Origin of the sequence: Lysinibacillus sp. FSL K6-3209, assembly GCF_037976175.1 — a bacterium.
Lineage (GTDB): Bacteria > Bacillota > Bacilli > Bacillales_A > Planococcaceae > Lysinibacillus > Lysinibacillus sphaericus_D.
In genome coordinates this window covers 342,234-457,576 of the sequence record NZ_CP150264.1, presented here as the reverse complement: position 1 = coordinate 457,576, position 115,343 = coordinate 342,234, and the positions used below count along the sequence as shown (strand labels likewise).

Genomic DNA, 115,343 nt, shown 5'->3' with positions numbered 1-115,343 from the left:
TGATGGTACTTAGTCGTCGTAATACTGCCATATTGCGTGATAAAGACGCACTTCTCAAATTATTGCCCAAAGCCGATGTCATTATTTGCAATGCGAACTATACACCTTATAAAATTGCTTCTTACGGTGTGCCTTGTATTACACTTGCACAAACGGAGAACGAGCTATTACATGCTTTTCCTCGTGAGCATAATGGCTTTATTCACCTTGGTCTCGGCCGTAAGATGAAACAATCACAAATACAAAATGCGGTGATGGAGTTTTTATTGCATGAAGCTCGTAGTGAGCGGGCTGTAAAAAAACAGCGACAGCTGAATCTCGCAAGCAATAACCAAACATTGGAATCATTATTACTCGATTTCGCTTATGATCGACATAATATCGCTTCAACTTAGTGATTCTTTGAAGGTGAATATGATACAATATATTAGAATTTTTCACTTCTTTTCCCCTTGCTTCTAGTTGAATGTAGGCTAGAATTTTCAAGGGAGTTTAAAGCATCAGTACCCGATTGATTTTAACAATTAAGCGGTGGGGGATGATAAAACCTCCATCGCTTTTACACGCATTGGTAATACAAATGAAACGATAAAGGAGCGACATACGATGCCAACAAAAAGCGAGATTGAATATCAAATTAAAGAATTAAAAATGGATTATATGAATTTACAAGGCGACATTGAAAAACTTGAATCTACAGGCCATAACGACCAAGTCGCTAAAGCAGAGCAACGCCTAGCTAACATGGAAACAAAGCTAGCTGAATTAAACAAACTACTAGCAGAGCTTTAATATTTCGCATCTTGCAACTGTATTATGTATGAACAGTTGCACAGTGAATCTTTCTACACAAGACGTAATCGAAATTATGGAGGAACAACCTATATGGCAATATTAACAGTTGAAAACTTAGGTCATTCATTTGGTGACCGCACACTTTTTAAAGATGTTTCTTTCCGTTTAGTCGAAGGTGATCATATTGGTCTTGTCGGCGCTAACGGAGTTGGAAAGTCTACTCTAATGGGAATTATTACAGGGCAAACAATTCACGATGCCGGAAAGGTTGAATGGCTACCTGGTACACATTATGGCTATTTAGACCAACATACTGTGCTGACTGCTGGACGTACTATGCGCGATGTATTGCGTGATGCCTTCCTTCCTCTATATAAAAAAGAAGAAGAGCTAAACGAAATTACAGGTAAAATGGCTGAAGCGACACCTGAAGAATTAGAAGATTTACTCGAGCAAATGGCAGATGTTCAAGATGCACTTGATGCTGGTGATTTTTATTCACTCGATATGAAAATCGAAGAGGTTGCACGTGGTTTAGGTTTGGATGCGATTGGACTTGAACGTGATGTAGCTGCCCTTTCTGGTGGTCAACGCACGAAAGTATTACTGGCAAAGCTTTTATTAGAAAAGCCAAAGGTATTATTACTCGATGAGCCAACAAACTATTTAGACGAAGAGCATATTACATGGTTAAAAATCTATTTAAAAAACTATCCACATGCCTTCTTATTAATTTCCCATGATACGGAATTTATGAATGAGACAGTAGATGTGATTTTCCAATTAGAGTTTTCAAAACTGACTCGCTATACAGCTACGTACGAGAAGTTTTTAGAGCTAGCTGAAATCAATAAACGTCAACATATTGATGCATATGAAAAACAACAGGAATTCATCAAAAAACAAGAAGACTTTATCGCAAAAAATAAAGCGCGTTACTCTACAACGGGTCGTGCTAAATCTCGCGCGAAGCAGCTTGATCGTCTAGAACGTATTGACCGTCCTGAAACAGCAGTAAAACCTGAATTTGGTTTCAAAGAAGCTCGTACACCAAGCCGTTATGTAGTCGAAGCTGAAAATTTAGTCATCGGTTACGATAAAGACAAGCCCTTACTACCACCACTTTCCTTCATGATTGAACGCGGTGAGAAAATTGCCTTAGTCGGTATGAATGGTGTTGGTAAATCTACATTATTGAAAACGATGCTCGGTAAAATCAATCCGCTAAGTGGTACAGTTATTCGTGGGGATTATTTAGCACCTTCTTACTTTGAACAAGAAGTAAAGGCAGATAAAATTACACCAATTGACGATGTCTGGAACGCCTTCCCATCCATGGAGCAGGCACAAGTACGCGCCGCATTAGCACGTGCTGGATTAAAAACAGATCACATCACTCGCCCTCTTAATTCTTTATCTGGTGGTGAGCAAGCGAAAGTTCGTTTATGTAAGCTCATGATGGAAGAAGCCAACTGGTTACTATTTGACGAACCGACAAACCACTTAGATGTCGATGCAAAAGAAGAATTAAAACGTGCTATGAAAGAATTTAAAGGCACAATCGTACTCGTTAGCCATGAACCTGATTTTTATGAAGGTTTAGTAACGAAAGTATGGAATGTACAAGACTGGTTCACATCTGGTCAACAAAGCTAAATACTAATAAATAGTGCCAGTCACCCACACAATTGTGTGGGTGACTGGCACTTCCTCTAAACTTACATCATTGTAAGCTTATTTAATGAAACTTTTCCCTCTTTCCAGCGTATATTTAGTATAGATTAAAAAATATCATATTCTCTTAAATGTTTTTTAAATAACTATTGATTTATATATAGCTTACTAGTAAGATATATGTATAACCTATTTAACTTACTGATAAGCTATTCATAAAATATAATCTAACAAAGAAAGCGGGGAATGAAGAATGACAGTTACAATTTACTCACAAGCGAGCTGCTCTTCATCCAGAAAAGCATTAAAATGGTTAAAAGAACACAACATTGAATATAAAGAAAAACGTATTACATCACATCCTCTTACACTTGCTGAATTTAAAGAAATTTTAAGCATGACAGAAGATGGTACTGATGAAATTATTGCCACAAACTCAAATGATTTTAAAAATCTTAATATTGATATTGATCAGCTTTCTATTCAAGAGCTATACGCGATTATTCAGGCGCACCCAAGAATGTTACGTAGCCCTATCCTTATAGATGAAAAACGTATCCAAGTTGGGTACAATGAGATGGACATCCGTCGTTTTATTCCGCGTAAAGTACGTGCTTACGAGTTAAACGCGATGACAAGATTGGCTCAAGAAAGTTAAAAATGTTTTGGAGATGACCATATATGGATCAAGAAAAACAACAAGCCATTACCTCATTATTTGAAGTCGTCTCTTCTATCGAGCGTAAATGGGCAAACGAGTGGAATAATCATAATGTACTCGGCTTTTCAAAATCCCATATTTTAATTTTAGACTACTTATCGCAGGAGGGACCAAAGCGCCCTTCTGCTATAGCTGAGCGCTTAAAGGTTACAACCGGTGGCGTCACGGTTTTAACGACCAAACTGATTAATGCTGGTTTTATCGAAAAAACACAGCACGCTACCGATCGCAGAGCCTCACAATTAGTTATTACGACCGAGGGTGAAGATATCCTTGAAGAATCACGTCAACAAGTTAGTGAAATTATTAACAATATGTTTGGCATGCTGTCCGCAGAAGAAGTGCAAACATTACGTGATATTTTTGCCAAGTGTTTACTAACTGTCGATACTAATCGTCAAGATTAAATTTTCAGCTTTATGTAGAAACACGAATAAGGATGCATCGCAAATTATTGTTTGCAATGCATCCTTATTTGGATTGGCCGAACGAATACTTCCGTCTAAGTAGTTAAGATAGTGCGACCAATGTTTTTATTACGCTGGTAGCACAGCCTCGACGATTGACACATCAGCCATAAGCATTTCTTTTAAGCGCGCTTTCGCACGGAATAAACGAGATTTCACCGTACCAATAGAAACCTTCATAATAGTAGAAATTTCAGCAAGTGAATATTGGTCTATGTAGAAATACCATAAAGTTTTTCTATAGATTGCATCTAGCTGTCCCATTTTATCCTGTACCAGTTTTGTCACAATCTCTTTTTCAATTTTTTCTTCTGTTGAAATTTCATTATTGGGAACCAAATCTAAAATCGGTACGTCTAATGTTTCAGGTTGGTTCATCATGTACTTACTGCGTCGTACTTTTTTTCGATAGCGATCTCTAAATGTGTTCATTGTAATTGTTGTTAGCCAAGCTTTAATATGTTCTACTTCGGCAACGCTATCTTCGTAGCGTACGACTTTGACCCAAACTTCTTGCATCAGATCTTCTGCTTCTACATTATTACGAGTAAGTTTCAAACATAAATGGTATATATAACGATTGTATTCCTCATATACGCCTTCTAATTTTTCATTCATTGTGTATTCCTCCGCTTCTTGTTCTTGCTTCTATACACATTCTCGCAAAATAATGTATTACACTCTATCGTATTGGCTTTCAATTTCATTACAATCGTGTAAGCTTAAATGCTTTTACTTGTAATATTCGTAAAAATTGTTTTACTACTATATCTCTTTTATAGAGAAAGACCTATGAAAACCCTTACAAATTCAAATTCAGTAAGCTTACTATTACTTTTGTCTATATAATGATTCGGTTATCGCTAATACCGAGCTTTACACATTACCTTTATCAGTATTGTGCAAGATATACAAAAAGCTCTTAAAAGGTTTTACCCGCTTTAAGAGCTTTTTACGCTATTTATTGAAAATCTATAATGATTTTTAATGCATGCTCTTTCGCAGCATTAGCAAATGTTTCATATGCTTCAATCATATCGTCAAATTTGAATTGATGTGTTACTAATACTTCCGGCTTAATCTTTCCAGTTTCTAAAGTTTTTAATAATAATGGTGTAGTATTTGTTGATACTAATCCTGTTGTAATTGTCACATTACGAATCCATAAATCTTGTAATTGTAGTTCGACAGGTTTACCATGTACCCCCACATTCGCTAAATGACCTCCAGGAGATAATATACGTTGACAAATATCGAATGTTGCAGGGTAACCTACAGCTTCAATTGCTACGTCTACACCACGACCATCCGTAAGCTCAAAGATTTTATCAATTGTAGCTTGAGCATCACGTGAATTGATTGTCTCTGTAGCACCAAATTTCTTGGATTCTTCTAAACGATTATCATCGAGATCAATCATGATAATTTTTGAAGGGGAATAAAATTGCGAAGTTAATAGTGCAGACATTCCAATTGGACCTGCACCTACGATAGCTACTACATCACCAGGTGAAACTTGTCCGCTTAATACACCAACTTCAAAGCCTGTTGGTAAAATATCAGAAATCATAACAGCAGCATCATCAGAAATCCCTTGAGGAACGTGATATAAAGAGTTGTCCGCATGAGGTATGTGTACGTATTCTGCTTGTGTACCATTGATTAAGTGACCTAAAATCCAGCCACCATCTTCACAGTGTGCATATAATGATTTTTTACAATAGTGACATTTACCACAAGACGTCACGCATGAAATAATTACCTTATCTCCTACTTTGAAGTTTGATACACCTGCGCCTACCTCTTCTACAATACCAATACCTTCATGTCCTAAAATCGTTCCCTCTTTAACGGCGGGCACATCACCACCTAAGATATGTAAATCCGTACCGCAAATTGTTGTTTTTACTAGACGCACCACTGCATCACTATCTTTCACTACACGTGGTTTTTCAACTTCACGTAATTCTTTTTTACCTGGACCTGCATATACTAGAGCTTTCATTTTAGAATTTCTCCTTTCAAAAAACAATTTGGATATGATTGGGCTTACAAAACTCCAACACACATTAAATATAAATAATTTTTATAAAAACGTCAATATTCAGGACACTTATAAGTTAATTTTTATAATTTTAGAGGCAAACGAGCCTTCTTAAATGCTATAATACACACCATTTAAGAAGGCTCTCTACTTCCAATTATTCTAATTTACCCATTGAAGCATGACTCTAATCAGTATATTTCACCCATACTTTATATCTCTTACCATTATCTATTGTGATTTCTGTAAGAACTCTGAATTCATTTATCTGAGCAAGTCTAAAAGCTAAGGAATAAGCTATTTTATAATCTGGTGTATCATAACCATCATACAGTCTTGCATATATTTCATTTCCTATTGAATCGGCCCATACATCTGCTTCGTATAAACTATCGAATATAGTATTTTCTCGTTTCCATCTAAGTGGCATCTTTAATCCTTCTATCTAGTAAATTTATTTTACTGCACATTCAAGGTAAATCAGTGTAGTATTTTTAACCTCAATAGATTTGTAGACTTAATATACTACTTCAAATATAATTAATTATTCAGAAAACATAAATTATTTGGACATCCATAAGTTAATTTTTATAATTTTTAGAGACAAACGAGCCTTCTTAAATGTCAGCCTATATACCATTTAAGAAGGCTCTCGGATTCAAATTATTCTCATTTATCTTATGGAAGCATGTCCTCGACGAAGTCGATTTTCCGAACCTGTTAAAAATGGTACAATCGCTTGTAAACATTCATCATCATATAAATACTCTTTAAAAACAATTGGTGGTAATAACAGCTCTTTTTCCTTACAAGCTTCTTTACAATGTTCAATAAACGCTGGTTGTAGGCTTGTATATAGTACTGATGGCATTGGAAACTGGTCATATGCTTTCTTTATAGCCATTACCATTAAGTCTTCACTTACTAATTGATCGAAGCTGAAGCCTGTTATTTTCTTTGTATGGACATCTATAATAGACGCCATATAAGTCCAACCTTGATGCCAAGTTGGTACGTAACTTATATTAATTACCCACTTTTCGTTAGCTTTTGTCGTTTCAAAGCCTACATTTACTATCGGTTCTGGAACTTCTTCTAGCTGTGCTTCCCTCGCCTTTTTTAATACGCGCTGGACCTTCCGCAAACTCCCTTGAAAGCCTCGCATTTTCAATATTTCATATAGCTGTGCACCATTATAAAGTTGCCCATCTTCAACAAAAATTTGTTCAATTTCCTCTAATAACTCTTCCGATGCCGACTTTCTTGATGACTGTTGCTTTTTTTGCAACCCACTGTAGTAAGTACTTTTGGGCAAGTCTAATAGCTCACAGAGTACTTTAACAGCATGTTTTTTACTTTCCCGTTCTATATAATCAATTACATCTGTATCATCTAATTGGCTGCGAATATGGTAATAGCCTTTTTTAAAATATCGACCTCTTGTTTTAATCGTTCGTTTTCTTTTTGTACTGTTAATACTTCTGCCTTAGTTATATCGGTGACGCTATCAACAGGTGTATATAACTTTATCCATTTATATATTGTTACTTCAGATATACCATATTCGCTTGATAATTTACTGACAGCGGTGCCGAGGCGATATTGTTTTACAAGCTCTAATTTAAAATCAGGTGAATATCGTTTGTTCCCCATACAAACCCCCCTTTTTCTCCTATTTATAATAGTTGCTATTCATAACAATGTCTAGGTAGATGAAGGATAGTTCCGTAAGAATCATCGCTATTGCAGCAATAAATAATGTTTTGGAAAGCATTGCTACGACAGGATTCCCCAACCACATTATGCTATACTATTTCTATTATTTCCGGGATGCAAGGCAGAACATCAACATGCTAGAAACCCTTATGTATCAACAGTTTAACTGTAATCTAGTATCAATAATAATTGCAAGATAATGCATGTAATAGCTTTGAATTGGGGCTGAGTGGGGCTAATTAAAAACTAGGCGAGCGTGTGTATAGGAATGTGTAAGTTATTTAGATTGGGGCTAACCACTTCAATCTTTTTTTATTTGGTAACATAACAGGCACCTACACTAGGTATGTAGATGCCCCGATGATCCATTTTGCGATCTATAAGTGTTACCTATCGTACAGCTTCAATGGCTTGCCCTTCTTTATGTACCTCATAAATTTTATCAATCTATTATTACAAATAGAGCAGCACAAAAAATAATTTGATATATGTATATCATAAATAGATTATTCATTCATCAAAAATGTTGACTAGGTTATCATCATTGTGTATATTATAAATGTACTAATAATTTAGCGAGGAGGAGGAACGACTGTGCTAACTTCATTTGGTAAAGAATTGCGTAAGTTGCGAATAGAACATGGTGAACTTATGAAAGATATGGCAAAGAATTTAGGTGTTACAGTATCTCATTTATCAGCTGTTGAAAATGGGAAAAGAAATGTTCCTCGTTCATGGATAAACGATATAGGAGAATTATATAATTTATCTACTGAACAATTTGAGAAGTTAGAAGATTCATTTTACGAGGCACAACAAAGTGTTGAAATTTCATTAGAAAATCAAAGCCAAGAGGATATGGATGTACTTTTTGCTTTAGCTCGTCATTATGCAGATCTTGATAGTGATGATAAGCAGAAAATATTCAATATTCTGAAACATAAGGAGTGATGCTCATGACCAATCTCTCAGCTGACCCGATGTCGAAGGTGGACATTCGACGTGTAGCAGAAGCACTTAGAAAGATTCTGGGGTTAGGTGTACAAGATGCCTTTCCAATGATTAAATTTTACGAGTTAATCTTACCACGTATAGATAAAAATTTTAATTTACAAGTTGTTGATGAAGGCGAATTGGGAGGAGCATATGCAAAAACATATCCTCTGACTAGAGAAATTATTTTAGAAGATCGAGTATATGATGGAATTACTGAAGGCCAAGAAGTTGGTATTCACATGTTTACCGCTGCTCATGAATTGGGTCATTACTTTCTCCATACACACGAAAGACTAAGTCTAAATCGTGATAAAGGACAATCTAAGCGCCCTGCCTATATGGATCCAGAATGGCAAGCGGATGAATTCGCAGGGAATTTACTTGTACCTGAAGAAGCTATAACTCCTGGAATAACTGCTGGAGAAATAGCAGAACGATATAAAGTTTCAAAAGCGATGGCTCGAGTAAGAATTGAACGTGTACTGAGTAATAAATAAGGAGGTTTTATGGATGTATAAGAATAAAAAAAATAGATCCTGCAAAGGACCTACTTAAATAAATGTAGTGAATTAATAACTAATTATTACTGAACTTTTCGCAGGGTTCCTCGTAATAATAGCATTAATTCTTAGTCCTTTGCAAGTAAAATTGCAAAGGAGGTTATTTCAATGACGAACCAAAAATTAGTTTGGTCTGAAAAACACCAGTCAATGGGAATTTTCCGTGCTTGGCGTAAAGACCCTCGTACTCAACAGATTATTTGGGCGAAAACGTATGGCTATCGAGCTTGGTTTATTCCAGTAGCTGAACTAGAAGAACAGGAATAATTGAAGTGGGCTGTCCAATAATGGGACAGCCTATTCTTCCATCTTGCCTCTTTTTAGTCTCTTCTACAAAGTGTTATTTAAAATAAACAAATCGCAAATTCACACAAAATTTTTTACTAAAATTCACAAAAAAAGGAGTGTTGGTATGGCATTAATCAGAGGCTATGTAAGATTACTAGAAGGTCTCACTTCAAACTGGCTAAATGTAGTATCTGTTATTGTACTTGCAGTTTTTGTAAGCTGGTATAGTGTAGACTTTAATAACGGTCTTCCAAAACCCGAAACTATTTTTGAATTTGGAAAATACTACTTTGGTAGTCCTGGTCCCTATTTGTTTGGGCTTTCCTTAAATTTCATCTCATCTATAGCTGTAATAACATTAGGATTAAGCTTTATTTATTTCTCATTTAGAGAAAGATACGAATATCAGACCTGGTTTTTAGTTGCTACAGGAATTACTGGCTTTGCCTTATTATTTACTTCTCTTTATTTTTGGAGCTATTTCCTTCTACTACTGATTACATTAATAATAATCGCAATAATTTGTTATTTCGTATTATCTGCATTAGCCGATGATAAAAGATAATTTGAAAGGAGCCATTCACAGGCTCCTATTATCACTAGTGTGTGGCGGGCATGTGCTAAGCCCACCACTTTTTTCTCTTGACCTTTTGACTGAAAGGGAAATCACAATATTATGGGGAATAATATTGGTCTGTTTCCCTATGAAAACATCGAATTTTCCCTCCTTTTTTTCTTCCCTTGTAACAGGGAAAAGTAAAGGAAGAAAACTCGATATTTTCACGGAAATTGTAATGATTCCCTCCCGATATTTTCCGTAATTATCACAAGGGAAATTATTGAGATTTTCCCTCATTCCCTCCACGTCACTATCCCTTTATCTACTACAAATTTACCGTGTTCTTTAATATAATTTCGTATAGTTTTTTCTGTGAAGCCTGTATGTTTAGCTAAACTAGTTATCGTTACAATTTCATTTTCATCATTACATGCTTCAAACGCTGCCTCTAATGCACTAATACGTTCATTAAGTCTTAGCTTATTCGGTCTCTTCTTATCGAAATTAGTTTTCCAAGTTTGTTCTGCATCTAACTTTATATCTTCCAAGATGCCCGTTTCATCAATTCTGTGTACAGGATACTGGAACCACACATTAACGGCTTCAAACTTTGGATACTCACGTAGAGTTCCTTCTACACGCCACGCTGAGCGCATATTAATTGTTTGAACCGCCTGGCTTATCTCCTCTTCTGCTTGGGCAATTAAATCGGGAGTTAACGCTTGAGTTGCATGATATTCCATTTGTAAGAGGCTTTGCTCGTGGTCTTGCAAAACATGGTCAGCGTAATAATTATCATTCATTTGTTTGATGACATTGGCGTAAATTTGACATGTCACGTTATTAGCTTGTCGTTTTAAAACATCCTCACTTAGCTCATTTTCCACTAAGTGAAGTAATGCGTCTGGCTCACAAGCTAATAGATTTGATGATAATAAAAAATCCATAGACTTTTTATTACCATGTCCAATTGGGTTATGATGGTGACAGTAGATAACGCTGCTACCTAAATCAGTAGCGATTTTATCAAATTGATTCGTAAAGTACGCCCTTTGATTAGCGTTGTATTCATTATGAGATAATAATTTATGGAGTGGATCGATGATGATGGCCACGTAGCCTTTTTGCTGTGACGCTTCAATAATTTCTGACGCTAATCGATCAATTGATATTAATTGACCACGTAGATTCCATATATCGATATTGTCACTGTTATAAGGATGGATCCTTAATGCTTGATAGACATTTTTAAAACGATGAAGCACGCTAACTCTGTCTAAATCTAAATTGATGTACAATACTTTCCCTTGCATACACTGCCAGCCTAACCACTTAGCCCCTTCTGCTATGGCAATTGATAATCCGATTAGCGTGAATGACTTACCAGCTTTCGATGGGCCAGCAATCAGCATCTTATGCCCTTGTCTAAGCACACCATCTATTAATGGAGGTGCTAAATCTGGTAATTGATTAATTAGCCCGCCTAAATTTTCAGGATTCAAATGTCTCTGGCCGTCTTTCAGTCTTTCTTCATAGCCAGCGACTATTTGTGTGACGCCTGCATCATTCTTAATATTTGAGTAATCAAATAAGGCCCATTGTGTGAAGCATTCCCCCGCTTTATAACGTGTTGTATCTTGCTGACTCCATTTGTCCCAATCACTTGCGGTATAGCCCTCGTTTTTAAGAGCTATACCAACATTTAGCCATTCTTCGTATGATAAAGAACTAGGATCTGTGTGGGTCAATAACGGAATTGAATCCATTTTATGTTCCAAATTTTTCGCCTACTTTCATTTATGGCCTATTCCTATATACATATCTTACGAAGAGTTGTTAGCCAGCAAACATAAACAGTTCTAACAACTCGTTAAACATTGATGGATAGTATAATGGCTGCGTTTCTTTTGGGTTATGAGGATTTATTGCATTATCTCCATATTTACGTCCTTCCTCTGTCAATGACTTGAATTCCTTTGTGCCACCTTTTGAAGAAGGTCGTTCCTTAATCTCCAGTAAACCTAGTTCAATCAGACGTGTATTTACTTTTGCTGCACCCATTTTCACATCATGTTCTTTTAAGAGTTGAGTTAAGGATACTTTTAGTTCCTCACCTTCTATATACGTTGGTAAATGATTCGTTGGTACGCCATGTTTCTTGTGGGCTTCCTCTAACATTCGAAGCTTAGAAGGTTCGTCCACACGTAATATTTCAGTAGCGTACTTCACACCAATTAGCTGTTTTTCAAATTCCACAGCGTTATTGTTTGATGTAGAATGATTTAAAACTTGCTCCATTTCTCCAAATCTAGTAACATACGTTGCAGTAAATAGAACACCCTTTTCACCAGTCATTTTGTTTGCTACCATGTCACACCCTTTACGAGTGAGGAGATAACAAGGACGTACCTCTCCTTTATCATCTGTGTAGCTATGTTTGATAAAGAAATCAACCACCACAAAATTGTTGTCGTAAAGCGTTTGAACAAAACCTTTAGTTTTACCGTCTTTTGTTCCTTCTAACATTCGCAGGATTTCCCAATGTTGTTTTCCAACCATTTCCGCCACATCACGACTATCCGTCACTAACTGACCATTGAATGTAACTACTTTTAATTGATTCATATTAACGCCCCTTTCATTTTTGACCTATTCCCATGTACACGCCGCCAAGCTGTGTATTTTCACCATTCATGCGTTATAGCACTAATAACTTCAAAAGCCTGTTTGGCTGGCCACCAACGTTTGCGATTTCTCCTAATCTCAATTGCTCGCATACGCACATCACATATAACATCGCTTTCTAAAAAGCGCGGTGACATATTCGTTAGTTCTGCCATCTTTTTTAGATCGATTAACCACAATACTTCCCTTACTTCTTCATCAAGCCGCTTCTCTATGTACTTTCGAATGGCTTGTTTATCCAGATTTACTTCAATGTTTGCTGGTAACATTAATGTTCACCCCTTTACTTAACTGTGCTAGCCAATTATCAACGGTTTCACGATGAAACAATATTTTTCCACCTAACTTTACATAAGGTATTTCATTAGCTTTAACCCTGCTATAGACGGTACCACGAGAAATTCCAAGATAATCAGCAACCTCTTTAACAGTCATAGTTACTTTTGTTAATACCTCTTTGTTTTCATTCATCCTTTCACCCCCACAAGAAACTTTAAGAAACAAAACCTCAAAATTTTTAAGAAACTTTAAGACACTTCAAAAGTAACATAGTTTTTATTTAAACACAACAAAATAAGACACTTTAGGAAACAAAATGTATGTTTTTCTCACTATTTGCGATATAATAAATAAAATTGAAAAGGAATGTGAAAAAACATGAATGTAGATAAAGAAGCGCTCGGTATGCGAATATCAAACATCAGAAAATCAAAAGGATTGACTTTAGAGGCGTTCGGAGAATTGATAGATGATGCTGGAAAAAGTGCCGTCTCAAAATGGGAAAAAGGTATAACAATCCCAAACAATAAACGGTTAAAAAAAATCGCTGAATTAGGAAATATAACTGTTGATGATTTAATGTTTGGAAGTTTGGGAAGCTTTATTTTCTATAATTTAGAAAGCTTACTTCCTTCTGACTATAAATTTTTATCCGGGGTCATTCCTATGGGTACTTTACAAATACTAATCAACAAAATAAAAGAAAGAAATATGTCTATAGCAGAAATAGAGAAAATAAAAAAAATTATTGAGCAAGAGCTGCCTACAATTATTATTGAATTAGAAAAAGAAGCTGACGTAATGTTGAATTATATTTCCAATAATATAGAGAATAAAGAAATCGCCTCTCGTTACTTTTCTTTTAGTGGTTTACCTATCGCACATTCAGATGTTCAATACATTTTCGATAATGCAAAACATCTTACTTTTAAAGAAAAGTGCTTATTAAGTTCAAAAATAGAAGATTTGTTCAATTATTTATATGGATTGGCCCATGATCAAATATATATGGTTGAATCTGCAGCATATCTAATCTCGGATAATGAATTATTAAATCTAAAAAAAATAGACTTCAATAATGAAAATTTAGAAACACATTCCGTTACGTATAAAGATTCCTATAAAACTTTCCCAAATAAATATGAACACTATAGTTTATTAATAGACATAAGTAGTTCTAATAAATGTGATTTAGTAAGGGAAGGCGATTGTGTACACATTCATTATTATCCTGATTTTAAAAGGGAATTTTTGTATGAGCATTTTTCTAACGAACGAATGGCTGTACTTTTCGATGGAAATTTTTATATAGGACAAATAGTTGAAGCGCAAGTTTTTGAAACCTACTCAAATGGAAAAAAAGTAATTTTCGATTTGAAAAACATTGAGTTGTACAATATTTTCCACATAATCTCTGTGTATTATTAATTTACTCGCCTATTCCTATACACACGCCGCCAAGCATGGAAGGAATGGACAAGGTGAAATTATATAAATCTGCAAAGGAACCTGAAATATATCATTATTTCAATGCGAAGAAAGAAAAGCTGTGGATGTTTCGGCATAAGTATTATGATTCGACTGGAAAACGCCGTGAGAAGAAGAAAAGTGGCTTTAAAACAGAAAAAGCAGCATTGAAAGCACTACTGGAAGTGAAGGCTGCAATGCTGAATGGTGATAAAAAGTATGTAGAAAATGACCAGATAACTGTTGGTGCTTGGCTAGATATATGGTATGACACGAATAAAGGCAAGTGGAAAAAAGGGACACAGGTTCAACGTGAAATCATTGTGCGTGTTCATTTAAAGCCCCTGCTTGGTCATTACAAGCTACAAAAGTTAGATAAGCAAACATATCAAAGAGTTTTTATTAATGCTCTGGTCGGTGAATACGAGCCAAGTACAATACATGCCTGGCACACTATCTTCAAAATTGCGATTAATGCAGCAGTTGAGGAAGAGATACTTAATCGGAACCGCTTCACGAAAGTAACTATCCCAACTAGTACCAAAAAGAAAAAGGAAGCATCTAACTTCCTTACTCCAGATGAATTGGTCGTTTTTTTAGAAGATGCCAAGCAAAATGAAAATGTTACCCACTACACTTTTTTCCTCACAATTGCTTACACAGGTATACGCCGAGGTGAAGCATTAGGACTGCAGTGGAAGAATATAGACTTTAAAAACAACACTATTACTATTGAGCGTACTAGGGATGTTATCGGCGTCCACACACCAAAAACAATGAATAGCTATAGAACTATTCTAGTTGATGAAGCGATTATGAAGCAACTCGAAACTTATTTAAAATGGTGTAAAAAGGCGTTATTTAAAAATGGCCGTAAGTTACAAGATGACTTATCAAAAGATGATACGTTTGTGTTTATATTTGAACACGCTTGTGATCCGATTGCTCCGACAAGTCCTACTTATGCATTTAATAAAATTTTAGATCGGACTGGACTGCCCAAAACAACGATACATGGTTTACGGCACACACATTGCACCATCTTGTTAAATCGTGGGCTCAATGTGAAAGTTATTGCCGAAAGATTAGGAAATACACCAAAGATGATTATGGATGTGTACGGTCATGTTCTAAAGGAATTAGAGGTAGAATCTGTTTCGTTGTTCAGCCAAACTTTACAGGCTAGTGGGGCTAAAACTGTGGCTAATCAATTGTAAAAGCTCTTTAATGCATTGCTACGACAGGATTCCCCCACCACATTATGCTATACTATTTCTATTATCGAAATATTGAAAGAGGGATGAATGTATGACGCAATTACAGACATTAAATGCTTATTTTGCTGAACATCGTGAGGCGCACTTAAATGAACTAAATGAATTTTTACGTATTCCAAGTATTAGTTCATTATCTGAGCATAAAGGCGATATTCAGCATGCCGCAGAGTGGCTAGCTGATGCCTTCAAGAAACTCAACTTAGAAAACATTTCTATCACTCAAACTGCTGGGCACCCTGTTGTTTATGCTGACTGGTTACATGCAGAAGGCAAACCAACTATTCTATTTTATGGTCACTACGATGTACAGCCAGTTGATCCATTACATCTATGGGATAGCGAACCGTTCAACCCTACGATCCGTGATAACAAATTATTTGCACGTGGCGCAAGTGATGATAAAGGTCAAGTGTTTATGCACTTAAAAATGATTGAAGCACTATTTGCAACGACTGGTACTTTACCAGTGAACGTAAAGTTCATCTATGAAGGTGAAGAAGAAATCGGTAGCCCTCATCTGCCTGCCTATGTAGAAGAGCATAAAGAAAAATTAGCAGCTGATTTAATTTTGATTTCAGATACAGGTCTTTATGGCCCTGGTAAACCAGCAGTATGCTATGGCTTACGCGGTCTTACAGGCGTACAAATTGATGTGCGTGGCGCAAAAGGCGACTTACATTCAGGACTATACGGTGGCGGTGTACAAAATGCCATTCATGCACTAACAGAAATTTTAGCATCCTTCCGCGATGAACACGGTACAATCCAAGTAGAAGGTTTCTACGATAAAGTATTACCATTAACGGAAAAAGAACGTGAAGCTTATCGAGCACTAGGCTTTAACGAAGACTCCGTAAAAGAGGAAGTCGGCGTATCTGAATTATTCGGTGAAGCAGGCTATTCTTATTTAGAGCGCACTTGGGCTCGTCCAACTTTAGAAGTAAATGGTGTATTCGGTGGATTCTCTGGCGAAGGCATTAAAACTGTACTTCCTGCTGAAGCTGGTGCAAAAATTACTTGCCGACTAGTACCAAATCAGGAGCCAGAAGAAATCGTTGCTTTATTAAAAGCACATATCGACAAACATAAGCCTGCTGGTGTAGAAGTAACGATTTCAGAATTCGATAAAGGCCGCCCATTCTTAACACCATTTGATCATCCATTTATTCAAGCAGCCGGTCGTTCCTACCAAAAAGTTTATAATGTACCTACCGCTTACACACGTGGTGGTGGTTCGATTCCAATCGTTGCTGCCTTTGATGAAATTTTAGATTTACCAGTTGTTTTAATGGGCTTTGGTCTATCGAGCGAAAACTTCCATGCACCAAACGAGCACTTCCATTTAGAAAACTTCGATAAAGGCTTACGTGTTTTAGGCGACTACTTATATGAAGTTGCAGCACTAAGTAAATCATAAACAACACAACTATGCGCGATGCACTTTGCTTTATCCGCGGAATACTTTGGGTTACCCGCGCTTTATTACCATTTACCCGCGAAATACCCGGTTTTATCCGCGATTTGCTTCGCTTTACCCGCGATAATAAAATCCCCTCGCCATTTGAAGTGACCCCTAAAAGTTAGACACGGTTATTTCATTTAGGCAGCTTGGGTAAACTGAGTTCGGTATTGTACCGGACTCAGTTTTAATTTTGCCTTAATTCGTTTCGTATTGTAATACGTTATATAGTTTTCAAGTTCCAATTTAAAATGCTCAACACTTTCGAACTCCTTTAAATAAAGGAATTCCGATTTCAAAATCCCAAAGAAATTCTCCATCACCGAGTTGTCATAACAGTTGCCTTTACGTGACATACTTTGCACAATGCCTTTTGATGCAAGTGCGTGACGGTATTGCTTCATTTGATAATGCCAGCCTTGATCGGAATGCATCAGTAATTGGCGTTCCTCTGGTAACTTCTCTAATGCTTTCTCCAACATTTCTGAGACAAGTGAATACGTTGGTCGATGACCAATTGTGTAAGTAATAATTTCTCCGTTAAATAAGTCTAAAACAGGGGATAAATAGAGTTTTTCACCAAACAATTTAAACTCTGAAATATCTGTTACCCACTTTTCATTAGGGGCTTCAGCTGTAAATTTGCGGTCTAAAATATTCGGTGCGATTTTACCGACTGTCCCTTTATATGATTTATACTTTTTCATTCTGACTACGCACTTTAAACGAAGTGTTTTCATGATACGTTGTACTTTCTTATGATTCACTCTTCGTCCACGATTTGCGAGTTCATCACGAATGCGACGGTATCCGTAACGGCCTTCATGTTCGTTATAGATGGATTGAATTTCAGCCTTTAAGTCGGTATCTGGATCGGGACGATTCAGTTTCTTCACTATGTCATAATACGTACTACGTGGAATCTGTGCGAATTCGACAAGTGCCTTCACCGAGTATTTATGCCTTAATTCATAGATGACCTTTACTTTGTCTTCTTTGGTGATGTTTCTTTGGCTTGAACTAAGGCGTTCAACTTTTTTAAATACTCGTTTTCCATTTCAAGCTGCTTGATACGAGCTTGAAGTGCTTCTGGTGAGCCTTCTACTGGTGTATGTTTTGGTTGTTTATTGGTTTCTTTTTTCATGGATGGACGCCCCTTTTCCTTTGATTGAAGGGCATCGAATCCTTTTGTTTCAAACTGTTTTCGCCAATGAATAATGGACGATGGAGCTGCTATACCAAAGATAGCCGCTGTTTCTATTAAGGACGTGCCGTGCTCAATCATGAAGTTTAGTACGTCTAGTTTAAACTGTGCTGTATAGTTTGTATATGATTTTATAAACGCTTCAACACCGTTATACTCATATTGTTTAGCCCAGTTTAGAATAGCCTTATGATCTGTCCCAATCGATTTAGCAATTTCATGTGAACTTTCTTTGCCTTCTAAGTATCGTAAAGCTGCTTGTAATTTTTCCTCTGCAGTATATTTAGCCATTAAAAAACTGCACCTCCAATTGTTAGATGTGTCTAACAATTGGGGTGCAGTTCAATTGGCAGGGGATTTTTTCTTGTTTATTCACCGAAATTCGTTACAAACTGTGCTGATGTTTTACGCTCTTTGCCTTTTGGTACTTCATCAAAATAACCGACCTGTAACATCGCAATTACACGTTCACCTGGCTGTACTTTTAATGCTTCACGGAATTTAGGATTATCTAAGAAGCCTGGTGTTTTCCAGCAAGAGCCAATACCTTTATCCCAAGCTAACAGCTGGATATTTTGAATAAAAATACTCGCTGCTGCGTAATCTTCTAAACGCTCTTTTTGACGTGCATCCTCTGGCACAATAACAAATGCATAGCCACCAGGCAATGTGAATTTCGCCATTTGCTTCGCTAAATCCTCACTTGAAAGCTCCTGCCATTTTGGAACAGCTAGCTCACGTAATAACTGATGTAGTGCAACTAAATCATCATCGCAAGCAATAACTAAACGCCACGGTTCGCGATTACCATGGTTCGGTGCCCAGACAGCATCGTCAACAATGCCGAGTAAATCTTCACGTTTCACCGATTGCCCATTAAATTTCTTAATTGAACGGCGATTGATAATTGCATCTCTTACCGATAAAAATTGTTCACTCATTTTTCTATCTCCTTCTAATAATAGTAGTATATATAAACATTCATCATTTCTATCTCCAACATTATCATAAAATGATGAGCTTTAAAACTGCGAACACTCTAAGCAAAACTATCATCTATATGATAAAAATAATAAGTCATATTTGGGGTATACGCCGTAGAATCCTGATAAAAATACGCCCTATTAATACTATCTGAAGTATGTGCATTGACATAGGGAATCCCATTTTGGATACTCGTCACAATGACAGAATGATCAATTCTGCCATCTCCTTGAAAATCGTAAAATATAATGTCCCCAATGTCTAATTGTTCTGCTGTTTGCACGCGTGTAGCCTTTAAACCCGTTTTTGACCCCTCCAAATACCATCTTAGAGAATGTGCCACGGACCAGCTAAAGCTCCAGTTGCCTTGCTGAATCCACCAACCTCTTTCCCTATTTGGTGCTCCTCGCATCGGTGCTCCTCCAGCAAGTAAGCACTGTGAAATATAATTTGTACAATCGACATCAAAATTCGGAAATGCTGGATTACGACTATTCCACCACAAATTCGCATATTGCACAGCTGCCTGTCTGTTATACATTTTGGCCACGCTCCCCCTCCTTACGTCCATCATATGACTCCATCGTTCGTTCTATTAATTAGGTCCTTCATCGCAAAATTGCTGAAAGCGGTCACATTAGGCGCTATCTTTTCCAATTTCAAGATAGTTTTTGCTACAATAAGATTAAACAAATTGGCATTTTTTTATTTTACGAACAGAAGGGATGTTGAATGTGAAGCAGCATGCTGAGAAAGAAATTTTACAGCCTACTCTTTTATGCGATAAAAAAGGGAATTTAAATCCAGCTGCTATTGGATTTGCACGAAAACCTCTCATAAATAGCAATTTAAGCGGACATATCCTGCGTAAAAAGAAATGGAACTATTGGTGTATCTATGGCGATGAGATTTTATTCTCCGCAACGATTAGTCATCTCGATTACGCAGCTGTGTGCTTCGTGTATTTCCTTGAATATGAAACTCAGCGCTATTTTGAAAAAACAATAACAGTTCCACTCGGTGGCAAGCTTAAAATGCCAACGCATGTACTGGAATCGGTATCTTTCACGAATAGTGAAATGACAATTGATATGACCTATATTCAAAACGAAACACATTTATCTGTTTCAATCCCTACTTTTGATGGCGATGCCTTGCGTGCCAATTTAATTATTCAGCATCCACCTTCAGACGAATCGTTAAATGTCGTCATTCCTTGGAATCGTAGGACATTTCAATTTACAGGAAAGCATCATATTCTTCCTACTTCAGGAGAAGTAATTATCGGCAACCGCCACTTTACGTTTACCCCTGAAGAAAGCTTTGCTGTACTTGATTATGGACGTGGTGTTTGGCCACGGGAAGCCACTTGGAATTGGGGCATGGCCTCTCAACGTGTTCGAGGTAGACGCATCGGACTCAACTTAGGCGGTAAATGGACAGATGGTACTGGCATGACTGAAAATGCTGTTTTTGTGGATGGGAAGATGACAAAAATACACGAAGATTTGCTGTTCACTTATGATCGAGAGGATTATATGCAACGATGGACAGTAAAAACAAAATTTTCAAATCAAGTATCTCTAACATTCTCTCCATTTTTCGAACGGGTTGCCGCAACGAACGCAAAACTCGTTAAATCGGAAGTACATCAAATGTTTGGTTATTATGATGGAACGATTTTATTAGATAATGGTGAAACATTAGTTATTAAGCAAATGCTAGGATGTATCGAAGAACATCAAGCAAAATGGTAATGACTATTTCCACTTCAAAACACAAAAAAAATTCGCCCTCTTTTCGCCATTGATAAAAGAGTGTGGCGAATTTTTTTGTTCTTGGCTTCATTAGTTCATCACTAGAGGGTAATTTTATTAGTCTTTATTTATTCCATCTAGTATAGCTTCAGGGTCATCTGTAAAAATGGCTTGTATGCCGAGCTGTTGCAATTGCTGTGCATACTTAACGTCATTAACGGTGTAAACACGCACAGTTGCCTCTTTCTCTAGTGCTGTTGCTATAGGTTTCCTAAATGCAGTAGGTAAACTAACATGAATCGCCTTAGCAGGAATGGTTGCTGTATAGGTTGTAAAATCGACTAAAACCTCCGCAAATAAAGCAGCCGTTTCAATGTATGGCGCCATCTGATATACAGTTTGAAGTGATTCATGGTTAAAGGAAGAAATAATGACCCTCTCTGTCATTTGGTGCGTCGCTATTTCCTTCAATACAAGCGCTTCAATTCCTTCATAAGGAAAGACATCCGTTTTTAACTCAATATTGATACGATGGTGTGTAGCGACAAAAAGCTCTAAAACTTCACCTAATGTGGGAATACTTTCACCTTGAAATTGTGCTGCAAACCACGAACCATAATCATATGCACGGAGTTGCTGAAGGGTAAAATCCTTTACATAGCCCGAACCGTTAGATGTACGGTCTATCGTTTCATCATGGATAACTACCAGTTCACCATCTGCAGTGACATGAACATCCAATTCAATACCTGCAATTGGTAGCTTAGATGCTGCGTAAAAAGCGGCTTTTGTGTTTTCGGGATAGTGCGCTGATACGCCACGATGTGCAAATAAATCCAAATGCAAAACCTCCTTGTACTCTTTACTTTATAGTATAACAATAAGCTAAATAGAACGTTTACACTTGATAGGTAAAATTTTGTATAGTAGTATGAGAATCTACTTAAAATTGTAAGTACTTAGGAGGTGCTAAAAATGACTGCACAACACCCGGATTTTCAGGCTGAAATAGAGCGCCTTGCATACACGCAAAATTATATGCAACAGATTTTAAATGAATCGCAACGAGACCTGCAATCTGCACAAGAAAATATACGAAAGTCCATGGCAGATCTAGATTATTTAGATTCAAGTTTGAGTTATTTGAACATTTTAACCAATGCTCGTTTTTTTGAAATGGCTCGCAATCAAAAGGAAGGTTTAGAAGCCGTACAAAAAAAGCCATATTTCGCTCGAATCCACTTTCAAAAAACGGGCGATCCTGAAGAGTTTTTGTATATCGGAAAAACATCCTTATTTCATCGTGAAACACATGAACCAATTATTGTCGATTGGCGTTCGCCTGTAGCAAATGTCTATTACGACGGCCGTCTTGGTGATATGGAATATGATGTTCGCGGAGAAGTTCATAAAGGACATTTATTTGCCAAACGACAATATAAAATTGAAGATGGCGTATTGCTCGATATTCGGGATATTGACTTAACGACAAATGATGAATTACTACAAGAAGCATTGGCAGGAAAAGCAGATGTACGCCTAACAGAAATCGTCACTACTATTCAAAAAGAACAAAACGATATAATACGCGCTCATCTGCGTCAGCCAATTATTGTCCAAGGTGCTGCCGGTAGTGGGAAAACAACGATTGCTTTACACCGTATCTCGTACTTCCTCTATACGATGGGCGAACATTTTAATCCTGAACAGCTCATGATTTTAGCACCGAATAAGCTTTTTATTGATTATATTGGAGATGTCCTCCCAGAGCTTGGTGTTGATAAAATATGCCAAACAACATTTGCAGACTATGTCCTTGCAGCAACAAAACTAAAGTTAAAACTACGTAATCCAAATGAACAATTGGAATCACTCGTAATAGGCGGTGCAGATCAGCCAACTGCTTGGATTTCTGAAGTGAAGGGCTCCCTTTATTATCGCGATATGATTGAACGATATTTACAAAAAATTGAATTGCAAATAGCTGAACAATTTGAGGATGTCTATATTGAAAAATATCGTATTATGCGGGCTTCACATTTAAAAAAATTATTCCTATATGAATTTTCTTATATGCCCATTGAAAAACGGTTAGCCCATATTAAAAAGGTACTTGCAAGTCATGTTCGGCAAAAGAAACAAGCTGTCTTAAATACGTTGCATGCAAAATACGATGAAGCCCTTGGGAAAGCGCTCAATGGTATTCGTGATGCTGAGAAACGAAAACACATTGTTACAAAATTTATCGATGAACGCGATGAACGTTTACCCGCCATTGAAAAAGAAGCAAAATCTACCGTTGCTGTCTATATGCGCCGCTTTACAAAATATAATGTAAAAACAGTCTATCGTACGCTGCTAACGAATGCTGAACTATTAGCAGAAATCGCACCGGAATGGCATTATATGGAGCAACAGCAGTTTTTACAAGTACACGCTAAAGAGCAATGGATGTTAGAAGATTTAGCGGCCCTCTATTATTTACAAGCAAAGCTAAAAGGGATTGCAGATGAATGGAAAATGCGTGTGGTCTTTATCGATGAAGTACAGGACTACAGCCTGTTCCAGCTAGCCGCTCTAAAAGCAGGGCTAGAAACGGATATGTTTACAATGGTAGGTGATTTAGCACAAGGAATTCATAGTTATCGTTCCTTAACCGCTTGGGAGCCTGTGCAAAATTTATTTCCCCGCGCTAGCTTCAGAACACTTCAAAAAAGTTACCGAACAACCATTGAAATTATGGAGGTCGCTAACAAAATTTTAATGCAAATGGATGAGCAACTGCCATTAGTTGAGCCCGTAGTCCGTCATGGAGATGCGCCAACATTTGTAAAGGCAGCTTCCTTTAATACGCAGCAAATTAGAGAAATTTTCGCTTCCATTAGAGCAAACGGGCACCAATCCATTGCCTTAATTTGCAAAACTACGGCTGAAGCCAGATCAATGCAACAAGCGTTAACGAATGACGCAATTCCTTGTCAACTACTCACAGAAGATGAATCGATTAATCAGCAAGTATTACTGGTTGTACCAAGCCATTTAGCAAAAGGTCTTGAGTTTGATGCTGTCATTGTTGCTGCCTTTGATACGCCCTTCTTTGATTCGAAAATTGATAGAAAATTACTTTATGTGGCATTAACTCGTGCTATGCATGAGCTATATTTAATTGGTCCTACGAAAAAGGCATTTCTATTAGAAAATTAAATAACACTTTCTTACGCCTTACTAAAAAATAAAAAATAGCACAGTAGGATACAGTCCCTAACATGCTATTTTAGCAGTTGGATAGCCTTGCTCATTCATAAAGATTAAATAAGTACTGTAAAAATTATTTATGGCGCGGTGGTAATCTGTAAAACTTCCCTTTCGATAAATAAGCTTTTACAACCTTCCACCATGAGCGAGGTGCTTCCCTCGGAGGAGACTTTTTTTTCGGCAATGCTGGCATACGCATGACAACGCCCCCTTTCTTCATCCTTATTAATACTATATGGACATAGTACACATTTATGATAAAAAAGAGGAATATAACAGGAACTTAAACTTCTTAGCAATAAGAAGGCTGGGACATAAGAGAAAAAGTGTTAGATTGAACCCAATCAATCTAACACTTTTTCGCTATGCCGTTGTTGTCCGCTACGGCGGTGCTTTCCGCTCAGCACAGTAAACCGCAACCTTTGCTACGCGCGGAATGCCCGCGTCTAACATTATGTGCTGTTCCCGCCGGAGTCACCACCTCCGCTACCAACAACTAGTGAACACTTCTAATTTTATTAATTGCAAAAGCAAGAATAGCTAGATCTCCCTATAGCAAAAATTTATGAACAGCTTTCCTCTGTTCCTTAAATTTTTTTAGTTTTGTCCTAGCCTCTCTTTATATTAATTTTTCACATAATAGTCTAGTTGCTGTGCTTTCATAAAGCCCGCCTTCTCATAAACAGAAAGGGCTTTTCTATTCTCGATTTCTACATCGAGCATAACAAATTTAGCGCTTTGTTTACTAGCATAGTCTTTTGAAAAGGATAATAAAGCTGTACCGATTCCTTGCCCTTGATACTGTGGATGAACTGCAAGTGCTGTCACCCATTGAATTTCATTTTCTTCCGCTGTTGTCACCGTACCTACAACGTGGTCATCTTTATGTGCCACCCATAGTTTTCGACCATGCGTTGACGTATTAAAGGCGATTAGCTCCTCCGATTCTGATGGCAAATCCCCAAATGCATCACTATATATAGCGATTAGTTCGGTCTGCTCCCCAGCGTATGGGGCAATTTGAATATCATCTCGAAGTTCAACTGGCTCTGCTTTTGTTTCCAATGTTGCTTCTGAAAAACTGTATGAATAGCCGAACTTTTCGATAAATGTATGCCCGTAAGGAGAGCCATCAATAACGACTGCCAACTGACCTTCCGCCCCTCGCTCTTCTAGTCCAGCTTGTAACACCTTGACTAAAGCTGTTCCAATTCCTTTTTGGCGATAAGCTGGTGTCACTACTAACGACCATTCATACGTATGCAGTCCCATCAAATCAATGGCACTTGCAGCACCTACTAATACATCATGGTCATCTTCATAAGCAAGCACCATAAAACCTTTCGATTCAAAAGAACCTGCCGATGGTATATTCATAATCGTTTCATATACACGATAATCGTTTAAAGTTGCTTCTTCACATAATATTTTTAATTCATTCAATGTTTCCCCATCCAAAGGGAATGACACTGTAATCACTGAAATGTTCATTGTTTACTCCGTTCTTATATCAGACTATTGCCCTATTGTAGCAAGAAAGAAAATAAACTGGCAACAAATTATAATACCCGTTTCTAATAATCAGCAATTTTACTTCCAATACAGAATAAATAGAAAGATTTATACTACTATAGGTCTTTAAAATAAATGAAATTTACTAGAAGCTATTAGTTATAAATTATTATATGGCTTCTCATCCTAAGAAATCGAATAATTACATTTATTGTAATTATTATAACATTAATACAAAAAAATTACATTAATAAAAGAACGAAATTTCTACAATAAATTATTATGTACCTGTTACTATTGGCAGGTGATTCCAATTAAAAAAGAGCGATTTCTAGAAAAATCGCTCTACAATCAAACATTTCATATTTATATTTGCCAGTAATTTGCGGTTCTTTTCTGCCGCAATGGTTCATCCAAATTACTCTTCTAAATGATATGAGGAGGCGCTTAGCATCTGGGCGTAAATGCCCCCTGATTCGATTAATTCTTGCTGTAAACCCGCTTCGACTAGCTCACCCTTCTGCATAACGAGTATAACATCCGCATTATGCACAGTATTTAATCGATGTGCAATGACAAAGCTTGTGCGTCCTTGCATAAGTCGATTGAGCGCCTCTTGGATTGCTAATTCTGTTACAGTGTCAATGCTGCTTGTTGCCTCATCGAGCAATAAAATTTTCGGATTAGCAATTAGTGCCCGCGCAATGGATAGTAATTGCTTTTGCCCTTGGGAAATTTCTCGACCATCTGCCTTGAGAACAGTGTCATAACCATCCTTTAGTTTCATAATAAATTCATGCGCATTAGCGAGCTGCGCCGCTTCTACAACTTCCTCATCACTAGCATCTAAACGGCCATAACGTATATTTTCCCTTACTGTAGTTTCAAACAAAAAAGGGTCCTGCAATACAAAGGCCATTTGGGAACGGAGTGCTTGCCGTTCAATTTGCTGTACATTCACACCATCAAATAGCACTTCACCCTTCGTCACCTCATAAAATCTAGCAATTAACTGTAAAATCGTTGTTTTCCCTGCACCAGTTGCCCCTACCAAAGCAACTGTCTGCCCAGGCTCAACCGTAAAATGAATATCTTTTAGTGTGTAAGATTCCTGTGCCACATCATACTTAAAAAACACATGTTTGAATGTTACCTGCCCTACTAATGTATGATTTTTTGCAGTAGACATTTCCATTTCAGACTGTTCATCGAGTAATGCAAATACACGCTCAGCTCCTGCAATAGCTGAGAGTACTGTATTAAACTGATTCGCCAAATCATTTAATGGTCGTGTAAATTGGCGAGCATATTCTGTAAAAATAACAATAACACCTATTGATACATGACCGTAAAGTGCAAGCACCCCACCAATACCAGCAACAATGGTAAAGCTCATATTATTTAAAAAATTCATGACTTTTGGTATGTAACCAGAGTAAGTCTGTGCCCAAAAGCCTGTTCTTTTCAAACGTAAACTTTTGTCGCGAAATTCCGCCTTTACACGTTCTTCCTGTGAAAAGGCCTTTACAATGCGCTGTCCAGAAATAGTTTCTTCAATCATGCCATTGAGCGCTCCCATTGCTGATTGTTGCTCTTTAAATAATGGAGCAGTTCGACGCGTAATCCAGCGCATTGCCCAAAACATAATTGGAATAATTGTCATCGTTAAAATCGTTAATAATGGGCTCAAGCTTAGCATGATAATAAGCGTGCCCCCAAGCGTTAAAACACTCGAAAACACTTGGATAAAAGAACTATTCAAAGTAGAGCTAACGGCTTCAATATCATTTGTCATGCGACTCATTAACTCGCCATGTTGCCGTCTATCAAAAAACGATATAGGTAACTTTTGAAAATGAGTAAAGACACTTGTTCGCAGCCTATAAATTGTTTGTTGAGCAATCCCAATCATCCAGTAATTTTGTAAAAATAATGAAATGGCTAAAAGCGCATAAATACCGATTAACAGCGTAATTTTACTGCCTAATCCATTTAGCTCGCCATGCATCACATATAGATCGATAATTTTGCCGATTACATACGGTCCTAATAGCGCTAAAAGTGAGCTGACCATAACAAGGAATAGTACGATGACTAATAACATACGTTGTTCATCGACAATTTTCCATAGACGCCATAATGTACTTTTCCAATCTGCTGCTCGTGGCCCTTTCTTTTTCTTTACGACCTGTTTTACATCCTCTTTCGATAAAATCGGCTCATAGCCAAAAGGTTTTTGGAAAAATCCCATTATTTCACCTCCTGCTGGGAGATTGCGATTTTCTGATAGAGCTCAGAAGTTTGCACAAGGTCTTCGTGTGAACCATAGGCGACCACTTTACCCTCATCTATTAACAAAATATGATCTGCACCTTTAGCGGTACGAATTTTTTGTGTGACAACGAGCATCGTTGCACTTTCTTCACTAAGCGCATCCCATAGTGCCTGCTCTGTTTTCACATCAAGTGCACTTGTACTATCATCGAGCATTAATATATGCCCTTTTCTTAATAGCGCCCTTGCAATTGATAATCTTTGTTTTTGACCACCTGATAAATTAACACCCTTTTGCCCTACTCGGGTATCATAACCACTCGGGAAGTCTTCCACAGATGCATGGATTTGTGCCTGCATCGTTGCATTTAACACTTCGTCCATATCCGCTTCTGTATCCCCCCAACGCACATTATCCGCAATACTACCTGTAAATAATAAAGATTGCTGCGGAACGTAACCTATAATGTCGCGTAGCTCTTGCAAATCCCATTGTTGAACATCTTTTCCTTCAACATATATCTGTCCTTCTGTCACATCATAAAAACGAGGAATAAGTTGTAGTAAAGTCGATTTACCAGCACCAGTAGCCCCCATAATGGCTAATTTTTCACCTGACTTCACGTGAAAACTTACGTTGGACAAGACGGTAGCATCTGTCCCTGGGTATTGAAAGCTGACATTATGAAATACCAGCTCTCCTAATTTCATGTCACTAGATGCCCCCACTATAGATGACGAAGCACTTTCTACTTCATTGTCAACAGCCAACACCTCTGTCATCCGTTCTGCTGAAGCTTTCGCACGGGCATAAAAAATAATAATAAAAGCAAACATTGAAAACGAACCTGTGATACGCATTGCATAGTTGACAATCGCTACAATATCTCCAAGCGGTGCTGTCCCTGTAGCAACTTGCTTGGTACCGAACCAAAGGACTGCCAATAAACTCATGTTCATTACGAACAATAAGACGGGCATAATATATTCCATCGTGCGCAGTGCTTTAACAGTATCCACCTTTAAATGTGATGCCACCTGCTCAAAGCGTGAAGCCTCATATTTCCCACGTAAATAAGCTTTCACGAGGCGCATTGCTTGCAAATTTTCTTGAAGCACTCGATTTAAACGGTCTACACGCTTTTGCACTTTCCCAAAATAAGACACGCCTTTGGCAACCATAAAAATTAGGAAAACAAAAATGATGGGTGTCCCAATTACTAAAAACAATGCCAGTTTCGCATTGACAACAAATGCCATAACAATACTCCCCACAACAGCAAGTGGTGCTCGGAGCATAATTCGAAGGCTCATAAACAATACCGTTTGAACTTGTGTTACATCATTTGTTAGCCGAGTAATAAGCGAAGCTGTAGAAAATTTTTGATACGTAGCCAATGTAAAGGATTGTATTTTTTCAAACAAAGCGTTACGCAAATCAAAAGCAAAACTTTGCGCAGTATGTGATGAAAAATATGAATTAATGACGCCAGCTAAAAAGGCGATAAAAGATAAAATAAGTAATACGGCTCCCCATTGTAGAATCATTTGTTGATTTTGAGCACGTACACCATCATCAATAATTTTAGCCATAATAAGCGGTTGAATCAGCTCTACGAATAATTCCATAAGCATCAAACATAATGCAATAACGGCTGTCCACTTATAAGGTTTTACATACGAAAAAATTACTTTCACATTCTCTCCCCCTTGTTTGAGAAGAACTAGCATTCTATAAAACTAGTTAAAATCACCTATACAAATAATGTTTTTATGCCTTTTCTCCCGCGATTGATAGCCACGTTACACAAACAAGCATAACGAAAACCCCCACTAATTGCCACAATCCAAGTGATGTACCAAATACAATAACTGAGATTACCATCGCCGTTAACGGTTCAATACTTGATAAGATACTTGTCTCTACAGCAGTAATATACTTCATGCTACTTAAAAATAGAATGAAGGCAACTGTGCCCGTAACGATTAGCGCCAGCATTAAACCTGTAATTTTGAAATCTGTAAAGACCGTCCACTGATTGGATTGCCATATACGGCTTACTATACCTAACGTTACACCACCGATTAGCATCCCCCAGCCTACAACAAGGAGCACATTCCATTCTTTCATAAGCCGTGCTGGATACAATGTGTAAAAGGCAAACGTTAATCCAACTGCTACTCCCCATAATAAGGCTTTATTACTAACCAATAAAGATTCAAAAGAAGCGTTCGTTAGTAGTAGAAATAAACCTACTAATGTGCCTATAATACCTAATACTTGATATTTAGGTGGCCATTTCTTTAAACTAAGAGATACATAAGCAACAACAAATATTGGTGCTAAAAATTGTAGTAACGTGGCTAATACAGCATTACTTTCATTTATCGCTCCAACGAAGGCGTATTGCACACCGAGCATCCCTACAATACCAAAGGTGATAAGCTGTCTACTCCAAAATTTTTGTTGCCATATGCTAACAATATCTTTACCCGTTAACAATAAGTATGTAAGTAGAAAAATACCTGCAACCGATAGACGAATTGTCAACATAAAAGAAACTGTCAATGCTGTATGATTGAGTAACCATTCCATTAAAGGTCCTGTTGCTCCCCACAACATCGCTCCAGTGATAATAAAAAGTATACCTTTTAATCGTTCCATTCAATTCCCGCTTCCTATATACGTACTAAAAATTGTTATTTTTCTTCAAAACTTTTCTTTATTTTCGTTAGAAAAGTCCTATTTTTTCTCATTATCAAATATTTACAAATATATTCATAATGACTAATTCCCGATAATTATCTATAATATTAGTATATATTGATTACCCAAGGAGATCGAATACTCATGAGTCTTATGCATAAATCATTTACGATAGATGAACATTATATAAATTCACTTCCTTTTCCTGCAATTGTCATAAAGCAAAATGGACAAGCAACAATTTCGGGAAAACACGCTGAAGAACTATTTGGTTTCTCAGTTACTGACATTACAGGACATACTACTCCATCCATACATGAAAATCTACTAAGAAATCTTTCATTTGAGACGTTTCAAGCGATTTTACACAATACAGAAAGTACATATATAGATAAAGTTCAAGTGTACACCCATTCTGAAGAAGAAATCTCTTCAGCATTGCTGGCAAAACCATTTTTTGAACAAGGTGAACACCTTATTTTAATTATGTTTATGTTACCAGATTTAATGATTAATTCTGTTTCAAATAGCAGTACATATGTAGACTTAAAGCAAGGTTTAGACTCTACATTTATGACAGTGACTTTGGATCGCGATGGCTTTATATTGGAGTGTAATGCAGAGTTTTTAAAAATTAGCCAATGGACACCAAAGCGAGTGATTGGTAAAACTTTTTGGCAATTATTCCCTGAAAGCGAAGCGAGTGAAAAGATTACAAATACGATATGGCGCAATTTAAATAATGGTCATACGTGGCAAGGGGAAATCGAGAAGGTTACGAAAACAGGGCAGTCCTATTGGGTACTTCTCACAGCTATCCCAACTTTTAATTTAGAGGCTAATGAACAACAGTTTATTTTAATTGAGAAGGATATTACAAAGTCTAAGACGATTCAACATCAACTTGAAAAAATCGCCTATATCGATACAGAAACAGGCTTAATGAATGCCCATCGTTTAGAAAAAGTGATTACAAAAATGATTGAGGAAGAAAAACACTTCTCCTTCGTCTATTTAAGTATCGATAAATTTTATACATTAAAGGAATTACACGATCAACAAATCAATCAAAGCCTAATTATCGAATTTACAAACCGCATCAAAATGTACTTCCAAGATAGTACGATGGCTCGTATTAACGAAAATGATTTTGTTGTCATTACGCCATTAAGTGAATGGTTTATACAAGGCTTCTTGTCCTATTTACAACAGCATCCAATCTATAGCAGCAATATCGCAGTACCTATTTCAATTAGTGGTGGTATTACACGCTACCCTGAGGATCAAACAACCTTCTCTCAACTCATGAAGGCCTCTATCGCAACGATTACTAATGTGCGTGAAGCAGGTGGTGACAAAATTGTCTCCCTTTCAAAAGCAACACATAAAGCATTAAATCGAAAAGCTTTAATTGAAAAACGTCTGCTGCAAGCACTAGACCAGAAAAACCTAAAAGTACTTTATCAACCACAAGTTGACATCTACTCGGGTAAAATTACAGCGGTCGAAGCGCTAGTTCGTTGGGAAGATGAAGTGATTGGTGTCGTTTCACCAGATGAACTAATTCCAATCGCAGAGGAAACAGGTCTTATTAACAATATTGGATCGTTTATGATAGAAAAGGCTTGCGAGCAAGCACTTATTTGGAAGAAGGCTGGTCATAATTTAAAAGTGGCTATTAACTCATCTGTACGTGAATTCCGTGATAAAAACATGGCTAAATCCATTCTTGATATGTTAGCAAAAACAAATTGCCCTGCCAATCTTATTCAAATTGAAATTACTGAAAAATTCGCATTAGAAGCAGAAGCTGCAACCTTTATTACACAGCAAATGCGAAAGCTTGAAAACGAAGGGATTGCTTTTGTTTTAGATGATTTCGGTACTGGTTATGGTTCATTCCGTTACATGCAAATTTTACCAATAGGAACATTAAAAATTGATAAAACATTTACTAGTTCGTTATTAAAGTCCGAAAAAACACAAAAGCTTATGCATGGCATGGTACAGTTAGGTAAATCTATGGAGTTAAAAGTGGTCGCTGAAGGCGTTGAAACAGCTGAGCAAGCTGACTTATTAATCACTTACGGCTGCGATGCTATTCAAGGTTTTTATATTAGCAAACCTGTTACACCAGAAGAAATCGAAGCATTACTTGTAAAATAAACAACGCGATAAAAAGCTGTTCCGAAGTATCCAACGCTTCGGAGCAGCTCTTTATATTTGACATCTTTTTATATAGTGTAAGATGATATGATACTTTATTTTCGATAAGTTCTTTGCAGCTTCGACTTGCTTGAACGGATAGCACGAAATACAAATTGCATTAAGACTTCCGCAAACACTAAGCCCATCACGATTGCACCTGTAATTAAAAACGCCTTTAGCCCATATTGTAAGCCTTGTAAATAATCATCCTCCACAACATTACGCATTGCGTTGTAGGCCATCCCCCCTGGCACAAGTGGAATGATTCCCGCTACAATAAAGATAATCATTGGCATTTTAAAGCGGCGCGCATATAAATGTGCAACAATCGCAATGATAAATGAGCTGAAAAACGAAGCGTCTACAACGTCCATTCCCCGCTCAGTCAACAGATAATAAATCATCCAGCCAATTACACCAACAAAACCGCAATGAAACAGTGTTTTTCTTGGTACATTAAAAATAATCGCAATTCCTGCCGTTGAAAAAAAACTTACAATTAATTGTATAATTATATCCATTACTTCCGCCTCCTAAAACGATAGGATGACGGCAATCGCTGAACCAATAGCAAAAGCTGTTAAAAAAGCTTCTGCTCCTTTTGCCATCCCTGACATAAAATGACCTGCCATTAAATCCCTTACCGCATTGGTGATTAAAATACCTGGAACTAGTGGCATAACAGAGCTAATAATAATTTTATCGATTTCTGTACCATAGTTAAACTTCACTGCTAAAAAAGCAATAACACCAATAATTAATGAAGCCGTAAACTCCGAGAAAAATTTCACTTTTGTTAAATGATTCATTAGAATAAGAGTAAGAAATCCTAGACCACCTGCAATAAATGCTGTAGGGAAATCAGACCATCCACCCTTAAACATAATCAGAAAACAGCCACTGGCAAGTGCTGCTGCAAATATTTGTATATAAATTGGTAAAAAATAATTTGTTTTTTGTATCGACTTTAGCTCGTCATAAGCGTCTTCTAATGATATTATGTGAGATGTGAGTCTACGAGATACTGAATTTACCAAGGATATTTTTTGCAAATCTGTAACCCTACTGGAAATAGAAGTGATTCTCGTCGGCTGTGTCTTGCCTAACGAAAAAATAATACCTGTAGGTGTAGCATAACATTGCGCATCTAGCATATTTTGAGATTGTGCCATACGCAGCATCGTATCTTCAACACGATATGTTTCTGCACCACTTTCAATCATAATTCGCCCTGCAAGAAGCAAGCAGTCAATAGTAAGTTCATTATCCACTTCACGTGATAGCATTCCAGTTATCTACCTCCTTCAAAAGGTTCCTTGCATATAGTAACGAACTGTAAATAAAAACTCAACAAAAAATCTTCGATATTATCAATTATATTTTGGAATAATTGTATCTGTCGCTAAATGATACAATGCCTTCAGTACAAAATCCATTTATCCGTCGAATTTCATTGAGCTAAAATGTGCCAAATACAGTTTGTTTTGAACGAGTCTTTTATAAGTTCTTGTCGTGATAGTTTTTTAAACACTGTTACATACTATTTTTTTATTGTAATTCTATTAAATTCAACAAAAACTTTGTAGATTTCTACAACTTTTCCGTTGACTCGCACGTCTGATTTTATAGAAGAATAATTATAGAGAGGAGCGTACCAACATTGATTCAGGAACGCAGAAAAAAACGCGGCCCTATGATTGACTTTCTGTTAATTGGGCTTATTGTTACATTAATATCCATCATCTTTGTCATTGTATTGTCTAAGGACCATTTTAAATTCCAAAAAATTAGTGCCTCAAAAGACACAAACAGTGAAGCTACTAGTAATCTATCCACTGAAAACTCTGCGTTTCCAGGTATACGTATTACATCTGACGTTTCTAAAGATAAGCGCACACCTTTTGCCGTTCACTATCCACAAACAGAAAGTGAAGTTTTTAACGATGTCGTACTGCAGTATATAACAGAGGCAAAAGAAGACTATCTGTTATCTATGAAAAAAAATAAAGATAAAAAGGCAACAGGTGAGCTTACTATAAATTTAGAGACTTTCCCATATCAGGATCACTACTATTCTTTTGTCTTGACGAAAATGCTGTATTTAGGCGGAGCAAATCATGTCGTTTCCACTAAAACGTTTTTCTTTAATAATGAAACGGGTGAAGAAATTAATATCCAAACATTATTACAGAACGACAACAATAACCTAACAACTTTAGCAGCCTATGTTCGCAAAGACTTACAGCAAAATCTTGAGCTAAAAGATCAGCTCAATAATGATGAGCTACTGAAAGTAACTGAGCCGAAGTGGGAAAACTTTAATCGATTTGCTATTATCGACGATTCGATACATTTTTACTTTGATGAGTACGAAATTGCCAGTGGCGCAGCAGGTGCACCTATAGTGAAGCTTGCTCTTTCACTTATTAATCCATTACTAGCATCTGATTTTCAAATTGCTATGGAAACAATGGAACCTACAAAGCCTGTTTCTCCAGGAGATCCAAACGCCAAACGTATTGCATTAACGTTTGACGACGGTCCACACCCGAAAGTAACCGAACAAATTTTAAATACGCTCGATAAATACAATGCGAAAGCGACGTTCTTTATGCTTGGAAGTCGAGTGAAACACTATCCTAATATCGCGAGAGATGTTCTCGCTCGTGGTCATGAAATCGGCAACCATTCTTGGAATCATCCAGTATTGACTAAAATGCCAATGGAGCAAGTTTTAAAAGAATATACGTCTACTGCAAATGAAATTGAATTAGCGATTAATCAAGGCGCAACTGTTTTTAGACCTCCATACGGCGCTACTAATGACGACATCAACGCAAAAATACCTGTTCCTGTAGTACTGTGGAGCATTGACACTTTGGACTGGAAACATCGTAATTCACAATTATTACTGACATATATTAAAAAAAATATGCACAACAATGCCATCGTTTTAATGCATGATATACATCAATCAACAGCAGATGGACTTGACGCTGTATTAGCCTACTTACAGAGTGAAGGCTATGAATTTGTGACTGTCTCTGAAATTCTCCCTTATCGTGAATAGCACCAATAGAAAAAGTGTTAGATTGACCGCAATCAATCTAACACTTTTTTGCTATGCCGTTGTTGTCCGCTACGGCGGTGCTTTCCGCTCAGCACTGTAAGCCGCAACCCTCGCTAAAGCGTGGAATGTCCGCGTCTTACATTATGTGCTGTTCTGAGCAGGAGTCACCACCTCTGCTACCAACAACTAGTGAACACTTCTAATTTTTTTATTGCAAAAGCAAGAATAGCTAAGTCCTCCGTATAGCAAAAATTTATAAACGGCTTTCCTCTGTTCCTTAATTTTTTTTAGTTTTGTCCTAGCCTCTTTTTGCTATGTCGGTATTATCCTCCTCACCACGCACGCGCTAATTGCTGGTTTCTAAGCAGAATTCACCACTCGATTTAATCCATTATTTAATAACCAGTGTATCCAGCGCTTTGAAATCTTTTAACTGGTAGCTCTTTACTTCATTGCGAGCAACTGTGTATAAAGTATCGCCAACATAGACAACACGTTGTACAACTTGCTCCCAATTCTCATATTGTTCATTCGTTTTTCCATTTATAATATTTCCTTTGAGCACAATGCCCCTCTCTGCTGTAATTTCGTAAATTTGTGCGCCTTGACCTTGGTAGACTATCTCATCAGCTTTTCCTTCTTCATAAAGCACCACTGGGAAGCCAAAGTAATGATAGTCTTTATTGCGGAATAAAGCTTTTGGATTGTATTGTACATCTGAATATGAGCCTTTACCGCCTATTTTAACGGTAGATTGCTCTTTAGGATTTTTAAAATCTGTAACATCAAACAAGGACATTTTCATATTCGTTGACACTGTGAAATTGCGTTTCGTATAAGCATCATAACGTTCCTCCGTATCATAACCAATGCCTATTAAGTGTGTATCATCAAGCGGATGTAAATAATTGCTATACCCTGGAATTTTTAATTCACCTAGTACTTTTGGTTTTCTTGGATTAGCTACATCAATAACAAATAGCGGATCCACTTGCTTAAACGTTACAACATAGGCTTTCTCTCCCATAAAGCGGGCTGAGTACACCTTTTCCCCTGGTGCCATATTCTTTACTGCGCCAATTTCCTTTAAGTTCTCATCTAATATGAACAGATGGTTACGAGAAATATTTTTTTCGTCCCACATATTTCCTTCAGTTGTCACAATGCGGAACTTTCCATCATACTCATCCATTGAATATTGATTTAACACTGTTCCTTTCACTTCACTCGTACCTACAAACTTCAAGACCGTTCCATCTAAGTCCCACTTAAACACTTGTGTATCATTTGATTGAGGCATCCAGATTCTATCCTTTATACCTCCCATTGGCGTTATTTGTTTATCGTCATATTTTGGTGTAGTTAAGTAGAGGGCATCTTCTGACATATAAAGTCCACTACTACCACCTAAATAACCTTTCGTACTCGCTGATGTTTTCGCACCATTTTTTAAATCAATTGCCGTAATTAAACTATATGAGCCATCCATCGTGTTTGGTAAAATAGAAATTTTGTCGATAGCTAAGCTTTTGTATTCTTTACTTACTACACTATCATACGTTTTAGGTTTTAAATCTGGTTTACTATCCTCTCGAAGCATCCAATAATTCGGATGCATGTTGCCAATTAAATACAGCGTTTCATTCGTAATACGTATATCCTGTAAAGAGCCCTCCTGCGCAACCTCTCGTATCACTTTGGGATTTTTCGGATTTGAAATATCATAAAAAGTTGCCGTTGACATGCTTGTGCCTGCTTGTTCAATGTATTCTTCTCCGATAGCGATTAATAATTGATCGTATAATGCTAATTTCGTAATATATTGAGATTCTTTTTGTTTAATTGTCGTTGCAAGTTTCAAATCTTGAGGATGATTAGCGTCAACAACCGTTATACCATGATCTTTTATAGCGTAAATAAAGCCATCTTTAACAACGACGATATCCCCCTCCTCGACCCCTTCTACTTGGTTGTTTGTTGTAGAAGAATTATCCGCAACAGGGGCACTATCTTTACTACTAGAAGCACTATCTTCAAGGACGTTTATTTCTGGCCCTCTATTTCCATTTGCCACAACGGCTTCAAAATATTGTTGTAACTCTTTTTCAGATTTAACAGCCTCTAATTTGTCAATAACAGTAAAGGCAATATCATGGGATGTTGCTTTCAACGTACTATAAGCAAAAGCTTCTTTTTGCACATGTAATCGGTAACTTCCTGCAGAAAGGTTACTGACAATAAGAGATTTTTTATCTTCACCTAATGTAATCGTTGCCGTCACCTTTTTCCCCGATTCATCCGTAACATAGACATATTCATCCGTTACATTTTTTAATGGTTGTGAAAAAGATGCTCGCCAACTTTGCGTTGTCATTATTGTACTTGCTGCTTTAGCTTGTGCGTCTGGGGAAATCATCAATGTAAAAATCCCTGGCAAGGCGACTAATACGACAATCATAAATATAGCAACCCATTTACTTCTCATTATTTTCCACTCCTTCATATTACTTGTTTTATAATTAGACTACTGAAAGGTTATAAAGTTACATTACATGAAAAATTTTCATAAAAATTAAAAGTGACTACCACCAAATTCACAATTGTTTTGGTGCCTGACACTTAGTATAGATCGTAAAAACCCTCTGTGCTTTCCTAAGACACGATAAAAGCCACAACCGTCTGCTACCGCGCAGTCTGTTGTGGCTTACGTTACGTGCAATCTCGCAGGACTTTTCGTTGATGTTTCCTTAGTTAGTCTTAAAATGCTAAGCTAGAAATTGTTTGAGTGCCTGGCACCATAACAAAAATTTAAAATATCTGTCATTTACTCATCAAACGGCCATTTTGGTAACATTTTGGCTAATGGCTTATCGTTTCTTCGACCAAGCACATAATCTGCTTGCATAATTGTATGAATTTCTCGTGTACCTTCATAAATCACTGGCGCTTTCGAGTTACGTAAATAACGCGCTACAGGATAATCATCCGAATAGCCGTACGCACCATGAATTTGTAGCGCGTCGTCTGCTGCCTTATTGGCAAAATCACATGCCTGCCACTTTGCCAAGGAAGTTTCTCTTGTATTGCGAATACCTTTATTTTTCAACTCGCCAACCCGATAAACGAGCAGTCGGCTCATTTGATAGCCCGCTTCCATTTTGGCAATCATCTGTCCAACAAGTTGATGCTCGCCAATCGGCTTCCCAAATGTCTCTCGTTCATGGCAATATTTCACACTTGCCTCAAGACACGCTTGAATCAGTCCTACTGCTCCTGCCGCCACTGTAAAGCGACCATTATCCAGTGCAGACATCGCAATTTTAAAACCCTCTCCCTCTTCTCCTAAACGATTTTCAACTGGAATGCGCAAGTCTTCGAAAAAGAGCTCACCCGTATTGCCAGCACGAATGCCATACTTGCCTTTAATCGCCTTAGAAGTAAAGCCAACCATAGAGCGTTCTACAATAAAGGCACTGATACCGTGGTGCTTTTTCGCTTTATCTGTGTAAGCAAAGACAATAAAATGATCTGCTATATCACATAAGGAAATCCATGTTTTTTGCCCATTTAACACATAACAATCACCATCTCGTATGGCGGTTGTTGTCATGGCTGCTACATCCGAACCCGCGCCAGGTTCAGTCAGCCCAAAAGCCCCAATCCGTACCCCCTTCGCCTGTGGTACAAGGTATTGCTGTTTCTGCGCTTCGGTGCCCCATTGCATTAACGTCATACTATTTAAACCTATATGGACGGATACAGCTGTTCGAAAGGCCGTATCCCCCCGTTCAAGTTCCTCACAGACGATGGCTAGTGCGTTATAATCCATACCGCTACCACCGTACTTTTCTGGCACGCAAACACCCATTAGTCCGAGTTCAGCTAGTCTTGACCAAATGCTTGTATCAAAGCTTCCTTCGGCGTCCCATTTTGCAATATGTGGCATTATTTCATCATCCACAAACTGACGTACGGTTTTTCGTAAGATTTCCTGCTCCGTTGTAAAATCGAAATTCAAGGGCTTCACCTACCATTTCACAATCATTGCAGACTTATGTGATGTTTCTTTAATGACAACACCACGCTTCGCCATTTCTTTAATATACGTCTCACCTGGAACAATCGTTTCTGGAGCAAACACACCACGTTCTGTAATAGCACCATCACCAATCATTTGGGCAACGACAGAAATTGTATTCGCTGTTGCACGAGCCATCGCTGTTTCATTATTCGTCATATCTTTACGTACGACCATTTCGTATTCATATGTGACCTGCTGTTGCGCCTTTTCTCCTGAAACAATTACCCGTAATAGCACCGCATCAGGCTTTGTTCCAAGTTCAAGCTTCTTCTTAAGCGCCTCCCTGACAACAGCTCTGACAGGCACTTCTAGGTTATCGACTTCTACATTATTACTAGCATCTAAAAAGCCTAAATCAGCTAGCAATTTAAACTTTTCTGCATGCCCTTTATAACGTATTGTCTTATATTCTAATGTGTGGACATTCGGGAATGTCTTATAAAGAGTGGATATGCCACCCGATGTATAAAATGCCTCAAGCACACCAAAATCATCGAAATAAATAGGCTCAATACCTGATAATGATGGAACTTCTTCAAGTTTCCCCTTTTGAATCATTTTAGAAGGCTCTGTATAGTGGTCAAATACACCATCTAGTGAAAAGACACGCGTATAGTGCAACGGAGGCTTCGGTTCTGTTGGAATACCCCCTACATATAGCTTAATAGATTCCACTTCATCTAATTTTGTTGCGCCATAGCCCGCTAATATATTGACCATACCTGGAGCTACACCTAAGTCAGGAATAAGTGTCACACCTTTTGCCTTTGCTTCTTCATGTAACGCTAAAATCTTATCCGTTACACCGCCAATATGTCCCCCTAAATCGACGGAATGGACACCAGCTTCTATCGCAGCTCGTGCTACACGTTCATTAAACGAATAGAACAGTGCATTGACAACAACATTACCTTTCGCAATAACCGATGTTAAAGAGTCATCATTTTCCGCATGAAGTTCTACGACTTCAACTTTATCTGTCTTTAACGTCTCAACAAATTTTTGGGCTGTCTTTACATCAATATCCCCTAAAATGACCTGTTCCACTTTACTATTTTTTATTAAATCACGAGCAACCTCTTTCCCCATCAATCCTGCACCTAATACAACAACTTTCATCAAGAACATCCCCTTTCATTGATCTGTTACTTTGTATCGATTTGTGCTCTTTGTAATTTACCGCTGTAGTCAACGTATATGCTCTTCCATTCTGTGTAAACGTCCAATGCTGCCACACCGGAATCTCGATGTCCATTCCCTGTTCCTTTCGTTCCGCCGAATGGCAAATGGATTTCTGCACCTGTCGTACCTGCATTAATATAGACAATACCTGTATCTAAGTCGCGTTGAGCGCGGAAAATCGTATTCACATTTTGTGAGAAAATAGAGCTTGATAAGCCGAATTTAACATCATTATTGACTTCGATTGCTTCTTCTAAATTGGCAACTTCAATAAGAGAGACGACCGGACCAAAAATTTCTTCCTGTGCAATAATCATATGAGGCTTTACATTTGTAAATAATGTTGGCTCATAGTAAAACCCTTTATCATAAGGTGCTTCATTTAAAATTTTGCCACCAGTTAATAAGGTTGCACCTTCTTGTTTACCAATCTGTACATAATGATTAATTTTTTCTAATGCCGCTCTATTAATCACCGGACCAATTTTCACACTTTCATCCAAACCGTCTCCAATAGTTAAAAATTGCATTGCTTCTAATAGACGATTTTCTAATTCCTCCCTTACATCTTTATGCACAATCACACGACTACATGCTGTACATCGTTGACCAGCAGTGCCAAATGCGCTCCATAATATTGCTTCTGTAGCGAGCTGTAAATCTGCATCATCCATAACAATGACAGCATTTTTGCCGCCCATCTCTAGCGAAATTTTCTTTAAATGTTTGCCGCCAAGTTCCGCCACCTTACTTCCTGTTGAGGTAGAGCCGGTAAACGATATGACTTTTACATCGGGATGTTCTATTAGTGCTGTTCCTACCGTTGGCCCTGTACCAAAAACAATATTCGCTACCCCTTCTGGTAAGCCAACTTCTTCAAAAATTTTCCCCATTTCATAAGCCATCATCGGCGTTTCATTTGATGGTTTCCAAATAAATGTATTGCCTGCGACAATTGCAGGGAATGATTTCCATGTAGCGATTGCCACAGGGAAATTCCAAGGAGTTATTAGCCCTACTACGCCTATTGGTGCACGTACACTCATAGCAAATTTATTGGCAAGCTCTGACGGTGTCGTCTCTCCAAATAACCGTCGACCTTCACCCGCCATATAATAAGCCATATCAATTCCTTCCTGTACCTCACCTCTTGCTTCTTCAATCACCTTACCCATTTCTTTTGTTAAAACGGTCGCCAAATATTCTTTCTTTTCTTTCATCTTTTGACCGATGGCATATAAATAATCTGCACGCTTTGGTGCTGGCACAAGTGCCCAACTTTTTTGTGCTGCTTTCGCTACAGCTACCGCTTCCGTCACTTCATTTGCAGTTGAAAGTGGTATTGTTGCTAAGTGCTCTCCGTTTGCAGGATTCGTCACTGCTATACTTTGTAAATGCGAATGTGTAACCCATTTACCACCGATATAGTTTTTAATCTCCATTACACACACCCCCTGATATATCTATGATGCCTTGGCTTCTTTGAACATGTCGCTAATGCTACAGAAAATATCCGTCGCTCTCGCCCTCTATGTGTACTGCATTATATATATGCAGATACAAAATGCCAAAATTCCGAATTTTCATAACAAAGATATGACTCGAGCAATAATCTCGAAGTATTTTTGGTTAAAATATCGGCGGCACTTGCCAAAGGCTTTATCTTCATTTCCAGTAATTCCAACTAGATGATGCATACTTTCACCACTAGTAGAAAAATAACTGACAAAAGATAAATAATACACATTCTAGTTTTTTATATTCGACATTTTCTATCTTATTCCCTTTTTTTCTAAAATTATTAATTATGTAATGAAACTATCCAGCCTAATAATCGTATACAATAACAACAAACGATATTGGAGGAATTACACGATGAATAACCATGAGATCGACTACAAAGTATTTGGAGATGACATGCAATATGTGCAAGTTGAACTTGATCCGCAAGAAACGGTGGTAGCAGAAGCTGGCGCCTTAATGATGATGGATGATGCAATTCAAATGGAAACTATTTTCGGAGATGGTTCGAAAGGCAATGGCCAAAGCGGTCTTATGGGGAAATTACTCGGTGCAGGGAAACGCCTAGTAACGGGTGAAAGCTTATTCATGACAACATTTACAAACATCGGTACAGGGAAACGTCATGTCTATTTCGCGTCTCCTTACCCAGGTAAGATTATTCCAATGGATTTAAGCCAATTAAAAGGGAAAATTATTTGTCAAAAAGATGCTTTTTTAGCAGCAGCTAAAGGCGTTTCAGTTGGTGTTGAATTCCAGAAGAAAATCGGCGTAGGCTTCTTCGGTGGTGAAGGCTTTATTATGCAAAAACTTGAAGGCGATGGTATGGCTTTTGTACACGCTGGTGGGGCAATTCATCGAAAAACGCTACAGCCAGGTGAAGTATTACGTGTGGATACAGGCTGTTTAGTAGCGATGACTTCTGACGTTGATTATAATATCGAAATGGTTGGCGGCGTAAAAACGGCACTATTCGGTGGAGAAGGTATCTTCTTTGCAACTTTACGCGGCCCTGGTACTGTATGGGTTCAATCATTACCATTTAGCCGATTAGCAAGCCGCGTCTTCGCTGCAGCACCGATTTCGCAAGGCGGTGGCGGACATTCATCAGGTGAAGGTGGTATCGGCGGTCTATTTGATATGTTCAATAAGTAACTAGCCAAATAGACCGTGTACTTTCTTTAAAGAGTTCGATTGACCGTAGTCAAACGAACTCTTTTTGTTACGCAGTTGAGGTCCGCTACGTCAAGAAGCTTGGCCTTGACCATCAATTGAGTACAATCTGCTAAATAAAAAGCCCAATTGCTCAACGTTACGCTGAGAAATTAGGCTTTTTACTGTTATCATCAGATGGCGATAGGATAGCGTTTTATCCGCTAAACTTTTTTTATATTGCTTTTGTTTCTTCCATTAGCCATACTCGTTCTTCTTCATTTAAATAAGGAGCTAGCGTAGTATACACCTCTTGATGGTAATGATTTAGCCATTGCTTTTCACTCTCTGTTAACATATCTTGATTGATACCTGCTAAATCAATAGGACAATACGTTACTGCTTCAAACTTCATAAATTGACCAAATTCTGTTTTCTCAGCCTCTACTACTGACATCATATTTTCAATTCGAATGCCATACTTGCCTTCAAGGTATATTCCCGGTTCATTCGTAATAATCATGCCTTTTTCTAATGGCACATGATTGGTATTGCGGATGCTTTGTGGCCCTTCATGAACATTCAAGAAAAACCCTACTCCATGTCCTGTGCCACATTTATAATCCAAGCCATATTGCCAAATTGGTTGTCTTGCCAAAACATCTAAATTAGCTCCTGTTGCACCATACAAAAATTTTACTGAGCTTAATGCAATAAACCCTTTTAACACCAAAGTAAAATCTCTTTTTTGTTCATCCGTAAGACTTCCTAAAACAATTGTCCGTGTAATATCTGTTGTTCCATCATAATACTGTCCGCCTGAATCAATTAAAAATAGACCTTCATTCTTCAGCGTATATTGTGTTTCTTTATTAGCTTTATAATGCATCATCGCTGCATGGTCTTGATAACCCGCAATCGTATCAAAGCTAGGACCCACAAATCCTTCTTGCTCTCTTCTGAAATCTTCTAATCTTTCTTCCGCAGCAATCTCTGTAATTTCTTCTTTATCTACAAAGTGTTTTAACCACTTTATAAATTTCACCATAGCTAAACCATCTTTTATTTCACACCATTTTAGATTTTTTATTTCCACTTCATTCTTAATCGATTTTAAGTTAGTCGTCATGTTAGGACTTTCAATTTTCGTTACATGACTGTTAATGGCATTATACAATCGAATATTTGTTTTATTTGTATCTAAACTAACAGCATCTTCGCCCGAAAGGTTTGCTAAAAAAGTTTCAATTTCATGATATTCCCTTAACGTAATTCCTTCTCCCTCCAGTTCCGATTTAAGCGCAGTAGGGACCTTGCAAGAATCAATAAATAAATAACATGTATGTTCTGCTACGATGACATTCGCTATAGCCACTGGATTGTTTGGTACATCTGCTCCTCTAATATTCAATAGCCAGGCAATATCATCAAGTGAAGTTAAAATATAATAATTTGCGCCTTTATTTTTCATTTCCGCTCTTACTTCATCTAATTTCTCCGCACGTGATTTCCCAGCATAGTTGACGTCATGACTAAAAATCGTTCCTTTAGGAATCTCTGGTCGATCTCCCCATAACTCACCAATTAAATCTTGATCCATTTTGAATAAGATTGCCTTCGCTTTTAAATCTTTTTCCATACTTCTAACCATATCAATTGAAAAAACATTTCCATCAAAGCCCACATTGCTTCCTTCTTCAAGAACATCTGCTAGCCATTCTGTATAAGAAGGTACCCCCGGATCCATCATTCTAAATAATCTGATACCTGAATTTTCAAGTTGCTTGTCAGCTTGAATATAATATCTGCCATCTGTCCATAAACCAGCATCTTTTAAAGTAATGACTACTGTCCCTGCAGACCCTGTAAAGCCTGATAGCCATTCTCTGCCTTTCCAATGTTCTGCTACATATTCTCCCTGATGTGCATCAAAACTTGGAACGATATAAGCATCCAGTTGATGTTTTACCATAAGCTCTCTTAACTTTTCGACTCTATCTCTACTATTCATTATGAATACCTCCATTTTCATTTAAATGAATTTTTTTATTTTCACGATCATACAGCCATAATGCCAAGGTTATACTAATAAGCCCTGCAGTCAGCTTTGCTACTATAAACGCACCTAGCATTTCCGGAGCTACTTCTGATACAAAACCAAATTGACCCCCAAATACAAATGCTCCACTTACGCCAAAAGCCGTACATACGACTTTTCCTTTAGGGTTCATCTCCTTATATGTTCCAAAAATTAATAGATTACTAGCTAAATTTCCGAGAAGGCCTGCTACTGACACAGCATTCATGCCAAATTTCTCTCCTAATGCGTTAAAACTTTTTTTGAAAATTCCACTTAGCATGGCTAGCATCGGATATGCTCCCGCTAAAATAAATGCAATTTTCCCTACTATAATAGTTGATTCAGATAGCGGTGCTAATCCTGAAACAAGCTTTACACCAAATATCACGTCAATGCCTTGTAATAGTAATCCAACAGTACTTAACGTCACTATAAACTTTCCAAATAGATTAAAAGCTTTTATAAAAATATGTTGAGCCTTGAGTAATCCAACCCCTAACATAATAGTAAAAACAAATATAGGGATTAGATTCCATACAAGTACAGTGATATTTATTTTTTGCCATAAGCCTGCTACAAGACATCCGATTGGTATAGTAATGATGCCAATTAACACACCTTTAGAAAAATATTTTTCATCCTCTTTAGCAAGCATCCCTAACGCAACAGGTATTGAAAAACTAACGGTGGCTCCTAAAGTAGATGCAATGATAATTCCTGAAAATGCTCCCATCTCATTTGACAAAGCAAGCTTTTCAGCCATTTGAAAGCCTCCCATATCTACAGCTAGAAATGCTGCTGGAATAATGGAAGGGTCCAAATGAAACACTTTACTTATTGGACTAATTTGGGCGGATAAAAAATTCGTTAATACAGGTGCTAAAGACAGTATTCCTATCATACCAAGCCCTAAAGCCCCCATCGTTTTTATGCCTTCCTCAAATTTTTCGCCCAATTTCAGATGATTCCCAGTAATATAATCAATCCCACCAATTACAAAAAAAGAACCTATTAGGTATAATACAAATTTATCCATTTCTATTATCACTTTCTATAAGCTTTATTACTGCTCGCTAGCTGTAGTGTACATCCTACTATTTGAAAAGATAATTAGGTGTGTTAACAGCGATAAGCTTAACCTTTTTATTAGTGTAATTCGCCCAATTGTGAGAGATAGTTGAGTCCATATGAACACAATCACCAGGATACACTTCATGTCGATTACCATTTATGTAAACGGTTAATATACCTTCTAAAACGTAAATAAACTCTTCGCCCTCATGCGTATAAGATAAAATTTCTTCATCTTGCTTTTGAGGTAGAATTTCGATAAGCCTTGGAACAAGTTGTTTATTTTCCAAGTTGGTGCTTAAACTATACTTAATAAATCCACCTTCTACGGCTTCCATTATTTCTTGCTCATAACTCCTTAAAACGATATCTTTCCGCTTATGTGGATAATCAAAAAAATATGTTAAATGGACTCCCAATATAGTAGCTAGCTTTTCAAGTGAATCGACTGCTATCGTCGTAAGCCCCCTCTCTAATTGAGACAAAAACCCAACAGAAAGTTCGCTTCTTTCACTTAACTCTTTCAAAGTAATACCTTTGTCAGTCCTCAATTTTTTTATTTCTATCCCTATATTCATCATCTCACCTATTTTTTCATATTTGTGAATAATATAATACATTTTAATCTGATTCGCAATTAATTGTGAAATATATTCATAATAATGAATTTTATCTTATAGACACTTCACTAAATATCTCAAGTAGTATCTGCATGATCAATCTATATTGGCACAAAAAAAGACGCTTGATCCATTTAGATCTGCGCCTAGATTGATTTACTTTCTATGAGCCAAGCTCCATTCGTTAATCAATTCGATTTGAAAGTGGCTTACCCTGCCCGTATGCCATTAATGCATTGACATTGAGCATGAGCATAGCTGTTCTTGTCTTTAAAGATGCACTACCAATATGCGGTAATACAACAACGTTTGGTAAGGTTAATAGTGGATGATTCAATGCAACTGGCTCCTGTTCAAAAACATCTAGACCAGCAGCCCATAGCTTGCCATTTTTCAAGGTATCATAAAGGGCATTCTCGTCAATAATACCACCACGAGACGCGTTAATTAATACCGCATCTTCCTGCATTAAGGCGAGTTCCTTTGCACCAATTAGACCTACCGTATCTTTATTATAGGGTGTCATAATCACAACAAAATCAGATTTTGTTAATAGCTCTTCAAGTGATGCATAGCAAAACCCATACATTTCTTCTGCTTCATGGCGACGTCTACGGTTATGATATAAAACTTTCATATCAAAACCTTTTGCTCGTCTTGCAACAGCCTGCCCAATCCGCCCCATTCCAATTATCCCAATTGTTGCGCCTGATACATCTTTACCAACTAATTGCATCGGGTACCAACTTTGCCATTTACCTTCACGTAAATAACGCTCGCTTTCTGGTATTCTACGTGCTGTTGCTAGCAGTAAACCAAATACTAAATCTGCTGTCGTATTAGTTAACACACCAGGCGTGTTTGTTGCCATAATCCCTCTTTTACGTAATGCAGGCACATCAATATTATTAAAGCCCACTGCTAAATTTGTCACAAGTTTTAAATTGGGGGCGTGTGAAAGCAATTCCTCATCGACTTGATCCGCTATCGTTACCCACAAAACTTCACAGTTTGCAACGGCTGCTAAAAGTTTAGCGCGAGGTATAACGGTCTCTTCTTCCTCCCATTGTTCAATATCATAATGCTCCTCTAAAGGCTCGACAAACTGAGCCGGGAATTTACGTGTAATAAACAATTTCTTTTTCATCATCCAACACCCCTTATTCGTTTCCCCATTTTGCCTATAGCGTAACACTAATAGGGGAAGGTCACAAGCAAGCTTTTACATTGATTTTCTCCACTTAATCCCTTTTTAAAAAGCGTTTTTTTACTTTTTCATTCCATCCTCCTTTTTAGTAAATCTGTCCTTCTGTTCAGGCATTCTATCCGTTTCTTTTAAAAATTCCCCTTCTAAATTTCGAGAGTTCTAGTCAAAAAATATATCTTTTTTTGTATATAGCTCTAATAACATTAAAAGGCATCAAGTAGTTGAACTTAATACCTTTAGTCATGTTTATGCTTTTTTAATCAGAAAATGGAATTTATATTCAATCGAATTGGTGTAAAATGCGGTGATTGTCCTACTTTAAACGTGCAGCAAGACGCAAAATGCTACGCGTTCAGTTAGAAATCTTTAATGGTCGTATCTAGACGACTCGCAACTCGTTCTAATTCCTCGGAAGATTCTCCAATGGACTCAATGACATTCGCCAACTCCGTTATTTGATTTCCAACATTTTGAAAGTTAACGATAGAGCCCTCCACCGAACCAGATATTGCATCAAAGGCTTTTAATGAATTCAAGTTTTGCTCGATGCTATTATTGACAAGCACTTGAATTTCTTGAATGGCTAGTACAACATGTTTGGTAATCCCATTGGACATACCGATTAATTCCGCAATTTTTTCCACAGATTCTTTCGTTTGGTCTGCCAGCTTACGTACCTCATCTGCGACAACTGCAAAACCTTTTCCATGCTCTCCAGCTCTTGCAGCTTCAATTGCTGAATTCAATGCTAGTAAATTGGTTTGTCCAGAAATATTTTTGACCATTTCAATGACATTATTTATTTTTGAAGAGGAATGATTTAACTCCTCCACCATCATGGCCATTTCAATCGTTTTATCATTGATTTTGCCTGTTTGCTCATTTAACAATACGATTTTTGAATAGCCTTCCGATGAAACCTTTTGCATCATTTTGGCCTCATCAATACTGTCTTTTAAATATGCATTTACTTGCTTTGTACTAGAAATCAGCTCCATCACTGACTCATTTGTATCATGTGACTGTGCCTCTAATTGCGTCGAAATGCCACCCACTATATCCTTTACATGTGTCCGTACACTCATTCGTTGCTCTTCTATTAAAGAATTAGAGTAGTTATTATATTCTTCTAACACAATCTGTTGTTCGAAATTACACATCTTACTTACTGCATCACAATACTTCTCCTCTTCTTCTTTAGACAAATATAAATTATAGACAGTCTTGCGCAAGGATTTTTCTAAGTTTTGAAACGCAGCTAAATACCATTTTGGATATAAGTTAATCTTTACATGCATCTTGCCTACATTTCGCCTTTTTTCTATAAAGGCATTATCTATTCTTCCTTCAAACATTTCAATTATATGGTGGCGAAGTGTTTGACGGAGGCGTTCACTCGAACTGTACTTTTGAATAACATCTCGTAAAGTAGGTACACTCTCAACGGCCTTATAAAATGTTTCAACAATATCCACAACATTTTGCTCGATATATGGCTTTAAACTTTTTATTAACTGCAAGTCCTGTTTTGTGAGATTGACAAGGTGTAACTGTAACAAACGTTCCTGATCTTGAATAATTACACCTGTATTTGACACATCATTCATTACAATTGTATTTTGCTTAGGTCTATTTCTAAATTGAAACATCTCTCCACCCCATAAATTAAAATATTATGTCTTTTCTTTTTGAATGTTAAAACCTATTAGCTAAAATAAGTATTATGACCTTTTCTATTATTGATTATAAAGTGTATGTAATAATAGTTACAATAGTTCAGTAAATTTTATCTACTATACCACGATTTTACACACGTTTCACTCTTTTAACATTTCTTTATACCTACTTATTTATATGTATATTATTATTAATTGGATGATATTGATATTTAAGCATTACTCATTCTAAACAAAACGTTCTAAATTCAAAAAAAAGCCACTCATTGTTGTGACAAATGAGTGACTTTTTAATTACATAAATATAATAACACTAAGAATTGCAGCTAACACTAAACGATAGATTGCAAATGGCATTAGTTTTACTTTTGAGATAAGTGCTAAGAAAAACTTAATGGATAATAATGCAAATACAAATGAACTAATAAAACCAACTACATAAAACCCTAAATAATCCATTGAAAGCGTATCCCAGTTTTTCAATACTGATACAAGACTGGCACCTGCCATTATAGGAACCGCCATAATAAATGTAAAGTCTGCAGCTACACGGTGACTAATCCCAAAAAGAACACCACCTGAAATTGTTGCCCCTGAACGAGAGAATCCTGGCCATAACGATAAACACTGTACTAAACCAACTTTAAACGCCATGCCGTAAGAAATCTCATCTAATGAATTAACTTTTGGTCTTCTTGGAGCCAATTTATCTGCAGCAATCATTAAAATTGCCCCTGCAACTAATGCATAAATAACATGCTCTACTTTAAATAGATGGTCGTCAATAAAATCTTTAAAAGCAAAACCTAGCACTATTGCTGGTAACATACCAACAATTACATGCATTAAGTTAAAGCGACCTGTCATCGATTTTGATTGTCCATCAATATTATAGAGGCCAACTAGACTTAGCATACGCTTCCACATGACCACGATAACCGCTAAAATGGACCCTAGCTGAACAACAATTTTAAACGTATTAGCCGGATACTTTCCTAAAAACTGCTCTGTCTTCAACCACATATCATCGACAATAATCATATGACCTGTAGACGATACTGGTGCAAACTCTGTCATTCCTTCGACAAAGCCTAAAATAAGTGCCTTTAATAATTCTATTATCTCCACATTGTCACCTTACCTTTTAACGTTATTCTACTTTTGTTTTACGCGGGGAAACAGCGCTTCCACAACATAAAGAAATGCCACAGATGATAAAAAGGCTCTTTGTACGTTGCATTTACAATCATCCAGGCTACATTCTTTTGTGCCCACGATATTAACTTAGCTTTAAGCGATTTTTGCACACACCAACTTATTATAAGCTACTCTTTTTTCTTATACTACCTCTTTTACTGAAAAGTAATATCAACTACCCATAGCTCAGAACGGCTTCCTATACGCATTGGTGGTCCCCAAAATCCAAAGCCCGATGAAACAAGTGTATGCATTTGTCCCTTCAGCTTATAACCATAATCTAGTTCAAATACACGTGCCGTAATATACTGATTCGGCCATAGTTGCCCTTTATGCGTATGTCCAGACATATGAAAGTCTACCCCTGTGTGCGCAGGTGTTGTCAAATCATCTGGCGTATGATTCATAACAAACCAAGGCAACTGGTCGTTCATTTTCATAGCTTCAAGATGCTTCCTTTCTTTATTCGTTTTATCTTCTTGGCCTGTTATTATAAACGCATTGCTCACTCGAATTGTTTCATCTCGCAAAATTTTAACACCAGCTTTTTTCATTTCTTCTACAAATTCGGGGATTTTCTTTCCGTAATATTCGTGATTACCAAGTACTCCGTACACACCATAAGTAGCTGTTAGCTGTTTCATTACTTCTGCCATTCCCTCTTGAACAAACCATTTTGGATCATCATCCACAATATCTCCTGCTAAAAAAACCACATCTGGCTCCGCTTCATTTGATAACCTAACAAAACGTTGTAAATGCTTTTTGTTTGATAGCACGCCTAAATGAAAATCCGAAGCAACGACAACACGCATCGAGGATAGCTCACTATCCTTTTGAGGCATTACAATATTTAAATGCCGGACAACTGGAGAGTATGCAAAATAAGAACCGAAAATCCATAATATAAAGAACACAGCAACTGCTAAACTACCAATTATGCGAATATTGTGAAATGGTGTTAGCCACATCACAAGCTGTACAGTTAAACATAATAACAAGCCATATTCAAATATAAACATCCAATAGTTCCCTATAACTGAAAATACGCGTAAAGACTCGTGTAGCCTGCCGATAATAATGCTAAAAGAAACAATATAAAGTAGCAGCCAGTAAAAAATGGGATAATAAAACCAATTCATTGCGACAAGCCATTGCTTGATGCCCCAGCCCAAATAGAAAGTTAAAGCGCTATATATACTTAAAATAACAATACCTACGCTAATTTTTGCCATACGCTAGTCCTCTTCTTTCATATATTCATTGTGATTATAGCATTCCATATAAGAATCGTATTTTTAAAAGCACTTTTATTTTGCCCTGTATTTCAGTAACATTATAGATGTACTAGAAAATTTTTGCATAAACGAGCGAATGAAGGGGTGTTGTCTCAATGGGGAAGTACAAATTTGAATCAACAGAACATGAGTTATTCCGTAAAACGTTACGTAAGTTTTTAGCTGAAGAAGCAGAGGTACACTATGATCAATGGGAAAAAGATCACCTTATTCCTCTAGCGTTTTGGCACAAGCTCGGACAATTAGGTTATTTATGTCCTCAAGTCGAAGAAGAGTATGGAGGCCTAGGGTTAGATTTCAGCTTTGGCGTTATTATTCAAGAGGAGTTAGAACGCGTAGGTTCAAGCCTAATCGGTGTCGGTTTGCATAATGATATCGTTGTGCCGTATATCGAGGCATATGGAAGCGCCGCACAAAAATCACGTTGGCTTCCACAATGTGTAACAGGTGAGACGATTACTGCGATTGCTATGACTGAACCAGGAACAGGCTCCGATTTAGCTAATATCCAAACAACTGCTATTCGTGATGGCAATCATTATATTGTTAATGGTCAAAAGACTTTTATCACAAATGGTATTCATGCAAATTTAGTGGTGGTGGCCGTAAAAACAAACCCTTATGCAGAGAAAAAACATCGAGGTATTAGCCTTATCGTCATTGAAGAAGGAACACCAGGCTTTACAAAAGGACGCAAACTTGAAAAAGTAGGGATGCATGCACAAGATACAGCTGAACTATTTTTTGAAGATTGCCGTGTTCCCGTAGAAAATTTACTCGGTGAGGAAGGAAAAGGCTTCACCTACATGATGGAAAAACTCCAACAAGAACGTCTAGCTGTTGCAATTGCTGCCCAATCAGCAGCCGAAGATATGCTCAATTTAACGGTCGATTATGTGAAATCACGTCAGGCTTTTGGCAAATCCATTAGTGACTTTCAAAATACGCAATTTAAAATTGCTGAAATGGCCACTAAAATAGAGCTTGGCAAAACGTTTTTAGAATCCTTAATTGAAGAGCATATTGCCGGTCAAGATGTTGTGACAAAGGTTTCGATGGCGAAATACTGGATTACCGAAAATGCACGCGACATAGCCGCCCAATGTATGCAGTTACACGGTGGCTATGGCTATATGGAGGAATATAAAATTGCAAGACGTTATCGTGATATACCTGTAATGTCGATATACGCAGGCACAAACGAAGTAATGAAAATGATTATTGCAAAAAATATAGGCTTATAAAAGCATTGTTAGTGAACACTAGTTGTTGGTAGCGGAGGCGGCGACTCCTGCGGGAACGCACAGTACGTAAGACGCAACAGCCCGCGCGTCAGCGAGGGTTGCGGCTTACGATGTGCCCGCGGAAAGCGCCCGCTGTAGCGGACAACAACGGCATAGAAAAAGTGTTAGATTGATTGCAATCAATCCAACACTTATCTCTTTGTACCGGCCTCTTGTCTGTTACACTGCCGGTATACGTACAATTACTTTAAATAAATCTCCATCTACTTCTATGCTCATACGCGCTCCGTGCAAATCAACAATAGATTGCGCAATGGCTAAACCTAAGCCTGAGCCCTCCGTATGACGCGAAGCATCTGCTCGCTTAAATCGTTCAAATAATTCATCAGCATTTTCGCTTATTTCATATTTCGCAACATTTTTCACCGTGAATTCTGCATCACCATTTGCCGTTCTTTTTAACGTAACATAGACCCGTGTACCTTCTAATGCATATTTCAATACATTGACGATTAAATTGTCAATCAATCTCCACCATTTTTGCCCGTCCACATAAGCGTAAATCGGCTCGTTTGGCATTGTCATACGCAAATCTAAGCGTGCTTGCGATAAATCCTCCTCATGCTCTCCAACCGCTTGCTGTACAAGCTGTGTGACATCCACTCGACTTCGATGGAGCTCAATATTGCCACTCGCCATTTTGGATACTTCAAATAGATCTTCAATTAGCACTTTTAAACGGTCTGATTTTTTATCGAGAATATGAATATACTGCTTACGCTCTTCTTCCGTAATATCTGGATTTTTCAATAAATCAGTATACGTAATGATTGAAGTTAAAGGCGTACGTAAATCATGGCTGACGTTTGTAATAAGCTCTGTTTTTAACCGTTCACTCTTCGCCTGCTCATGCATTGATGTACGAACACCTTCACGTAAGTGATTAAGATTTTCGGCATGGGCTGCTAACGGGGATTTCCCCTTTACTTTCACATCTCGATTAAGTCGCCCTTCTGCCATATCTTTTGTATCTTTCATAATGCGATTTAAATAGCCCATTTTGGATAGGAAGACAACCATTGCTGGGATACCAACAATCCCACATATGCCGAATACCATAACCGGAAATCCTCCGCCCATAGTAACACTCGCAACAAAACTACCACCACCAAAAAAGGCAGCTGCGACCATAACAATTGAGTTTAGTGCGATTGACCGATTTAAAAATAAATCAGTCATGGATTCTCCAATTCCCCATAAATAACTGTCTTGTGCATGTTCACTTAGCTTTTCAACAGTATTGACGCGACCATATAACCAAATAACTTGCACGAAAAACGCAACACCAATAGTGATCAAAATCAATGCTTTAAATGCAAAGTCAATTAAAAAACGCACATAATTGTATTGATACATATATTCAATTGCATCAAATGCAGCATATGAAGTAAACCAATAGATACAGCCTGTAATAAACACTATGACAATTTGGATATCAATGCGAAACTTCGCTAGGGATTCTTTTTCTTTTAGTGCCCCAATCGTTGGCAGCAATTCTTTACGCCCTTTCCAAACAAAGAATGCCGCAATTAGACTAGATATCCAAATCATAAAGAACATATATTGATTGCGTTTAAATTGGTCATAGCCTCCCATAATTGCTGCGGATTGGGCTGCTTTTTTAGAAATCGTAATCGTCCCAGTGTAATCAGTCATTTCATTCAATACGTCGGATTCGATGTATACATCCGAACCGTATAGTAAATTACTTGAATTGTTACTAATACTTCCCGTTCTTAATGGATGTTGTATATACATTTTTTTGTATACATTACTGTCAGTAATATCTCCTGAACGATAAGTATCACCATCTTCATTTGTTAATTCATAAGAAAAGTAATTATAATTTTTTGCGAATTCTTTTGCTTCATCTTTTACAGATTTTATATATTTATCAATAAGCACGCCCTTTTGCGCTACAATTTTCTTACGAACATATTCATCATCTTCAAAGTTCTTCGTAATATCTTTTATTTTGGCATCTCGCTCATTTTCAAGCTTGGTCTTTAAATCATTGGCATTATTATCAGCTGCTTCTTGAATACGAGTTTCATATTGACTTTTTATATTCTCAATTTGTGTGCCAAGTGAGCCATAATAATTTCGATGTTCCTCAATTTCATTTTGCGAAACTGTAATCTTGCTCTTCAATTCCTCTGCGGTTGGTATATTTAACGCGAGCGGTCCTATTTCTGCTAGGAAATTGTCCATTTCATGTTGAAAGTTTTCGGATTGGAAATAGGATTTCCCTACATACTGATAACCAATTTTTGAAAATGTAAACACACCGAATATAAACCACGTTAAACAAATAAGTGTAAGAAGAGGTTTCCAATTTTTCATCATGTCTTTAACGCTCCTCTAAAAAATTTTTTCAAAAAACTGTAGCATTTCGGAGGAGCGAGCATTGACCATTTGATAGGCATAAATACCGAAATAAATTAGACCAATTACACCTGCCACAAACCCTGCTATCGTGACATACTTTTCTATTTTATTTTTCCATTTTATAGCCAACGCCCCACACCACCTTTAAGTAACGTGGATTTTTCGGATCCGCTTCAATTTTTTCCCGTATTTTTCGAATGTGGACCGCTACAATATTTTCTGCATTATAAGCTTCCTCATTCCAGACACGTTCATAAATTTCTCGAATCGAAAACACACGCCCTGCATTTTTCATTAATAATTCTGTAATTTTGTATTCAATGGGTGTTAAGCGAACTGGTTCGCCTTCTAATACTACTTCCTTGGCATCTTCATCTAGCACTAACCCATCAATTTCCACCTTCGCAACCCCGTCATTATACGTCCCAAGTTGTACATAACGACGCAATTGCGATTTAACACGCGCCAACAGCTCCAGTGGATGAAATGGTTTTGTTACGTAGTCATCTGCCCCAACAGATAACCCATGAATCTTGTCACCATCTTCAGCTTTCGCACTAAGCATAATAATTGGAATATTGCGTTCTGCTCGTATTTTAAATGTGGCAGTAATACCATCCATATTCGGCATCATAATATCTAAAATAATTAAATGGATTTCATTGTTTTTCAGCTTTTCAATCGCTTCCACACCATCTGCTGCCTTAATAACATGATAGCCTTCATTTTTTAAGTAAATTTCAATACCATCACGAATATCTTGATCATCATCTGTTACAAGAACTGTTAACTTCGTCATGATATACACCTCGCTCTCAATTAATAGTGTACAGTTTAAATCTTAAAAACCAACTAGGATAAAAATGAAGAATTTCTTAAGCTTTTATCTATTGTTCATACTTATTTATTTTTTCTTCCGGTAAATGTTAGAACTACAATTCCTCCAAGCAACATGGCTACACCTACCCAAGATGTTGAACTTAGATGTTCTCCAACTAGCAATACCCCGAGCATGGCCGCAGTCAATGGCTCTGCAAGTGACAACGTTACAGCAGAGGACGAGCTAATTTTCTGGAGACCGCTTAAAAATAATAAATACGCTATGCTTGTACACATAACGCCCATAAAAATCATTGTCCATAAATTTTGCATCTCTGCAAGCCAGCTAAAGCCACTACTGATGGAAAACGGTAATAACAATACTGCACAAATTGAAAATGTCATCGCCACTGCAGGCAATGCTTCTTGCTGCGCCATTAATTGTTTACTCATATTTGTGTACACGGCAAAAGATAATCCTGCACAAACGGCTAGCCCAACCCCACCTAAATGAATAGCTCGATCTCCACTATTGATGAACAATAACATACAACCTGTAATCGTCATAATTGTGGCAATCCCCCATACTTTAGAGGGGCGTGTTTTCCAAAATAACCACTCTAGCATGCCTGAAAACATAGGGGCACTCCCAATTGTCACAACGGTTCCAATTGCTACACCCGTTAGACGGATGGATGTAAAAAAAAGACCTTGGAATAAGGCAATACTTGCGGCCGCTAATATTGTCCATTTCCAGGACCATGTCCGAAAAGAGATTTTACGTAATAACACGACTGCGACTAATAATAATCCTCCTCCAATTGCTGAACGAATCGTCGCTACAGCGATGGAAGATACACCTTTATCTAAAAAAGTTTGTGCTGTCCCTGTCATTCCCCATAAAATAGCTGCTAAAAGAACAAAAAAATATGGATAGACCATTGCTTATCCCTCCTGCCTATAACACGATTACTACTAACTATACAGATTTATCCAAAATCAAACAATTCCCAAATTCCTTTCCTTATATTAATCCATCATTATGCATTCCATTCGAGAGAAGGTATAATAGATACATCAAAAGGAGCGACCGCTTATGTATAAAACCATTGAAGAAACAGCCATTGATCTTGGCATGCCGGAGGAGCAAGTACTACGACTTGTTTATGAAGGACGCATCCGTTCCATATATGATGGTCATCAATTACTAATTAACAGTGCACAATTTAGCACTTATTTTGAACAACTAGAACGGATAAAAGAAGAAATAGAAATTTGGCGTAACACACCCATTCCTGAAGATATTGATGTTAAAGACGAAGACTAAAAGTGCCAGTCACTCAAACAATTCAAAATTGTTTGAGTGACTGGCACCAAATACTTAAATACTCACAACGAACCCAGCGCGTTTTCCGATAATTTCAGCGTAGTCCTCTACCATCACGCTTGCTGTTGGATACATTCCTGCACCTGGTCCTACCAATGTTAATGTACCAATATAGTTTGTTTCAAGCGCAACCGCATTATTAACATCATCTACCGGATAAAGTGGATGCTCTTTATCTACTAGTTGTGGACCGACTTTTGCCACCACTTTACCGTTCGCTAATTTCTCCACTTCGGCTACATGGCGATAACGTAAGCCTTTTTCACAAGCATCTTTCACCTGTTCAGCAGAAATACAATCAATACCAATTACTTCAACATCAGCCCAATCTGGTTGCTCACCAAATGCTAATGCACTTAAAATCATTAGCTTTTTAAAAGCATCTTGACCAGACACATCATTATAAGGATCTGCTTCTGCATACCCTAAGTTTTGTGCTTCTTTTAAGGCTTTCTCGAAGGACCAGCCTTGCGCACGCATTTTTGTTAAAATATAGTTTGAAGTACCATTCAAAATACCTTGAATTCGACTTACATCGTTTACAAGCAAAATATTTTTCATCGTTTTGATAACAGGCACTCCACCTGCTGTAGTTGCTTCAAAGCCAACGAAAACACCATTTGCCTTTGCAAGCTCCTGTAACTCTAAGCCACGTTTGGCAAACATCACTTTGTTCGCTGTAATCACATGACATTTATGTTCAACCGCACGCTTTAAATAGCCAAATGCCGGCTCTTCATTGACAATCGCTTCGAATACAACTTGCATGCCAGGCTCTGCCAACACTTCATCCATACTCGTTGTCATTAAATGTGCTGTGCCCGGAACACGTTCACGACTAGCATCCGTTACTAATATTTTTGCTACTTCTAACTCAATGCCTAATTTATGTTTTAGCTCTTCACGCTTTTCATTTAAAATATGATAAATTCCTTGACCTACAGTTCCAAATCCTAAGATCGCTGCCTTTATAGTTGCCATACTTGATTCCCTCCAACGTACATTTCTCCAGTTTTCTCTCTATATAAAGTTTGTGCCTACAAGCACATATTCAAATAATTCAAAATTTAACCTAAAGAAAATTGTAACGCAAATAAATCCATTGCACAAGAAAAATCTTTCTAGGATGGACATTTGTTTTCTCTAGGCGTGCAAAAGAAATCGGTTTCATTGCCTTTATTATACGTTTTTTTAATAAATCTATAATTTTTGAACAAATATTGACGATTCTTTTATAAAAAAAATGCCTTTCTTCTATTATATATGTACGAAGATACTACTTATAGAATGGCTGTCTTGAAAAGTCGAAACAAATCCAAAAAAACTTAGCACAACAAAAAGCTCATTCCCTATAGCAGTAGAGAATGAGCTAAAAAATATAAGGGAAAGTTAACTTGCTAGTAAAAATAATCGATAACGATATTGTGCTAAAGCTGATTGTACTAGTTTGATTTCTTCCTGTGTAAAGTTCGGTATGGCATATGTGCGCTCGATTAGTTGAAATGACCCGTATTGTAAGTAATACTCTGTCGCAGGTAGCGTAATATGGTTTGTACCATGAACTTTATACTCTTCAAAAACTTCTTTTACTGTATAGCCTTCTTCTTTAGCATATACGATTTCTTCAAAAGCACTATGTCCAAAAGTTTGTTGCCATTTTGATTCAACTGTCGAAAGTAAGTATTGAATGGCCATATTATTTACAAAATGATGGCTTTCATTTAATTCATATATAAGATAAGCAGTTACATTTTGTGCACGATAAATATTTCCCATTGTTAACACTCCTTTTTCGATCAGTTATGGAAAGCGAGAGTAGCTACTGGCTAGGTAGCTACCCCCTTTCATATATATATTCAAAAGTGGGGGAGCACTTATGAAAACAAATTAGCTGTTTTCGCCTAATGAATGGCGGTGAAAGTTTAGTAACATCATCACTTTGTTCAAGGTTGGTAGCCTTTCGAACCTTTTACTTAATCCCTAGTATACAGCATGGTTTTAACCAAGTCAACAATACTTATAAAGTTACTAGGTATTATTTATAAAAAATTTCAGAAAACTCACCGAATGAGGTAAGGATGAATGTCGCAACGTTATACGCATTACCAAATGAGGCATTTCGAATGAGAAAATACGTAAACGCTACAACATAAATCATTGGCTATCTTAATAGTTATGCTTCTACTTTTTGTTCAGTTGTTGTTACTTGTGCAATAGCTTGTTCTAAATCTGCAATAATATCCTCAACTGCCTCTAAACCAATTGATAAGCGAATGAGCGACTCGGAAACACCAGTTTGGATTAATTCCTCAGCAGATAATTGTTGATGAGTTGTAGACGCCGGGTGAATAATTAGTGATTTTGCATCGCCTACATTTGCTACGTGTGAAAATAATTTTACGCTGTCTATTAATTGACGGCCTGCTTCTCGTCCACCTTTAATGCCAAATGTAAGCACTGAACCGAAGCCATTTTTCAAATATTTCTTCGCTAAATCATGTGTGGCAAAATCTTCTAATCCATTATAGTTTACATACTCCACAGATGGGTGGTTACGTAAATATTCTGCAACTGCTAAGGCATTTTCATTATGTTTAGGAATTCGCAAATGGAGCGTTTCTAAACCTTGTAATAAGTTAAATGCAGCATCTGCACTTAATGTTGGTCCAAAATCACGTAGTAATTGCACGCGCAGTTTTGTGGCAAATGCAGCCGCTGCAGTATCAATACCGTATCGTAAACCGTGATAAGATGCGTCAGGTTCTGTAAATCCTGGGAATCTACCTTGAGTCCAATCAAATTTCCCTGCATCCACAACTACACCGCCTAAAGTTGTACCGTGTCCGCCAATCCATTTTGTCGCTGAGTGAACGACGATATCTGCACCGAAGTCGATTGGTGTTGAGCCATATGGTGAAGCAAAAGTGCTATCAATAATTAAAGGTAAACCGTTGTCATGTGCAATTGTAGCTACTGCCTCTACATCTAGCACTTTTAAGCTTGGGTTTCCGTAAATTTCAGCGAACACTGCTTTTGTCTTTTCATTAATGGCAGATCGGAAATTCTCAGGATTTGTTTCATCTACGAAAATTGTTTTAATACCGTAGTTTGGTAGTGTATTTGCTAATAAGTTATATGTTCCTCCGTATAAAGAACTTGCTGCTACGATTTCATCCCCTGCTCCTGCAAGATTTAAAATTGAAAATGCGATAGCTGCTGCACCTGATGAAAGTGCTACTGCTGCTGTACCGCCCTCCAATAAAGCGACGCGTTTTTCAAAAACATCTACAGTTGGATTTGTAATACGTGTATAAATATTGCCCGCTTCTTCTAAAGCGAAAAGACGTTGCGCATGAGCAGTGTCTTTAAATACGAAAGCTGTTGAACGGTACACCGGTACAGTTCGGGAGCCTGTCACTGGGTCTGGCTCTTGGCCACCGTGTAATAGTAAAGTTTCTGGTTTAAAATTCGACATGTTTTCTTCCTCCTAAATGGGTTTTACGATGGTACCGGAGATGAGGAGGATTTATGTGAGAAAACAAAAACCCCCTTCAGTTAAGAAGAGGGTTGCGGTTGCAAGTTTTCCTCCCCTTATCTGCCAGATCCAAGTAAGAATCTGTAGGAATTAGCACCTTAGCAAGTTCGTCACTCACTGGTTGCCGGGCATCATAGGGCCTATCCCTCCGCCGCTCTTGATAAGAGTATGTGATTCAATTTCCATCGTTGTTACACAGTATAAACATAGACTTTTTTTCTGTCAACAGTAAAATTTATTTTTTTCTGAAACTTCTGTCTGCTCCTTTACGTAATAAGAACACATACACTATATAAAAGTATAGTTTGAAAGGAGTATTTTTATGGTAAAAGCCATGATTATTTTTATTATTATTGGTTATCTAATCGGCTGTATTCATGGCTCTAAAGTGGCACAGTTTCTTTCTGGAGTAGATTTAAAAAAGACTGGCCATGGCAATGCGGGTGCCTCAAACGCAACGCTTTCTCTTGGATGGAAATACGGCATATTAGTAGCACTTATAGATATAGGTAAAGGAGTTGCTGCCGTGCTATGCGCACTTTACTACTTTTCCTCCAATGCTTCACAGTTTACTGAAGTACAAATGTGGTTATTAACCTATGCAATAGCTGCTAGTGTAATACTAGGTCATAACTTCCCGTTCCATATGGGCTTCAAAGGCGGCAAAGGAACTGCATCAATCATAGGCATATTGCTCGCTATTGATTGGAAAATTGCATTATTTGCACTTATGTTATTTGTCATTTTATCTTTAACAACAAATTATTTAATCATTGGTGTGCTTGTATTTTATATTATTTTTTGTACAGCAACTTACTTATGGATACCTGGGGTTGGACCAACAATGATTTCAATTGTTCTTTTTGGTATCGCGCTTATGTTGCATATTGAAAATATTAAACGGCTTATCCAAGGGACAGAGCCTAAAGTAACATCTGCCTTTAAAAAATAAATTTAAACAAATCAAAGCCTTGAGAGACAACAAACAAACTCTCAAGGCTTTTTTATATCATTATTTTGCAAATGATGGATCTTGCATTGTACCGTTCTTAGCTAAATTGACATGCCAAGAAAGCGCTTTTTCTAAAATATGTGGTGTATGGTGTCCGCCTGTTGCCTCGTTCGCTTCGTTAAAGTACGCCCATAATTGATCCTTATAATCTGGATGCGCACAGTTTTCAATAATACGACCTACACGCTCTTTCGGTGCTAAACCACGCAAGTCTGCAACACCTTGTTCTGTGACAATAATATCTACATCATGTTCTGTATGGTCCACATGCGAAACCATTGGTACGATACTAGAAATTTTACCGCCTTTTGCATATGATTTCGTCACAAAAATACCTAACCGGGCATTACGAGCAAAATCACCAGAACCACCAATCCCATTCATCATTCGTGTGCCAGAAACATGAGTTGAATTTACATTCCCATAAATATCTAGCTCAAGCGCTGTATTTACAGAAATTAAACCGAGTCGACGGATAATTTCCGGATGATTAGAAATTTCCTGTGGACGTAATACTAATTTATCAGCATATTTTTCAAAATTTCCATAAACACGGTTTCCTACCTCTTCCGATAGGGTAATAGAAGTAGCAGATGCAAAGCTTACTTTCCCAGCATCCATTAATTCAAAAACAGCATCTTGCAGTACTTCTGAATAAACTTCTAAATTCTCAAACTCGGAATCTTTGAAACCTAGTAATACAGCATTTGCTACTGAGCCTACACCTGATTGTAACGGGCGTAAACTTGTTGTTAAACGACCTACTTTAATCTCTTCGCGCAGGAAGTTCAGCAAATGATTTGCCATAATATCTGTTTCTTCATCAGCTGGAACAATTGTTGATGGAGCATCTAAAATATCTGAAATAACAATACCTTTTACTTTGTCTAAGTCTAGTGGAATGCCAATTGTGCCAAGACGATCTGACGCATTTAGCATTGGAATTGGATCACGTTTACCTTGTGGTCCTGGTACAAAAATATCATGCACACCTTCTAATGCATCAAGCTGGGCTACGTTTAGCTCGATGATTACTTGATCTGCTTCTTGTACGAAAATCGGAGAGTTACCAACTGAAGTTGTAGGAATTAATAAGCCATCTTCTGTAATTGCAGCAGCTTCAATAATAGCAAAGTCAATCGGACCAATAATACCTTGACGTACTAGTTCCGCATTATGTGATAAATGGGCATCAACATAAGTGACTTCTCCTCTATTGATCATGTTTCGAATACCTGGATCTCCTTGGAAAGGACCACGTTTGCGAATTACACCCGCTTCGGCTAAGTATTGGTCGACTTCTGGTCCAAGTGATGCACCTGTATATACATCTACTTTGAAGCTTTCTGTTTTCGCTTTCTCCACAAGTGCAAGCGGTACCACTTTCACATCGCCTGCACGTGTAAATCCGCTCATACCAAGTACCATGCCGTCCTTAATCCAAGATGCTGCTTCTTCTGCTGTTACAACTTTGTTTCGTAACTGTTCATTACGAAGCTTTTTTGCTAACTTTTCATCCATTCCTTATTCCTCCATCCCACATTTAATTGCTTCAACTAGATTATTTGTCCTATACATCCGTACACCCACAAATGTCAAAATACAGTAGATAAATAATCTGTCGCCATACATAATTTTACACTAAAGAGAACATTTAAGCTATATCTAACAATATATTTTACTTTACGAGGTATTTTAGTCCTCTCTCATATTATTCAAAAATAGTTTTTTATAAATGATTTTAAGTTTTTAATATTGAATTTTATTCGATTTTAGCGAAAAAGCGTGATATGCTCTTGGTATATTTAAGGGGAAAAGGAGAATTTTTAAATGGTGAAAGAATTATTACGTAACCACTCTTCAGTACGTATTTACGATGGAAATCCTATATCGAAAGAAATTGTCGAGGATTTAATTGCGACAGCACAGATGGCGGCAACCTCTCACTTTGTACAAGCCTATAGCGTAATTTGGGTAACAGACGAAGCAAAAAAAGAACAGCTCGGTTTACTCTCTGGCAATCCACGTCAATACGAAACTTCGGGTGGTGCTTTTGTTTTTTGCGTAGACTTTAAACGTCTGCAAATGGCTGGGAAATTAGAAGGCGTTGATATTGTGGCAGACTCGGCTGAAAATGTCCTCGTTGGTGTAGCAGATGTTTCGTTATTCGCACAAAACTTTGTGATTGCTGCTGAATCAATGGGCTATGGCATTTGCTATATTGGAGGTGTACGTAACAAACCTGAAGAAATTAGCGAATTGTTGAATCTACCTGATTATGTATTCCCATTGTTCGGTTTAACAATTGGCGTTCCTGCACGACGCAATGAAGTGAAACCTCGCTTACCAGTAGCTGCTGTCCTACATGAAAATGAGTACAATTGTGAAAAATACGAGGAACTTTTACCAGCTTACAATGCAACGATGGAAGATTACTACAATAGTCGTTCCTCCAATCGTAAAATTGATAACTGGACAAAGCAAATGGCTGATTTTTTAATTGAACAACGTCGTCCTTTCATCAATCGCTTCTTAGCACAGAAAGGTTTTAATTGGAAATAACTTTTTCTTTATGGAGTTACTATCGTATGATAATAACTCCACTTTTTTTATATTTCGAACTATTATTTATAGCTTATGTAGTATTTTTGTCTTGCATGATCTGTTAAAATCAGGTACAAATTAAACGAAAAGACTCTTTCCTTTTCCTACCTTTCCATTAATATTAAATAGAAGAAGAACCCTATCTCGAAAGGAGTTATGCAAAAATGTCTTATGTTAATAAGCATCTTGCTCGTACCCTAGAACAACAACATAAGAGAAGTGTAAGAAGTTTATTTTTAAAAATACAAGACTTAAACAATGAGTGTGTACTTTTAAGAAAGAGGCTTGAACAACATATTGATATTAAACAATACAAAGAAGCTATTACCTACGTCGATCAATTCGTTTCCTATACAACCATTTTAAATTTAAAATTTGTCACGAATACGCAGAACCTAGAAGTGGTTGTGCTACATGCACTTTTATTGGAGCATATGATAGAAAGTGAAACATCGTTCTCTTTTGAATATGAAAAGAATTTGTTACATGGTTATATTCAAGAGATACTGGCATTAAATGATCATGCCTCTACTCTTTTTACAAATCATAAAGAAAAAATGCACCGTTACATTGAAACGCAAACTACATAAAAAAGACGATCAAGCCAACAAAGTGCATTGTGCTGATCGTCTTTTGTTTATTGTAATCCTTTAATAATGAGCGAGCGTACTGGTAAAAACTGCTCTCCTGTTTCACCATACGTAATAACTACTTCATCACCTTCTTGTAAATAAATCGCAAGAGGCTCCGTCTCTGCACTTACTGAATAGTTTTCACCATTATTCAGTAAAAACGATACAATGGTAAAGTCACCTAGGCGTTCCTTATAAACGCGTAGTACTGTCCCACTTGCATTTTTTTCTTCCGCATTCGAACTACCTTCAACCGTACTTCCTCCACGACTAAGCGCTGTTTTATATAATTTCAACGCTTCTTTTGGTGTTGTTGCATAGGCGGAAATTTCAGGATTTGCTGCGGAAACGATGAAATAATTTTGTAAAAAGCCATTCGCATCGAGCACCGCTGTTAACCAACTTGCTTCTCCGTAAAAGTTATACAATACAGGCATTTCTCCTGCCCACTTTTTCTCAATAAATTTCTTTTCAATAATTTGCAGATTCCCTTGTGAATCCATATATGAAGCATCTTGATTTCCTGTATAATACGTCGATTCACCAGTTCGTGCATTCGTTAATGAGTAGCCCAGCATTGAATCCACGCCCTCTTTTGGACTCGTGAAGTCTGTGAAATAGTACATTTCGCCTTCCTCATTAAAGATTGGACTTACATTCGATTCAGTCCCTTCATCAGAAGGTAATTTGACATCTTTTTTGCCAAACATACTATTCCAGTAACCATGCACATATTTTCCGTAATAGCTATTTTGTAAACTTACTGTCTCAGGTGAAACAGCCCCATCAATAAATGCTGGAACATCTGCTAATTTCACAATTTCAGATTTACCTGTCAATGCATCTACAAGGACAATCCCTTGTACATCAAAGCCATTTCGAGCAGATATAAACTCCCCGTACGAACGGATATAGTACGGTTTACCGTCATCATCAATTTCAAGCTGAACATCTCCATAGAAAATAAGGAATGGATGTTGTAAGCGCATGTGACGCTCTAAATTAGCATTTAAATAGGCAGAAGGAACATATTTCATTTCCTGTGCGATAAATTTTGGGTTATCCGCTGAGTCCGTCGCACTCATTGTAAAATAACCAGGTGTCGTTTTGCCGTTCATCCATTTAAAGAAACCTGAAAATTCAACAGGCGCAATATATACATATTCACCATTTACCTTTTGGATTTGTAAACGTCCTAGTTCATAATAGCTTGTATTCGGTACTTGACCGAAAGCTTTTTTCATTTTATTGCGGACGAATTTAGGTGGAACACTCGCTGGGGTTTGTGTTTCATCAAACGGCTTGATTTCAACCTCTTCTTTCATTTCCGCAGATTTGAATTTATCGTTAGCATTCCATAGCGGTGCGGACAATACATACACGCCGACTAGTAAGCTTGCTAAAAATAAAACACCTTTCACTTTTCTTTCAATACCACTTGCAAGAAACGCTCCACATAAAGTGAGTAGTATAATCACTGGCCAAAAAACAAGCCAGTTAACATCAATTTTTGTAACATACAGTGTAATACCTGATGCAATAAATCCTATCACAAAGACTCCGATAAAAAAGTAGCCAATTACTTTTTTCGATTGTCCATCTTCACGCTTTTTCGTTATTAGCGGTGTTAATAATACACTCGCAATAATTGCAATGACTGCAGAAGCTATCAATAGCTTAGTCATTTCGTTCACCCTCTCCTCACTTACTGTCTTCTTATTTACGGTTACATACTAAAAAAGTTTCAAACATAAATTATATGGACACTTCTTCCCTTCTACTCTTTGGTGAAAGAAATTTTCTGAATAAAACCGCTTAATGATGAATAAAGGATTTTAAGCATCAATAGAGAATTTCAAAGAAAAGGGGCTGAAAAATTTGGCAAAAAAATTGTTGTTAACATGTATCATTGTGTTTGGTCTTTATTATATTTTTTTCTTCTCGCATATTGACCAAAGTGTAAAACTAATATTCAAAGTCATTCCAATGATTTTGTTAATATTTATGGCGATAACCCAAAAAGCACAGTCGATTAAAAAATATCAGCGATTCATTATTATAGGTCTAGTATTTTGTATGATAGGAGACTACACTTTACAATGGTTTCTGATTGGTCTTACAAGTTTCTTAATCGGTCATGTTTTTTATATCTTCGCCTTTTCAAGTACTAGTGAACAGCCAGTACCGACTTGGGCAAAAATCGGATTACTTTTATATGGTGCCGCAATGGCTATCTGGATTGCCAGTACCGTGTTTAAATCCGGAGAAACCGTACTTACTTTTGCAGTTCTTGCTTATATTTCTATCATTTTAACGATGGGCTGGACGGCTATTCGTACCAGTTCTCCCTTTGCTATTATTGGCGCTTTATTATTTATCACATCCGATTCCTATTTAGCGATTAATAAGTTTATCATGCCATTACCTTTTGCGCATGAGATTATTATGACGACCTATTATAGTGCGCAAATACTTATTGCATTGAGCATCCTTCAATATTCCGAAATCCGAAGTAAAGTGGTACAATGAAAGTGCCTGGCACTCAAACAATTCAGAATTGTTTGAGTGCCAGACACCTACAAAGGAGGCTGCATATACCTATGAAAGAACAAGTAATCGAGCGATTAATTCGCTACGCAAAAATCGATACACAATCCGACTTCACAAGTGAAACTACTCCTTCCACTCAAAAGCAATTTAATTTATTGCATGTATTGAAGGATGAATTGGCTGCAATCGGCTTAACAGACATTACACTAGATGACAATGGCTATTTATTTGCAACACTTGAAGCAAATACAGATAAAGTAGTTCCTACAATTGGCTTTTTAGCGCATGTGGATACAGCTACAGACTACACTGGTACAAATGTAAATCCTCAACGCATCGATCACTACGATGGCGGTGACATTCAATTAAACGAAAATTTAATCATGTCTCCAACTGAATTTCCTGAACTAAAAAATTATGTAGGCCAAACGCTAATTACAACAGATGGTACAACATTACTAGGTGCGGACGATAAAGCTGGCATCGCTGAAATAATGACTGCTATGGAATACTTAATAAATAACCCTGCTATTAAGCATGGTAAAATTCGCGTAGCTTTCACACCTGATGAAGAAATTGGCCGCGGTCCACATAAATTCGATGTCGCTGCATTCGGCGCTGACTATGCCTACACAATGGATGGCGGACCGCTTGGTGAGCTACAATTTGAAAGCTTTAATGCTGCTGGCGTTAAAGTAACAACAAAGGGAACGAGTGTACACCCAGGTTCAGCTAAAAATAAAATGGTCAACTCTATTACGATGGCGATTGCTTTCCAAAATGAAATGCCTACAGATGCAGTACCTGAAAAAACAGAAGGTTATGAAGGCTTCATCCATTTAATGGACTTCAAAGGGGCTATTGAACATACAGAGCTTTCTTATATTGTACGTGACCATGATCGTCAAAAATTCGAAGAGAAAAAGCAATTAATGCGAGATGCTGCTGCCAAAATACAAGCACAATTTGGCAAGGATGCGCTGACAATTTCTATCGAGGATCAATACTATAATATGGGTGAAAAAATCGAGCCTGTAAAAGAAATTGTTGACATTGCCCGTCAAGCAATGGAAAAATTAGATATTACCCCGAATACATTACCGATTCGTGGTGGAACTGATGGTTCTCAACTTTCCTACATGGGTTTACCAACACCAAATATTTTTGCAGGTGGAGAAAACATGCACGGTAAATTCGAATATGTCTCTGGTGAAACAATGGAAAAAGCGACACAAGTAATTCTTGAAATCGTGCAACTATTTGAACAACAGGGCAAGTAAGTTTAACTTTACTTCAAGCAATAAGAAATATTAAAAAAGAAAGACTTTCTACAAAGTCTTTCAGATACTAAAATCCGCTTGGCTCCCAAAGGGCAAGGCACGATAAGCACAGCTTACGCAATGTCGTGCATTTACTTCCTTAGGAGGCAACGCGGATTTTTACTTACTATATAAACACCAGTGATTACTTATCACTGCCAAAATTAATGACTGAATTTTCAAATTACATAAAAGTTAAGGGTGATGAATTATGAAAGAAATTGCATTAGGCATCTTAGCCTCACTTTTTTTTGCGGTAACATTTATTTTAAATCACGCGATGGAAATGCAAGGCGGTAGCTGGCTCTGGAGTGCATCACTTCGTTATTTTTTCATGTTGCCGTTTTTACTAGCTATTGTCTTCTATCGTAAGGGCTTTTCACCGCTTACCAATGAAATGAAAAACAAACCAAGGGCATGGCTTCTATGGAGCTTCGTTGGATTTGTACTATTTTATGCACCACTTACATTCGCTGCAGCATTCGGCCCAGGTTGGCTCGTTTCGGGTACATGGCAATTTACAATCGTTGCTGGTGTCCTTTTAGCTCCCCTTTTTGTATCAGTAATCGCAGGAAAAACAGTACGTCAGAAAATCCCGTTAATTTCCTTACTTATTTCATGTGTAATTCTAGTTGGGATATTGCTTATTCAAGTACCACAGGCACAGTCTGCCCCAACTAAAAATCTACTGCTAGGGATTTTACCTGTAGTGATTGCTGCTTTTGCTTATCCACTCGGTAATCGAAAAATGATGGAAGTCTGCGGAGGGCGTATTGATACATTTCAGCGCGTGCTTGGTATGACCGTTGCTTCCATGCCTGCATGGATTATCATGGCGCTATATGCTGTTTTAACGGTTGGTCTACCTTCACTAAATCAAGTTCTACAATCGCTACTAGTGGGGATTAGCTCTGGTGTCATTGCCACCATTCTATTTTTTATCGCCACAGACCGTGTGCGCGAACATCAAGGCAAACTAGCCGCTGTGGAAGCAACCCAATCAACTGAAATACTATTTGTCATTATTGGTGAGGTGCTACTACTTAACATTGCCTTTCCTGATCCAATTGCCCTTGCTGGACTTGGCATTATTATTGTCGGTATGTTGTTGCATAGCTACTATACAATGGTACTTGGAAAAAAGAATATTGCCCAACAGACCTCCCCTTCTGAACAATCTTCGTAACATATGCGGGTGTTGCTAAAAAATAAAAAGGACGGCTCATTCATCGTAGGAATAAGCCGTCTAGAGATTTTACGTTCCCAAAAAATGAGGGGGGTTTTAGGAGCGCTTTATGAACTAGCAAACTTCTGGAGAAAAGTAGCTAAAGTTCATCCTCTCTACACTCGTTTTGTAGAGGAGGAATAATCTTTACAATGATAATGATAATCATTATCAATTAAATTGTCAACTACTATCTTTAAATTAACTTAAAAATTTTTCAAATACTTACAATGCCTTCTTAAGGGACCTTCTGTATTGCCACTGTTTTAGCTGAAAATGTAAAAAGCAACCGATACAAAAACCAGCAATAGCAACAGATGAAGCGATGGCTACCATTGTTGTAAATACATATCCTACTACATACCAGTTAAAGAAAAACCCAACGAATCCAGCAGCTAAACATATGCTAGCAATACTAGAGTTAAATTTTTGTTGTTGGGCGTCTTCAGGTATATAGGAAGCTGGTGCTTTTTTCAAAAATAGTTTTCCAAATCGTATAATGGGATTAAAATTACATAAAACACCAAGTAAATTAGCGACTAAAGGAATGACTAATATCCAAGCAAGCCCTGTTGCCCATGTCACTATGACACTTAACAAAATGGTCCATTGATTGAGTCGTACAAGTGGTCTTGGAATTGCATGTGGCAATGACATTTAAAAACCTACCTTTCAGATATGTTTAATGTATTTTACTATATTGCATTCCATTTGTGAAGTAAAAATGATTAATTTATAATTGATGTTAATGATTGAAAAGAAAAGGTGATGACAATGCCAGCTTTAACGATGGATCAAGTAAGACAATTGAATTCCTACAGTATATATACAACAGAACCAAAACGAACATTATTTACATTAGCTGATATACATAAAGACTTTTACCATCCCGATTTTTTAAACCTTATGATGGGCATTACAGATGCGGCAACGGAAACCGCAGCTATTTCCCATTTTGCACGTCGCTATGGTATGTTTTTTGCAATGCAGCTATATATGCTTGCTGCCTATGATGAAGTATGGGATGGAAAGCCAATTGAAATTCGTTTTGATGCGGCCAAGGAATTCAATAGCTTTACAGTTGCCATGTTTGTGAACCCCAATGATTGGCGTTACGTGGATGAAGATGAAAGACAATCTGTGATTGAAAAAATTTTATATGATGGGCATGTCATCGTTCAGCAACTGCGTAAAGTAACATCCATCTCTCCTTTAACCATTTGGGAAAATTTCTTTGGTTATCTACTTTGGCATTATCATCAACTGTTGTCTAACCCCGGCTTAGCAGATCAGGCAATGGAAGATATTGAGGCTTTAGAGAACCCTAAAACGTGGGCTCGTTTTTCACAAAAGTCTTGGTGGGCTGACTATACTGGTGGTCAAAGCCCCACGAATTTAGTTAACGTTCCTGTCCGTAAATCTTGTTGCTTTTCGAAAGATATTCCTGGCTTACTTGCTTGTGGATTTTGCCCACTAAAGAAATAAAAAAAAGCCTTTCCTCTCACACTGTGTGAAAGGAAGGCACTCCTTCATTTTAAATCCTATTTTTCATATAGTACGAACCAGTCATTTTGTTCTTCATACATGGAAGTCCCCATATATCCCGCTTTTAACAGTTGCTGCTGCATGGCTGTATCTCCCATCAAAACAGCTTGTTTCTCAGTATAAACCGGTTGCCCCTGTTGTAAATCTTTATAGAAGATATATCGCAATTTATCAACGTACTTAATCTTCAAGCCCTTTATCACAAGCCCCTGTGAAAATTTATCTTTTAAGCTCGGTATATTATACGGTTTAACTGTAGAGCAAACATAATCGTAGCAATCCAAATCAATAGCGTTCATCACAACCGTTGCTAATGTTTTTTGTAATCCGTAGCCGCGATAATGTGGGGAAACATTGGATATCTCTTGATATAAAACACGATGGAACTGATCCTCTGGAATTCCGCAATCATAGCCAAGGTGATCGTTATCAATAGGTGGATTTAACAATGCTCGAAAGCCGATTAACTCATGCTCCACATATGCCCCAATCATCAAACCATTTCCCTGCAAAATGTACTCAAATTCTTCCGTCGTTAAAGGCTGTAAAATGCTTTGGTCTGGCAAAGTCTCGTAAACTTCTTGCTGTAACTTCTCAATCGCAGGTAAATGCTGAAGTTGTAATTTCGTAACATAAAAAGGCGTTTCTCCTAGCATTCCTTCATAAATTCTATCCATGTTAACGCCTCCTTAAGCTGTGACTATTGTTGAAAATTCACATAGTTCCTTAAGTACTGCTTCATCTACATCGACACCTAAGCCTGGTTTTTCTGTCAGACAAATGAACGGTACATCATAGTGTAAATTACCGATATCCTTCGAGAATTTAAGTGGACCTGTTAATTCTACACTAGTCATAATTTTTTTCGAGAATGCTACATGGAAACCAGCCGCTGAACCTACAGATGACTCAACCATTGAACCAATTTGACATTCGATACCTGCCATTTCTGCCATGACAGCTAATTTCATAGCAGGATAAATTCCACCGCATTTCATTAGTTTAATATTTACTTTATCTGCTGCACGTTTCAAAATAATTTCACGCATCTCACGTACGCCTCGAAGTCCTTCATCAATCATTAACGTGACATCAGATTTAGATTTAATTTCTACCATGCCGTCAATATCTTCACTATCAACAGGCTGTTCTAACCAATCAATATTTAAATCTTTTAGTAAACGTAAACCTTGTAAAGTTGTAGAGGCATTACCCCATCCTTGGTTGACATCTACACGAATAGCAATCTCCTCGCCTACACGCTCACGTACTGCTTTGATACGAGCAACGTCACGTCTAACTTCCGTTCCTACCTTCATTTTAAATGATTGATAGCCCATTTCTACGCGTCTAGCTGCTTCATTTGCCATTTCCTCTGGAGTGCCAATACTTAACACGTGGGTAATCGGGAATTTCTCATGATAGCGACCGCCAAGTAACTGATATACTGGTACTTGAAGCGCTTTACCAGCAATATCAAAACATGCAATATCAATTGCCGCTTTGGCAGCAGGCACATCCTTTACGATGTGATTCATTTTATCGTGAATTTTTTCAAAAGCCATTGGATTTTCTCCAATAATTGCTGGGACAAGTTGGTGTTTTAACACTGCATACGTACTTTCCCATGATTCACCTGTAACATGCTCATCAGGTACCGCTTCACCATAACCAACAATGCCTGTATCTGTTGTTATTTTCAAAATGATAGAAGGCATTGTATCATAAGTAGCATAACTAATAATAAAAGGATCGATAAGTGGTAATTGGATTGCAAAAATTTCTACTTGTTGGATTTTCATTTTATATCATACTCCTGTAATTTTATAGTTGTCGTTAATACGTCGTTAATTGCTTAAAAAATATAGAAAAGGAACGATGCCGATGCCTACAAAAATAGCAATTATATGTTCTAAAGCTTTTATGAAACGTATACTTAGTATCGCACAAAACATAGAGAATATTCAATTAGAATTTTACCTTTACAATCAGCCTTCCGAAGCACCGTCATTATTAAAACAAATTAAACCATGTGATGCTCTTTTACTCGGAGGAACATTACCCTATTTACATGCCCAATCATCCTTGGAATCATTGCCGATTCCTTGGAATTATTTAAAGCAAGATGAGGTAACCATTGCAACGACTTTATTATCACTGATTGCAAATAAAGCAATTCCTTTACAAAGAGTATCTATCGATGTCATGCACCCTATCTTTGTCGATAATGTTCTAACAGAGATAGAATATACCGGAACAAAACCATTTGTTCACCCCATCTGCATTACTGAAACATCAAAATATATTTTGAAAAAACATATCGCTCTTTGGGAAGCCAACCAAATTGATTTTGTTATAACAAGCATTCATAGTGTATTTGATGAATTACAGCTACAAAACATTCCTGCGATGCGCATGTTAGATGCAAAAAGTTCCATTATCCAATGTCTTGAAGAAACGAAATCACGATCACTGCTTACTAAATCAGAATCGGCAAAAGCAGTCGTTGGATTTTTAGCTGTTCCTGAAAATAACCAATGTGCAGACATTGTACAGCAAATTACAGCAGCTATACGGGCAACCTATAAAGAAATTACCCCTAATTATTATGAGCTTTATACAACAGCTGGACATTTACAAAATGCTCTCGACATGGAAAATTTATCGCACCTTATGCAACAAATAGGCACGCCCTTTAGGCTCGCCTTTGGCTATGGGCACTCAATTTATGAAGCTGCTGAAAATGCTACATATGCATTAAAATTTTCCAAACCATATGAAATTTATATTTTAGATGAACATAAAAATCTTTTAGGTCCATTCCCAAAATCAGCAGGTAAACTCTCTTTAAAAACAAAAGATCCGTATATTTTACAAATGGCTAAACAGACAAGCTTAAGCCCGTTAAACATATCGAAAATTATTCAATTTAGTAGAGAACGACAATCTTCACAATTTACAGCGCAAAATCTTTCAGAATACTTACAAGTTACTCGTCGGACTACTGAACGTATTATCAAAAAATTAGTTGACCACGGCTATGCTAACATTGTTGGCGAAGAAATGACTCATCAACAGGGGCGACCACGTACAATTTACGAATTAAATTTTGCAACTTATTCATAAAACTGACAAACCCCATCACAGCACTTTCCTTGGCGAACAAGTACCTTACCTCATGGTATACATCATGATTACAAAGTCTCGTCTTGCCAACAGTTAGCTACGTGATGGGGCTTGCCCTCTTTGGCTTTAATAAGCACTATTCTTCAGAGTATTCCCTCTATTTAAGCAAAACCCGTTCTAATTTAGTCTGCTACGACCATATTATTCATATCATTTTCTTGCGCTTCTTTTTTACGTTGATTTGCCTCTTCAATTTCTTCTGGTGTCATCTTAACAATGGCAAATCCGACATAACCATAAATAATTGAAATAATTGGTACGACAAAGTTTAGTATTGCATAAGGTGCATATTCCATTGCACTAACACCTAACGTTGCTAATATAAATACACCACAAGTATTCCAAGGGAAGAATACGGATGTTAACGTTCCCCCATCTTCAAGCGCACGCGATAAATTTTTCGAATGCAAGCCACGGTTTTGATAAACGCCTGCAAACATACGAGAAGGTACAACAATCGAAATATACTGCTCTGAACATGTTGCATTTGTTGTAATACATGCCGCAATTGTTGAAGCAATAAGGCTGCCTGTAGATTTAGCAAATTTCACAACGACATCCATCAGTGCTTTTAACATGCCTGAATATTCTAACACCCCACCGAATGTCATGGCTACAATCGTCATTGAAACCGTATACATCATTGAATCTAAGCCACCACGATTAAAGAGCTCGTCCACCATTTCATTTCCTGTCGAAATAGCGAATCCTTCTTGTAATGCTTGGACAGCCATCGTTGGCGACCCACCTTGCACAAAAATTTGTAATAAGAAACCTGAAATAATCCCAATAATTAATGCTGGTATTGCAGGAACCTTTTTTGCCACCATGACAATAACGCCAACTGGGACAAGTAATAACCATGGAGAAATCACAAAGCTTTTTTCCATCACGTCTAGCGTAGTCAGTATTTTTTCAGAATTCATGGCTACGTCAGCAAAACTTCTTCCCATAAACCCAAATGCGACAAGTGTAATAATTAATGCAGGTATTGTCGTATATAGCATATGTTTTATATGGTCAAACAAATCTGTATTTGTTAAGCCTGCAGCTAGATTTGTTGTATCCGATAAAGGTGACATTTTATCACCAAAATATGAACCTGAAATAACTGCTCCTGCAATCATCGGTGCAGGAATCCCCATACTTAAACCGATACCCATACCAGCAACACCGATTGTTGCCATTGTTGACCATGAGCTACCGATTGCTAGCGAAACGATTGAACATAATAGTAAAATCGTTACTAAAAACCAAGCTGGCGAAATTAACTTTAAGCCGTAAAAAATCATGGTAGCAACGACTCCACCACCAATCCATGCTCCAATTGTCAAACCTACTAAAATGATAATGACAATGGCTGGAAGTGCTAGGCGAATACCTTTATACATCATTTCCTCTATTTCCATCCACTTAAAGCCATGTTTTTTGGCAACAATTGCCGCCACAATTGTTCCTACAATAAGTGGCACGTGTGGACTTTGCTCTAATATAACTACTGTCACTAGCATTGTCGTTATCATTATTGCAAAAGTCAGGAGCGCCCAACTTGCACTAATATCCTTTTTCATTGTCCCATCCCCTTTTTTTGCACCCAATTATAAATTTGCATTTCATCAGTGCAAATATATTTTTACGATTTTTAGCTTAATATTCAAAAAATATAAAGTCAACGCAAAAATTTTATGCTTCTATAGCAATTCTGAATATTAAAGGGCAAAAAAACGCTTCCAAATAGCAATTACAAACCATTCAAAAACGCGTATTTTTATGCATTTCTTCCCAAAAAGCAAGGAAAAAGAGGCTCTATCCAACGTGTAGAGCTTGGATAGAACCTCTTCAAATTACCTATTTATGGATAGGCTTTTTTTCTAATACACACGCAAGTACTTTCGATGCGTCTATTAATGCACTTCGTTCAAAAGTCATTTTTGGATGATGTAACCCAGGAACTAAATTAGCACCAATGCCAATCATTGTCGCTTTTAGTTCAGGTTTTTTGACTGTATAAAAATGAAAATCATCGCTACCTGGTGTTGTAATTTCATCAGCCAAAAATTGCTCTCCGAGTGTTTCTAAAATAGCATTTTTAGCCATATCAGCAGCAATTGGTGAAACCTCTGCACCAGGTGTGAAATCGACCCATTTCCAATTCATTTCAATTTCAAACTGCTGTTGTATTGATTTTAGTCCCGATTCAATGCGGCTTCGAAGTAATTCTAACTGATGGTTATGTTGCGCCCGAATATCCATTGAAAAGCTAGCACTACCTGGAATAATATTCGTACTGCCACCATCTGCGATAATCTTAGTTAGTTTGGCAGAGTGTGGCTCAAATGGAGACAAATGAATGCTATTTAACATTAATTGTATTGCCATAATGACATCAATCGCATTTTTACCTTGATGCGGTCTTGCACCATGAGCATCAATGCCATGAATTGTTCCATCTAGAAAATAAGCTGCACCATGATGGATAGCAGGTGAAACCTTTCCTAAAGGCAACTCTTCAATCGGTCTCAAGTGAACACCAAATAAATGCGAAACATCGTCAACTGCTCCACGCTCAAATGCTGCACAAGCACCATTTCCTACTTCTTCAGCAGGTTGGAAAATAAATCTGACACGATGTTGCAGCGGTCGATCTTTAAGCAATAATAGCGCTCCTAGTACCATTGTAATATTGGCATCATGACCACAGGAGTGATTCGCCCGCCATTTCCCATCCACTTCTTGCCATAATGCATCAATATCTGCACGAACTGCTACAATCTCATCGCCTGTACCAATTTCAGCAATTAACCCTGGTACATCACCTAATAAACGATAAGATACGTTTAAGTCATCTAAAATAGATGCAATTTTCTTAGTCGTTTCATACTCCTTCCAACTTACTTCTGGATAATTATGAAAATGTTCAAACCATTGATACATTGATTCTTCTAACATTGCTGCACTTGTCATAACCACACCTCGATATACCTTTTTTTCTCCCCCATTATACATGAAAGCTTTTTAGAAAAGTATATATGAAATTAGTACTATATCTATTTTAAAATCATATAACTTCATAATAAAACGTTTCAACACTTCATATTATTTTATGTAAACTTCATAAAAAGGTGACAGTACTATACTTTTATGCAATAGTAAAAGGCTGTGTTAAAAGTATCGTTCCACTTTTAGCACAGCCTTTTTGAAAATACGTTATAAACTTGAAAAAAAACCTTCTGGATATTCTTCATATTGGATTTGATTTGTTTGCTCCTCCATATTTTGGCTTGATGTCAGCAATTCCACCTCTTGATCCATCAAATACGTTTCAAATTTCGAGTTTAACAATTGTTCCATTCCACGTTACCCCTTTCATTAATTGAATTTTCTGATAAATTTATTATATACTAACTTTTTATTAAAAATCAATAAATAATACTCATTATGCATAATATGTATATATTTCATCTCTTTTCGAGATAAGATAAACTTAAAATAATTTCGAATACATAATAATATTCATCCTTATCAATTTTCCATATCAAAAAAGCATCCAATTGAATAATTTACTTGGATGCTTTTTTCGAATTTATTAAGCTGTAACGCTTTTATTATTATTGTCCATACCGTTACCGCCATACTTATGTTGCGTTAAAATTTGAATCACTACAAGCACAATAAAGATTGCGAGACCTACCCAATCAGAGAATTTTTCTGGATAGATGAGCAACAGTCCAGCTACGATGGCAATCAGACGTTCAAACCACAACACTTTACGATACCAATAGCCAATTACGCCAGCACCAATGGCAACCATTCCCGTAACAGCCGTAAAGACTACCCATAATATTTGCGGTATCGTTGTATCAATCATTAATAATGCTGGTGAGAAAACAATCATATACGGAATAATAAATGCTGCAATGGCAAGTTTTGCAGAGTTTACACCAGTCTTAATTGGATCGCCACCCGATATGCCAGAAGCCGCAAATGCAGCGAGTGCTACCGGCGGTGTAATATCGGCAATAATACCAAAATAGAACACAAAGAAGTGCGCCGATAATAAGACAACAACTGGCACTAATTCTTGTGGTGTATTCGGAGATAATAACGCCACAATCGCTGGTGCTGCAATGGTTGATGTAATAACATAGTTTGCCGTTGTTGGAGCACCCATCCCTAAAATTAGTGAAGCAATCATAACGAAGACAAGTGTTAAAATAATACTTCCTCCAGCTAAAGCTACTAAGCTATTAGCTAAACTTAAGCCTAAACCTGTTTTAACCACGACCCCTACAATAATACCAGCGCAAGCTGTTGCCGCAACTACACCAAGTGCTGTACGAGCTCCTTCAACTAGCGCATCGATAATATCTTTCGGCTTTAAGCGCGTATCTTTGTTAAACATCGCGACTGCAATGGATATTAAAATCCCATATAGTGCAGCATGCATAACAGGTGTACCTGTTAGCATCAGTATAATAATAGAAATGATTGGTAATAACAGGTAAATCTTCTTAAATACCTCTTTGCGATTTGGCATTTGATCATCACGTAACCCTTTTAAGCCGACACGCTTTGCTTCAAAATGCGTCATAATCCAAATACCTGTAAAATACAGCAACGCAGGAATAGCAGCTGCTTTTGCAATATCCCAATATGTAATTCCACGTCCAATGAACTCCACCATTAGAAATGCCGCAGCACCCATAATCGGAGGCATTAACTGCCCACCAGTAGAAGCTGCCGCTTCTACTGCACCAGCAAATTCTTTACGGTATCCTAGCTTTTTCATCATTGGAATCGTGTATGAACCGGATGTAACTACATTGGCAACAGAGCTTCCTGAAATCATACCTTGTAGAGCACTTGAAAAGACAGCTACTTTTGCTGGGCCACCAATTAATTTTCCAGCGAATGCTACAGCTAGATCATTAAAATATTGCCCAACTCCCGTTTTCACGAGGAATGCCCCAAACAATAAGAACACAAAGATAAATGTAGCCGATACACTAATCGGTGTTCCTAAAATACCATCTGTCGTATAAAACATAAGATTCACGATACTTTCAAAATCTTGACCTCTATGCGCCATAAAGGCTGGGAAATAAGGACCGAAATAGGCATAAATTAAAAAACATACTGCGATAATCGTTATCGGTAAACCTACCGCCCGACGTGCAGCCTCAAGCACAAGAAAGACAGCTATTAATCCTACTATAAAATCCAACTGTGTAATTGTCCCATTGCGATTAACAAGTTCTGTATAATTCAATGCCCAATATGAACCAACTACTACCGACAATAACGATAAAATATAATCAAACCATGCAATTTTATGCTTCGGCGCCTTTCTACGAGCAGGAAATAATAAGAAAATCAGGGCTAAACCAAACCCTAAGTGTATCGTCCGTTGAATCGGTGCTGTAAATTGTCCAAAAATTGCTGTATACAATTGAAACAATGAAAATGCCAATAATCCAAAGAAGATTATATGTTTCATAATGCCTGATATCGTTCGCACATTGGATTCGATATCGTATTTTTCAAGTATCGCTTGTTGCGCTTCTGCCGATATTTGTTCAAATTCTTCTTTTACTTCGGTGTTACGTTCATGCTGTTTTGTCATTCCATCCTAACTCCTTTCCATCGTTCATAAAGCGATAATCGCTTCACCTCAAATAAATAGGATTTACCCCTTTGTAAATCTTTTTTTAAATCATATTCATGCTCCAAGTAAACAAACACAAGGTCTAAGTCTAAATCCCCAATATAAATTGTGAAATTATCAATGACTTCCTTGTCAAATTGCAAAAAATATTTACCATCGCGTTGTGTTAACGTTTGGTCTTCCTCCGCGTAGCCTGGCATCCCAATTGCTAAGTCCTCATACTCCATTCCAATCATTTGAATACGCTGTTCTTCTACGCAGCGATAATACTCCAGTACGTCAGATTTATGGATAGAGTGTGTGTACCTTATACGAAAATCCTCATCAGATGTTCGTGGAATATAATGTACGATTGGATCGTCTATCCGTGTTTCTGTAAATGCGAATACCTTTTGAAGAGGAAGAAAAATAAATATGCCAAAGCATATACAACATACGGCTATGATCACACCTATTCTCCTCTTTCGCATCACATCTGTTCCCCCACTTTAAAAACTATTCGCTATATTGCTAGCACCTTTATGTAACAAAAAGGGACCCGAAGCTTTACGCAATCCGAGCCCCTTTAATGTTTAAGAAAATATAAACACCATTATCAATGTCCAAAAATCACCTTGTTAAACTACGAGCAAATAATAAGTTTTTCAATAGCTTGGAACATGTAAAGCGATGTTGTCCTATTTAGTTTCATCAAAGTATTTTTGAGCACCTGGATGAATATCAATACTGATACCATCTAAAGCTGTTTCAGCTTTAATAAATGCACCTTTAGCATGTGAAATTTTCCCTGTATTACTATAAATCGCTTTTGTCATAGCATATACAACATCTTCTGGTAAATCCTTATTCACTGCTAACATCGCAAGAACAGAAACAGTCTCTGTATCATTCGCAATACCATAAGTACCAGCTTTTACTGTATCTTTTGCATAGTAAGGATATTTGGCAATAAGCTCATCTGCTTTACCAGCATCTACACCGATAATATTAACCTTTGTCGTTGCATTTAATGCCTCTACAGCTCCTGTTGGTGTACCAGCAGTAATGAATGCCGCATCGATTTGGCCTGATTGAAGACCATCAGTAGACTCACCAAAATCAAGATTTTGCGCTTTAATGTCATCCATTGTTAATCCATGAATTTCAAGTAATTGTTCCGCATTGGCATAAGTCCCAGAACCCGGAGCCCCTACGGAAACTTTTTTCCCTTTTAAATCTGCATATGTTTTAATACCAGAAGCTTCAGTTGTCACTAATTGAACAGTCTCTGGGTAAAGTGCACCTAATGCCGCAATCGTATCAATTTTTTTGCCTTCAAACATAAATTTACCTTCAGTTGCGTAATAAGCGATATCTGTTTGCACAAACGCAATTTCACCTTTACCTTCTTGCAAGGCAGTCATATTTGCTGCAGAGGCTTGAGAAACTTCTGCTGTCGTTTTAATACCTGTTTCCGTTGTAATTAAATCAGCAAATGTACCACCTAATGCATAGTAAGTACCTTGCGTTCCACCTGTTAATAAACTTAAAAATTTTGGCTTTTCAGAGCTAGCTGTATCACCATTCCCATTTTCCTTATCCGAACCTGTACTACTATCAGATCCACATGCCGCTAAAATTAGTAGCGCAATGGCACTTAATAGCATCAATAATCTAAATTGCTTTTTCTTCATATTAACCTTCCCCCTTTGGTTATAATTAAGAATCAATTTAAAATTATCAAATTTAGTATAATTATGTCAACCTATTTATAGTAAATTCAGATAATTATAATTATACAAAATGTCATAAATGCGAACAATGAACATTTAAAATACATCGTTCTTTACCCTTCTTTTTTCTCTAATAAACTAATAAATACTCTATTACTATAAAAACACTAGTGTAGAAATGTATACATATTGTATAAAATTATACTCCTTGTTTGCTATTCATTTTTATTACATGGAAAATAGGATAAAACTCACAATCTAATATGCAACGTAGTGGTGGAGGATGCATAAGCCCCGCCCGTCTATGTGAGCAGCCTGTAACGCAAAAAACACCCCCAAAATATACGTAGTGGTAGGGTGTTTCAACTTTATGTTAAAATTAGCCAACTAACTTCCTGACTGGATTGCTCCACATGCAATTCTTGTACCTGAATTACCAGCAGGGTCTGTTTTATAATCGTCTGCTGCTTCATGAATAACTAATGAAGTACCTTCTCCATCCATTAAGGAATTTTCAGCATTCTTTTGTAATGTTACACCTTCAGCTAAGAAATTTAAATCTACCGTCCCATCCTCACCAACTTCTAAATTTGGTAAATCGCCTAAATGATAGCCATTTGGATTTAATTTTCCATGCTCCTTATTTGTTGGATTAAAATGCGAACCTGCCGATTCAAACTTGGGTGCTTCACACTTCGCTACTGAATGAATATGAATACCATGTGTGCCTGCTGGTAAACCACTTAATGCTAAAGTTACTTTAACACCATTGTCTTCTTCCTCAAAAAAAGCATTCCCATAGCTCTCATTATTCGAACCAATTACTTTTGCAGTTGCCGTTAAAGACGATTTGGCATTAGAGTTAACGGCTACTTTTTCATCTTTCTTATCAAAAAGGTTGCATCCTCCGACAAAGACAGTCAAAGAAATAATTAAGATAGATATTTTTTTCATGTTATTACCTCCTCTATTTCTGATGGTACCCATCTCTACCAATAGTTATGCAATACATACTGGTGTTTTCTCATCACGCCATCAAAAGGTAATATCATGAAAACTGCTTGTAACAGTAATTAATGGCTGAAGTCTTTATATTGAGCGTATTAGATTGACCCCAATCAATCCAATACTTACTATGCCGTCGATGGCCAATCATAGTAAGCCGAAACCCTTTGCTTACATTTTGTACTGTTTAAGCAAGGGGCAACACTTGCGTTTCCATCAATTAGTAGTTAAACCTCGTTATCGGTGCAAACTACAACAACAAAGAGGCTGGGACAAAAGAGAAAAAGTGTTAGATTGATGGCAGTCAATCTAACACTTTTTTGCAGCGCCGTTGTTGTCCGCTTCGGCGGTGCTTTCCACGGGCACACACGTAAGCCGCAGGAGTCACCGCCTCCGCTACCAACAACTAGTGAACACTTCTAATTTTTTATTGCAAAAGCAAGAATCGCTAAGTGTGCTAAGTCTCCATATAGCAAAAATTTATGGACACCTTTCCTCTGTACCTTAAATTATTTTAGTTTTGTCCCAGCCTTCTTCTCTACTATGATTGAATAACACCACATGCAATTCTTCCGCCCGATTCACCAGTAGGGTCTGTCATATGGTCGTCCTCATTTTCATGAATGACAAGCGCAGTACCTTCCCCATCCATCAAAGAGTGTTCAGCATCTTTTTGTAACGTTACACCTTCAGCCAAGACACTCATAGTTGCAGTACCGTCCTCCGCTACCTCTAAATTCGGTAAATCCCCAAGATGATGACCATGCGGATTATCCTTGCCATGCTCTTTCTGCGTTGGATTGAAATGCCCTCCTGCAGTACCGAAATCCGGCCCTTCGCATTTCCCCACTTCATGTATATGCATACCATGTTTTCCAGCAGGTAAACCACTTACTGTAACCGTTACTTTAACACCATCAGCCTGCTCTTCAAATATGGCTTCTCCTAAACTTTTATTATCCGAACTCATAACTTTCGCAGTCGCTGTTAAAGCAACCGAGCTATCTGATACCGATTGTTGTTCCGCTTTCTCATCTTTATCACCACAACCCACCAAAAAAACACCTAAAGAAATAATCAATAAAGTTGTCAATTTCATTAAATTACCGTTGCCAAAAATCTATAAATATCTATAAATCTTGTTTAATTCCCTGTTCAACGAGTCCGATTTCAAACGCTACAAGTAACCAATCTACTTTCGTTTGATATAACTCTCCGAGGGCGTAAATTCGGATACAACGCATCCTACATATTAACGTTATCTTGTTGGTGATATTATGCTAATTTATCTAGCAAGATTAATACTTGCATTTAAATTCCTATTAATAGCTAAGCCACAACTATAAACTTGATCTTTGAGTTTTAAGTCTTTCTTAATCTCCCCACAGTGACTACAAGTTTTGGTTGATGGATAAAATCTATCTGCTACTACGAACTCAATTTCTCTAAATTTACACTTATATTGAAGTTGTCGTCTAAATTCATAGTAACTTTGTTTTGAATTAGCTTTAGATAGATGCTTATTTTTCATCATGCCTTTAACGTTTAAATCTTCTAATACAACTCTGTATGGCTTGGTTTTCACTATACATGTTGTCGTTTTGTGAAGATAATTATTCCGTATATTAGTCAATCTTCTGTGGACTTGTCGTATCCGTTTTTTAAGTTTTACGATATTCTTAGTTTTGACATACTCCTTTCCTTTGTTATTTTGTTTTTATTTTCTAGTTACTTGTCTTTGTGGTCATTTTAATCTCTTTTCAATTTTTCGAACTACAGAAGATTTATTTATATTTTTATACACGTTGCCGTCTGAATAAACGGCTAATTTTTTAATTCCAACATCTATTCCTACTAGGGTTATTGTATTTAACACGGAGCGGTGATTGCTCGTACGTTCTAACCCACCCCGCTTTTTCAATAAGTACCATCTTTTTATCTTTTACTTTTAACATACAATTATCATTGTAGAAAGACTTCTTGCCCTTCTTCATGCTTTTATATGTTGGTTTATTTGCTGACCTTTGAAATATTTTTTGTACGCATCACAAGCATCTTTAACCGCCTGTTTTGCAAAATTGTTAGATACTTCATTTAACCAAGACAATTCCCTTTTCTTTAATTGGGGCATTTTTTTCTTAAAACATCCATTTTTGAAATTATCTTCTTGTTTTGTAAGTGTCCAATTATAAATAAATCTTGCTGTTCCTACTGAAGGCCACAACTTTTGTTCTTGTAATTCACTTGGGTACAATCTAACTTTCTTTGCCAGTATCATTCTCTAGCAACTCTCTTTTAAACTGTTTTGCCTATCTTATTTGCAACAATGAGAATCACACTGCAACAACTATAAAATTAACTTATATTTGTATAGATTCATTTAAACTGTATCATCCCCCTTTTTATAAGTTTATCATTTATCAGAATACTCCCGCAACTCATAACTAGGTATTTATTCTCATTACAAATAAAGGGATTTCTCAGAAAAACACTGAGAAATCCCTATGTTCCATTAATTTAAAATTTTTACCGTAACTGTTCGAACACCCCAATTACGAGCTTGTCCATCGGAAGGGATAAATACATCAATTTTATTCCCTTTTATCGCACCACCAGTATCAGCAGCTATCGCTTCACCATAACCTTCTACCCACACCTTCGTTCCAAGTGGAATAACGCGGGGATCAACAGCAATCACTTTTAAATTTGGATTTGAACGTATATCTGTCCCATTTGCTGTAATACCTGAACAACCTTTACAATATGCTGTATAAGCTGTTGCGCGCATTGTATATGTCTGACCATTCTGACTTGCTGGAGCACTTACAGCTGTTGTAGCTTGTTTTGTTGTGGCCGCTTTTGTTGAAGCTTGTTTGCTTGCAGGTTTTTGTGCAATACTTTTTGCTGGTTTTGGCTTTGCTGCTGAAGCTTTAACAGCTAACGTTTCACCAACTAAAATTAAATCAGAAGTGAGGTTATTCCATTCTTTTAAATCTTCCACCTTAACATTATAAGATTTAGCAAGACTGAATAATGTATCACCGGCCTCAATAAGATGGTTGTCATCTGTCTTTTCTTCCTCCAGTATTTTTTCCATACTCAAGGTTTGATCAGGATTAATCCATATCGAATCAAATTCGTCTAACTGTTGCAACTCGGCTAAACTCAAATTATAAATAGGTGAGATTCCCCAAAGTATGTTGCTCGTTTGACCAGTATATACTCCCTTAGCAGAAGTAGTACTCCCGAACATCCCCATGCCAAGAGTCATTGCTACAGCTAATGCTATTGCCTTTTTCTTCATAATAAGTAATACCTCCAGTTGTTTTGTATTTTCTGCAATCTGTTGCTAGCACACTAGAGAATTAGGCTCTTAAGTATGCAAACATTATTGTAGAATGCATCTAAATATCACAGGACTTGGACCTGATATTACAAATTATTACTATTTAATCAGTAAAATATACAATTTCAATCAATTTTTTCTCCAATTAAACAATTATATGGAAAATTAAGATCAAATCTCTACAATCTATTTGCATATTTTATATAATGGAAATACAGTTTTTATAGCCGATAAAGTAGAAAAGGAGATGCCTTGAACTCGATTTTATAAAGTGAATTTTGGTTAATGAGTTAAACCTAACGGTAACCGGTTGGCGATTCACACTACTCTAGTTGCTGTAGAAAAAAGGATTTAGCAAATATATCACTATATATACTAATTACGTTTACTCCGTTAATGTAAAATAAATCTTTATTAACCTAATAATTACAATTTATATACTATATGTAATACTTAAAATACAAATAGTTAGGTCATATACTAATTTGAAAGTTGGTGTCCTACTGTGATTCGAGTAATAATTGCAGATGATGAACCGTTAGCTCTTTTAAACATGGAAAAAAAGTTGGAAGAATTTGATTCAGTAGAGGTTGTTAAAGCTTTTTCAACAATTAAAGATTTGCTTGATGAGGCACCGACATTGGATTATCAGGTCGCTTTTTTAGATGTTGAAATGCCAGGTATGGACGGTTTGCAAGTTGCTCAAATATTAAAGGAATGGAAGAAGAATGTCTGTATTGTTTTTGTGACAGCGTATCGAGATTATGCTGTGCAGGCATTTGAAATTAATTCCTTAGACTATTTACTAAAGCCTATTTCTAAATCTCGACTAGAGATGACTATAAATAGGATACATGAACTATTCCAATTAGAGATAGCCCTCCCTACTCAAGTTCAACACAATGAGCCCTCCCTTAGTATACAGTGCTTAGGCGGATTCACTGTCTTACATAATAAGAACATCGTGCATTGGCGAACTGTTAAAACAAAAGAATTATTTGCCTTTCTTTTATCTAATCTCAACAGCCATGTACCAAGAGATACAATCATCGATGCATTATGGGCTGAAACTGAATACAAAAAGGCAAGAGTGCAACTCCATACAACTGTTTCTTATCTACGTACAACTCTCTCAGCGTTAGGGTACTTTAACGTTTTACAGTATGTAAACGGCTGTTATATTTTACAGCTAGACAATTTTCAATCTGATGTCTTGGAATTAGAGCACCTGTTAAAGCACAAAGAGGAAGTCGGAGAGCTAGATGTAGAAAGAGCCGAAGCATTTATTCAAAATTCTCATGGAGAATACATGGCTACATTAGATTACTCGTGGATTCATAGTAAGTCGAATTTCATTCATAACCAAATTACGCTTTTACTAAATTACTTAGTGGAGCATTATAAGACAACCAACAATGTAGAAAAAAGAGAGCGTACTTTACTAGTGATGCTCGAGTACAACCCATATTCAGATAAAATCATCCAAGAGCTTCTTCAACTCTATATTGAAGAGGATAATCGGGCTAATGCAGTAAAAGTTTACAAAGACTTTAAGAATGTCTTATTTACTGACTTAGATATTTTACCTAATCAAGAAACTATAGAATTATACGCAACAATAGCACAAGAGTAAAAATGTAGCTGCCTCTTAAGAGACAGCTACATTTTTTGGTCGATTTAGAGAATTATTTACCGATTCGGGAGAAATCCTCCACCACGCGTATACAGTTTCTACCTGATTGTTTCGCCTCATACAATGCCTGATCCGCAATCGCTATCAACTGATTCGGGTCACAAATAGAGGAAGAATAAACGGTAACGCCTGCCGACAAGGTAACTGGACGACCACTTGGATTATCCGCTTGCGCTTGTTTAACTCGCAATTCCTCAGCTAATTTAACGGCATCTTCAATTGCTGTATAAGGTAAAATAATTAAAAACTCCTCTCCACCATATCTAAAACAACTACCCTGTACACTTTCTTTCATTTTGTTTGCAAAAGCTTTTAAAACCTCATCCCCCACTGTATGCCCATATGTATCATTGACACTTTTAAATTCATCTAAATCTATTAAAATAATGGCATGTGGCACTTTTTCTGTAATTAAATTATTTAATACTTGATCCATGCTTCGGCGATTCGGAATACCTGTTAAGGAATCTAATTTTAACTGGTTAGTTAATTCCTTAATTTTATTTTGTGAATCAGCTCTTACCTTTAACATGACACCTTTCAAGTCGCACGCCTCTGCATACCAGTCATTCACTAATTGTAAATCGTTAATTCCACAGCCCTCTTGTCCAATTTTAACAATATCTTGTAGAGGTCGAATAATCTTCAACACAAACCACAGTACCAACATGAAAACGGCTGCTACCATTAACGATAAAGGCAGAATTATTTTCTTTAAGAACACACTAACAGAGACAACACGCTCTTTTTGTAACTGATTTACTGCCTGTTCAAGCCTATCCTTTACTAATACTTCAGTTGGTGAGTTTTGTAATGACTCTTGTGTATTAATTTCAGCTATATCAGAAACTTCCTCTATAAAAGCTTCCTGTAAAGCATGGTTAGGCTGTGTTAGCATTTCACTGTAACTTTTATAACTAATCCAAATACTGATACTTGATGTAACGAGTACAACAATTATTATCATACTAACAATGACAAACGATAAATTTAACTTAAATTTCTCCACAATAGATCATTTCTCCCATTGAGATGATATTTTGCTAAAGCTATATATAATAAGTTCAATTCTCATATTAAAAGTTTTTATTTCATCATCATACGTCATACCTCTTAAAAAATACTTAACAACTAATCATTTTAACCTCTGTAACCTAAAACATAATTACTCAAAAAGCACTAATAATGTGTGAAAATCTTCAATTTATATACATAAAGTTTTCTTTATAGCGAAATGCATATTTTCTTTTTCTTTATTTCATGGCATGGTAAAACTATACAATCTAATATTTTACTTACAGGAGGCTTTATATTGGCGTTGAGAAAACCTATCGTCAAACATTTGCTAGTTATTTTTATAATTTTTATCGTCCTAACGATCTTCCGACTTCTCTGGCTTGCATATTTTACACCTTCTAATAATCAGCCCATTGCACAAGCAGGTATTTTAGATATGCGCCATCAAACTTTATCGGAAGATGAGATCTATCAAATCAATGGTGAATGGATTTATTATCCTGAAGTATTGTTAAAAACAACGAACAGTAATCAGACAATCAGTTCTATCGAACAAACTGTCCGTAAAATTCCTATGCAAAAGGGTTCAGCAACAAAACAACATTTTGGTACATATCGTGTAAAAATCTTATTAAGTGCTAATACCCATTCAAATCACCGTTATGCAATACGAGTTCCTGCAATCTCTACTGCATCAGCGCTATATATTAACGGGAAACTTGCAGGACAGTCTGGAATGGTGTCTACAAATCCCAGCACTCATAAAGGACAGGCAGCTCCTTACACTGTATATTTCACTGAAGAGCAGTCTGAAATTGATGTCATTTTACATGTTTCCAATTTTGATACGCCCTCAAATTTGGTTATAGATAAACGTCTTTCTTTTAGCTCTGCTTCAGCCATGATGCACCATCAATTCATTACACAATTATCGCTTGTAGCTATCGCTATGTTGCTTATTTTATTTGCGTTATTTAGCATTCTTGTCTTCCTCTTTATTTATCGTAAAAAAATCGTATTATTGTTCACCGTCGGTTTTCTTTTACCTTTAGCTGACGAACTTATTACTTATGATCGTTCCATACTTGATTGGTTACACTTGGATTATGTATGGTCATTAAAGCTGTCCAATCTTATTTATCTTGGCGCTTCTTATTTCTTTGTGCAGTTTATTCGCGTCTTGTTAGTGCAATATCAACAAGCAAAATATTTCCGATGGTTTACAACATTGTATGCTATAGGCGCCCTGCTTATTATCCTATTGCCTATTCAATTGCTACACACAGCTAACTTGGTCTTCTTTATGCTTTATGTCGTGTCATTTTTATATGTCATTGTACTAGCATTAAAAGAGTACATAGGAATTCAAGAAAGTTCGGCTTTTATTGCTTTTACAGCTATTGGCACAACAAACGGTATTATTTGGGGCCTTATAAAAACGTATTTTGTTTTAGATATCCCGTTTTACCCATTAGACTATTTAATGATTGCACTGGGCTTTGCAGGTTATTGGTTTAAACGCTTTTATGAAAACCAACAACAGATTAATCTGCTAGTTGCCAAATTACAAAAAGATGGGGAAATGAAGGATGAGTTTTTATTAAGCAATGCACAAAAGCTTTGGGACCCTATGAATAAAATGATTACTTTAGGACAAACAATTTATGATAATCCAAACAATTGCTTTGTGACGGAAGACAAGCAGAATTTAAAATATTTAATTGATATAGGACGCAGCATGTCCTTTACGCTCAATGACATCGTGGATTATACGCGATTAAAAGATGAAAATTTACATCTTCATAAAAAGAATGTCCGTATTCAAGGCGTGGTTTCGGGTGTATTTGATATGCTACGTTTTATTGCTGTAGGAAAACAAATTCAAATGACATCTTCTATTGCAAGAGACTTCCCTCTTGTGCTAGCCGATGAAAAACGGCTTATTCAAATTCTTTTCAATCTGCTACACAGTTCTATTAAAAATACCAACACTAGTTCAATCGAAATTAGCGCAACAATAGAAAGAAATATGGCCGTAATTCATATCAAACTGACAGAGTCTGGAACGAACCATTCTGATATTAGTCTTCACGAACATCTTTTTTCTTCTGACAAAGGGCTTGCAGATAATGAAGAAATTCATCTTAGTTTATTGGTTTCTAAGCAACTAATTGATTTACATGGAGGATCATTACTAAATAAAGGAGCTGATTTTCTTTTTACTATCCCCATTGCGGATGACATGGTAGAGATGGGACAAGTAAATGATGAACGACCAGAGGATATTCATTTACAGGAGAACAACACGCAGTTAAAAGCTTCTCCTACTGAAAAGCAGTTTAAAATTTTAATGGTCGATGATGACCCTGTAAATTTAACAATGATGCGAAGTTTATTTTCTGCTACAGAATATAACATTACAACCATTACAAGTAGCGAAAAGGCACTGGATTTATTGCGTTTGCAAAGATGGGATTTAGTCATTATTGATGCCATGCTCCCATATATTTCTGGATATGCTTTAATTGAAAACATTCGACAGCATTATACCTTACTAGAGCTACCAATTTTATTGTTAACTGCTCGAAATAATCCTGAAGATGTGTATACTGGGTTTGCGCATGGGGCCAATGATTATGTAACGAAACCTATTAATTCTTTGGAACTAAAAGTACGTTGTCGAGCTTTAATTGATTTAAAATATAGTATCAATCAGCAGCTACATTTGGAAACCGCTTGGCTTCAGGCACAAATACAGCCTCATTTTTTATATAATACGCTTAATACAATTGCCTCACTGAGCACAATTGATCCAGATCGAATGATTGACTTAATGCATCAATTCGGGAAATATCTCCACGCAAGCTTCGATGTAAGGAATTTACAACGCGTTGTACCACTTCGCGATGAACTTGAACTCGTCCGTTCATACCTTTATATCGAACAGCAACGTTTTGGCGAACTATTACAAATTGATTGGGATATTGATGAACAGATTGATGTTGAGATTCCTCCAATTTCATTGCAAACGCTTGTAGAAAATGCATTACGACATGGTGTATTAAAACAAAAAGGTGGCGGCACTGTCTGTATTCGAATTAAAGAGCTTGCTGATTATGTGACCGTCAGTGTAATTGACAACGGTATTGGTATCGATGCCACGACATTAGCACAATTGCTATCCGATACGAATACAACAAGTAGAGGTATTGGACTACGCAATACGGACCTCCGCCTCAATAGAATTTATGGTCAAAGGTTACAAATCAAAAGCACACCAAATGAAGGCACAACCATCACCTTCCACATCCCCAAATAATAGTAGTGCCAGTCACTCACACAATTCTTGCAACCGCTCAAGCACAAGACGCAAAAAACCCTCGCATCAGCGAGGGTCGCGGCAGTGCCAGTCACTCACACAATTTATTACCAAAGCACAGGTTTTGCTACCATCAGCCATAGCATAATCAGCAATAATACAATATATATCCATGCTTTACGCTGTAACAATGAAGCAAATTTTTGCTGATGATAGGCGGGCGTATCGAACGTGCGAATAGTTGGCTTAAAGGCTCTAGCTAAAAAGACAATCGAACCACCCATCACAAGAAATGTTAGGATTACCCACGAGGTTGTCCATGGATATTCTCCACGCCACATTAATAAAATACCCGAGGCAACTAGCACATGCCCCGCGTGTTTAACGATCGTAATTGCACCTTGAAATACTTGGATATATGGTGGCATTTCAACATGTGCAGCTGTACGCATTTTCTTAACAATTACTAAAACAACAAATAATGGCCCAATCGAAAGGACTGCACTTAAAATATGTATATATAGAAGAAGTGTATAAATCGATAGCATATTGCATACTCTCCCTTTAACAAGTCTTACTCATTATAGCATTCCCCTTTGCGTTCTCTCATAATAATTGTGAATCCTTTGTAAATGCAACGTGAATCATTGTTAAATTGTTTGAAATCTGAACAAAGAGGGTATGGATTATAGTAACATGCACTTATAGAAACAAAAAGGAGTGATTCTTATAGGAATTCATCAATTTTTTACAAGTCTTAATGATTTAGAACGTATTATTCGTTGCCCGGGCCGCTTCAAATTTGAAGAACATAATGTAGCTGCACATTCTTGGAAAGTCTCACAGTATGCCATGTTCTTTGCAACACTGGAAGAAATGAATGGCGCTACAGTGAATTGGAAATCGTTATATGAAAAAACCATCAATCATGATTTCGCTGAAGTATTTATCGGAGATATTAAAACCCCCGTAAAGCATGCTAGCCCAGAGCTAAAACAAATGCTTGCACATGTGGAAGAAAAAATGATGGAAAAATTCATTATGAACGAAATCCCTAAAGAGTTTCAAGACATCTTTTTCGAACGCATGAAAGAAGGAAAAGACGAAACACTAGAAGGTCGTTTACTTGAATTTGCAGACAAATTAGATCAATTTTACGAAGCCTTTGCAGAATTAAAGCGCGGCAATACCGACATGGAATTTGTCCACATGTATCAAACGGCACTATCGAAGCTTTTATTGATTCCTCTTCCAGCAACAGTTCGTTATTTCAGAACTGAAATATTAAAAGATGCTGTAAAAGAAAAAACACATATTGATATACAAGCGCTCACAAATGAAGTATTAGACACAAACAAATAACGTGCATGTACAAGTTTTCCGATGAATTGATCGACGGAAGGCTTTTTTTATTTCCTAAAAAAAGTCGTATAATAGGAGTGATAGGAGGGAAAATATTGTCACATGAATGTTCAATTGTAGAAGATTTACTACCTTTATATAAAGCACATGGCCTCCAAGCCGATACGACCGAATTTATTGAACAGCATTTAGCTACATGTAAATCATGTCAGCAGTTGGCCGCTACACAACTATCCACTAATCAAAACTTATCAATGAAAAGCACATTAACCTTTTTTCATCTTGTTTTTATCGTGCTGTCTTTTATGTTTGCCCTTAATTCATCTTTACTTGGCAATCATAAAAGCTTCGTCATACTATACGGTCTATTCGGTTGCCTAACTTATTTATTTTATAAAAACATTTGGATTGTCTTTGCCATAAGCTCTATACCTGTGTTCGTCTGGGCCATTATTAATAATTTTAGCAATCCACTCTATATGAAGGACTTCTCTTTTATCGATATTGGTTCACTTATAGTGGGTGCAAGCTATATAGCTCTTTTACATACCATATTTGCCCTACTTGGTGCCGCTTTTGCCATTGTTTTACGTAGGCTTTGAAATGATAAAAGCATCTCTCCATACGAAAGATGCTCATTTATCATTCTCATTTTTAAGCTTTTTTGACGAACTCTGATTTTAGTTTCATTGCACCGAAGCCGTCAATTTTACAATCAATATTGTGATCGCCTTCAACAAGACGGATACTTTTCACCTTTGTTCCAATTTTTAATGTTGAAGAACTTCCTTTTACTTTTAAATCTTTAATAATTGTTACCGCATCACCATCTGCTAACAACTTGCCATTTGCGTCTTTTACAATGAGTGTATCTGACTCCTGCTCTGTTGCATCAGTGCTCCATTCATGTGCACATTCTGGACAAACAAAATTTGTGCCATCCTCATATGTGTATTCAGAATTACATTTCGGACAATTTGGATATGCTGCCATCTCTGTTTCCTCCCTTTATTTTTCGTTAGATAAATGATTACGCTCCTATCTTTACACACTTAGTCTGATTTCGCAAAGGTTGTTCGTATTTTTTGTTCGCATTTGTGAAAAATATATGAAACAATGCCTTATTATCCAGCTGTTTTTCCAACATTACTTTTGGATTTACAATATGTGCCCATTGACTTTTTTTCATAAACCATCTTACTTGCAACTTTGTTTAGCATGCCTTATTATATCCTTAAAGGCTGCATTGTTCGTATAATATTAAGTTTTAACCTTTAAGCTGTAAAAGGGAGTTTTATTATTGGAGTTGGAATGACGGGCCTCACACCAAGGTGCATGAGGATAAGCAGGAAAACTTCTGCGAACACCCACTTTGAGGAGTGGTGGTTTAAAACTTTCTATAATAACTACGGCATACGCGGCTTTTAACTTTACCATTAGAGCCTCAAGGCTTCAAAGCGACTCACCCTTCTTTATTGGAGGGTGAGTTTTTTATTGCCCAAATAACCGATGGGGTTAAATTGGGGTTAAACTTCTTTGTAATTAATAACAAATAAACATAATCGACTGTTTACCTCCTCACAATATACCCTCTTATACGAGGCACAATGAAAGTCTTTTTATCAACAGGCTTATTAACATTTGTGGAAAGCTTTTTAAATTGCATTTCTTCATATTGATCCTCTAAATCAAATATCGTTAATTGTCCTTGTTGTTCCATATATTCTATTCCATATTAAAATAAAGTTAATTGTTCACTACTTATATTTCAGATCAAATTTATTATTTACTTAATAGCATTTTTTTAGTGTATGTTTTCCTTTTTTCCTAAACCATACGCAAAATTAATTACTTCATTATTCCAATACATGAATACAGTGACATCCTTTTATCGACTATATAAGTTACAAAGAGCTTTAATTTCAATTAAGATACATTGATATTCGTTGTTACTAAAATCACTAGTAAAAACTTAAGGTGTATAGTTGCAATATTTTTATTCTGAAATCACTTCAAATAAATTTGCTAACTCTAAAAAGAATCTATACAAAGCTATAATACAAATCGAATATCTATAAATAAAAAAAGCCCAGGCTCAAAATTAATTGAGTACATAGGAATGTAATTTATTATAGAACTAACATACTGTTTCTAGGCAAGAAAAACTAGAGCTATTTGCTCTAGTTCACTTGTTACTAATTTCATAATAATCTAACCAAAAATGGATTTTAAAACAGTAATACTATACATAGTATAATTACCGCTTTTATCGTAAGCGTAAATTACAACTTCTCCACCAGGCTTAATTCCTTTTATTCTAACTCCATCTTCTATTTTAACATAGCTTGAACCTGATTTTACTTCCACTTTGCTCATTCCCCATAAATCTATATAACGATTCACCACTAAATCTTGTTTAACAAAATTGAAACAATTAGAGTCATTCTTACAATCTTCAATACTAACTGCGTAAGCCTTCTGAGTGTCCGATAATGAAACGAACATCAAAGCAGATAGAGCAAAAGTAAAAGCTAGAATTATTTTCGAGAATTTTTTCATGTTTTTCACCCTTCTTTATGTAAATAATAGATTCAAATTACTATAGCAAAAAAATGTACTATAGTAATTATTATACTAATATTCCTTAAAATAGCAATCAATAATTTTTTATTATTTGGATTTTCTATTGAGAGGTTTTAGTCATTTTTTTAAAGTGGGTTTAAAGACAGAAAACAAGTGAAATATAGCGAACAGAAAAGACAGCAAAAAGAATGCATCGAAAAATGCGTAGAACTTCACTCAGTCCTTCAATCATACTCATTTCAATAACTTACTTAACAAATCCGCATGCCAGTCATTATGATCCTGATTGACAACTACATCTTCTTCAAAAAATTTATCCGTAGACAACTCTTTTAGAGCTAACAGCGGGATTAGCGGATAATATAATTCCTCAACTTCGTAAAGGACCTCAAATGCTAAATACTCCACATTGTGAGCCTTACCTTTTTTAATAAAAACGTCCCAATTTATATTCTGTGCCTTAATTAACCGATAGATATCCGTATATTTACAAAGGGATACATCCTTGTTATATTTTTTATCCTTATAAACATCTACGCATAAAGAAAGTAACATATCTTCCCATAACAATACTTTAAATTGAACCCCATCTATTGTTAAAATTTGTACATTTTTTAGCAATTCTTCGGTTACCTCTTCTTGAATATTACGTTCAATTAATGGGTGCGGCGAAAATTGCAATCTGATTTTAAATATACTCAAAAATTTCATATCGGTTGATTTAACTAAATCAATCGGTTTTAATTTCTCAAGTGTCCTATCCCCTGTTCCCAAATTCCCATCAGCTTCATTTGGCATGTAACCAATGGACTGTAGACATGTTATGACCTTACCTTTATCTTTATAATTCACTAACACCTTACTATCGTAGTACGGACTGTGAAGACTGTTCTTATAGCTAGATTGGCTATTTGGCAGCCCGTCTAATAAAGCATACGGAATTTCTGCTGTATTTAATATTTCTATTAACTGTAACTGATGTTGTAACTGTTCGTTGGCAATTTCTTGTTGCAATTTATATTCTAAATTAGCCATTGTTTTTAATTTTACATACCCATATTCAAAGTTAGTTTCATCCACTATGTACTTTCTTATAATTACAGATACATTTGGGAAAATATGATGCATCTTTAATAGCCCTATTACTCGTACCCAATTTAAAGGCATTTTAAGTAATTGTTTTAAAGTATCAACCTCTACATACGATAAACTTTCTTTCGAGAGTAATAATATAAGATTATTTTCCCAATCAGTATATACCAATTACTCTTTCCCCTTCCATTTCCCAATAAAATTGAATCAAACTATGACAATATAAAAGGAAAAGGCACCTATAAATGTGCCTTTCTCCATAACCATTTCATCTATTCAATTTATTTAACAACTAATAGAAACAAATCAATTACTAACTAAACTTTTCTTGGATGGGCGTTTCTTTAGCATTCACTCGATACGATTCTACTACTGATATACATGCTAGTATTCCAGCAATAGACATTAGAAGCCAAGCTACATTGGAACCTAAAGTTGTAAACACAAAACCAAAAATTAATGGTCCGACAGCTGCCCCAAGAGAAACACCCATTTGACTAATAGCAGTTGCTTGCCCTTCTCTACCAGGATAAGCAGCTCCTGTTACATAGTGTAGTAATCCAGCCCAGCCCCAGCCACCACCATAGGCTAGAATAGCCCCTACTACTTGTAGAGTGTGTGAAGGCATGGTTAATGCAGCTGTACCTAATGATCCAACGATAAACATGGATAGTAACAATATTTTTTCAAGCCCTCTAAAACGGTCAATTGCTAATCCAGCAAAAACCCTTACTAGAATATTTGTTACCGATGCAACTGCGGCCACCATACTAGCTTTTACTAATGTAATTCCTCCATGTGTTAGAGACGTAATCAAAAATCCACCTAAGCTATTTCCAATTGCAGCGCCTAGGCCTCCTGCTATCGCCAACAACATTAAATGTCTATTTAAGCGTAGTTTTGTTGCATTTTTCTTTTTAGCATTGCCATGTTCATCATCATTTGAATTCATTAGTAAGATTATGCCATAGAATAAAGTTAGTACAGCAACAAGTCCGAATAGATTTCTCCATCCTATAGGCACCGCTAAAAAAGGAACAGAAAGGCTACAAAACAAAGTTGCTGCAGGTATGGCTGCTTGTTTCAACCCAAACGCAAATCCTTGAATCTTCTCAGGGCACCGTCTGATAATTAGCATATTAGTAAATGGTTGACTGTAGCCATAGACAGCTCCCCCAAAAGCAGCGCCTACCCATAATCCAATTTCCGGATATACGAACGTTAAGAAAAGGCTAAATGCAGTAACTAGAACTGCTATACCTATTATCTTATCTATGGAATGATGGCTATTTATTTGCCTACTAATATAGGCTCCCATAAGAGAACCTAACCAATATAATGTTATAGTTACGCCTATAGCTCCAACACTAAACCCTGTATCCTTCCTTATTAAATCATTTACTGCACCTGGTAAAAATACAGGAGTTGAAGTCAAAATCGTAACAAAAACTACGGTTAGCGCTGTGAAAACACTTCTTGATGTTTTTCTTTCTGATTTATTATGCTCTAACAAGAATTTTTCTCATCTCTTTCTCTTTGTTTTCGTGTTCTGCATGTAATAGACTAATAATTTCTCGTGCAATTGCATCGGATTCACATAATGTAACTGAATTAACCCCAGGTCTAATACCCGCTGCAGTAACCCAGTGAACGCCTTCAGTTGGAACACCAAAAGCAAACCTTCTTGAATGCTCTTTGCCCTCACCGTCTAAAACTTTGTTAAGAGGTCTACTTACAGCTACCCCCCCTGTATCATAAATCAAACCATTGCAACTAGGTATTTTATAAGTTTGACATTGGTTTGTTTTTAACAAATAGGACATTAATGGATCAGCATTTCGCTTTAAATTTGTCTCAGGAAGACGGGCTTCAATGAGGGCTTTAGCCTTTATACCACTATTGTTAACGAAAGGTGACACAGCATAAAATATCGATTCTTCTTCCACTACTTCTACTTTAAGTTTTGGTCCGATAATGTTAACAATTCCTGCTTCCATCAAAGCAATCATTTGTTCAATTCTAATTGCTGGTGGACCAATCGAAAAGAATGCATTTAACGGCGTATACCAATTCTTTAATTCGATTTTATACGAATCTCCATTAATACCTGCGTAATCTACGATAAGACGAATTTCATTACGTAAATCTCGTAACGCGTCTAATGCCGATTTTAAAGGACTGGTCACATTACCTCTTTTGGCCTCCTTTAAGTCTAAAGAAAGATAATGAATTAACCAATCATTAAATTCTTCGGGATTATCATAAAAATGATTTTTGACAGGATTAGCAAGCGTTTCCCAATCCCACATTAAATCATCAGGAATGCCAAAGTCCTTTAAAATGCTTCTCTCATGTTCACTTCCATAGGAATAGAGACTATATTTAGCCTGAAACTCCTGTCCAGCATTCAAACCTGATTTCTCTTCAATGATTGCCTTGTAATAAATCGTTTCTATTTCTTTCGCAATAAGTGGCCATACATCATTTTTAAAATCTACGGCTTGTCCGTCTAGCGTTTGGTTATGAAAATTCTTAATCACCTCTGGAGTGATATATATTGGTGTGTGTCTGCCTGATGCACCCTTCTCATTTTCACCACGAGCGTGATATGGAATACCTCTTCGAGAACCTGCATAGATGATAGGCTCTTCCCCTGAAGCTTGGTATACTAATTTATTTCCTGTTCGTATGAATTGCCCGCCTCTTCCCAGTGTAAACAGTGACATGTAATCGAAGAAATTCAAACCGAGTCCCTTTAAAATAACAGGCTCTCCTGCTTTTATGCACTCTAATGAAACATCGGCTGGATTACTCGGGGTAATATAGATCATTCCCTTTTCAGCTGCGATTTTTCTTAATTTCTCTTCTTCTGGAGATAAACTTACCGGTGTATGACCTTGCGCTAACACGACAGCGTCCACTCTTAAATGAACATTATCCTTTTCAAGCTGTACAATCTGGCTTCCATCATATGCATCATCAATCGCAATAGCTCGTGTTTGATGAGTATATACCATGACGTTACTTGGCATAGTTAAGACAACTTCTTTAAATACCCATTCCAAGTAGTGACCATAAAAGGCACGTGTAGGATAGGAATCTGGTTGTAATTCTTCTGCCTCTCTCATGACTAATTCGCTATATTCCAAATTAGCATTCGCTATCTTTGTTAAAGACTTAGCCCATTCATACAAACAAGGACCTTGCATAATAGGACCTTCACATTCAACACTAAAATCCGTAAACAAAGTAATTTGAGAAGCTACTGTGTTCATCAATAACGTTTTCGACTGATTTGTTCTCCACACTTCGCCAGAACCTGGAAGGAAAGGGTCTATCATATAAATTTCAATTTTACCTACATAAGAGTCTTCTTTAAAATTTGTACGAAGTCTTTCTAATACAGAAAGCCCTCTTGGTCCGCAACCTACTAAAGCAATTCTAAAAATATCTTTTGTCATTTTAAAACTCCTTCTAATAAATTTATAATGACCAACCCTGTATATTAGCTAAAGTCATACATGATTTGTGTTTACTTGCAGCATTAATGTTTTTATTAAATCTGCCGCTGGAAGAGATTGAGCAAGTTTATAGCCCTGTCCAGCCCATAAAGACATGTACTTTGGATTATCTGACTGAACAGCCTCTTTTCTTAATTTTTGTGTCATATAATGAACTTGTGGATACGCAGCGGGTGCTTCCTTGTCGTAAGTGGATAGAAAATAATTTACTAACCCTCTTGCACGCCTGCCCGTAAATGCGCGTGTAATATGAGTTGTAGTAAAGTCCGAATCCGTTAAAGCTTTTCTATATACTGGATTCGTCCCACTTTCTGGACAAAGGAGAAAAGCGGTACCTAATTGAGCAGCACTAGCCCCTGCCCCTAAAACAGCAGTAATCGTACATCCATCCATAATCCCTCCTGCCGCTATAATAGGAATATCGATTTCCTTTTTCACGATACTTATAAAAACGAGTAATCCATACTCTTCGTGAGGTTCCATATTATTTGAAAAGGAAGCTCGATGTCCTCCCGCCTCAATGCCTTGCAAACATAATGCATCGGCACCCGATTCATTTGCTATTTTTGCTTCTTCTAAATTTGTAACGGTAACAATTACGAAACTTCCATTTTGCTTTAATTCTTTTATAGTTTCAGTAGACGGACATCCAAAAGTAAAACTTACAACAGGTATTTTTTCTTCTTTGATTAAGTCAATTTTGTTATGCCAGTCATCATCATCCACGATTGGATCTCCAACTGTAGTTCCTAATAGTAATGCTTCTTTTTCTAACTTCGCTCGATAGTCGTCCACATTACAATTATCATTGATTTCATTTAGGTTAGGGACAAATAAATTTACACCAAAAATATTAGAAGACAAATTACGAAATTCTTGAATATCTTTTCTTAAATCTTCAGTTGTTTTGTATCCAGCAGCTAGAAAACCTAATCCTCCTGCATTGGATACCGCTGCGGCAAGAGCTGGCGTCGATACCCCTCCCGCCATAGGAGCTTGTATAATTGGGTATTTTAATTTATCTAACATACCGTTCTCCTTTTCATCGATGATTTAATTTTTCGAAAATTAAATTTGTTTTTTTAGAAACTCAGGACTCTTCTCAAATCGAATACCAGTTAGAAGTAAGCTTGCGCCAACTAAAACTACACTGGCCGCACCCAGTAATACAGCGTCATAATTCTGAGTGGCAGTTGAGATAATTCCAGCAATTGATGGCCCAATCATTTGTCCACCTGCATAGATAGATGTAAGAATGCCAATAATCCGACTACTATTAAATGGACTCATTTGGCGTGCTAATGTTGTAGCAAGGGTTGTGATTCCCATAAAAGTGGCTCCAAATAATAGAGCACTTAAAACTACCCCTATTTGAGATACCCATAAAGCTGGTAGCGCTATTCCGAAAGCTTGCAGTGTCATTGCTAACACCAATGATTTAACAAATCCAATTTTTTTAGCTAACTCTGACCAGATAATACAAGATGGAATTGCAGCCAATCCAACCACCATCCACACTACGGTAGCATCACCATTAAAGCTCGGTATTTCTTTCGCGATAGATACAATAAATGTACCTGTCACAATATACCCTAACCCTTCTAATCCATAAGCTACAATTAGCCAAGGAATCCATTTTAAAGGAGGTACACATAGAGCACTTTCTTGTTTACTAGTTTTCTCAAAAGACAGTGGTTCGTCTTTCATGCTAATCCAAACTATCAAAACTAGTAGCATACTAACACCGGACAAACCTAACCATACGCCTTCCCAGCTGTATAAACGATTTAATATGGGTATCAGTAAACTTGATAAAAAAATGCCCAGCCCTACTCCACCATAGAAAATGCCAGACCAATTCAATTTATTTCTGATAGCTAGTTTATCTAGCACAATGCCAGAGGCCATCACAAAAACAATGGCGCTGGAAATACCGGATATAAAACGCAACCCATACCAAATAAAATAAGATTGAAATAAACCCATACTAGCTGTTGTTAGAATACTAATAACCAGACTCAACCTTAATATAAACGTTCTATGTTGCTTTACAGGAATAACTCCTACTAAAAATGCCCCAAGTAAATAGCCTGCATAATTACTTGTAGCAAGATAACCCCCTACTGCATTTGAAAACGAAAGATCACTTTGCATCAGTGGAAGAATTGGCGTATATGCAAACCTGCCAATTCCCATAGCAACGATTAAAGATAAAATACCGCCTAATAAAAAAATAGAAGAATGTTTAAATAAAATCACACCCCTTGTAAAATCATTATATAAATATCATAACTTTTTTTTGAATTATAGTATAATTCAGGTAAGTGATAGTTACCATCTTTTATTTATATAGCTAAATGGAGGGTTTACTTATGGACTTACATGCTTTGAATATTTTTAAATCTGTTGCCGAAAAAGGGAGTATTTCGCAAGCCGCTCGTGATCTTAATTACGCACAATCCAATATCACTACTAAAATTCAACAATTAGAAAACGATCTTCAAACCACACTATTTTACCGGAATAACCGTGGCACTACCTTAACTTCCAAAGGGAAGGTCTTATTAACATACGCTGAAAATATCTTTAATTTAATAGAAGAAACAGTCAAGGTGATGCAAGATAATCAAATTCCACAAGGCCCATTATCTATAGGCTCTATGGAAACAACTGCTGCTGTTCGCTTACCATCCTTACTATCGAAATATCACCACGAATATCCAAATGTAGACTTAAATTTAAAAACAGGGCCAACTCAACAAAATATTCAAGGGGTTTTGCATCATGAACTAGATGGGGCATTCGTTGCTGGTCCTATTGACCACCCAGAACTAACTCAAAAGACTGTTATCGAAGAGGACTTGGTACTAATTACAGATACTGTTCATCCTCCTTTGTCATCTATTAAAGATATCCAAACAAGGACGCTACTAGTGTTTCGAAGTGGCTGCACTTATCGGGCAAAACTCGAACAATGGTTGCATGATGAAGGAATTACCCCAAATAAAATAATGGAATTTGGTACACTTGAAGCAATTCTTGGCTGTGTCTCTGCAGGGTTAGGCATAAGTATGCTCCCCTATTCTGTTATAGAAATGCATTTACAAGCTGGGACAATTAAACATCATTCAATCCCAAATCCTTATGGAAAAGTTGAAACAATATTCATCTATAGGAAGGACACATTTATACCTACATCTTTAATTAAATTTATGGATATGTTTTGTGAGGAAAGAAATGCATTTGAACATTCTATTTCTATCCAATAATCAGAATAGTCAGTTTTAAATAACTAAAAAAATAAGCGCGTTAATTTACAGTGCTGTGCCTTATGTATAAGTGTTTTTCCAATGAAACGAAGTATAAAAGAACAACGGCATATGCGCCTTTTATTCCCTCTTACATTTATAAAGCATCTTAACCAATTTGGCTAAGATGCTTTTTAGTACATGTGTACAAGTAGAAGGCACTACTTTGCATTGATATAGTAGATTAGATGATCAGTCCACTCATCGTCCTCATAGAGCCTTTTCTCGTACATTCATAAACCATGCCAACACTTTCTGCCAGCTTTATTGATGCATTATTATCAAGGTTTATATGCGCTTTGACTATATTTTTTCTACACGCTTTCCATTCACAAAAAACGATAAGACAAATCCAATAAGAGCAATAGCTGCTATAAAGTTGAAAGCATATTTTGTTCCTTCTGCAATCAACTCTAATAACGAAGCATTTTGGAAATGTTCCATATGCTTGTTTTGTCCACTAACCATTAATGTAATAGCTAAAGCAGTTCCTGTTCCCCCTGCAATTTGTTGTAATGTGCTCATGACAGCGGCACCATCAGCGTATAATTCACGTGGCAACTGATTTAATCCATTTGTTTGTGCCGGCATAATAATCATTGATATTCCTATAAAGAAGATTGTATTTGCTAAAATAATTTGCCAAACAGGTGTATGTGCGGAAATCGTAAAAATAAATAGTAAACTTGCACTGAACGTTAACAGAAAGCCCAATGGCAAAAATTTTTTAGCTCCAAATTGATCAAAAAGTTTCCCTACAACTGGCGATAAAAAAGCATTCATTGCACTACCAGGTAGAAGAATAAGTCCTGCTACTGTAGCACTGAATAGCAAAGAACCTTTTAAGTACATTGGTAGCAAAATAGCTGTTGATAAAATTAACAGCATACCACTAAACAAGAGCAACGTTCCTAATGTAAACATAGGATATTTGAACGTCCGCAAATTAATCATAGGCTGCTTCATTTTAAATTGGCGAATAACAAATAGTGCAATTGCCGCTAATCCAACAATAAAAGGTAGATATACCGCGGCTGAAGCAAATGATTTTTCTGAAACGGTACTTAAACTGTAAATGAAGCCTCCAAACCCAAGTGTTGATAAAATAATGGAGACAATATCAATCGTTGGTTTCGTAATTGTAGATACGTTATCGATTTGCTTTAACCCAGCTATCACTAGTGCTGCGTAAAACACAAGGCTAATCCAAAAAATATAAGACCAATTTAACGAGTCTACAATTAAACCTGCCAATGTCGGTCCAATCGCTGGTGCTGTTGTAATAACAAGACCCATCAAGCCCATAACCGCTCCTCGTTTATGAATAGGGAAAATTAATAAAATGACATTCATCATCAAAGGTAGAATAATGCCTGTTCCAAATGCTTGAATAATACGACCTATTAATAAAATCGGAAAGTTTGGCGCTAAAGCTGCTAAAATCGTTCCCAAAATAGAAAAAATTAACGAACCCACAACTAACTGTTTTGTTGTAAACCATTGAATAAGAAGAGATGAGACAGGTACTAAAATACCAATTGTTAATAAATAGCCAGTAGTCAACCACTGTGCTGTTGCAGCTGATACTGCAAAATCAGCCATAATATTTGTCAGTGCCATATTTAAAGCTGTCTCACTAAACAGCCCTATAAAAGCCGCAAACATAAGGACAAAAGCCATGCTTTTAGGTTTACGTACTGGCACAACTTGCATTGATGAAGCCATAAAATACTTCCTTTCTTCTCTACGATTAATTAGACCGGTCTATATAATATCAACAAAATAAAGACCCTTTTTACTTTGAAAGCAATAAAGGGATCATTTTGTTAATTTGAATTAAAGGTTCACTTGATTTTTTTGTTACACATAATGTAATGCCACCTTCAATTAATGCACTTATTGTTTTACTAATTAAGAAAGCACGTTCCTCACTATATCCACTAACTTTTAATTTCTCAAAGTAAAGATTTCCCCAAATTTCAAAGGTTTCTTCACAAGCCTGACGTAAATTCTCATTTACAAATGCTGTTTCCATTGCGAGTAATCCCATTGGAACATTTTTTAATTTAGATATTGGATCGATGTCATGAAAAATTCCAGAAATATTTTCTATATGGTATTGAAATGCCTTAGCTGGATCATCATAAGCTGCTAAATTTTGCTGTATTTCTGCTGCAATTCTTGTTGCTGATAAGTTAATCGCTTCAACAGCTAATTGTTCTTTACCATTAGGAAAATGATAATATAAAGAACCTTTAGGGGCCCCACTCTCTTGAATAATTTGACTCAAGCCAGTAGCGTGGTATCCTTTCAAATGAAAAAGCTCTGTTGCAGCTTCTAAAATTTTTTCGCGAGATGATTTTTTGCTAGACATAGGTTGTACCTCCCTTAAAATTATAACGAACGGTCTACATAATAATATAAGTCTATTTGAATATTGTCAATTGGATTACTGCCGTATTTCCCTAAGAAGCACTCCAAATTTAGAGCATGTCTAAAATTTCTTTTGCAATTTCATCAAGTTCTTCTGCGATTTCATTTTGTGTAGGGGTTTCGGCGACTCGTATTAAATAATCTTTAAACTGAAATTGAAACTCTACAGGTAATTTAATAACTAAAAAATGTAAAATAAACCACTTCCAGTTATTGTCATCTGAAGATAATACTGCTTGCACATGGGAGACAATTTCCTCGGGGAAAGTTAATAGTATATCCATTACGCTAGAAGCAACAGGCCAGTTCATATCTTGCGTATATTCGAGGAGGTTAGGCAGTAAAGTTTCTAATACATTTCTATCTAATTTTTTTAGTTTTTCAACCTTATCAACATCGTATATATTTAAAGGGAGGCAATCTTCTAACCCTTCCAATCCAACCCCTCCTTGTTTTTCCTTGCTTAACACTCTATTAAAAACTACTCTACACTAGTAATACCTTACTTACTAAGCAATCTTATAAATAACTGACCTAGAATATAAATACTTGAGACAAATATCATAGCACCATTTTTGCCAAAAGGTTTAAACCAACTGCCATCATCCAATATAAAAAAATGACCCAATATTAATGAAATAACGGTCATCATAATATTTATACTAAAAAACAAAGGTAAATTCATATTTCTCGTTAATAGACCAATAACGACTATGCACACTATGAATGTAGGAAATAAGAAATCCGCGTCCTGCCTATTAAGATAACCATTATATTCATAAAAATAATATAAGAAAGGAACTGGAAATAAAGACATCATACAAATAATAAATTTTTTCATTATATAACCTCACTATATTTAAACAAATAAGGAAATGAATATTTAGTGTGATTTTACACCGAATATTGGCTTTTTCATATATAAATATTATTTAAAAATTGTTATTTAAGACTTTATTTATGTGTATTCTCTACCCCTCTTTTCTATTTACTTTAGGTAAAAATAGAATGCTGACAATCAATCCTAAATACAAAGGGGATTTTAATAGTTCATTTGTTGAATACCCTAATAAATAAGGTAAACCTACTATTATCATGATTATACAGATTCCAAACAATCCCAATCTTATTTTGCTCAACATAAGTCACCCCTTCTTGACAATAACAAAATGGTTTGTTAATTATAACACCGCCTTTATTATACCATTTATTTACATATATTAATTTATGCAATATTGCTCACATAGCATGTTATTTAGATAACCGTTTGTTCAATAATTGCTTACAGTTGTCCGTTTTTTACGTTTATGTTATAAAAAATTAAAAATAGAGTAGGAGGAGATTATCATCAAATTAAGAGAAGAATACACTTGTCCGTTAGAATTAGTACAAGATATGATCAAAGGAAAATGGAAATGTATTATTATTTGGCGATTACGGCTTGGACCCACATCTCCATCTAAACTAAGACGGGATATTAAAGGAATTACTGAAAAAATGCTGTTAGAACAATTAAAAGAACTAATGGATTTTCAATTAGTCGATAAAGAGGAATACCTTTCCACATATCCACTACGAGTGGAATATAGCTTAAGTACAAAAGGAAAAGAAGTATTAAAATCATTAGAAATTATGCAGCGATTAGGTATTCAATATATCGAGGAGAAACAAATAATAGGTAGTCGTTAAATAGAGTACCCTTACAAAAAAGTGGGTAATTTACGGTCGTTTTTTCTCCATGTTATCATGACCTCAACAACATATGGAGGTAATAACCATGAAGAAAAAATTTATATTATTCCTATCTATCTTTTCACTTTTAGCTATAGGTATACTAGCTGGATGCAGTAACCAAAATAAAAATATTACTGAATCCACAAAAGAAAAAACATTTGTCGTAACAAGTACTGGTATAGTTGATGGCGTTATTCAAGATCAATATGGACAACTGGGAGATTCCTTTAACGAGCATGGCATGCCGACTTATTCATTACCATTAAAGTTTGAAAATGCACCAAAAGAAACTGTGTCATATGCGTTAGTTTTAGAAGATAAAGACGCTTTCCCTATTAGCCAAGGATTCTCTTGGATTCATTGGACAGCAGCTAATATCCAAAAAGATGAACTGAAAGAAAACGAAAGTCAAACAGCGACTGATTTTGTCCAAGGCGTAAATAGTTGGATAAGTCCTCAAGGAGGTAGCCAAAGCACAGAACTCTCTAGCTTTTACGGGGGGATGGCTCCGCCTGATAAACCTCATACTTACGAGATTCATGTCTATGCATTAGATACGACCGTCGATTTAGAAAATGGATTTTTACTGAATGAACTCTATCATGCTATCGAAGGTCATGTGTTAGCTGACTACACTTTAAAGGGTACTTACCCAAATAAGTAATCACCTATATTCTTATTTTATCTCAACATTATATCAATTTAATTTCAAATAAGTCCGGGACTGTTCGATTTTTTCAGTCTCTGGACTTTTTTCTTTGCTCCTAGTAACATTGTTTTAAGAACAAATTGATTTGGTTTTCTACGTTAAATCACTGAAACTTTAGCCAGCTATTAGCAACAATTTAGACAAAAAGAGCTTGGCTAATAATTTTTTTGTTTTCATTACTGAAACAATATAGGATATACTTTTATAGTCCTGTTATTGGCACGTAAAATAGAAAGTTAATTTCAAGAAAGTTTTATTGGAGGTTTATTATGAATTACAGAATTATTAACAAACAAGTATTTGAACAAGCACAGCTTCGTTCGGTTTCAGATGTACCATTCACCGAAGAAGAACTTCAACATGGGATGAAAATTGCCGTCTCTAAAGCAGATGATACTTTAGCTTTATATTTACTAGATATCGAAGGTCATAGAAAATTTGAAGTTCGTTGGGACGATTCATCAGAAATTTTCAACGGTTGGTATTCAGCATGGGATAATTTCTCTTGGTGCCTAGATGTAGTAAGCAAATAAATAGCCTTTTGGAATAATATCAACTAGAAACGAACATTCTTTTGTTTTCAGTTGATATTATTTTATTTAACTAGTATTTCTACTTTAGAATAAAGGGTTTTTCATTAAACTATTTAGTAGCAGCATTTGCAACTTCATAAACAGCCTATTTCTTGAAGGAGTGATATGATGAAATTTTTTAAGAAGATTACATTTATCCATCCTATAAGGAAGTACATACATGTCATACTAATCATTTTCATGTTTGCTCTTGTCATACCTGCTGGATTCAATCCACTATATTTAAATTTAATCATGATCCTTTTTGGACTCGTCATATTAAATCGTGGTTTTGATTATAAAGGAACGAACAATAAAGCTTTTTACAAATGTTTGTATATGGGCATAGCGATGTGTTTATTATTTATTGTTTTATTTATTGTCCAATTTACAAGGAATGGATAACAACGTTACGCATGCCTCTCACTTTCGGGTAGTCAGCAATGCACGGAAGATGATTTTCTTTCATTCGTTAGAAAAAATACTTTAACTCCCTGTCCCTTTGTATAATTCATACGCAATTTGAACATATATGGAGTAACAAGGGAGGAATGAACATGAAAAAACTACTTTACATGTTAGTACTATTCACACTATTGTTATCAGCCTGTGGAAAGAATGAAGAACCGAAGGAAGCAGCAGTGGATCAAGAGACATCTGTTGAAGATATTGTGGGCGCAACCGTTAAAAATAAATTTACTGTAGAAGAAACGAAAGGTATTGTTACTATTTCGATTCAGGATACAGATGTCCGAGAAGGTTCAAAAAACCAAATGCTAAAAGATTCAGGGAAAATATTTGCAGAGATGTCGAAACTAAAAAGCGTGAAAACACCTTCGATTATTTGGTATGCTCCATTAACAGGTGCTAATAGCAATGAAGACATGACCGAAGTATTAAGCATTTATTTTAACGAAAAAGATTTTAGAACTGTCAATTGGGCCGACTATTCTCGATTAAATATAGAATCCATTGCTACTGAATATAGGGAAAACCAAGCATTAGGAGATTAAGCATTCAGAAGCGAGTGCAAAATGGAAAAAGTGTAAGATTGACTGCCATCAATCTTACACTTTTTTGCTCTGTTATTGTTTTTCGCTACGGCAATTGCTTCGAGGGTACTTCTATGCCCATACTCGCTTGAGTGCAGTATGCCTGCGTCTATTTTTATGCGTCAATCTATGTAATGATCTATTAATAAAATACTATTTGGTGGAAATACTCTTTGCTTATTTATGATAGTATTCGTTTCCCGATTATAAAAAGGAAGCGTTAGCTCCTGATAATCTTTATGTATTTTGGAAAAGCAATATTTTATGTACGCTATATCCCATTGTAAGTAATAATATTCGTACCATTCTTCATAACCCGTATTATAGCGTTTTTCGCTTTCTACAATGTAATCGTCAATATGTAACACATGAATCGTACATGCATTTTCTAGCATGCTCACTAACTCTTTGACAAAGGTCGTTTTTCCTGCCCCACCTAATCCGTCAATGGCAACAATGAATGGCCTTTCTCTCGGATCCGAACTGCAATATCGTTTCATTATTTCGTTTGTAACCTGCTGTAGGCAAAGCAATTCTCCCACTCTCCTTAAAATTCAAATAACCAGTTTACCTTCACAAGGTAAACTGGTCTCTTATTAATTAATGGGATAAAGCAACATTAAATGAAGCAGCGGTTTTCGCTTTTACCTCTTCCAATGTTACACCCTCTGCTAATTCGATGAGTTGCATGCCAGCATCTGTAAAATCGAATACAGCTAAGTCCGTTATTAATCTGTGCACGACACCTTTGCCTGTTAACGGTAGCTCACACTGCTTTTTAATTTTTGACTCGCCATTTTTATTGACATGCTCCATCACCACAATAACTCTTTTCGCGCCGACAACAAGGTCCATAGCACCGCCCATGCCTTTAATCATTTTTCCTGGAATCATCCAATTCGCTAGATCCCCAGTTTCCGAAACTTCCATACCACCTAAAATGGCAAGATCAATATGCCCCCCACGTATCATGGCAAAGGAATCAGCGCTATCAAAAAAGGATGCGCCTGGCACGGCTGTCACCGTTTCCTTCCCTGCATTAATGAGGTCAGGGTCTACCATACTCTCCTCTGGATAAGGGCCAATGCCAAGAAGGCCATTTTCAGATTGTAATAACACCTCGTAGTCAGCAGGAATAGCATTGGCAATAAGTGTTGGGATACCAATACCTAAATTGACATTCATACCATTTTCAATTTCTTGCACTGCTCTATTCACTATTCTATGTCTTGTATCCACCATCATGCTTCCTCCTTTTTCACTGTCAAACGCTCGATACGTTTTTCATATTTGTCACCGAGTAAGACACGTTGCACAAAGACACCTGGTGTGTGGATATGATCTGGATCTAGTTCGCCCACTTCCACAATTTCTTCTACTTCTGCAATTGTAATTTTGCCAGCCATTGCTGCTAACGGATTAAAATTACGTGATGTTTTTCTATAAATTAAGTTGCCTAGCTTGTCTGCTTTCCATGCTTTGACAAGCGCAAAATCTGCAACAATCCCTTGTTCTAAAATATATTCTTTATCATCGAAAACCTTTACTTCCTTGCCCTCCGCAATAGGCGTGCCAACCCCTGTCGCTGTATAAAACCCTGGAATACCCGCTCCACCAGCTCGTAGTCGCTCAGCTAACGTTCCTTGTGGCGCGAGTTCTACTTCTAACTCACCATTTAAAAATTGCTGTTCGAAAATTTTATTTTCGCCAACATAGGAAGCAATGATTTTTTTTATTTGTTTATTAGCTAGTAATAATCCTAATCCCCAATTATCTACTCCGCAATTATTGCTAACAACGGTTAAATCTTTTGTTCCCTTTTGTTGTAATGCTGCAATTGCCTTTTCTGGAATACCACATAAACCAAATCCCCCTACTGCTAACGTAGCGCCTTCCTTAATATCTGCAACGGCTTCCTCAAACGAATTCCACACTTTCCCGTTTTCCATATCGAAACCCCCTAAAATTGCTCGTTTATTAAGAAAAATTCTACATCATTCTTGTTTTATAAGTAAAGGAATTAATTGGAATACTATTTATTCTAAAATGGAATAACTGCATTGCTACTATGTTTCTTCCGATCGTATTGTCTTTAATAATTGCTTTAAAGCATAAGATTGATATGTATTTTTTTTCGTAATAACGCCAAGACGCCACGGCATATGATAGTTCTGTAACGGTATAATTTTTACATTTTGATTCGTCTGCTTTGCCGCAATAGAATAAGGCAACAGCGTTACACCCAAATTTGAAGACACTAACTCCACGATTAAATCCCATTGCGAGCTTTTGTATCCAATAATCGGTGTAAATCCAGCACTTTTACAGGATTTAATCACATAATCATGCAAAGTAAATTCCTCTGTAAAAATAATAAACGATTCATTTTTTAAATCTTGTAATAAAATAGTATCCTGTTTCGCTAAAGGATGCTGTTCATTTATATAGACAAAAAACTGATCTTCCACAAAAGATTGCACAACAAATTTTCGCTCGTCGGTAGGTAAAACGACAATCCCCATATCCACTTCACCATTTTCCACTAAAGTGCCTATTAACTTCGCTCCTCGTTCCACTAGCTCTAAATGAACATTTGGATATTGCTGATGAAACTTACGAGCAATTTCTGGGAAAAATAACGTGCCTATCAGTGGTGGAATACCTAATTTTA

105 protein-coding genes, 1 other RNA gene, 2 pseudogenes and 1 riboswitch (2 of these 109 cut by a window edge) are annotated in these 115,343 nt (G+C 36.7%); of the genes and pseudogenes, 38 read left to right on the top strand and 70 right to left on the bottom strand.

Annotated elements, in window-relative coordinates; all coding sequences use genetic code 11:
* The 5 genes from MHH88_RS02325 to MHH88_RS02305 form a co-directional block, all read left to right on the top strand.
* A protein-coding gene (locus tag MHH88_RS02325) for a CMP-N-acetylneuraminic acid synthetase (RefSeq protein WP_069512913.1) crosses the window boundary here: on the top strand, nt 1–395 show its 3' end. 652 nt of this gene lie to the left of the window's left edge; the window shows 395 of its 1,047 coding nt (coding positions 653–1,047); its start codon lies beyond the left edge, outside the window; it ends in the stop codon at nt 393–395.
* 211 nt (nt 396–606) lie between these two features.
* Complete coding sequence (locus MHH88_RS02320; RefSeq protein WP_069512914.1) at nt 607–792, top strand: SE1832 family protein; 186 nt, start codon at nt 607–609, stop codon at nt 790–792.
* 93 nt (nt 793–885) lie between these two features.
* Nucleotides 886–2,451 (top strand): ABC-F family ATP-binding cassette domain-containing protein, encoded by a 1,566-nt coding sequence (locus tag MHH88_RS02315; RefSeq protein WP_069512915.1) that lies wholly within the window; start codon nt 886–888, stop codon nt 2,449–2,451.
* A 271-nt stretch (nt 2,452–2,722) separates the two neighbouring features.
* Nucleotides 2,723–3,127, top strand: a complete 405-nt coding sequence (gene spx, locus MHH88_RS02310; protein ID WP_024362780.1) for a transcriptional regulator Spx — start codon at nt 2,723–2,725, stop codon at nt 3,125–3,127.
* 23 nt (nt 3,128–3,150) lie between these two features.
* On the top strand, nt 3,151–3,597 hold the full coding sequence (locus tag MHH88_RS02305) for a MarR family transcriptional regulator (protein WP_024362779.1): 447 nt from the start codon (nt 3,151–3,153) through the stop codon (nt 3,595–3,597).
* 129 nt (nt 3,598–3,726) lie between these two features.
* Here the strand turns inward: MHH88_RS02305 and MHH88_RS02300 are convergent, their stop codons facing one another.
* From MHH88_RS02300 to MHH88_RS02280, 5 genes are all read right to left on the bottom strand, one after another.
* A complete protein-coding gene (locus tag MHH88_RS02300; protein WP_024362778.1) occupies nt 3,727–4,275 on the bottom strand; it encodes an RNA polymerase sigma factor in 549 nt (182 codons plus the stop codon).
* Nucleotides 4,276–4,618: 343 nt separating this feature from the next.
* Nucleotides 4,619–5,662, bottom strand: coding sequence for a zinc-dependent alcohol dehydrogenase family protein (locus MHH88_RS02295; protein WP_069512916.1), 1,044 nt, complete (start codon nt 5,660–5,662; stop codon nt 4,619–4,621).
* 226 nt (nt 5,663–5,888) lie between these two features.
* Nucleotides 5,889–6,131, bottom strand: a complete 243-nt coding sequence (locus MHH88_RS02290) for a hypothetical protein (RefSeq protein ID WP_339261356.1) — start codon at nt 6,129–6,131, stop codon at nt 5,889–5,891.
* A gap of 243 nt (nt 6,132–6,374) precedes the next feature.
* Nucleotides 6,375–7,016, bottom strand: coding sequence for a hypothetical protein (locus MHH88_RS02285; protein ID WP_339261355.1), 642 nt, complete (start codon nt 7,014–7,016; stop codon nt 6,375–6,377).
* Nucleotides 7,017–7,093: 77 nt separating this feature from the next.
* Nucleotides 7,094–7,354 (bottom strand): transposase, encoded by a 261-nt coding sequence (locus MHH88_RS02280; RefSeq protein ID WP_339261353.1) that lies wholly within the window; start codon nt 7,352–7,354, stop codon nt 7,094–7,096.
* Between the two features lie 657 nt (nt 7,355–8,011).
* On the opposite strand from MHH88_RS02280, the gene MHH88_RS02275 reads away from it, so the two are divergent.
* The 4 genes from MHH88_RS02275 to MHH88_RS02260 all read left to right on the top strand — a co-directional run bounded on the left by MHH88_RS02275 (nt 8,012) and on the right by MHH88_RS02260 (nt 9,826).
* Nucleotides 8,012–8,368: a helix-turn-helix transcriptional regulator gene (locus MHH88_RS02275; protein ID WP_225340654.1), complete on the top strand. Its 357-nt coding sequence runs from the start codon at nt 8,012–8,014 to the stop codon at nt 8,366–8,368.
* 5 nt (nt 8,369–8,373) lie between these two features.
* Nucleotides 8,374–8,910: an ImmA/IrrE family metallo-endopeptidase gene (locus MHH88_RS02270; protein WP_016995200.1), complete on the top strand. Its 537-nt coding sequence runs from the start codon at nt 8,374–8,376 to the stop codon at nt 8,908–8,910.
* 171 nt (nt 8,911–9,081) lie between these two features.
* Nucleotides 9,082–9,240: a hypothetical protein gene (locus tag MHH88_RS02265; RefSeq protein WP_016995199.1), complete on the top strand. Its 159-nt coding sequence runs from the start codon at nt 9,082–9,084 to the stop codon at nt 9,238–9,240.
* 145 nt (nt 9,241–9,385) lie between these two features.
* The gene (locus MHH88_RS02260) at nt 9,386–9,826 is read left to right on the top strand and encodes a hypothetical protein (RefSeq protein ID WP_339261345.1); all 441 of its coding nucleotides are present in this window, start codon (nt 9,386–9,388) and stop codon (nt 9,824–9,826) included.
* 287 nt (nt 9,827–10,113) lie between these two features.
* Here the strand turns inward: MHH88_RS02260 and MHH88_RS02255 are convergent, their stop codons facing one another.
* Genes MHH88_RS02255 through MHH88_RS02240 form a run of 4 tightly spaced genes read right to left on the bottom strand, consistent with a single transcriptional unit; the run spans nt 10,114 to nt 12,976 of the window.
* Nucleotides 10,114–11,598, bottom strand: a complete 1,485-nt coding sequence (locus MHH88_RS02255) for an AAA family ATPase (protein ID WP_339261343.1) — start codon at nt 11,596–11,598, stop codon at nt 10,114–10,116.
* Between the two features lie 58 nt (nt 11,599–11,656).
* Nucleotides 11,657–12,445: a Rha family transcriptional regulator gene (locus MHH88_RS02250; protein WP_339261342.1), complete on the bottom strand. Its 789-nt coding sequence runs from the start codon at nt 12,443–12,445 to the stop codon at nt 11,657–11,659.
* Between the two features lie 59 nt (nt 12,446–12,504).
* Nucleotides 12,505–12,774, bottom strand: a complete 270-nt coding sequence (locus MHH88_RS02245) for a hypothetical protein (RefSeq protein ID WP_339261340.1) — start codon at nt 12,772–12,774, stop codon at nt 12,505–12,507.
* The gene (locus MHH88_RS02240; protein ID WP_339261338.1) at nt 12,755–12,976 is read right to left on the bottom strand and encodes a helix-turn-helix domain-containing protein; all 222 of its coding nucleotides are present in this window, start codon (nt 12,974–12,976) and stop codon (nt 12,755–12,757) included. The genes MHH88_RS02245 and MHH88_RS02240 overlap by 20 nt, the downstream gene beginning before the upstream one ends.
* 186 nt (nt 12,977–13,162) lie before the next feature.
* Between MHH88_RS02240 and MHH88_RS02235 the strand changes: the two genes are divergently transcribed.
* From MHH88_RS02235 to MHH88_RS02225, 3 genes are all read left to right on the top strand, one after another.
* A complete protein-coding gene (locus MHH88_RS02235; protein ID WP_339261336.1) occupies nt 13,163–14,212 on the top strand; it encodes a helix-turn-helix transcriptional regulator in 1,050 nt (349 codons plus the stop codon).
* A gap of 44 nt (nt 14,213–14,256) precedes the next feature.
* Nucleotides 14,257–15,468 carry a tyrosine-type recombinase/integrase gene (locus MHH88_RS02230; RefSeq protein ID WP_339261334.1) on the top strand — a complete coding sequence of 404 codons (1,212 nt, stop codon included), beginning with the start codon at nt 14,257–14,259 and terminating at the stop codon, nt 15,466–15,468.
* Nucleotides 15,469–15,559: 91 nt separating this feature from the next.
* On the top strand, nt 15,560–16,945 hold the full coding sequence (locus MHH88_RS02225) for a dipeptidase (RefSeq protein ID WP_339261332.1): 1,386 nt from the start codon (nt 15,560–15,562) through the stop codon (nt 16,943–16,945).
* Nucleotides 16,946–17,127: 182 nt separating this feature from the next.
* Here MHH88_RS02225 and MHH88_RS02220 read toward each other — a convergent pair.
* The 3 genes from MHH88_RS02220 to MHH88_RS02210 all read right to left on the bottom strand — a co-directional run bounded on the left by MHH88_RS02220 (nt 17,128) and on the right by MHH88_RS02210 (nt 19,725).
* Nucleotides 17,128–18,482, bottom strand: a protein-coding gene (locus tag MHH88_RS02220; protein ID WP_337982349.1) for an IS3 family transposase whose coding sequence is annotated in 2 segments (ribosomal slippage) — nt 17,128–18,029 and nt 18,029–18,482 — 1,356 coding nt in all. Because the reading frame shifts where the segments join, the coding sequence is not laid out codon by codon here.
* A 77-nt stretch (nt 18,483–18,559) separates the two neighbouring features.
* Nucleotides 18,560–19,132 carry a nitroreductase gene (locus tag MHH88_RS02215; protein WP_069512921.1) on the bottom strand — a complete coding sequence of 191 codons (573 nt, stop codon included), beginning with the start codon at nt 19,130–19,132 and terminating at the stop codon, nt 18,560–18,562.
* Nucleotides 19,133–19,230: 98 nt separating this feature from the next.
* On the bottom strand, nt 19,231–19,725 hold the full coding sequence (locus MHH88_RS02210) for an amidase domain-containing protein (protein WP_069512922.1): 495 nt from the start codon (nt 19,723–19,725) through the stop codon (nt 19,231–19,233).
* 184 nt (nt 19,726–19,909) lie between these two features.
* On the opposite strand from MHH88_RS02210, the gene MHH88_RS02205 reads away from it, so the two are divergent.
* Nucleotides 19,910–20,932 carry a DUF2804 domain-containing protein gene (locus MHH88_RS02205; RefSeq protein WP_069512923.1) on the top strand — a complete coding sequence of 341 codons (1,023 nt, stop codon included), beginning with the start codon at nt 19,910–19,912 and terminating at the stop codon, nt 20,930–20,932.
* A gap of 117 nt (nt 20,933–21,049) precedes the next feature.
* Here MHH88_RS02205 and MHH88_RS02200 read toward each other — a convergent pair whose 3' ends face one another.
* Entirely contained in the window at nt 21,050–21,772 is a 723-nt protein-coding gene (locus MHH88_RS02200; protein ID WP_339261329.1) for a glycerophosphodiester phosphodiesterase, read from the bottom strand.
* A 135-nt stretch (nt 21,773–21,907) separates the two neighbouring features.
* Between MHH88_RS02200 and helD the strand changes: the two genes are divergently transcribed.
* On the top strand, nt 21,908–24,136 hold the full coding sequence (helD, locus tag MHH88_RS02195) for an RNA polymerase recycling motor HelD (protein WP_339261327.1): 2,229 nt from the start codon (nt 21,908–21,910) through the stop codon (nt 24,134–24,136).
* 675 nt (nt 24,137–24,811) lie between these two features.
* On the opposite strand, the gene MHH88_RS02190 is transcribed toward helD, so the two are convergent.
* From MHH88_RS02190 to MHH88_RS02175, 4 genes are all read right to left on the bottom strand, one after another.
* Entirely contained in the window at nt 24,812–25,678 is an 867-nt protein-coding gene (locus tag MHH88_RS02190; RefSeq protein WP_069512926.1) for a GNAT family N-acetyltransferase, read from the bottom strand.
* A gap of 439 nt (nt 25,679–26,117) precedes the next feature.
* Nucleotides 26,118–27,950: an ABC transporter ATP-binding protein gene (locus MHH88_RS02185; protein ID WP_339261325.1), complete on the bottom strand. Its 1,833-nt coding sequence runs from the start codon at nt 27,948–27,950 to the stop codon at nt 26,118–26,120.
* Nucleotides 27,950–29,671, bottom strand: a complete 1,722-nt coding sequence (locus MHH88_RS02180; RefSeq protein ID WP_339261323.1) for an ABC transporter ATP-binding protein — start codon at nt 29,669–29,671, stop codon at nt 27,950–27,952. Before MHH88_RS02180 ends, MHH88_RS02185 begins: the two co-directional genes overlap by 1 nt.
* A gap of 73 nt (nt 29,672–29,744) precedes the next feature.
* Nucleotides 29,745–30,638, bottom strand: a complete 894-nt coding sequence (locus MHH88_RS02175) for a DMT family transporter (protein ID WP_339261322.1) — start codon at nt 30,636–30,638, stop codon at nt 29,745–29,747.
* Nucleotides 30,639–30,824: 186 nt separating this feature from the next.
* Here MHH88_RS02175 and MHH88_RS02170 point away from each other — a divergent pair, with 186 nt between their 5' ends.
* A complete protein-coding gene (locus tag MHH88_RS02170) occupies nt 30,825–32,846 on the top strand; it encodes a bifunctional diguanylate cyclase/phosphodiesterase (protein ID WP_069512930.1) in 2,022 nt (673 codons plus the stop codon).
* A gap of 95 nt (nt 32,847–32,941) precedes the next feature.
* On the opposite strand, the gene MHH88_RS02165 is transcribed toward MHH88_RS02170, so the two are convergent.
* Both MHH88_RS02165 and MHH88_RS02160 read right to left on the bottom strand, forming a co-directional pair.
* The gene (locus tag MHH88_RS02165) at nt 32,942–33,409 is read right to left on the bottom strand and encodes a threonine/serine exporter family protein (protein ID WP_069512931.1); all 468 of its coding nucleotides are present in this window, start codon (nt 33,407–33,409) and stop codon (nt 32,942–32,944) included.
* Nucleotides 33,410–33,421: 12 nt separating this feature from the next.
* Nucleotides 33,422–34,174, bottom strand: a complete 753-nt coding sequence (locus MHH88_RS02160) for a threonine/serine exporter family protein (RefSeq protein ID WP_024362761.1) — start codon at nt 34,172–34,174, stop codon at nt 33,422–33,424.
* 374 nt (nt 34,175–34,548) lie between these two features.
* Here MHH88_RS02160 and MHH88_RS02155 point away from each other — a divergent pair, with 374 nt between their 5' ends.
* The gene (locus MHH88_RS02155) at nt 34,549–35,958 is read left to right on the top strand and encodes a polysaccharide deacetylase family protein (RefSeq protein WP_339261317.1); all 1,410 of its coding nucleotides are present in this window, start codon (nt 34,549–34,551) and stop codon (nt 35,956–35,958) included.
* Between the two features lie 391 nt (nt 35,959–36,349).
* Here MHH88_RS02155 and MHH88_RS02150 read toward each other — a convergent pair whose 3' ends face one another.
* The 4 genes from MHH88_RS02150 to MHH88_RS02135 all read right to left on the bottom strand — a co-directional run bounded on the left by MHH88_RS02150 (nt 36,350) and on the right by MHH88_RS02135 (nt 42,663).
* Complete coding sequence (locus tag MHH88_RS02150; RefSeq protein ID WP_339261315.1) at nt 36,350–38,443, bottom strand: beta-propeller domain-containing protein; 2,094 nt, start codon at nt 38,441–38,443, stop codon at nt 36,350–36,352.
* 339 nt (nt 38,444–38,782) lie between these two features.
* Nucleotides 38,783–39,976 carry an acyl-CoA dehydrogenase family protein gene (locus MHH88_RS02145; RefSeq protein ID WP_339261313.1) on the bottom strand — a complete coding sequence of 398 codons (1,194 nt, stop codon included), beginning with the start codon at nt 39,974–39,976 and terminating at the stop codon, nt 38,783–38,785.
* A 9-nt stretch (nt 39,977–39,985) separates the two neighbouring features.
* Nucleotides 39,986–41,158 carry a saccharopine dehydrogenase C-terminal domain-containing protein gene (locus MHH88_RS02140; protein WP_103977509.1) on the bottom strand — a complete coding sequence of 391 codons (1,173 nt, stop codon included), beginning with the start codon at nt 41,156–41,158 and terminating at the stop codon, nt 39,986–39,988.
* A 26-nt stretch (nt 41,159–41,184) separates the two neighbouring features.
* Entirely contained in the window at nt 41,185–42,663 is a 1,479-nt protein-coding gene (locus tag MHH88_RS02135; protein WP_339261311.1) for an aldehyde dehydrogenase family protein, read from the bottom strand.
* 433 nt (nt 42,664–43,096) lie between these two features.
* Here MHH88_RS02135 and MHH88_RS02130 point away from each other — a divergent pair, with 433 nt between their 5' ends.
* Nucleotides 43,097–43,897 (top strand): TIGR00266 family protein, encoded by an 801-nt coding sequence (locus tag MHH88_RS02130; RefSeq protein ID WP_069512935.1) that lies wholly within the window; start codon nt 43,097–43,099, stop codon nt 43,895–43,897.
* A 232-nt stretch (nt 43,898–44,129) separates the two neighbouring features.
* Here the strand turns inward: MHH88_RS02130 and MHH88_RS02125 are convergent, their stop codons facing one another.
* The 7 genes from MHH88_RS02125 to MHH88_RS02095 all read right to left on the bottom strand — a co-directional run bounded on the left by MHH88_RS02125 (nt 44,130) and on the right by MHH88_RS02095 (nt 52,980).
* Complete coding sequence (locus MHH88_RS02125) at nt 44,130–45,905, bottom strand: aminopeptidase P family protein (RefSeq protein ID WP_339261309.1); 1,776 nt, start codon at nt 45,903–45,905, stop codon at nt 44,130–44,132.
* On the bottom strand, nt 45,898–47,010 hold the full coding sequence (gene eutH, locus MHH88_RS02120; RefSeq protein WP_339261307.1) for an ethanolamine utilization protein EutH: 1,113 nt from the start codon (nt 47,008–47,010) through the stop codon (nt 45,898–45,900). The genes MHH88_RS02125 and eutH overlap by 8 nt, the downstream gene beginning before the upstream one ends.
* Nucleotides 47,011–47,068: 58 nt before the next feature.
* The gene (locus MHH88_RS02115; RefSeq protein WP_256093216.1) at nt 47,069–47,665 is read right to left on the bottom strand and encodes an XRE family transcriptional regulator; all 597 of its coding nucleotides are present in this window, start codon (nt 47,663–47,665) and stop codon (nt 47,069–47,071) included.
* A gap of 184 nt (nt 47,666–47,849) precedes the next feature.
* Nucleotides 47,850–48,812: a D-glycerate dehydrogenase gene (locus tag MHH88_RS02110; RefSeq protein ID WP_339262973.1), complete on the bottom strand. Its 963-nt coding sequence runs from the start codon at nt 48,810–48,812 to the stop codon at nt 47,850–47,852.
* Between the two features lie 416 nt (nt 48,813–49,228).
* Nucleotides 49,229–50,521 (bottom strand): globin-coupled sensor protein, encoded by a 1,293-nt coding sequence (locus MHH88_RS02105; protein ID WP_339261304.1) that lies wholly within the window; start codon nt 50,519–50,521, stop codon nt 49,229–49,231.
* A gap of 321 nt (nt 50,522–50,842) precedes the next feature.
* Complete coding sequence (locus tag MHH88_RS02100) at nt 50,843–51,676, bottom strand: undecaprenyl-diphosphate phosphatase (RefSeq protein WP_339261302.1); 834 nt, start codon at nt 51,674–51,676, stop codon at nt 50,843–50,845.
* Nucleotides 51,677–51,900: 224 nt separating this feature from the next.
* The gene (locus MHH88_RS02095; RefSeq protein WP_339261300.1) at nt 51,901–52,980 is read right to left on the bottom strand and encodes a metallophosphoesterase; all 1,080 of its coding nucleotides are present in this window, start codon (nt 52,978–52,980) and stop codon (nt 51,901–51,903) included.
* A 158-nt stretch (nt 52,981–53,138) separates the two neighbouring features.
* On the opposite strand from MHH88_RS02095, the gene MHH88_RS02090 reads away from it, so the two are divergent.
* Nucleotides 53,139–54,287 carry an acyl-CoA dehydrogenase family protein gene (locus MHH88_RS02090; RefSeq protein ID WP_103977513.1) on the top strand — a complete coding sequence of 383 codons (1,149 nt, stop codon included), beginning with the start codon at nt 53,139–53,141 and terminating at the stop codon, nt 54,285–54,287.
* 219 nt (nt 54,288–54,506) lie between these two features.
* Here MHH88_RS02090 and MHH88_RS02085 read toward each other — a convergent pair whose 3' ends face one another.
* The 4 genes from MHH88_RS02085 to MHH88_RS02070 all read right to left on the bottom strand — a co-directional run bounded on the left by MHH88_RS02085 (nt 54,507) and on the right by MHH88_RS02070 (nt 58,496).
* The gene (locus MHH88_RS02085) at nt 54,507–56,693 is read right to left on the bottom strand and encodes a HAMP domain-containing sensor histidine kinase (RefSeq protein WP_339261297.1); all 2,187 of its coding nucleotides are present in this window, start codon (nt 56,691–56,693) and stop codon (nt 54,507–54,509) included.
* A gap of 15 nt (nt 56,694–56,708) precedes the next feature.
* Complete coding sequence (locus tag MHH88_RS02080) at nt 56,709–56,864, bottom strand: hypothetical protein (protein ID WP_181020965.1); 156 nt, start codon at nt 56,862–56,864, stop codon at nt 56,709–56,711.
* Nucleotides 56,842–57,534: a response regulator transcription factor gene (locus tag MHH88_RS02075; RefSeq protein WP_069512944.1), complete on the bottom strand. Its 693-nt coding sequence runs from the start codon at nt 57,532–57,534 to the stop codon at nt 56,842–56,844. Before MHH88_RS02075 ends, MHH88_RS02080 begins: the two co-directional genes overlap by 23 nt.
* A gap of 101 nt (nt 57,535–57,635) precedes the next feature.
* Entirely contained in the window at nt 57,636–58,496 is an 861-nt protein-coding gene (locus MHH88_RS02070; protein ID WP_069512945.1) for an EamA family transporter, read from the bottom strand.
* A 154-nt stretch (nt 58,497–58,650) separates the two neighbouring features.
* Here MHH88_RS02070 and MHH88_RS02065 point away from each other — a divergent pair, with 154 nt between their 5' ends.
* Nucleotides 58,651–58,881: an excisionase gene (locus tag MHH88_RS02065; RefSeq protein WP_024362743.1), complete on the top strand. Its 231-nt coding sequence runs from the start codon at nt 58,651–58,653 to the stop codon at nt 58,879–58,881.
* 54 nt (nt 58,882–58,935) lie between these two features.
* Here MHH88_RS02065 and MHH88_RS02060 read toward each other — a convergent pair whose 3' ends face one another.
* From MHH88_RS02060 to MHH88_RS02050, 3 genes are all read right to left on the bottom strand, one after another.
* On the bottom strand, nt 58,936–59,922 hold the full coding sequence (locus MHH88_RS02060) for a homoserine dehydrogenase (RefSeq protein WP_024362742.1): 987 nt from the start codon (nt 59,920–59,922) through the stop codon (nt 58,936–58,938).
* Between the two features lie 408 nt (nt 59,923–60,330).
* Nucleotides 60,331–60,717, bottom strand: coding sequence for a hypothetical protein (locus tag MHH88_RS02055; protein ID WP_069512946.1), 387 nt, complete (start codon nt 60,715–60,717; stop codon nt 60,331–60,333).
* A 397-nt stretch (nt 60,718–61,114) separates the two neighbouring features.
* Nucleotides 61,115–62,416 carry an O-acetylhomoserine aminocarboxypropyltransferase/cysteine synthase family protein gene (locus tag MHH88_RS02050; RefSeq protein ID WP_024362740.1) on the bottom strand — a complete coding sequence of 434 codons (1,302 nt, stop codon included), beginning with the start codon at nt 62,414–62,416 and terminating at the stop codon, nt 61,115–61,117.
* 113 nt (nt 62,417–62,529) lie between these two features.
* Nucleotides 62,530–62,643, bottom strand: a riboswitch (SAM riboswitch).
* Between the two features lie 155 nt (nt 62,644–62,798).
* On the opposite strand from MHH88_RS02050, the gene MHH88_RS02045 reads away from it, so the two are divergent.
* The gene (locus MHH88_RS02045; protein WP_339261294.1) at nt 62,799–63,428 is read left to right on the top strand and encodes a glycerol-3-phosphate acyltransferase; all 630 of its coding nucleotides are present in this window, start codon (nt 62,799–62,801) and stop codon (nt 63,426–63,428) included.
* Nucleotides 63,429–63,488: 60 nt separating this feature from the next.
* Here MHH88_RS02045 and MHH88_RS02040 read toward each other — a convergent pair whose 3' ends face one another.
* Nucleotides 63,489–65,009, bottom strand: a complete 1,521-nt coding sequence (locus tag MHH88_RS02040; protein ID WP_103977515.1) for an acetyl-CoA hydrolase/transferase family protein — start codon at nt 65,007–65,009, stop codon at nt 63,489–63,491.
* A 309-nt stretch (nt 65,010–65,318) separates the two neighbouring features.
* Here MHH88_RS02040 and chrR point away from each other — a divergent pair, with 309 nt between their 5' ends.
* Together chrR and MHH88_RS02030 are read left to right on the top strand one after the other, a co-directional pair.
* On the top strand, nt 65,319–66,050 hold the full coding sequence (gene chrR, locus MHH88_RS02035; protein ID WP_339261291.1) for a class II chromate reductase ChrR: 732 nt from the start codon (nt 65,319–65,321) through the stop codon (nt 66,048–66,050).
* Nucleotides 66,051–66,256: 206 nt separating this feature from the next.
* Nucleotides 66,257–66,682, top strand: coding sequence for a hypothetical protein (locus MHH88_RS02030; RefSeq protein WP_339261289.1), 426 nt, complete (start codon nt 66,257–66,259; stop codon nt 66,680–66,682).
* 47 nt (nt 66,683–66,729) lie between these two features.
* Here the strand turns inward: MHH88_RS02030 and MHH88_RS02025 are convergent, their stop codons facing one another.
* Nucleotides 66,730–68,409: a hypothetical protein gene (locus MHH88_RS02025; RefSeq protein ID WP_069512952.1), complete on the bottom strand. Its 1,680-nt coding sequence runs from the start codon at nt 68,407–68,409 to the stop codon at nt 66,730–66,732.
* Between the two features lie 193 nt (nt 68,410–68,602).
* Here MHH88_RS02025 and MHH88_RS02020 point away from each other — a divergent pair, with 193 nt between their 5' ends.
* From MHH88_RS02020 to MHH88_RS02010, 3 genes are all read left to right on the top strand, one after another.
* The gene (locus MHH88_RS02020) at nt 68,603–69,253 is read left to right on the top strand and encodes a lysoplasmalogenase (protein WP_339261286.1); all 651 of its coding nucleotides are present in this window, start codon (nt 68,603–68,605) and stop codon (nt 69,251–69,253) included.
* A 71-nt stretch (nt 69,254–69,324) separates the two neighbouring features.
* Nucleotides 69,325–70,554, top strand: a complete 1,230-nt coding sequence (pepT, locus tag MHH88_RS02015; RefSeq protein WP_103977519.1) for a peptidase T — start codon at nt 69,325–69,327, stop codon at nt 70,552–70,554.
* 250 nt (nt 70,555–70,804) lie between these two features.
* Nucleotides 70,805–71,779, top strand: coding sequence for a multidrug resistance efflux transporter family protein (locus MHH88_RS02010; RefSeq protein ID WP_069512955.1), 975 nt, complete (start codon nt 70,805–70,807; stop codon nt 71,777–71,779).
* Nucleotides 71,780–72,043: 264 nt separating this feature from the next.
* Here MHH88_RS02010 and MHH88_RS02005 read toward each other — a convergent pair whose 3' ends face one another.
* Nucleotides 72,044–72,475, bottom strand: coding sequence for a DUF4395 domain-containing protein (locus MHH88_RS02005; RefSeq protein ID WP_339261284.1), 432 nt, complete (start codon nt 72,473–72,475; stop codon nt 72,044–72,046).
* Between the two features lie 117 nt (nt 72,476–72,592).
* Between MHH88_RS02005 and MHH88_RS02000 the strand changes: the two genes are divergently transcribed.
* On the top strand, nt 72,593–73,303 hold the full coding sequence (locus tag MHH88_RS02000) for a Fe-S oxidoreductase (RefSeq protein WP_103977521.1): 711 nt from the start codon (nt 72,593–72,595) through the stop codon (nt 73,301–73,303).
* A 56-nt stretch (nt 73,304–73,359) separates the two neighbouring features.
* On the opposite strand, the gene MHH88_RS01995 is transcribed toward MHH88_RS02000, so the two are convergent.
* Both MHH88_RS01995 and MHH88_RS01990 read right to left on the bottom strand, forming a co-directional pair.
* Entirely contained in the window at nt 73,360–74,040 is a 681-nt protein-coding gene (locus MHH88_RS01995) for a GNAT family N-acetyltransferase (RefSeq protein WP_339261283.1), read from the bottom strand.
* Nucleotides 74,041–74,052: 12 nt separating this feature from the next.
* Nucleotides 74,053–75,165 carry a dipeptide epimerase gene (locus tag MHH88_RS01990; protein ID WP_069512959.1) on the bottom strand — a complete coding sequence of 371 codons (1,113 nt, stop codon included), beginning with the start codon at nt 75,163–75,165 and terminating at the stop codon, nt 74,053–74,055.
* A gap of 121 nt (nt 75,166–75,286) precedes the next feature.
* Between MHH88_RS01990 and MHH88_RS01985 the strand changes: the two genes are divergently transcribed.
* The gene (locus MHH88_RS01985) at nt 75,287–76,489 is read left to right on the top strand and encodes a hypothetical protein (protein WP_339261280.1); all 1,203 of its coding nucleotides are present in this window, start codon (nt 75,287–75,289) and stop codon (nt 76,487–76,489) included.
* Nucleotides 76,490–76,671: 182 nt separating this feature from the next.
* Here MHH88_RS01985 and nhaC read toward each other — a convergent pair whose 3' ends face one another.
* The 10 genes and pseudogenes from nhaC to MHH88_RS01935 all read right to left on the bottom strand — a co-directional run bounded on the left by nhaC (nt 76,672) and on the right by MHH88_RS01935 (nt 88,235).
* Nucleotides 76,672–78,120 (bottom strand): Na+/H+ antiporter NhaC, encoded by a 1,449-nt coding sequence (gene nhaC, locus MHH88_RS01980; RefSeq protein WP_339261278.1) that lies wholly within the window; start codon nt 78,118–78,120, stop codon nt 76,672–76,674.
* A 277-nt stretch (nt 78,121–78,397) separates the two neighbouring features.
* A complete protein-coding gene (locus MHH88_RS01975; RefSeq protein ID WP_339261276.1) occupies nt 78,398–79,513 on the bottom strand; it encodes an amidohydrolase in 1,116 nt (371 codons plus the stop codon).
* Between the two features lie 243 nt (nt 79,514–79,756).
* Complete coding sequence (locus tag MHH88_RS01970; RefSeq protein ID WP_339261275.1) at nt 79,757–79,900, bottom strand: hypothetical protein; 144 nt, start codon at nt 79,898–79,900, stop codon at nt 79,757–79,759.
* Between the two features lie 235 nt (nt 79,901–80,135).
* Complete coding sequence (locus MHH88_RS01965; protein ID WP_069512963.1) at nt 80,136–82,172, bottom strand: TRAP transporter permease; 2,037 nt, start codon at nt 82,170–82,172, stop codon at nt 80,136–80,138.
* Nucleotides 82,169–82,663, bottom strand: a complete 495-nt coding sequence (locus tag MHH88_RS01960) for a DUF1850 domain-containing protein (RefSeq protein WP_339261273.1) — start codon at nt 82,661–82,663, stop codon at nt 82,169–82,171. The genes MHH88_RS01965 and MHH88_RS01960 overlap by 4 nt, the downstream gene beginning before the upstream one ends.
* A gap of 228 nt (nt 82,664–82,891) precedes the next feature.
* Nucleotides 82,892–83,887: a TAXI family TRAP transporter solute-binding subunit gene (locus tag MHH88_RS01955; protein ID WP_339261271.1), complete on the bottom strand. Its 996-nt coding sequence runs from the start codon at nt 83,885–83,887 to the stop codon at nt 82,892–82,894.
* 426 nt (nt 83,888–84,313) lie between these two features.
* Nucleotides 84,314–84,880, bottom strand: coding sequence for a superoxide dismutase family protein (locus MHH88_RS01950; RefSeq protein WP_339261269.1), 567 nt, complete (start codon nt 84,878–84,880; stop codon nt 84,314–84,316).
* Between the two features lie 592 nt (nt 84,881–85,472).
* Entirely contained in the window at nt 85,473–85,985 is a 513-nt protein-coding gene (locus MHH88_RS01945; RefSeq protein WP_339261267.1) for a superoxide dismutase family protein, read from the bottom strand.
* Nucleotides 85,986–86,216: 231 nt separating this feature from the next.
* Nucleotides 86,217–87,209 (bottom strand): annotated as a pseudogene (locus MHH88_RS01940) (transposase).
* Nucleotides 87,210–87,443: 234 nt separating this feature from the next.
* Nucleotides 87,444–88,235 carry a 3D domain-containing protein gene (locus MHH88_RS01935; RefSeq protein ID WP_339261266.1) on the bottom strand — a complete coding sequence of 264 codons (792 nt, stop codon included), beginning with the start codon at nt 88,233–88,235 and terminating at the stop codon, nt 87,444–87,446.
* Between the two features lie 547 nt (nt 88,236–88,782).
* Between MHH88_RS01935 and MHH88_RS01930 the strand changes: the two genes are divergently transcribed.
* The gene (locus tag MHH88_RS01930; RefSeq protein ID WP_069512968.1) at nt 88,783–89,910 is read left to right on the top strand and encodes a response regulator; all 1,128 of its coding nucleotides are present in this window, start codon (nt 88,783–88,785) and stop codon (nt 89,908–89,910) included.
* A gap of 52 nt (nt 89,911–89,962) precedes the next feature.
* Here MHH88_RS01930 and MHH88_RS01925 read toward each other — a convergent pair whose 3' ends face one another.
* Nucleotides 89,963–90,979 (bottom strand): GGDEF domain-containing protein, encoded by a 1,017-nt coding sequence (locus MHH88_RS01925; RefSeq protein ID WP_339261264.1) that lies wholly within the window; start codon nt 90,977–90,979, stop codon nt 89,963–89,965.
* A 303-nt stretch (nt 90,980–91,282) separates the two neighbouring features.
* Here MHH88_RS01925 and MHH88_RS01920 point away from each other — a divergent pair, with 303 nt between their 5' ends.
* Nucleotides 91,283–94,306: an ATP-binding protein gene (locus MHH88_RS01920; protein WP_339261262.1), complete on the top strand. Its 3,024-nt coding sequence runs from the start codon at nt 91,283–91,285 to the stop codon at nt 94,304–94,306.
* Nucleotides 94,307–94,413: 107 nt separating this feature from the next.
* On the opposite strand, the gene MHH88_RS01915 is transcribed toward MHH88_RS01920, so the two are convergent.
* Nucleotides 94,414–94,854, bottom strand: a complete 441-nt coding sequence (locus tag MHH88_RS01915; protein ID WP_339261260.1) for a hypothetical protein — start codon at nt 94,852–94,854, stop codon at nt 94,414–94,416.
* 172 nt (nt 94,855–95,026) lie between these two features.
* Here MHH88_RS01915 and MHH88_RS01910 point away from each other — a divergent pair, with 172 nt between their 5' ends.
* Together MHH88_RS01910 and MHH88_RS01905 are read left to right on the top strand one after the other, a co-directional pair.
* Entirely contained in the window at nt 95,027–95,668 is a 642-nt protein-coding gene (locus tag MHH88_RS01910) for a YfbR-like 5'-deoxynucleotidase (protein ID WP_029747446.1), read from the top strand.
* Between the two features lie 95 nt (nt 95,669–95,763).
* Complete coding sequence (locus tag MHH88_RS01905) at nt 95,764–96,270, top strand: zf-HC2 domain-containing protein (RefSeq protein WP_069512970.1); 507 nt, start codon at nt 95,764–95,766, stop codon at nt 96,268–96,270.
* Nucleotides 96,271–96,322: 52 nt separating this feature from the next.
* Here MHH88_RS01905 and MHH88_RS01900 read toward each other — a convergent pair whose 3' ends face one another.
* On the bottom strand, nt 96,323–96,661 hold the full coding sequence (locus MHH88_RS01900; RefSeq protein ID WP_069512971.1) for a zinc ribbon domain-containing protein YjdM: 339 nt from the start codon (nt 96,659–96,661) through the stop codon (nt 96,323–96,325).
* A 242-nt stretch (nt 96,662–96,903) separates the two neighbouring features.
* Here MHH88_RS01900 and ssrS point away from each other — a divergent pair.
* Nucleotides 96,904–97,096: non-coding RNA, 6S RNA (gene ssrS / locus MHH88_RS01895), on the top strand.
* 142 nt (nt 97,097–97,238) lie between these two features.
* On the opposite strand, the gene MHH88_RS01890 is transcribed toward ssrS, so the two are convergent.
* From MHH88_RS01890 to MHH88_RS01860, 7 genes are all read right to left on the bottom strand, one after another.
* Complete coding sequence (locus tag MHH88_RS01890; protein ID WP_339261257.1) at nt 97,239–97,388, bottom strand: hypothetical protein; 150 nt, start codon at nt 97,386–97,388, stop codon at nt 97,239–97,241.
* Between the two features lie 491 nt (nt 97,389–97,879).
* A complete protein-coding gene (locus MHH88_RS01885) occupies nt 97,880–98,227 on the bottom strand; it encodes a hypothetical protein (protein WP_339261255.1) in 348 nt (115 codons plus the stop codon).
* 258 nt (nt 98,228–98,485) lie between these two features.
* A complete protein-coding gene (locus MHH88_RS01880; protein ID WP_339261253.1) occupies nt 98,486–99,514 on the bottom strand; it encodes a nucleotidyltransferase family protein in 1,029 nt (342 codons plus the stop codon).
* 142 nt (nt 99,515–99,656) lie between these two features.
* Nucleotides 99,657–100,856: an MFS transporter gene (locus MHH88_RS01875; protein WP_103977531.1), complete on the bottom strand. Its 1,200-nt coding sequence runs from the start codon at nt 100,854–100,856 to the stop codon at nt 99,657–99,659.
* Nucleotides 100,843–102,804: an FAD/NAD(P)-binding protein gene (locus MHH88_RS01870; RefSeq protein ID WP_339261251.1), complete on the bottom strand. Its 1,962-nt coding sequence runs from the start codon at nt 102,802–102,804 to the stop codon at nt 100,843–100,845. Before MHH88_RS01870 ends, MHH88_RS01875 begins: the two co-directional genes overlap by 14 nt.
* Before the next feature lie 54 nt (nt 102,805–102,858).
* Nucleotides 102,859–103,893, bottom strand: coding sequence for a nitronate monooxygenase (locus MHH88_RS01865; RefSeq protein ID WP_339261249.1), 1,035 nt, complete (start codon nt 103,891–103,893; stop codon nt 102,859–102,861).
* A 39-nt stretch (nt 103,894–103,932) separates the two neighbouring features.
* Nucleotides 103,933–105,123, bottom strand: coding sequence for a YbfB/YjiJ family MFS transporter (locus tag MHH88_RS01860; RefSeq protein ID WP_339261247.1), 1,191 nt, complete (start codon nt 105,121–105,123; stop codon nt 103,933–103,935).
* A gap of 113 nt (nt 105,124–105,236) precedes the next feature.
* Between MHH88_RS01860 and MHH88_RS01855 the strand changes: the two genes are divergently transcribed.
* On the top strand, nt 105,237–106,133 hold the full coding sequence (locus MHH88_RS01855; protein ID WP_069512977.1) for a LysR family transcriptional regulator: 897 nt from the start codon (nt 105,237–105,239) through the stop codon (nt 106,131–106,133).
* A gap of 200 nt (nt 106,134–106,333) precedes the next feature.
* Here the strand turns inward: MHH88_RS01855 and MHH88_RS01850 are convergent.
* From MHH88_RS01850 to MHH88_RS01835, 4 genes and pseudogenes are all read right to left on the bottom strand, one after another.
* Nucleotides 106,334–106,482 (bottom strand): annotated as a pseudogene (locus tag MHH88_RS01850) (GNAT family protein); the annotation flags it as partial.
* Nucleotides 106,476–107,897 (bottom strand): MDR family MFS transporter, encoded by a 1,422-nt coding sequence (locus MHH88_RS01845; protein ID WP_339261245.1) that lies wholly within the window; start codon nt 107,895–107,897, stop codon nt 106,476–106,478. The pseudogene MHH88_RS01850 and the gene MHH88_RS01845, both read right to left, overlap by 7 nt.
* A gap of 70 nt (nt 107,898–107,967) precedes the next feature.
* Nucleotides 107,968–108,546 carry a TetR/AcrR family transcriptional regulator gene (locus tag MHH88_RS01840; RefSeq protein ID WP_103977534.1) on the bottom strand — a complete coding sequence of 193 codons (579 nt, stop codon included), beginning with the start codon at nt 108,544–108,546 and terminating at the stop codon, nt 107,968–107,970.
* 109 nt (nt 108,547–108,655) lie between these two features.
* Entirely contained in the window at nt 108,656–109,042 is a 387-nt protein-coding gene (locus MHH88_RS01835) for a DUF5071 domain-containing protein (protein ID WP_339261243.1), read from the bottom strand.
* A gap of 958 nt (nt 109,043–110,000) precedes the next feature.
* Here MHH88_RS01835 and MHH88_RS01830 point away from each other — a divergent pair.
* From MHH88_RS01830 to MHH88_RS01810, 5 genes are all read left to right on the top strand, one after another.
* Complete coding sequence (locus tag MHH88_RS01830) at nt 110,001–110,294, top strand: helix-turn-helix domain-containing protein (RefSeq protein WP_339261241.1); 294 nt, start codon at nt 110,001–110,003, stop codon at nt 110,292–110,294.
* An 88-nt stretch (nt 110,295–110,382) separates the two neighbouring features.
* Nucleotides 110,383–111,003: a YbhB/YbcL family Raf kinase inhibitor-like protein gene (locus MHH88_RS01825; RefSeq protein WP_339261239.1), complete on the top strand. Its 621-nt coding sequence runs from the start codon at nt 110,383–110,385 to the stop codon at nt 111,001–111,003.
* 314 nt (nt 111,004–111,317) lie between these two features.
* Complete coding sequence (locus MHH88_RS01820; protein WP_024360891.1) at nt 111,318–111,581, top strand: hypothetical protein; 264 nt, start codon at nt 111,318–111,320, stop codon at nt 111,579–111,581.
* Between the two features lie 165 nt (nt 111,582–111,746).
* A complete protein-coding gene (locus tag MHH88_RS01815) occupies nt 111,747–112,025 on the top strand; it encodes a hypothetical protein (RefSeq protein WP_339261237.1) in 279 nt (92 codons plus the stop codon).
* Between the two features lie 152 nt (nt 112,026–112,177).
* The gene (locus tag MHH88_RS01810; protein ID WP_103977538.1) at nt 112,178–112,633 is read left to right on the top strand and encodes a hypothetical protein; all 456 of its coding nucleotides are present in this window, start codon (nt 112,178–112,180) and stop codon (nt 112,631–112,633) included.
* A gap of 161 nt (nt 112,634–112,794) precedes the next feature.
* On the opposite strand, the gene MHH88_RS01805 is transcribed toward MHH88_RS01810, so the two are convergent.
* From MHH88_RS01805 to MHH88_RS01790, 4 genes are all read right to left on the bottom strand, one after another.
* Nucleotides 112,795–113,172 (bottom strand): uridine kinase, encoded by a 378-nt coding sequence (locus MHH88_RS01805; protein WP_339261234.1) that lies wholly within the window; start codon nt 113,170–113,172, stop codon nt 112,795–112,797.
* 100 nt (nt 113,173–113,272) lie between these two features.
* Nucleotides 113,273–113,914 (bottom strand): 3-oxoacid CoA-transferase subunit B, encoded by a 642-nt coding sequence (locus MHH88_RS01800; RefSeq protein ID WP_274519752.1) that lies wholly within the window; start codon nt 113,912–113,914, stop codon nt 113,273–113,275.
* Nucleotides 113,914–114,621, bottom strand: a complete 708-nt coding sequence (locus tag MHH88_RS01795) for a CoA transferase subunit A (RefSeq protein ID WP_339261232.1) — start codon at nt 114,619–114,621, stop codon at nt 113,914–113,916. The genes MHH88_RS01800 and MHH88_RS01795 overlap by 1 nt, the downstream gene beginning before the upstream one ends.
* Nucleotides 114,622–114,738: 117 nt before the next feature.
* Nucleotides 114,739–115,343, bottom strand: the 3' portion of a protein-coding gene (locus MHH88_RS01790) for a LysR family transcriptional regulator (protein WP_339261230.1). The gene runs 277 nt beyond the window's last position; the window shows 605 of its 882 coding nt (coding positions 278–882); the start codon falls outside the window, past its right edge; it ends in the stop codon at nt 114,739–114,741.

What these genes read in the sequence shown, in the direction of transcription:
- MHH88_RS01900 (WP_069512971.1), bottom strand. Translation starts at nt 96,661, where the DNA reads ATGGCAGCATATCCAAATTGTCCGAAATGTAATTCTGAATACACATAT.
- helD (WP_339261327.1), top strand. Translation starts at nt 21,908, where the DNA reads ATGACTGCACAACACCCGGATTTTCAGGCTGAAATAGAGCGCCTTGCA.
- MHH88_RS02055 (WP_069512946.1), bottom strand. Translation starts at nt 60,717, where the DNA reads ATGGGAAATATTTATCGTGCACAAAATGTAACTGCTTATCTTATATAT.
- MHH88_RS02315 (WP_069512915.1), top strand. Translation starts at nt 886, where the DNA reads ATGGCAATATTAACAGTTGAAAACTTAGGTCATTCATTTGGTGACCGC.
- MHH88_RS01950 (WP_339261269.1), bottom strand. Translation starts at nt 84,880, where the DNA reads ATGAAAAAAATATCTATCTTAATTATTTCTTTGACTGTCTTTGTCGGA.
- MHH88_RS02150 (WP_339261315.1), bottom strand. Translation starts at nt 38,443, where the DNA reads ATGAGAAGTAAATGGGTTGCTATATTTATGATTGTCGTATTAGTCGCC.
- MHH88_RS02070 (WP_069512945.1), bottom strand. Translation starts at nt 58,496, where the DNA reads ATGGTCTATCCATATTTTTTTGTTCTTTTAGCAGCTATTTTATGGGGA.
- MHH88_RS02090 (WP_103977513.1), top strand. Translation starts at nt 53,139, where the DNA reads ATGGGGAAGTACAAATTTGAATCAACAGAACATGAGTTATTCCGTAAA.
- MHH88_RS02030 (WP_339261289.1), top strand. Translation starts at nt 66,257, where the DNA reads ATGTCTTATGTTAATAAGCATCTTGCTCGTACCCTAGAACAACAACAT.
- MHH88_RS02235 (WP_339261336.1), top strand. Translation starts at nt 13,163, where the DNA reads ATGAATGTAGATAAAGAAGCGCTCGGTATGCGAATATCAAACATCAGA.
- MHH88_RS02045 (WP_339261294.1), top strand. Translation starts at nt 62,799, where the DNA reads ATGGTAAAAGCCATGATTATTTTTATTATTATTGGTTATCTAATCGGC.
- MHH88_RS02105 (WP_339261304.1), bottom strand. Translation starts at nt 50,521, where the DNA reads ATGTTTCAATTTAGAAATAGACCTAAGCAAAATACAATTGTAATGAAT.
- MHH88_RS01815 (WP_339261237.1), top strand. Translation starts at nt 111,747, where the DNA reads ATGATGAAATTTTTTAAGAAGATTACATTTATCCATCCTATAAGGAAG.
- MHH88_RS02060 (WP_024362742.1), bottom strand. Translation starts at nt 59,922, where the DNA reads ATGGCAACTATAAAGGCAGCGATCTTAGGATTTGGAACTGTAGGTCAA.
- MHH88_RS02190 (WP_069512926.1), bottom strand. Translation starts at nt 25,678, where the DNA reads ATGAACATTTCAGTGATTACAGTGTCATTCCCTTTGGATGGGGAAACA.
- MHH88_RS01830 (WP_339261241.1), top strand. Translation starts at nt 110,001, where the DNA reads ATGATCAAAGGAAAATGGAAATGTATTATTATTTGGCGATTACGGCTT.
- MHH88_RS02050 (WP_024362740.1), bottom strand. Translation starts at nt 62,416, where the DNA reads ATGTCGAATTTTAAACCAGAAACTTTACTATTACACGGTGGCCAAGAG.
- MHH88_RS02095 (WP_339261300.1), bottom strand. Translation starts at nt 52,980, where the DNA reads ATGGCAAAAATTAGCGTAGGTATTGTTATTTTAAGTATATATAGCGCT.
- MHH88_RS01810 (WP_103977538.1), top strand. Translation starts at nt 112,178, where the DNA reads ATGAAAAAACTACTTTACATGTTAGTACTATTCACACTATTGTTATCA.
- MHH88_RS02290 (WP_339261356.1), bottom strand. Translation starts at nt 6,131, where the DNA reads ATGCCACTTAGATGGAAACGAGAAAATACTATATTCGATAGTTTATAC.
- MHH88_RS01995 (WP_339261283.1), bottom strand. Translation starts at nt 74,040, where the DNA reads ATGGATAGAATTTATGAAGGAATGCTAGGAGAAACGCCTTTTTATGTT.
- MHH88_RS01955 (WP_339261271.1), bottom strand. Translation starts at nt 83,887, where the DNA reads ATGAAGAAAAAGCAATTTAGATTATTGATGCTATTAAGTGCCATTGCG.
- MHH88_RS01990 (WP_069512959.1), bottom strand. Translation starts at nt 75,165, where the DNA reads ATGAAAATCCAACAAGTAGAAATTTTTGCAATCCAATTACCACTTATC.
- MHH88_RS02125 (WP_339261309.1), bottom strand. Translation starts at nt 45,905, where the DNA reads ATGAATAGTAGAGATAGAGTCGAAAAGTTAAGAGAGCTTATGGTAAAA.
- MHH88_RS02040 (WP_103977515.1), bottom strand. Translation starts at nt 65,009, where the DNA reads ATGGATGAAAAGTTAGCAAAAAAGCTTCGTAATGAACAGTTACGAAAC.
- MHH88_RS01855 (WP_069512977.1), top strand. Translation starts at nt 105,237, where the DNA reads ATGGACTTACATGCTTTGAATATTTTTAAATCTGTTGCCGAAAAAGGG.
- MHH88_RS02215 (WP_069512921.1), bottom strand. Translation starts at nt 19,132, where the DNA reads ATGAGTGAACAATTTTTATCGGTAAGAGATGCAATTATCAATCGCCGT.
- MHH88_RS01865 (WP_339261249.1), bottom strand. Translation starts at nt 103,893, where the DNA reads ATGTTAGATAAATTAAAATACCCAATTATACAAGCTCCTATGGCGGGA.
- MHH88_RS01820 (WP_024360891.1), top strand. Translation starts at nt 111,318, where the DNA reads ATGAATTACAGAATTATTAACAAACAAGTATTTGAACAAGCACAGCTT.
- MHH88_RS02165 (WP_069512931.1), bottom strand. Translation starts at nt 33,409, where the DNA reads ATGGATATAATTATACAATTAATTGTAAGTTTTTTTTCAACGGCAGGA.
- MHH88_RS01975 (WP_339261276.1), bottom strand. Translation starts at nt 79,513, where the DNA reads ATGACAAGTGCAGCAATGTTAGAAGAATCAATGTATCAATGGTTTGAA.
- MHH88_RS02305 (WP_024362779.1), top strand. Translation starts at nt 3,151, where the DNA reads ATGGATCAAGAAAAACAACAAGCCATTACCTCATTATTTGAAGTCGTC.
- MHH88_RS01845 (WP_339261245.1), bottom strand. Translation starts at nt 107,897, where the DNA reads ATGGCTTCATCAATGCAAGTTGTGCCAGTACGTAAACCTAAAAGCATG.
- MHH88_RS01965 (WP_069512963.1), bottom strand. Translation starts at nt 82,172, where the DNA reads ATGACAAAACAGCATGAACGTAACACCGAAGTAAAAGAAGAATTTGAA.
- MHH88_RS02170 (WP_069512930.1), top strand. Translation starts at nt 30,825, where the DNA reads ATGAGTCTTATGCATAAATCATTTACGATAGATGAACATTATATAAAT.
- MHH88_RS02135 (WP_339261311.1), bottom strand. Translation starts at nt 42,663, where the DNA reads ATGGAGATTAAAAACTATATCGGTGGTAAATGGGTTACACATTCGCAT.
- MHH88_RS02240 (WP_339261338.1), bottom strand. Translation starts at nt 12,976, where the DNA reads ATGAATGAAAACAAAGAGGTATTAACAAAAGTAACTATGACTGTTAAA.
- MHH88_RS02175 (WP_339261322.1), bottom strand. Translation starts at nt 30,638, where the DNA reads ATGGAACGATTAAAAGGTATACTTTTTATTATCACTGGAGCGATGTTG.
- MHH88_RS01795 (WP_339261232.1), bottom strand. Translation starts at nt 114,621, where the DNA reads ATGGAAAACGGGAAAGTGTGGAATTCGTTTGAGGAAGCCGTTGCAGAT.
- MHH88_RS01890 (WP_339261257.1), bottom strand. Translation starts at nt 97,388, where the DNA reads ATGGAACAACAAGGACAATTAACGATATTTGATTTAGAGGATCAATAT.
- MHH88_RS02185 (WP_339261325.1), bottom strand. Translation starts at nt 27,950, where the DNA reads ATGGGATTTTTCCAAAAACCTTTTGGCTATGAGCCGATTTTATCGAAA.
- MHH88_RS02075 (WP_069512944.1), bottom strand. Translation starts at nt 57,534, where the DNA reads ATGACGAAGTTAACAGTTCTTGTAACAGATGATGATCAAGATATTCGT.
- MHH88_RS02160 (WP_024362761.1), bottom strand. Translation starts at nt 34,174, where the DNA reads ATGCTATCACGTGAAGTGGATAATGAACTTACTATTGACTGCTTGCTT.
- MHH88_RS02010 (WP_069512955.1), top strand. Translation starts at nt 70,805, where the DNA reads ATGAAAGAAATTGCATTAGGCATCTTAGCCTCACTTTTTTTTGCGGTA.
- MHH88_RS01870 (WP_339261251.1), bottom strand. Translation starts at nt 102,804, where the DNA reads ATGACAAAAGATATTTTTAGAATTGCTTTAGTAGGTTGCGGACCAAGA.
- spx (WP_024362780.1), top strand. Translation starts at nt 2,723, where the DNA reads ATGACAGTTACAATTTACTCACAAGCGAGCTGCTCTTCATCCAGAAAA.
- eutH (WP_339261307.1), bottom strand. Translation starts at nt 47,010, where the DNA reads ATGGATAAATTTGTATTATACCTAATAGGTTCTTTTTTTGTAATTGGT.
- MHH88_RS02140 (WP_103977509.1), bottom strand. Translation starts at nt 41,158, where the DNA reads ATGAAAGTTGTTGTATTAGGTGCAGGATTGATGGGGAAAGAGGTTGCT.
- MHH88_RS01805 (WP_339261234.1), bottom strand. Translation starts at nt 113,172, where the DNA reads ATGAAACGATATTGCAGTTCGGATCCGAGAGAAAGGCCATTCATTGTT.
- MHH88_RS01800 (WP_274519752.1), bottom strand. Translation starts at nt 113,914, where the DNA reads ATGGTGGATACAAGACATAGAATAGTGAATAGAGCAGTGCAAGAAATT.
- MHH88_RS02085 (WP_339261297.1), bottom strand. Translation starts at nt 56,693, where the DNA reads ATGATGAAAAATTGGAAACCTCTTCTTACACTTATTTGTTTAACGTGG.
- MHH88_RS02270 (WP_016995200.1), top strand. Translation starts at nt 8,374, where the DNA reads ATGACCAATCTCTCAGCTGACCCGATGTCGAAGGTGGACATTCGACGT.
- MHH88_RS02260 (WP_339261345.1), top strand. Translation starts at nt 9,386, where the DNA reads ATGGCATTAATCAGAGGCTATGTAAGATTACTAGAAGGTCTCACTTCA.
- MHH88_RS01970 (WP_339261275.1), bottom strand. Translation starts at nt 79,900, where the DNA reads ATGGAACAATTGTTAAACTCGAAATTTGAAACGTATTTGATGGATCAA.
- MHH88_RS02245 (WP_339261340.1), bottom strand. Translation starts at nt 12,774, where the DNA reads ATGTTACCAGCAAACATTGAAGTAAATCTGGATAAACAAGCCATTCGA.
- MHH88_RS02115 (WP_256093216.1), bottom strand. Translation starts at nt 47,665, where the DNA reads ATGTATTATATTATTCACAAATATGAAAAAATAGGTGAGATGATGAAT.
- MHH88_RS02225 (WP_339261332.1), top strand. Translation starts at nt 15,560, where the DNA reads ATGACGCAATTACAGACATTAAATGCTTATTTTGCTGAACATCGTGAG.
- MHH88_RS02295 (WP_069512916.1), bottom strand. Translation starts at nt 5,662, where the DNA reads ATGAAAGCTCTAGTATATGCAGGTCCAGGTAAAAAAGAATTACGTGAA.
- MHH88_RS02005 (WP_339261284.1), bottom strand. Translation starts at nt 72,475, where the DNA reads ATGTCATTGCCACATGCAATTCCAAGACCACTTGTACGACTCAATCAA.
- MHH88_RS02000 (WP_103977521.1), top strand. Translation starts at nt 72,593, where the DNA reads ATGCCAGCTTTAACGATGGATCAAGTAAGACAATTGAATTCCTACAGT.
- pepT (WP_103977519.1), top strand. Translation starts at nt 69,325, where the DNA reads ATGAAAGAACAAGTAATCGAGCGATTAATTCGCTACGCAAAAATCGAT.
- MHH88_RS02230 (WP_339261334.1), top strand. Translation starts at nt 14,257, where the DNA reads ATGGACAAGGTGAAATTATATAAATCTGCAAAGGAACCTGAAATATAT.
- MHH88_RS02110 (WP_339262973.1), bottom strand. Translation starts at nt 48,812, where the DNA reads ATGAAAAAGAAATTGTTTATTACACGTAAATTCCCGGCTCAGTTTGTC.
- MHH88_RS01935 (WP_339261266.1), bottom strand. Translation starts at nt 88,235, where the DNA reads ATGAAGAAAAAGGCAATAGCATTAGCTGTAGCAATGACTCTTGGCATG.
- MHH88_RS02280 (WP_339261353.1), bottom strand. Translation starts at nt 7,354, where the DNA reads ATGGGGAACAAACGATATTCACCTGATTTTAAATTAGAGCTTGTAAAA.
- MHH88_RS02250 (WP_339261342.1), bottom strand. Translation starts at nt 12,445, where the DNA reads ATGAATCAATTAAAAGTAGTTACATTCAATGGTCAGTTAGTGACGGAT.
- MHH88_RS02025 (WP_069512952.1), bottom strand. Translation starts at nt 68,409, where the DNA reads ATGACTAAGCTATTGATAGCTTCTGCAGTCATTGCAATTATTGCGAGT.
- MHH88_RS02300 (WP_024362778.1), bottom strand. Translation starts at nt 4,275, where the DNA reads ATGAATGAAAAATTAGAAGGCGTATATGAGGAATACAATCGTTATATA.
- nhaC (WP_339261278.1), bottom strand. Translation starts at nt 78,120, where the DNA reads ATGAAAAAGGATATTAGTGCAAGTTGGGCGCTCCTGACTTTTGCAATA.
- MHH88_RS01885 (WP_339261255.1), bottom strand. Translation starts at nt 98,227, where the DNA reads ATGAAAAAATTCTCGAAAATAATTCTAGCTTTTACTTTTGCTCTATCT.
- MHH88_RS01915 (WP_339261260.1), bottom strand. Translation starts at nt 94,854, where the DNA reads ATGCTATCGATTTATACACTTCTTCTATATATACATATTTTAAGTGCA.
- MHH88_RS02265 (WP_016995199.1), top strand. Translation starts at nt 9,082, where the DNA reads ATGACGAACCAAAAATTAGTTTGGTCTGAAAAACACCAGTCAATGGGA.
- MHH88_RS01985 (WP_339261280.1), top strand. Translation starts at nt 75,287, where the DNA reads ATGAAACGTATACTTAGTATCGCACAAAACATAGAGAATATTCAATTA.
- MHH88_RS02320 (WP_069512914.1), top strand. Translation starts at nt 607, where the DNA reads ATGCCAACAAAAAGCGAGATTGAATATCAAATTAAAGAATTAAAAATG.
- chrR (WP_339261291.1), top strand. Translation starts at nt 65,319, where the DNA reads ATGGTGAAAGAATTATTACGTAACCACTCTTCAGTACGTATTTACGAT.
- MHH88_RS01840 (WP_103977534.1), bottom strand. Translation starts at nt 108,546, where the DNA reads ATGTCTAGCAAAAAATCATCTCGCGAAAAAATTTTAGAAGCTGCAACA.
- MHH88_RS02065 (WP_024362743.1), top strand. Translation starts at nt 58,651, where the DNA reads ATGTATAAAACCATTGAAGAAACAGCCATTGATCTTGGCATGCCGGAG.
- MHH88_RS02130 (WP_069512935.1), top strand. Translation starts at nt 43,097, where the DNA reads ATGAATAACCATGAGATCGACTACAAAGTATTTGGAGATGACATGCAA.
- MHH88_RS01825 (WP_339261239.1), top strand. Translation starts at nt 110,383, where the DNA reads ATGAAGAAAAAATTTATATTATTCCTATCTATCTTTTCACTTTTAGCT.